At 52.0% G+C, this 115,343-nt stretch carries 112 protein-coding genes, 1 tRNA gene and 1 pseudogene (2 of these 114 only partly in view); 56 read left to right on the top strand and 58 right to left on the bottom strand.

The window, feature by feature from the left end; all coding sequences use genetic code 11:
• On the top strand, positions 1-217 hold the end of the coding sequence (locus AYI87_RS08035; RefSeq protein WP_144201078.1) for an FAD-dependent oxidoreductase. Its footprint begins 1,193 nt before the window's first position; only the last 217 of its 1,410 coding nucleotides appear in the window; its start codon lies beyond the left edge, outside the window; its stop codon occupies positions 215-217.
• Positions 218-826: 609 nt separating this feature from the next.
• Here the strand turns inward: AYI87_RS08035 and AYI87_RS21200 are convergent.
• The gene (locus AYI87_RS21200) at positions 827-973 is read right to left on the bottom strand and encodes a hypothetical protein (RefSeq protein ID WP_186300588.1); all 147 of its coding nucleotides are present in this window, start codon (positions 971-973) and stop codon (positions 827-829) included.
• A gap of 234 nt (positions 974-1,207) precedes the next feature.
• On the opposite strand from AYI87_RS21200, the gene AYI87_RS08030 reads away from it, so the two are divergent.
• The 9 genes from AYI87_RS08030 (at position 1,208) to AYI87_RS07990 (ending at position 8,684) form a co-directional block, all read left to right on the top strand.
• Positions 1,208-1,552 carry a YggL family protein gene (locus AYI87_RS08030; RefSeq protein ID WP_144201076.1) on the top strand — a complete coding sequence of 115 codons (345 nt, stop codon included), beginning with the start codon at positions 1,208-1,210 and terminating at the stop codon, positions 1,550-1,552.
• A gap of 71 nt (positions 1,553-1,623) precedes the next feature.
• Positions 1,624-2,019 carry a hypothetical protein gene (locus AYI87_RS08025; RefSeq protein WP_144201074.1) on the top strand — a complete coding sequence of 132 codons (396 nt, stop codon included), beginning with the start codon at positions 1,624-1,626 and terminating at the stop codon, positions 2,017-2,019.
• Between the two features lie 17 nt (positions 2,020-2,036).
• Positions 2,037-2,498: a GNAT family N-acetyltransferase gene (locus tag AYI87_RS08020; protein ID WP_144201072.1), complete on the top strand. Its 462-nt coding sequence runs from the start codon at positions 2,037-2,039 to the stop codon at positions 2,496-2,498.
• 586 nt (positions 2,499-3,084) lie between these two features.
• Entirely contained in the window at positions 3,085-4,881 is a 1,797-nt protein-coding gene (locus tag AYI87_RS08015) for a DUF262 domain-containing protein (protein WP_144201070.1), read from the top strand.
• Between the two features lie 486 nt (positions 4,882-5,367).
• Complete coding sequence (gene mtnN, locus AYI87_RS08010; RefSeq protein WP_011864831.1) at positions 5,368-6,060, top strand: 5'-methylthioadenosine/S-adenosylhomocysteine nucleosidase; 693 nt, start codon at positions 5,368-5,370, stop codon at positions 6,058-6,060.
• 37 nt (positions 6,061-6,097) lie between these two features.
• The gene (locus AYI87_RS08005) at positions 6,098-7,081 is read left to right on the top strand and encodes a cobalamin biosynthesis protein (protein ID WP_144201068.1); all 984 of its coding nucleotides are present in this window, start codon (positions 6,098-6,100) and stop codon (positions 7,079-7,081) included.
• Positions 7,082-7,196: 115 nt separating this feature from the next.
• Positions 7,197-7,586, top strand: a complete 390-nt coding sequence (locus tag AYI87_RS08000; protein ID WP_011864829.1) for a DUF2721 domain-containing protein — start codon at positions 7,197-7,199, stop codon at positions 7,584-7,586.
• Positions 7,583-8,203: a trimeric intracellular cation channel family protein gene (locus AYI87_RS07995; RefSeq protein WP_011864828.1), complete on the top strand. Its 621-nt coding sequence runs from the start codon at positions 7,583-7,585 to the stop codon at positions 8,201-8,203. The genes AYI87_RS08000 and AYI87_RS07995 overlap by 4 nt, the downstream gene beginning before the upstream one ends.
• Position 8,204: 1 nt before the next feature.
• The gene (locus AYI87_RS07990; RefSeq protein WP_144201066.1) at positions 8,205-8,684 is read left to right on the top strand and encodes a nuclear transport factor 2 family protein; all 480 of its coding nucleotides are present in this window, start codon (positions 8,205-8,207) and stop codon (positions 8,682-8,684) included.
• A 122-nt stretch (positions 8,685-8,806) separates the two neighbouring features.
• Here the strand turns inward: AYI87_RS07990 and tyrS are convergent, their stop codons facing one another.
• Positions 8,807-10,003, bottom strand: a complete 1,197-nt coding sequence (gene tyrS, locus AYI87_RS07985) for a tyrosine--tRNA ligase (RefSeq protein WP_011864826.1) — start codon at positions 10,001-10,003, stop codon at positions 8,807-8,809.
• A gap of 126 nt (positions 10,004-10,129) precedes the next feature.
• Here tyrS and AYI87_RS07980 point away from each other — a divergent pair, with 126 nt between their 5' ends.
• The 4 genes from AYI87_RS07980 to AYI87_RS07965 all read left to right on the top strand — a co-directional run bounded on the left by AYI87_RS07980 (position 10,130) and on the right by AYI87_RS07965 (position 13,834).
• The gene (locus AYI87_RS07980; RefSeq protein ID WP_144201064.1) at positions 10,130-11,623 is read left to right on the top strand and encodes a peptidoglycan DD-metalloendopeptidase family protein; all 1,494 of its coding nucleotides are present in this window, start codon (positions 10,130-10,132) and stop codon (positions 11,621-11,623) included.
• Between the two features lie 37 nt (positions 11,624-11,660).
• A complete protein-coding gene (locus AYI87_RS07975; protein ID WP_144201062.1) occupies positions 11,661-12,770 on the top strand; it encodes an anhydro-N-acetylmuramic acid kinase in 1,110 nt (369 codons plus the stop codon).
• A gap of 157 nt (positions 12,771-12,927) precedes the next feature.
• Positions 12,928-13,299, top strand: a complete 372-nt coding sequence (locus tag AYI87_RS07970; RefSeq protein WP_398351021.1) for a DUF2750 domain-containing protein — start codon at positions 12,928-12,930, stop codon at positions 13,297-13,299.
• A gap of 61 nt (positions 13,300-13,360) precedes the next feature.
• A complete protein-coding gene (locus AYI87_RS07965) occupies positions 13,361-13,834 on the top strand; it encodes a hypothetical protein (RefSeq protein ID WP_144201250.1) in 474 nt (157 codons plus the stop codon).
• A gap of 117 nt (positions 13,835-13,951) precedes the next feature.
• Here the strand turns inward: AYI87_RS07965 and erpA are convergent, their stop codons facing one another.
• On the bottom strand, positions 13,952-14,302 hold the full coding sequence (gene erpA / locus AYI87_RS07960) for an iron-sulfur cluster insertion protein ErpA (protein WP_011864821.1): 351 nt from the start codon (positions 14,300-14,302) through the stop codon (positions 13,952-13,954).
• The gene (locus AYI87_RS07955; protein WP_144201060.1) at positions 14,295-15,212 is read right to left on the bottom strand and encodes a DUF6776 family protein; all 918 of its coding nucleotides are present in this window, start codon (positions 15,210-15,212) and stop codon (positions 14,295-14,297) included. The genes erpA and AYI87_RS07955 overlap by 8 nt, the downstream gene beginning before the upstream one ends.
• 75 nt (positions 15,213-15,287) lie before the next feature.
• On the opposite strand from AYI87_RS07955, the gene AYI87_RS07950 reads away from it, so the two are divergent.
• Positions 15,288-16,997 (top strand): chloride channel protein, encoded by a 1,710-nt coding sequence (locus AYI87_RS07950; protein WP_186300587.1) that lies wholly within the window; start codon positions 15,288-15,290, stop codon positions 16,995-16,997.
• Positions 16,998-17,080: 83 nt separating this feature from the next.
• Here the strand turns inward: AYI87_RS07950 and AYI87_RS07945 are convergent, their stop codons facing one another.
• Positions 17,081-17,323 carry a 2TM domain-containing protein gene (locus AYI87_RS07945; protein ID WP_313955031.1) on the bottom strand — a complete coding sequence of 81 codons (243 nt, stop codon included), beginning with the start codon at positions 17,321-17,323 and terminating at the stop codon, positions 17,081-17,083.
• A gap of 404 nt (positions 17,324-17,727) precedes the next feature.
• Here AYI87_RS07945 and AYI87_RS07940 point away from each other — a divergent pair, with 404 nt between their 5' ends.
• The 3 genes from AYI87_RS07940 (at position 17,728) to nhaD (ending at position 21,916) form a co-directional block, all read left to right on the top strand.
• The gene (locus AYI87_RS07940) at positions 17,728-18,747 is read left to right on the top strand and encodes an aspartate carbamoyltransferase (RefSeq protein ID WP_011864817.1); all 1,020 of its coding nucleotides are present in this window, start codon (positions 17,728-17,730) and stop codon (positions 18,745-18,747) included.
• 27 nt (positions 18,748-18,774) lie between these two features.
• Positions 18,775-20,061 carry a glutamate-1-semialdehyde 2,1-aminomutase gene (hemL, locus tag AYI87_RS07935; RefSeq protein ID WP_144201058.1) on the top strand — a complete coding sequence of 429 codons (1,287 nt, stop codon included), beginning with the start codon at positions 18,775-18,777 and terminating at the stop codon, positions 20,059-20,061.
• A gap of 607 nt (positions 20,062-20,668) precedes the next feature.
• Positions 20,669-21,916, top strand: a complete 1,248-nt coding sequence (gene nhaD / locus AYI87_RS07930) for a sodium:proton antiporter NhaD (protein WP_144201056.1) — start codon at positions 20,669-20,671, stop codon at positions 21,914-21,916.
• Between the two features lie 141 nt (positions 21,917-22,057).
• Here the strand turns inward: nhaD and AYI87_RS07925 are convergent, their stop codons facing one another.
• Both AYI87_RS07925 and AYI87_RS07920 read right to left on the bottom strand, forming a co-directional pair.
• A complete protein-coding gene (locus AYI87_RS07925) occupies positions 22,058-23,161 on the bottom strand; it encodes a general secretion pathway protein GspB (protein WP_144201055.1) in 1,104 nt (367 codons plus the stop codon).
• Positions 23,161-24,909 carry an ExeA family protein gene (locus AYI87_RS07920; protein ID WP_144201053.1) on the bottom strand — a complete coding sequence of 583 codons (1,749 nt, stop codon included), beginning with the start codon at positions 24,907-24,909 and terminating at the stop codon, positions 23,161-23,163. Before AYI87_RS07920 ends, AYI87_RS07925 begins: the two co-directional genes overlap by 1 nt.
• A gap of 187 nt (positions 24,910-25,096) precedes the next feature.
• On the opposite strand from AYI87_RS07920, the gene AYI87_RS07915 reads away from it, so the two are divergent.
• Complete coding sequence (locus tag AYI87_RS07915) at positions 25,097-26,338, top strand: multifunctional CCA addition/repair protein (protein ID WP_144201051.1); 1,242 nt, start codon at positions 25,097-25,099, stop codon at positions 26,336-26,338.
• 209 nt (positions 26,339-26,547) lie between these two features.
• On the top strand, positions 26,548-26,814 hold the full coding sequence (locus AYI87_RS07910) for an Lpp/OprI family alanine-zipper lipoprotein (RefSeq protein WP_011864811.1): 267 nt from the start codon (positions 26,548-26,550) through the stop codon (positions 26,812-26,814).
• Positions 26,815-27,099: 285 nt separating this feature from the next.
• Here AYI87_RS07910 and AYI87_RS07905 read toward each other — a convergent pair whose 3' ends face one another.
• The 5 genes from AYI87_RS07905 to folB all read right to left on the bottom strand — a co-directional run bounded on the left by AYI87_RS07905 (position 27,100) and on the right by folB (position 30,676).
• The gene (locus AYI87_RS07905; RefSeq protein WP_011864810.1) at positions 27,100-28,041 is read right to left on the bottom strand and encodes a L,D-transpeptidase family protein; all 942 of its coding nucleotides are present in this window, start codon (positions 28,039-28,041) and stop codon (positions 27,100-27,102) included.
• A gap of 93 nt (positions 28,042-28,134) precedes the next feature.
• Complete coding sequence (locus tag AYI87_RS07900; protein WP_144201049.1) at positions 28,135-28,959, bottom strand: putative RNA methyltransferase; 825 nt, start codon at positions 28,957-28,959, stop codon at positions 28,135-28,137.
• Between the two features lie 32 nt (positions 28,960-28,991).
• Positions 28,992-29,792: an undecaprenyl-diphosphate phosphatase gene (locus tag AYI87_RS07895; protein ID WP_144201047.1), complete on the bottom strand. Its 801-nt coding sequence runs from the start codon at positions 29,790-29,792 to the stop codon at positions 28,992-28,994.
• A 34-nt stretch (positions 29,793-29,826) separates the two neighbouring features.
• The gene (gene folK / locus AYI87_RS07890) at positions 29,827-30,318 is read right to left on the bottom strand and encodes a 2-amino-4-hydroxy-6-hydroxymethyldihydropteridine diphosphokinase (protein ID WP_144201045.1); all 492 of its coding nucleotides are present in this window, start codon (positions 30,316-30,318) and stop codon (positions 29,827-29,829) included.
• Between the two features lie 4 nt (positions 30,319-30,322).
• Positions 30,323-30,676, bottom strand: coding sequence for a dihydroneopterin aldolase (folB, locus tag AYI87_RS07885; RefSeq protein WP_011864806.1), 354 nt, complete (start codon positions 30,674-30,676; stop codon positions 30,323-30,325).
• Positions 30,677-30,971: 295 nt separating this feature from the next.
• Between folB and plsY the strand changes: the two genes are divergently transcribed.
• Entirely contained in the window at positions 30,972-31,583 is a 612-nt protein-coding gene (plsY, locus tag AYI87_RS07880; RefSeq protein ID WP_144201043.1) for a glycerol-3-phosphate 1-O-acyltransferase PlsY, read from the top strand.
• 181 nt (positions 31,584-31,764) lie between these two features.
• Here plsY and tsaD read toward each other — a convergent pair whose 3' ends face one another.
• Positions 31,765-32,778: a tRNA (adenosine(37)-N6)-threonylcarbamoyltransferase complex transferase subunit TsaD gene (gene tsaD, locus AYI87_RS07875; RefSeq protein WP_144201041.1), complete on the bottom strand. Its 1,014-nt coding sequence runs from the start codon at positions 32,776-32,778 to the stop codon at positions 31,765-31,767.
• 346 nt (positions 32,779-33,124) lie between these two features.
• Between tsaD and rpsU the strand changes: the two genes are divergently transcribed.
• From rpsU to AYI87_RS07845, 6 genes are all read left to right on the top strand, one after another.
• Positions 33,125-33,340: a 30S ribosomal protein S21 gene (gene rpsU / locus AYI87_RS07870; RefSeq protein WP_006080725.1), complete on the top strand. Its 216-nt coding sequence runs from the start codon at positions 33,125-33,127 to the stop codon at positions 33,338-33,340.
• Positions 33,341-33,346: 6 nt separating this feature from the next.
• Positions 33,347-33,790: a GatB/YqeY domain-containing protein gene (locus AYI87_RS07865; protein ID WP_144201039.1), complete on the top strand. Its 444-nt coding sequence runs from the start codon at positions 33,347-33,349 to the stop codon at positions 33,788-33,790.
• 97 nt (positions 33,791-33,887) lie between these two features.
• The gene (dnaG, locus tag AYI87_RS07860; RefSeq protein ID WP_144201037.1) at positions 33,888-35,615 is read left to right on the top strand and encodes a DNA primase; all 1,728 of its coding nucleotides are present in this window, start codon (positions 33,888-33,890) and stop codon (positions 35,613-35,615) included.
• A gap of 125 nt (positions 35,616-35,740) precedes the next feature.
• Positions 35,741-37,582: an RNA polymerase sigma factor RpoD gene (gene rpoD / locus AYI87_RS07855; protein WP_144201035.1), complete on the top strand. Its 1,842-nt coding sequence runs from the start codon at positions 35,741-35,743 to the stop codon at positions 37,580-37,582.
• Between the two features lie 203 nt (positions 37,583-37,785).
• Positions 37,786-37,862: transfer RNA gene (locus tag AYI87_RS07850), tRNA-Ile, on the top strand.
• A 165-nt stretch (positions 37,863-38,027) separates the two neighbouring features.
• Positions 38,028-39,269 (top strand): integrase domain-containing protein, encoded by a 1,242-nt coding sequence (locus AYI87_RS07845; protein ID WP_071187168.1) that lies wholly within the window; start codon positions 38,028-38,030, stop codon positions 39,267-39,269.
• A 195-nt stretch (positions 39,270-39,464) separates the two neighbouring features.
• Here the strand turns inward: AYI87_RS07845 and AYI87_RS07840 are convergent, their stop codons facing one another.
• The 7 genes from AYI87_RS07840 to AYI87_RS07810 form a co-directional block, all read right to left on the bottom strand.
• A complete protein-coding gene (locus AYI87_RS07840; RefSeq protein WP_144201033.1) occupies positions 39,465-39,998 on the bottom strand; it encodes a hypothetical protein in 534 nt (177 codons plus the stop codon).
• Positions 39,999-40,006: 8 nt separating this feature from the next.
• Positions 40,007-40,327, bottom strand: a complete 321-nt coding sequence (locus AYI87_RS07835) for an STAS-like domain-containing protein (RefSeq protein ID WP_032477057.1) — start codon at positions 40,325-40,327, stop codon at positions 40,007-40,009.
• Position 40,328: 1 nt separating this feature from the next.
• Entirely contained in the window at positions 40,329-41,114 is a 786-nt protein-coding gene (locus AYI87_RS07830; RefSeq protein WP_186300585.1) for a hypothetical protein, read from the bottom strand.
• 171 nt (positions 41,115-41,285) lie between these two features.
• Positions 41,286-42,463 (bottom strand): IS3 family transposase gene (locus AYI87_RS07825; RefSeq protein ID WP_144201031.1). Its coding sequence is split into 2 segments (ribosomal slippage): positions 41,286-42,205 and positions 42,205-42,463, totalling 1,179 coding nucleotides; the frame shifts between segments, so codons are not numbered across the junction.
• Between the two features lie 42 nt (positions 42,464-42,505).
• Positions 42,506-43,099 carry a beta family protein gene (locus tag AYI87_RS07820; protein WP_144201029.1) on the bottom strand — a complete coding sequence of 198 codons (594 nt, stop codon included), beginning with the start codon at positions 43,097-43,099 and terminating at the stop codon, positions 42,506-42,508.
• 12 nt (positions 43,100-43,111) lie between these two features.
• Positions 43,112-44,341, bottom strand: coding sequence for an ImmA/IrrE family metallo-endopeptidase (locus AYI87_RS07815; protein ID WP_029809306.1), 1,230 nt, complete (start codon positions 44,339-44,341; stop codon positions 43,112-43,114).
• A complete protein-coding gene (locus AYI87_RS07810; protein ID WP_116869983.1) occupies positions 44,338-44,601 on the bottom strand; it encodes a hypothetical protein in 264 nt (87 codons plus the stop codon). Before AYI87_RS07810 ends, AYI87_RS07815 begins: the two co-directional genes overlap by 4 nt.
• 271 nt (positions 44,602-44,872) lie before the next feature.
• Between AYI87_RS07810 and radC the strand changes: the two genes are divergently transcribed.
• The 7 genes from radC to AYI87_RS07765 all read left to right on the top strand — a co-directional run bounded on the left by radC (position 44,873) and on the right by AYI87_RS07765 (position 49,099).
• Entirely contained in the window at positions 44,873-45,346 is a 474-nt protein-coding gene (radC, locus tag AYI87_RS07805; RefSeq protein WP_116869982.1) for a RadC family protein, read from the top strand.
• The gene (locus tag AYI87_RS07800) at positions 45,343-45,780 is read left to right on the top strand and encodes a DUF2787 domain-containing protein (protein WP_162884276.1); all 438 of its coding nucleotides are present in this window, start codon (positions 45,343-45,345) and stop codon (positions 45,778-45,780) included. Before radC ends, AYI87_RS07800 begins: the two co-directional genes overlap by 4 nt.
• Positions 45,781-45,829: 49 nt before the next feature.
• Positions 45,830-46,273: a DUF2787 domain-containing protein gene (locus AYI87_RS07795; protein ID WP_144201027.1), complete on the top strand. Its 444-nt coding sequence runs from the start codon at positions 45,830-45,832 to the stop codon at positions 46,271-46,273.
• A 318-nt stretch (positions 46,274-46,591) separates the two neighbouring features.
• Positions 46,592-47,326, top strand: a complete 735-nt coding sequence (locus tag AYI87_RS07785; RefSeq protein WP_144201025.1) for a transcriptional regulator — start codon at positions 46,592-46,594, stop codon at positions 47,324-47,326.
• A gap of 30 nt (positions 47,327-47,356) precedes the next feature.
• A complete protein-coding gene (locus tag AYI87_RS07780) occupies positions 47,357-47,725 on the top strand; it encodes a hypothetical protein (protein ID WP_144201023.1) in 369 nt (122 codons plus the stop codon).
• A 47-nt stretch (positions 47,726-47,772) separates the two neighbouring features.
• Positions 47,773-48,000: a hypothetical protein gene (locus AYI87_RS07775; protein ID WP_144201022.1), complete on the top strand. Its 228-nt coding sequence runs from the start codon at positions 47,773-47,775 to the stop codon at positions 47,998-48,000.
• 265 nt (positions 48,001-48,265) lie between these two features.
• The gene (locus AYI87_RS07765) at positions 48,266-49,099 is read left to right on the top strand and encodes a tetratricopeptide repeat protein (protein WP_088720851.1); all 834 of its coding nucleotides are present in this window, start codon (positions 48,266-48,268) and stop codon (positions 49,097-49,099) included.
• Positions 49,100-49,352: 253 nt separating this feature from the next.
• Here AYI87_RS07765 and AYI87_RS07760 read toward each other — a convergent pair whose 3' ends face one another.
• Entirely contained in the window at positions 49,353-50,132 is a 780-nt protein-coding gene (locus tag AYI87_RS07760; protein ID WP_038175646.1) for a DUF3658 domain-containing protein, read from the bottom strand.
• Positions 50,133-50,567: 435 nt separating this feature from the next.
• A pseudogene (locus AYI87_RS07755) lies at positions 50,568-51,519 on the bottom strand (IS3 family transposase); the annotation flags it as partial.
• A 58-nt stretch (positions 51,520-51,577) separates the two neighbouring features.
• On the opposite strand from AYI87_RS07755, the gene AYI87_RS07750 reads away from it, so the two are divergent.
• Entirely contained in the window at positions 51,578-51,925 is a 348-nt protein-coding gene (locus tag AYI87_RS07750) for a lysophospholipase (protein ID WP_144201020.1), read from the top strand.
• Positions 51,926-52,009: 84 nt separating this feature from the next.
• Here AYI87_RS07750 and AYI87_RS07745 read toward each other — a convergent pair whose 3' ends face one another.
• The 13 genes from AYI87_RS07745 to AYI87_RS07685 all read right to left on the bottom strand — a co-directional run bounded on the left by AYI87_RS07745 (position 52,010) and on the right by AYI87_RS07685 (position 63,326).
• Positions 52,010-52,237 carry a helix-turn-helix domain-containing protein gene (locus tag AYI87_RS07745; RefSeq protein ID WP_038175660.1) on the bottom strand — a complete coding sequence of 76 codons (228 nt, stop codon included), beginning with the start codon at positions 52,235-52,237 and terminating at the stop codon, positions 52,010-52,012.
• Positions 52,238-52,249: 12 nt separating this feature from the next.
• On the bottom strand, positions 52,250-52,798 hold the full coding sequence (locus tag AYI87_RS07740; RefSeq protein WP_038175661.1) for a DUF2975 domain-containing protein: 549 nt from the start codon (positions 52,796-52,798) through the stop codon (positions 52,250-52,252).
• 1,371 nt (positions 52,799-54,169) lie between these two features.
• Entirely contained in the window at positions 54,170-54,682 is a 513-nt protein-coding gene (locus AYI87_RS07735) for a GNAT family N-acetyltransferase (RefSeq protein ID WP_038175667.1), read from the bottom strand.
• A gap of 754 nt (positions 54,683-55,436) precedes the next feature.
• The gene (locus tag AYI87_RS07730; RefSeq protein ID WP_144201018.1) at positions 55,437-56,324 is read right to left on the bottom strand and encodes a PhzF family phenazine biosynthesis protein; all 888 of its coding nucleotides are present in this window, start codon (positions 56,322-56,324) and stop codon (positions 55,437-55,439) included.
• A 14-nt stretch (positions 56,325-56,338) separates the two neighbouring features.
• Complete coding sequence (locus AYI87_RS07725; protein WP_222116771.1) at positions 56,339-56,827, bottom strand: tetratricopeptide repeat protein; 489 nt, start codon at positions 56,825-56,827, stop codon at positions 56,339-56,341.
• A gap of 94 nt (positions 56,828-56,921) precedes the next feature.
• Complete coding sequence (locus AYI87_RS07720) at positions 56,922-57,464, bottom strand: DinB family protein (RefSeq protein WP_144201016.1); 543 nt, start codon at positions 57,462-57,464, stop codon at positions 56,922-56,924.
• A 53-nt stretch (positions 57,465-57,517) separates the two neighbouring features.
• Positions 57,518-58,144, bottom strand: coding sequence for a LysE family translocator (locus AYI87_RS07715; RefSeq protein ID WP_144201014.1), 627 nt, complete (start codon positions 58,142-58,144; stop codon positions 57,518-57,520).
• A 68-nt stretch (positions 58,145-58,212) separates the two neighbouring features.
• Positions 58,213-59,868, bottom strand: coding sequence for an SgrR family transcriptional regulator (locus AYI87_RS07710; protein ID WP_144201012.1), 1,656 nt, complete (start codon positions 59,866-59,868; stop codon positions 58,213-58,215).
• 611 nt (positions 59,869-60,479) lie between these two features.
• Positions 60,480-60,920, bottom strand: a complete 441-nt coding sequence (locus tag AYI87_RS07705) for an RNase H family protein (protein WP_144201010.1) — start codon at positions 60,918-60,920, stop codon at positions 60,480-60,482.
• A gap of 71 nt (positions 60,921-60,991) precedes the next feature.
• On the bottom strand, positions 60,992-61,192 hold the full coding sequence (locus AYI87_RS07700) for an AlpA family transcriptional regulator (RefSeq protein WP_144201008.1): 201 nt from the start codon (positions 61,190-61,192) through the stop codon (positions 60,992-60,994).
• Positions 61,193-61,256: 64 nt separating this feature from the next.
• Positions 61,257-61,856 (bottom strand): inovirus Gp2 family protein, encoded by a 600-nt coding sequence (locus AYI87_RS07695; RefSeq protein WP_144201006.1) that lies wholly within the window; start codon positions 61,854-61,856, stop codon positions 61,257-61,259.
• Positions 61,857-61,909: 53 nt separating this feature from the next.
• On the bottom strand, positions 61,910-62,584 hold the full coding sequence (locus AYI87_RS07690) for an inovirus Gp2 family protein (RefSeq protein ID WP_144201004.1): 675 nt from the start codon (positions 62,582-62,584) through the stop codon (positions 61,910-61,912).
• A gap of 61 nt (positions 62,585-62,645) precedes the next feature.
• Positions 62,646-63,326, bottom strand: coding sequence for an inovirus Gp2 family protein (locus tag AYI87_RS07685; protein ID WP_144201002.1), 681 nt, complete (start codon positions 63,324-63,326; stop codon positions 62,646-62,648).
• A gap of 514 nt (positions 63,327-63,840) precedes the next feature.
• Between AYI87_RS07685 and AYI87_RS07680 the strand changes: the two genes are divergently transcribed.
• Entirely contained in the window at positions 63,841-64,677 is an 837-nt protein-coding gene (locus AYI87_RS07680) for a hypothetical protein (RefSeq protein WP_102938371.1), read from the top strand.
• A gap of 400 nt (positions 64,678-65,077) precedes the next feature.
• On the opposite strand, the gene AYI87_RS07675 is transcribed toward AYI87_RS07680, so the two are convergent.
• Positions 65,078-65,545, bottom strand: coding sequence for a PleD family two-component system response regulator (locus tag AYI87_RS07675; protein WP_260865102.1), 468 nt, complete (start codon positions 65,543-65,545; stop codon positions 65,078-65,080).
• 34 nt (positions 65,546-65,579) lie between these two features.
• On the bottom strand, positions 65,580-69,095 hold the full coding sequence (locus AYI87_RS07670; protein ID WP_144201000.1) for an ATP-binding protein: 3,516 nt from the start codon (positions 69,093-69,095) through the stop codon (positions 65,580-65,582).
• 241 nt (positions 69,096-69,336) lie between these two features.
• Between AYI87_RS07670 and AYI87_RS07665 the strand changes: the two genes are divergently transcribed.
• Both AYI87_RS07665 and AYI87_RS07660 read left to right on the top strand, forming a co-directional pair.
• Positions 69,337-71,787, top strand: a complete 2,451-nt coding sequence (locus AYI87_RS07665; RefSeq protein WP_144200999.1) for an EAL domain-containing protein — start codon at positions 69,337-69,339, stop codon at positions 71,785-71,787.
• Positions 71,788-71,919: 132 nt separating this feature from the next.
• Positions 71,920-72,858, top strand: a complete 939-nt coding sequence (locus AYI87_RS07660; RefSeq protein WP_144200997.1) for an SPFH domain-containing protein — start codon at positions 71,920-71,922, stop codon at positions 72,856-72,858.
• A 93-nt stretch (positions 72,859-72,951) separates the two neighbouring features.
• On the opposite strand, the gene AYI87_RS07655 is transcribed toward AYI87_RS07660, so the two are convergent.
• The 8 genes from AYI87_RS07655 to AYI87_RS07620 all read right to left on the bottom strand — a co-directional run bounded on the left by AYI87_RS07655 (position 72,952) and on the right by AYI87_RS07620 (position 81,784).
• Positions 72,952-74,238 carry an NAD(P)/FAD-dependent oxidoreductase gene (locus AYI87_RS07655; protein ID WP_144200995.1) on the bottom strand — a complete coding sequence of 429 codons (1,287 nt, stop codon included), beginning with the start codon at positions 74,236-74,238 and terminating at the stop codon, positions 72,952-72,954.
• Between the two features lie 88 nt (positions 74,239-74,326).
• Entirely contained in the window at positions 74,327-75,154 is an 828-nt protein-coding gene (locus AYI87_RS07650; RefSeq protein ID WP_011864781.1) for an ABC transporter permease subunit, read from the bottom strand.
• Positions 75,151-76,056 (bottom strand): ABC transporter permease subunit, encoded by a 906-nt coding sequence (locus AYI87_RS07645; RefSeq protein WP_011864780.1) that lies wholly within the window; start codon positions 76,054-76,056, stop codon positions 75,151-75,153. The genes AYI87_RS07650 and AYI87_RS07645 overlap by 4 nt, the downstream gene beginning before the upstream one ends.
• Positions 76,057-76,066: 10 nt before the next feature.
• On the bottom strand, positions 76,067-77,203 hold the full coding sequence (potA, locus tag AYI87_RS07640; RefSeq protein WP_011864779.1) for a polyamine ABC transporter ATP-binding protein: 1,137 nt from the start codon (positions 77,201-77,203) through the stop codon (positions 76,067-76,069).
• A 98-nt stretch (positions 77,204-77,301) separates the two neighbouring features.
• Positions 77,302-78,402: a polyamine ABC transporter substrate-binding protein gene (locus tag AYI87_RS07635; protein ID WP_144200993.1), complete on the bottom strand. Its 1,101-nt coding sequence runs from the start codon at positions 78,400-78,402 to the stop codon at positions 77,302-77,304.
• Positions 78,403-78,679: 277 nt separating this feature from the next.
• A complete protein-coding gene (locus AYI87_RS07630; RefSeq protein ID WP_144200991.1) occupies positions 78,680-80,029 on the bottom strand; it encodes a glutamine synthetase family protein in 1,350 nt (449 codons plus the stop codon).
• A gap of 3 nt (positions 80,030-80,032) precedes the next feature.
• Entirely contained in the window at positions 80,033-80,797 is a 765-nt protein-coding gene (locus tag AYI87_RS07625; RefSeq protein ID WP_144200989.1) for a gamma-glutamyl-gamma-aminobutyrate hydrolase family protein, read from the bottom strand.
• Positions 80,798-81,235: 438 nt separating this feature from the next.
• Positions 81,236-81,784: a cupin domain-containing protein gene (locus tag AYI87_RS07620; protein ID WP_011864775.1), complete on the bottom strand. Its 549-nt coding sequence runs from the start codon at positions 81,782-81,784 to the stop codon at positions 81,236-81,238.
• A gap of 183 nt (positions 81,785-81,967) precedes the next feature.
• On the opposite strand from AYI87_RS07620, the gene AYI87_RS07615 reads away from it, so the two are divergent.
• Entirely contained in the window at positions 81,968-83,272 is a 1,305-nt protein-coding gene (locus AYI87_RS07615) for an NAD(P)/FAD-dependent oxidoreductase (RefSeq protein ID WP_144200988.1), read from the top strand.
• 63 nt (positions 83,273-83,335) lie between these two features.
• On the opposite strand, the gene AYI87_RS07610 is transcribed toward AYI87_RS07615, so the two are convergent.
• Together AYI87_RS07610 and AYI87_RS07605 are read right to left on the bottom strand one after the other, a co-directional pair.
• A complete protein-coding gene (locus AYI87_RS07610; RefSeq protein WP_186300591.1) occupies positions 83,336-84,196 on the bottom strand; it encodes a sulfurtransferase in 861 nt (286 codons plus the stop codon).
• A 240-nt stretch (positions 84,197-84,436) separates the two neighbouring features.
• Positions 84,437-85,933: an aldehyde dehydrogenase gene (locus AYI87_RS07605; protein WP_144200984.1), complete on the bottom strand. Its 1,497-nt coding sequence runs from the start codon at positions 85,931-85,933 to the stop codon at positions 84,437-84,439.
• Positions 85,934-86,179: 246 nt separating this feature from the next.
• Between AYI87_RS07605 and AYI87_RS07600 the strand changes: the two genes are divergently transcribed.
• The 4 genes from AYI87_RS07600 (at position 86,180) to AYI87_RS07585 (ending at position 90,577) form a co-directional block, all read left to right on the top strand.
• Entirely contained in the window at positions 86,180-87,520 is a 1,341-nt protein-coding gene (locus AYI87_RS07600; RefSeq protein ID WP_144200982.1) for an aspartate aminotransferase family protein, read from the top strand.
• A gap of 50 nt (positions 87,521-87,570) precedes the next feature.
• Positions 87,571-89,061 (top strand): CoA-acylating methylmalonate-semialdehyde dehydrogenase, encoded by a 1,491-nt coding sequence (locus AYI87_RS07595; protein ID WP_144200980.1) that lies wholly within the window; start codon positions 87,571-87,573, stop codon positions 89,059-89,061.
• Between the two features lie 55 nt (positions 89,062-89,116).
• Positions 89,117-89,482: a cupin domain-containing protein gene (locus tag AYI87_RS07590; RefSeq protein WP_011864769.1), complete on the top strand. Its 366-nt coding sequence runs from the start codon at positions 89,117-89,119 to the stop codon at positions 89,480-89,482.
• Between the two features lie 375 nt (positions 89,483-89,857).
• A complete protein-coding gene (locus AYI87_RS07585; protein WP_144200979.1) occupies positions 89,858-90,577 on the top strand; it encodes a TorF family putative porin in 720 nt (239 codons plus the stop codon).
• Positions 90,578-90,696: 119 nt separating this feature from the next.
• Here AYI87_RS07585 and AYI87_RS21195 read toward each other — a convergent pair whose 3' ends face one another.
• Positions 90,697-90,867, bottom strand: a complete 171-nt coding sequence (locus AYI87_RS21195) for a hypothetical protein (RefSeq protein ID WP_186300584.1) — start codon at positions 90,865-90,867, stop codon at positions 90,697-90,699.
• A 125-nt stretch (positions 90,868-90,992) separates the two neighbouring features.
• On the opposite strand from AYI87_RS21195, the gene AYI87_RS07580 reads away from it, so the two are divergent.
• The gene (locus AYI87_RS07580; RefSeq protein ID WP_011864766.1) at positions 90,993-91,337 is read left to right on the top strand and encodes a DUF3634 family protein; all 345 of its coding nucleotides are present in this window, start codon (positions 90,993-90,995) and stop codon (positions 91,335-91,337) included.
• Positions 91,338-91,397: 60 nt separating this feature from the next.
• Here AYI87_RS07580 and AYI87_RS07575 read toward each other — a convergent pair whose 3' ends face one another.
• Both AYI87_RS07575 and AYI87_RS07570 read right to left on the bottom strand, forming a co-directional pair.
• Positions 91,398-91,589, bottom strand: coding sequence for a hypothetical protein (locus tag AYI87_RS07575; protein ID WP_144200977.1), 192 nt, complete (start codon positions 91,587-91,589; stop codon positions 91,398-91,400).
• A gap of 15 nt (positions 91,590-91,604) precedes the next feature.
• On the bottom strand, positions 91,605-92,555 hold the full coding sequence (locus tag AYI87_RS07570; RefSeq protein ID WP_144200975.1) for a DUF368 domain-containing protein: 951 nt from the start codon (positions 92,553-92,555) through the stop codon (positions 91,605-91,607).
• A gap of 213 nt (positions 92,556-92,768) precedes the next feature.
• Between AYI87_RS07570 and AYI87_RS07565 the strand changes: the two genes are divergently transcribed.
• The 3 genes from AYI87_RS07565 (at position 92,769) to AYI87_RS07555 (ending at position 94,597) form a co-directional block, all read left to right on the top strand.
• Entirely contained in the window at positions 92,769-93,245 is a 477-nt protein-coding gene (locus tag AYI87_RS07565) for a hotdog fold domain-containing protein (protein ID WP_144200973.1), read from the top strand.
• 165 nt (positions 93,246-93,410) lie between these two features.
• Positions 93,411-94,037: a DUF1294 domain-containing protein gene (locus tag AYI87_RS07560; RefSeq protein WP_186300583.1), complete on the top strand. Its 627-nt coding sequence runs from the start codon at positions 93,411-93,413 to the stop codon at positions 94,035-94,037.
• Positions 94,038-94,123: 86 nt separating this feature from the next.
• Positions 94,124-94,597, top strand: a complete 474-nt coding sequence (locus tag AYI87_RS07555) for an FKBP-type peptidyl-prolyl cis-trans isomerase (RefSeq protein ID WP_144200969.1) — start codon at positions 94,124-94,126, stop codon at positions 94,595-94,597.
• 213 nt (positions 94,598-94,810) lie between these two features.
• Here the strand turns inward: AYI87_RS07555 and AYI87_RS07550 are convergent, their stop codons facing one another.
• From AYI87_RS07550 to AYI87_RS07540, 3 genes are all read right to left on the bottom strand, one after another.
• Positions 94,811-96,064, bottom strand: coding sequence for a M24 family metallopeptidase (locus AYI87_RS07550; RefSeq protein ID WP_144200967.1), 1,254 nt, complete (start codon positions 96,062-96,064; stop codon positions 94,811-94,813).
• Between the two features lie 311 nt (positions 96,065-96,375).
• On the bottom strand, positions 96,376-97,155 hold the full coding sequence (locus AYI87_RS07545) for an ROK family protein (protein ID WP_144200965.1): 780 nt from the start codon (positions 97,153-97,155) through the stop codon (positions 96,376-96,378).
• A 158-nt stretch (positions 97,156-97,313) separates the two neighbouring features.
• The gene (locus AYI87_RS07540) at positions 97,314-98,510 is read right to left on the bottom strand and encodes an MFS transporter (protein ID WP_186300582.1); all 1,197 of its coding nucleotides are present in this window, start codon (positions 98,508-98,510) and stop codon (positions 97,314-97,316) included.
• 537 nt (positions 98,511-99,047) lie between these two features.
• On the opposite strand from AYI87_RS07540, the gene AYI87_RS07535 reads away from it, so the two are divergent.
• Positions 99,048-100,835: an aminopeptidase P family protein gene (locus AYI87_RS07535; protein WP_144200961.1), complete on the top strand. Its 1,788-nt coding sequence runs from the start codon at positions 99,048-99,050 to the stop codon at positions 100,833-100,835.
• Between the two features lie 82 nt (positions 100,836-100,917).
• Here the strand turns inward: AYI87_RS07535 and AYI87_RS07530 are convergent, their stop codons facing one another.
• Positions 100,918-102,117, bottom strand: a complete 1,200-nt coding sequence (locus tag AYI87_RS07530) for an EAL domain-containing protein (protein ID WP_011864756.1) — start codon at positions 102,115-102,117, stop codon at positions 100,918-100,920.
• A gap of 319 nt (positions 102,118-102,436) precedes the next feature.
• Between AYI87_RS07530 and AYI87_RS07525 the strand changes: the two genes are divergently transcribed.
• The 4 genes from AYI87_RS07525 to AYI87_RS07510 all read left to right on the top strand — a co-directional run bounded on the left by AYI87_RS07525 (position 102,437) and on the right by AYI87_RS07510 (position 106,987).
• A complete protein-coding gene (locus AYI87_RS07525; RefSeq protein WP_144200959.1) occupies positions 102,437-103,735 on the top strand; it encodes a DEAD/DEAH box helicase in 1,299 nt (432 codons plus the stop codon).
• Positions 103,736-103,887: 152 nt separating this feature from the next.
• Positions 103,888-104,556, top strand: coding sequence for a peroxiredoxin-like family protein (locus AYI87_RS07520; protein WP_144200957.1), 669 nt, complete (start codon positions 103,888-103,890; stop codon positions 104,554-104,556).
• Positions 104,557-104,716: 160 nt separating this feature from the next.
• Positions 104,717-105,349: a DUF2913 family protein gene (locus AYI87_RS07515; RefSeq protein WP_144200955.1), complete on the top strand. Its 633-nt coding sequence runs from the start codon at positions 104,717-104,719 to the stop codon at positions 105,347-105,349.
• 138 nt (positions 105,350-105,487) lie between these two features.
• Positions 105,488-106,987 carry a carboxypeptidase M32 gene (locus tag AYI87_RS07510; RefSeq protein WP_144200953.1) on the top strand — a complete coding sequence of 500 codons (1,500 nt, stop codon included), beginning with the start codon at positions 105,488-105,490 and terminating at the stop codon, positions 106,985-106,987.
• A gap of 137 nt (positions 106,988-107,124) precedes the next feature.
• Here the strand turns inward: AYI87_RS07510 and AYI87_RS07505 are convergent, their stop codons facing one another.
• Positions 107,125-108,912, bottom strand: coding sequence for a flotillin family protein (locus tag AYI87_RS07505; RefSeq protein ID WP_144200951.1), 1,788 nt, complete (start codon positions 108,910-108,912; stop codon positions 107,125-107,127).
• A gap of 54 nt (positions 108,913-108,966) precedes the next feature.
• On the bottom strand, positions 108,967-109,602 hold the full coding sequence (locus AYI87_RS07500; RefSeq protein WP_144200950.1) for a YqiJ family protein: 636 nt from the start codon (positions 109,600-109,602) through the stop codon (positions 108,967-108,969).
• A 411-nt stretch (positions 109,603-110,013) separates the two neighbouring features.
• Between AYI87_RS07500 and AYI87_RS07495 the strand changes: the two genes are divergently transcribed.
• The 3 genes from AYI87_RS07495 (at position 110,014) to AYI87_RS07485 (ending at position 111,415) form a co-directional block, all read left to right on the top strand.
• A complete protein-coding gene (locus AYI87_RS07495; protein ID WP_144200949.1) occupies positions 110,014-110,526 on the top strand; it encodes a GNAT family N-acetyltransferase in 513 nt (170 codons plus the stop codon).
• 57 nt (positions 110,527-110,583) lie between these two features.
• Entirely contained in the window at positions 110,584-110,844 is a 261-nt protein-coding gene (locus tag AYI87_RS07490; RefSeq protein ID WP_011864748.1) for a DUF2960 domain-containing protein, read from the top strand.
• A gap of 61 nt (positions 110,845-110,905) precedes the next feature.
• Positions 110,906-111,415, top strand: coding sequence for an RDD family protein (locus AYI87_RS07485; RefSeq protein ID WP_144200947.1), 510 nt, complete (start codon positions 110,906-110,908; stop codon positions 111,413-111,415).
• A gap of 84 nt (positions 111,416-111,499) precedes the next feature.
• Here the strand turns inward: AYI87_RS07485 and lptG are convergent, their stop codons facing one another.
• Together lptG and lptF are read right to left on the bottom strand one after the other, a co-directional pair.
• Positions 111,500-112,558 (bottom strand): LPS export ABC transporter permease LptG, encoded by a 1,059-nt coding sequence (gene lptG / locus AYI87_RS07480; protein ID WP_011864746.1) that lies wholly within the window; start codon positions 112,556-112,558, stop codon positions 111,500-111,502.
• Entirely contained in the window at positions 112,555-113,667 is a 1,113-nt protein-coding gene (gene lptF / locus AYI87_RS07475) for an LPS export ABC transporter permease LptF (RefSeq protein WP_144200945.1), read from the bottom strand. The genes lptG and lptF overlap by 4 nt, the downstream gene beginning before the upstream one ends.
• Before the next feature lie 220 nt (positions 113,668-113,887).
• Here lptF and pepA point away from each other — a divergent pair, with 220 nt between their 5' ends.
• On the top strand, positions 113,888-115,343 hold the 5' portion of the coding sequence (pepA, locus tag AYI87_RS07470; RefSeq protein WP_011864744.1) for a leucyl aminopeptidase. The gene runs 53 nt beyond the window's last position; 1,456 of the gene's 1,509 nt are visible here — the first part of the coding sequence; the start codon lies at positions 113,888-113,890; the stop codon falls past the right edge of the window.

The raw sequence follows: 115,343 nt of genomic DNA, 5'->3' as shown, positions 1-115,343 counted from the left end.
CCAGCCGAGCCCCGCCAAGTGGTTTGGCGACTATGGTATAGAGTTAGACCAATGGGGCCGCGTGGTGGCACCTAAGGTCGCCGATAACCCCTTCCAGACCAGCAACCCTAAGGTGTTCGCCGGTGGCGACATGGTGCGCGGCTCCGATCTCGTGGTCACCGCCATCGCCGAGGGCCGCGATGCCGCGCTCGGGATTTTAAACAGCTTCGAGGCTTAAGTCTGAACCGGCTCAGATTAGTTCTGAGCTGCACAATTTGGCTTGTGATTGGCGCTTTAGCTTTGAGTGAGAGTTAAAGCGCTTTTTTTTGCCTGGGGAAAACCAGCCTGGTTTTTGTTTTTGTTACTTCTGGCGGTTTTGGTATTTGGTGGGGTGTTGAAGGCCGCACCTTCATGGCAATCTAGCGCCTGCTCGGCGGGGGCGTATGGGGATCTTATAGGTTGTAGCGTCTACCAGTTTGAGTATTGGGTGGATTGTTGAAGGTCGCACCTTCATTGCAACCTAGCGCCTGCTCGGCGGGGGCGTATGGGGATCTTATAGGTTGTAGCGTCTACCAGTTTGAGTATTGGGTGGATTGTTGAAGGTCGCACCTTCAATGCAACCTAGCGCCTGCCCGGCGGGGGTTGTGCAGATACCCTTGTGAGACGCCGCAAGTACGCTCCCTGTAGGCTCTGCCGTGACATCCCTGTCACGGAAGCTCACCAGTGTATCTACACTCGGTATCTAACGTCTCTTCGATTTAGCGGTATTTGATACGAGTAGCTAATCAGCTAAAGGGGGTCACTTCATGGCTGCCTAGCGCCTGCTCGGCGGGGGCGTGTGGGGATCTTATAGGTTGTAGCGTCTACCTGTCTGAGTGTTTGATGGATTGTTGAAGATCGCACCTTTATGGCAACCTAACGCCAGCCCGGCGGGGGTTGTGCAGATACGTCTGTGACACGCTGTACGCCATCCCTGGCCGCTCTGCGGTTTCATCTGACCTCCAAGGAGGGAGGGAATGCCGAAAAATGTCGGGAACATTTTCGGCCCTGTCACGGAAGCTCACCAGTGTATCTACACTCGGTATCTAACATCTCTTCGATTTAGCGGTATGTGATACAAGTAGCTAATAAACTGATTATTGTGGAAATTTGTGAGGTGTCGATTTAAAGTGGAGCGCTAGCCGAAAAGCTACGGCTAAAAGCCTCAGGCGTTATTCAGGGAGGATTGATGAAGATAAATAAGCTAGAGAACAAGTCGAAGCGTTTAAGAAAGAAGCTGTATCTGGGTGAGTTTGCCACCTTAGGCTTCTATGCCAATTGCCAACTCGATGCCGATCTGGGTGGCAATTTTGATACCTTTTTAGACGACATTATCGCGTTTATCGAAAGCAGAAATCTGATCGCCGGTGGTGGCGGCTCACCAGAAGAGATGAATCTGTTTCTCTGCTCCAATCAGCGTTATGGCTCTGCAACACAAGATGACAGAGCTGCGCTCCAGCAGTGGCTCGAGCGTCATGAAAAGGTGAGCGCAGCACAAGTCGGCGAACTCGTCGACGCCAACTACCAGGCCTAGCCAACTATCGAGCCTAGTCAATTAGGCTCGTTTGACTTCCCCTTGACTCTTTAAGCTGTGAATCAAGTATTTTGAAAGAACCTGACTATAAAACTTACTCGCTCGCCGAGCTAATTGAAGTGAAAGCAAATATAGATAAGACGGCTTACCCAGAGCGCTATCAGTCCCTCATCGACGAGATTGGCTTAAGGGAGCGCCATCCCGAACGCGAGCCCAAACGGGCAGAGGAAACTCAGGCCTCTCCACTATTCCTGATAAAAATCTTATTGGGCTTTGCTGTATTACCCTTTTCATGGCACCTAATTCAAGCATTCAAAACCGGAAGCATAACAAGCAGAGGCCATGTGGTTTACGATCTTGCCACGAATCCACCGGGGTTTTACTTAATCTTCTTTTGGCATTTAGCAGGTTTGATTTTTCTTATCTACTTTATTTGCTTTGGAAAGTTAGAAGAAAAAATCGAATAAACATAACGGAGCTTTAAATGGAACTTACTCTCCTGGCGGATGAACCCGCCGCCGCAGAAACCGTCGCCAAATGGTATTTCGACCAATGGTGCCTTGATTCGGGCAGGCACTCCTTCGAGTTTGTCCTTGAAAACGTCACCAAGGCAACCCGGCGGGACGAGGCCCCCCTATTGGTGCTTGCCAAGATAGATCAAAAACTCGTTGGTGCAGCAGAACTAAAACTCCATGAGATGGAGATGTTTCCCGAATATCAACATTGGCTCGGCGGCGTCTACGTGAGAGCCCACGCCCGAGGACAGGGCATAGCATCCGCCCTAGTCAGCGAAGTGATACGCCTTGCCCGCGAGGCCGGCATCACACACCTCTACCTTCAAACCGAAGATCTCTCGGGCGGTTTGTATAATCAATTTGGTTTTAAATCGCTACATGAGGTTGATTCGAAAGGGGTTCAGGTTTCGGTCATGATGGTGGAACTTTAATTTTCCCCTTTTAGTGAATGGAAGTCCTTTCAGGCTATAGCGTCTGGCTGTTTGGGTATTTGATGGATTATTGAAGGTCGCACCTTCATAGCAACCTAACGCCTGCCCAGCGAGGTCATGTGTTTGTTCTATAGGTTGTAGCGTCGACCTGTTTGAGTATTTGATGGACTATTGAAGGCCGCACCTTCATGGCAACCTAACGCCTGTCCGGCGGGGGTTGTGCAGATACGTCTGTGACACGCTGTCCGCCATCCCTGGCCGCTCTGCGGTTTCATCCCTGAAACCGAAGGTCACAGCCGTATCTACACTCGGTATCTAACGTCTCTTCGATTTGGCCGCTTTTGATAACATTCAGGAAAACTAAATGAGCATTCTGTAGATTGCTCGTCTTGTTTTGGTCCAGCTCACTTTCTCCTTGTTATGTAATGCAGTTATTGATATAAATTTCAGACATTTAAAATTTTTTGTCGCGATGTACATTAGGTGATAATGATTTGCATAGGCAGCATTCTCGCTAATAAGCGTTATATATAAACCCTGATTAGGCACATCAACTAACAAAGTCTATTTTAGTAAAGGAATTTCAATGCAAAACAATCTTAATATACGAGGAGAGCCAATCCAGAGTGTATATAGTGAATTTAAGCAAGGAAAGTATATTGTTAACCGTCGTTATCAAAGAAAACTTGTATGGACATTACCAGAAAAACAGAAGTTTATTGACTCACTTTTGAATCAGTATCCTGTTCCTCTATTTCTTGGGGTGATCTTGGATCACGCATCAAAAGGGCGTTGTTTTGAAATATTAGATGGGATGCAACGATTAGATGCAATAACATCATATATAGACGGTGACTTTCATGTTGGTGGAAAATATTTTGATCTATCTGTAGTTGCTGAAACCAATCGTTTACTAGAGTCAGGAAAGTTAATGCAAAAAGAGCCAAAACTAGATTTTGAATCATGCAAAGCATTACTTAACTATCCTCTACCAATCTCAACATCAAACTACACATCTAATGATAGCGTTGATGAAACGTTCAGAAGAATTAACACTGGCGGTGTTCGCTTGTCTAGGCAGGAAGTTCGCCAAGCTGGAGTTATTTCAGATTTCTCACAATTAGTAAGGAAATGTGCGATATATATTAGAGGGGATGTGTCGCATACTGATATTGTAGAGTTAGATAAAATGAGAGCGATAAGCCTAACCAAAGAAGATCTAGGTTATGGCATTAATATCAAGGATACTTTCTGGAATAAAAACCATATTCTTACAATAGAAAACATATTAGCATCTCGAGATGAAGAGTTGGTTTCTCATGTAATTCTCCATATATTGCTTGGCTCTGATAGCCAAACATCTTCTAAGTTTTTAGATGAAGCATATTCTGAAGGTGCTGATGCTAGCAGAAAAGTAAATGATGCGATTTTAAAGTATGGTTTTGATGCTCTTTATAAACAGTTTTGTTTTACGTTTGACGAACTAACGAAAGTAATTAATGAGTTTCCTGCTGAATACCATACGCATTTGTACAAAGGAAAGCCTAGTAAAGTACAAGGTTCTTACCAAGTTCTATTTATTGCGTTTCATAACCTACTTCTCAAAGAAAATAAAAAAATTCAAAACTATAGGGCTTTAGCCGAGCAATTAAAACACGTAGCCACAGACTGTATGGGTGCTTTAAATGGAGACTACAAGTGGCTCACCAAAGACCGGACTAAAATGGTTAAAGCTGTATGTGGCGTTATAAATTCTCAGTTTGTTGCGAGAGAAGGCTTGGATGTTTCGTCACAGTCATGGGTTGAAAATTTAGAAAATATCTTAAACCAGTCAAAAACTGAAAGTGTTTGTTATGACTTTAAAATTGGACTACATCCATTGTTTGGAGACTGTTCATTTAATGGAAAACTTACTTCGAAAATAGTTAAAACACTGACAGCTATGGCAAACTCTCATGCTGGTGAGAATTATGTAATTCTTGGTGTTGCAGATAGTAAAGAAGATGCATTAAAGCATGAGAAAAAATATGGAATAGCCCCTAGGAGTTATGGAGATTTTTACATCACAGGTATAGGGAGCGAAGCACAGCAACACCACAAAGATATAGATGCCTATCAACAAAAGTTACAGCAAGTTTTGGAAAGTCAACCTATTGATGAAAAAACGAAGCGTTTAATCCAGCGGAATGTTGTTTTCTTTAAGTATTATGAAAAGGACGTTGTAATGTTAAAAATCATACGTGGTGATTCACCAATTAAGTATGACGGAAAAATATACGTAAGAAAGTTGGCAAATACGGATCCGAATCCTATTGATAATGACAAAGAATTTGAGTTCTTTAAAGAATTTATGGAGCAGTCTAAAAGGTACCCATACAATTGATATATAACAATCAAAGGTAGTCGGACGCATAAATGCACCGCTGCTTTGGGCGTTACTGATTAAATACTCTAACGCGTTTATATCCAAAAAAGTTTTAGAACTAGGCCGTCCAGTAACGTTAAATCGAAGAGGCGTTGGATACCTGGTGTAGATACGCCGGTGAGCTTCCGAAACAAGGATGTTTCGGCAGAGCCTACATGGAATGTATTCACGGCGTCTCACAGGCGTGTCTGCACGTGAGCCTGCCGCAGGCAATAGGTAAAACGTGAAGAAATGATTATAAATTAACCTTCAAATACTATTTACGGTAGATGCTAAAGAAGCGAAAACGAATTGCTGCAAGCAATTCAAAATAACGCCTGATGTCTCGGCGTGAGTCCCCCTATCTCGCCACCGAACCACTTTATTGCTATATTAGCGCCCATTATCTTAAGACAGGCTGCGCCTTGGCGCGGCCAGATCCACCTAGACCATAAAGGGTATTCAATGAAAATTGGTATTATCGGCGCCATGGAGCCAGAAGTCGCTCATCTTATCGCGTCTATGACAGACACTCAGACCCAGACCATCGCCGGCATAGAGTTCGTCGCCGGACAGCTTGAGGGTAAAGAGGTGATCGTCACCCGCTCTGGCATCGGCAAGGTCACCGCCAGTGTCGCTACCACACTGCTGATTGAGAAATATGCCCCGGATTATGTGATCAATACAGGCTCGGCGGGCGGCTTCGTCGACAGCCTGGCCATCGGCGATATCGTCATCTCCTCTGAGGTGCGTCACCATGACGTGGACGTAACCGCCTTTGGCTACGAGATTGGCCAGATGGCTCAGCAACCGGCGGCCTTCATGCCAGACAGAACACTGGTCGAGGCGGCCAAGAAGGCGGTGGCGGATCTGGGCGAGGTGAAGGCTATCGAAGGGCTTATCTGCACCGGCGACAGCTTTATCTGCGACCCTGAGCGCACTAAGGTGATGCTGAATAACTTCCCGACCATGGCGGCCTGTGAGATGGAGGGCGCCGCGATTGCCCAGGTGTGTCACCAGTTCAAGGTGCCTTTCGTGGTGATCCGCTCGCTGTCTGACAACGCCAACAACGACTCGCCGGTAGATTTTGACAGCTACCTGGTAAAGGCGGGCCATCATTCGGCGCTGATGGTGATCTCGCTGCTGAAACACCTGTAACTATCAGACTCAGGGACGGCACACAGACCGCGACGCGATGCACGATCTCATCCAACAGCTACTGCTCGACAGCCCCTTCTATCAGGGGGCTGCCATCTTGTTGGTGGCCATCTTCATGGCGCTGCTGGCGCCGCTGCCCAGGGAATACCAGGCCTTCTACTGGTTTTCTCAGCTGGCGCGCAGCCTGTCGGCCAAGGTGGCGAGAGCTGATCGCTCCGCAAATCAGCAGCGAGTGGCGGGCAGCCTCTCTGTACTGCTCCTGGTGCTGCCCTTCTGGCTGATCCTGAGTTTCCTTTTGGAGCTGGCGGCCTTCCCCTGGTTCTTCGAGTGTCTGTTTCTCTATCTCTGCCTGTGCGACGAGCAGTTTCACAAGGTGGCGGAGGAGACGGGTCAGGCGCTAGCACGTCAGGACAAGCAGCGCGCCCGTCGCCTGCTGAGCCAGTGGGTCTATCGCGACACCCGCGAGCTCTCCGAGGTGGGCATGAGCAAGACGGTGATCGAGAAGTTGATGACCACTTCCATCTACGGCACGGTCGCCACCATACTCTTCTTCGCCGTCGGCGGCGCGCCGCTGGTGCTGGGCGCGCGAATGATTAAACAGCTGGAATACACCTGGCCGGCGCTCAACCCGCAATACCGCGAGTTTGGCCGACCCGTCTATCTGCTGAGCTCCCTGCTCTACTGGCTGCCGACCCAGGCCTGGAACTTCACCCTGGCTATCCAGGGCGGCCCCGGCGCCCTGATGCAGCTACTGAGGCCCACCAAGAGCCCGCTGCCGATAAACAATCATCTGGCCACCTGCGCCCTAGCGGCGAAAGTGCTCAACACTGAGCTTGGCGGCCCACAGAAGTTTGCCGGGCAGAGGGTCGATATCGCCCGTATCGGCACTGGCCCCAAGCCCACGCCCCATACCATCACGGCGGCACTCAGGCTGCTGCGTCTGAGCAAGGGGATCTGGGTGCTCTCCGTGCTGCTTATCCCCTGTCTGTGGGCCACACTGCGGCTGCTGGCGCACGCTTAATCGCCACTCTGGGGAGCGCTGCCTCTGCCCTGGCGTCTTTTGACTAGACAAGCCAAAAACCCTTGGTATTATTCCCCTCTGGCGGCAACATATTGACACAATAGGCATAACGACTTTGTTTGAGAATCTTCACATTTCCCTGACCACACCGGCGCTGCTGTTTCCGGCGATCTCATTGTTACTCCTGGCCTATACCAACCGCTTCTTCTCGCTGGCGGCACTGATCCGCAGCCTGAGCGCCGAGGGCAAACCTGTGCACTCTGGCCAGCTTAAAAACCTGCGCCGCCGCATCGTCATCATTCGCCGCATGCAGGAAGCGGGCGTCTCTAGCTTTGCCCTGTGCGTCCTGTGCATGATCTTCATCTATGTGGGCTTTAACAAGACCGGCTCGGTCATCTTCGGCTCCAGCCTGCTGCTCCTGCTCTACTCTCTGTTGCTGTCTGTGCTGGAGATCCGCATCTCGGTCGATGCCCTCAACTACCACCTGCAAGAGCTAGATCAATGAAGGAGTGGATCTACTTTTTCGACCTCTGCGGCACCGCGGTATTCGCCCTCTCTGGCGCCCTGGCGGCCGGGCGTCATCGCATGGATCCCTTTGGGGTGATAGTGCTTGCCTCGGTCACCGCCATCGGCGGCGGCAGCATACGTGACGCTCTGCTCGGCACCACGCCGGTGTTTTGGATCCGCGACCCCAACTACATCATAGTGATCCTGGCGACCGTGCTGCTGGCCCTGCTGTTTATTCGCAAGCCCAAGAAGGTGCCCCAGTACACCCTGCCGGTGGCCGACGCCTTCGGATTAGCCTTGTTTACCGTGATCGGGGCGGAAAAGGCGCTCAATCTTGGCCTCAGCGGCATGATTGCCGTAGTGATGGGCTTGATAACTGGCGTCGGAGGCGGCATTATTCGAGACATACTCTGTCGCCAGATCCCCATGATATTGCGCACCGAAATCTATGCGACCGCCTCGATATTCGGCGGGATAAGCTATACCTGTGCCATCACCTGGGGCTTGGCCGATAAGGTGGCCCTGGCCATCGCCATGATAAGTGCGCTCGTCATTCGCTTGGCGGCCATCAAGTGGCACCTGAGACTACCGGCGTTTGAATTAAAGAAAACATAAGATGATCAAGCAGTTTTTAGTTAGCATTCTGATGATTCTGCCCCTGGCTACCCAGGCGGCACCCGGCGATATGCCCGCCGAGCAGCAGATGGCGATCAAGTATATTCAAGCGCTGACGGATCATGACTACCGCACCCTGGCCTCCTTCTACAACCGCGACAGCGTGTTTAAGGATCGCACCGCCAGCAAGACCTACACGGGAAGACGCGACATCATAGAGTTTTTCGAGCGCGCCCACCGCGGCGTGCTGGAATACGACTTCAACATAGAACACATGTACAACTCGGGCTCACTGGTGGTGATGATAGGCAACTATCACTATCGCGGTCCCGGCAGCCTGTTTGGCAAGCCGGGCAAGGTGATCGAGCTGGCGATCCCCGGGGTGACCACGGTCAAACTGGATCTGGCCAACCACAGGGTGAAGGAGCATGAAGATCTGATGGACTATCAGACCATGCAGGATCAGCTCGCCACCCAGTAAGCAGGTCTAACCTAACGCTAGCCACTTTCAAGCTCTCTTAGTCCCAAGCTTTCCAACTTTCCAACAGGCATAAAATAGGCCTGCATTAAGCAGGCCTATTGAAATGATTCGACGGTAAATCTTTACACCAGGGTGATCTTGGCAAACTTGCGCTTACCCACCTGGAACACGCCCGTCATGCCGGCGTTAAGCACTAGACGACTGTCTTCAATCTTGTCGCCATCCAGCTTAGCCGCGCCCTGCTTGATCATACGCATCGCCTCAGAGGTCGAGCTGACCAGGCCTGCATCTTTAAGCACGTTGGCGATGCCGATACCGTCACCGGCGGCAATCTCGATCTCCTGGATATCATCTGGGATCGCGCCCTTCTGGAAGCGATTGATAAACTCCTGATGCGCCGCCTCGGCTGCCGCCTCGTCGTGGAAACGGGCGATGATCTCTTTCGCCAGAGCGATCTTCACATCTCTTGGGTTAGTGCCGTTGTCGACGTCGCTCTTAAGCTGAGCGATCTCTTCCAGTGGACGGAAAGAGAGCAGCTCGAAGTAGCGCCACATCAGGTCATCAGAGATAGACATGATCTTACCAAACATCTCACCAGCTGGCTCGCTGACGCCAATATAGTTGTTGGCCGACTTAGACATCTTCTTCACGCCGTCCAAACCTTCCAGCAGCGGCATCATGATCACCGCCTGTGGCTTCTGACCCGCGGCCTTTTGTAGCTCACGGCCCATCAGCAGGTTGAACTTCTGATCCGTGCCGCCAAGCTCGACGTCGGCTTCCAGCGCAACTGAGTCATAGCCCTGTAGCAGTGGGTACATAAATTCGTGGATGGCGATCGACTGACCCGAAGCATAGCGCTTCTTAAAGTCGTCACGTTCCATCATACGAGCAACTGTCTGCTGTGAGGCCAAGCGGATCATGCCCGCCGCGCCCAGCTCCTCTAACCAGCTCGAGTTAAACTCGATGCGGGTCTTGGCCGGATCCAGGATCTTGTAAACCTGTTCCTTGTAGGTTTCGGCGTTTGCCAGCACCTGCTCGCGTGTCAGCGGCGGACGCGTGCTGTTCTTACCACTCGGGTCACCCACCATGCCGGTGAAGTCGCCGATCAGGAAGATCACTTCGTGTCCCAGCTCCTGGAAGGCACGCATCTTATTGAGGATCACAGTATGGCCAAGATGAATATCCGGCGCGGTTGGGTCGGCCCCCAACTTGATGCGCAGAGGACGTCCCTCTTTTAATTTTTCCAGCAGATCCGATTCGAGCAAGATCTCGTCGGTACCACGTTTAATTTCTGCTAATGCTTGGTCTAAATTAGCCATCTTGGCAGCTACTCCTAAGAGCCGATAGGTAAATAATGGGGACTAATGTTACTTGTTAGCCAGCACAAATGAAAGAGTGTACACTAACAGGATCGGCTTAAGTGTTAGAAATTGGTATCGGAGTCAATGGGAAAGATCATCACACTCTTAAAACTATTACCCAGATTGCATCAAATCATATTGAGTGTCTTAGTGATGATCACCATAGGCGTGATATTTCTCCCCTCCGACGATGCCGAGGCCTCCCGTTCAACCAACACCTCGCTAACGGGTAAGATTCGCCTTGGCGAACAAGGTAGCGGCGCATCAGGCGAAAACGCTGCGAACGACACCAAGACAAACGGCTATGCCTATCCTGTGCCCCTCGCCTTTCGCACGCCCGAGCCCCCCAGCGCCGATGAGATCGCCCGCAATACCCAGGAGAGCGGCAGCTTAGACCTTAACGGCAATCTCGACCTTAATGGAAGCCTAGACCTAAATGAGAGCGCCCTGACCCAGGTCACCGACAACCCTGTCGTCGCCGAGCCTGAAGAGGAAAGGGAGAGCAGCGAGGAGTTTACCGTGCGTAGCGGCGACACCCTGGCCGCCCTGTTTAAACGCGCCGGACTCACGGCCCGTGACGTGTATGAGATCACTCAGCTCCCCAAGGCCAAGAAGAACCTTTTGAAGATCATGCCCGGCGAAGAGATCATTATCGTCAAGGACGATGCCGGTCAGCTCAAGCGGGTGGTCTATCATCTTGACCCCATCTCGACCCTGAAGATCTGCAAGGACGATAAGGGCTACAGCGAAGAGATCATCAAGAAGACGGTGGAGAACCGCACCAAGTTTGCCAGCGCCACCATCAGCAGCAACTTCTGGAACGCCGGCGTCGGCGCGGGCTTAACGCCCAACCAGATCATGCAGCTGGCCACCATCTTCGGCTGGGATATCGACTTTGCCCTGGATCTGCGCCAGGGTGATAACTTCGCCATCCTGTTTGAAGAGGAGTACGCCGACGGCGAGTTCCTGCGTAACGGCAATATCCTGGCCGCCGAGTTCTATAACCAGGGCGATCGCTACACGGCGGTGCGCTACAAGGACGGTAACTACTATTCCGACGAGGGCCGTAGTATGCGCAAGGCCTTCCTGCGCTCGCCGGTGGACTTCAAGTATGTCAGCTCCAGCTTCAACCCGCGCCGCCTGCACCCGGTCACGGGTCAGGTCAAGGCCCACCGCGGCGTAGACTATGTGGCCGCCGTCGGCACCCCCATCAAGGCCGCGGGTAAAGGACGGGTGATCAAATCCGGCTACAACCAATACAATGGTAACTATGTCTTCATCAAACATAATGAGACCTATACAACCAAGTATCTCCACCTCAAGAAACGTAAGGTCAAGCAGGGCCAGACGGTGAAACAGGGGCAGATCATCGGCACCCTGGGCTCGACCGGCCGCGTCACAGGTGCCCACCTGCATTACGAATTTATCGTTAACGGCGTGCACCGTAACCCGCGCACGGTCAAGCTGCCGCAATCTCTGCCCATAGACAGCAAGGAAAAATCCAGCTTCCTCGCCCTCAGTAAGCAATTGATGGCTAAACTTGAACAGAACAAGCAAGTGCAATTGGCCTCCCAGTGAGTCTCTCTTTTGGGTCAACAGACCCCAGGACACCTAGATGAGCAAACATTACTATATCGGCCTGATGTCGGGCACTAGCATGGATGGCGTCGACGCGGTATTGGTCGACTTCACCGACGATAAGATCACCTTGGTCGATACCCATACCGAGCCGCTGCCCAGCCATCTGCTGAGCGGCCTGCAACGCCTGTGTCAGTCGGGATCGGACGAGATCAACCGCATGGGCATACTGGACCGCAGCGTCGGCAAGCTGTTTGCCCAGGCGGTGGAGGGCCTGCTGACCAAGAGCGGCGTCGACAGACATCAGATCATGGCCATCGGCAGCCACGGCCAGACGGTGCGCCACATGCCCAACCTGGAGCTGGGTTTTACCCTGCAGATTGGCGACCCCAACACCATAGCCACCCTCACGGGCATAGATGTTATCGCCGACTTTCGCCGCAAAGATATCGCCCTGGGCGGTCAGGGCGCGCCTTTGGTGCCCGCCTTTCACCAGCAGCTGTTTGCGAGAGCCGGCCACCAGCGGATGATCCTTAACATAGGCGGCATCTCCAACATCACCTATCTGCCGGGGGATGCCAGCGCTGTAGTTGGTTTCGATAACGGTCCGGGCAATACCCTGATAGACACCTGGATAAAGCAGGTCCAGGGCGAGGCTTTTGACAGGGACGGCGCCTGGGCGGCCAGTGGCAAGACAGACGAGCAGCTGCTCAAGCAGATGCTGTCCCACTCCTATTTCTCCCTCAGCGCCCCCAAGAGCACGGGACGCGAGCTGTTTAACCAGGCCTGGCTGGAGCAGCAGACCGCAGATTTCGGCTATCTGCACGAGGCGGATATTCAGTCCACCCTGCTGGATCTCACCTGCCACAGCATAGCCAACGACTGCCTCAAGCTCACCGATAAGGCCGAGCTCTACGTCTGCGGTGGCGGCGCCTTTAACACAGAGCTGCTAGCACGTCTGGCGGCGCTGCTGCCCGGCTATCAGGTGCATACCACCGCCAGCCTAGGGGTCGATCCTCAGTGGGTAGAAGGCATCGCTTTCGCCTGGCTCGCCATGCGCCACAAGCTTGGGCTGCCGGGCAACCTGCCGGCCGTCACGGGCGCCAGCCGGGAAACCGTGCTCGGCGGCCTCTTCCCCGGCAACTGAGTAAGCCGTCTGAGTAAGGCAACTGATCACGACAACTAACACTATCCAAGGCGCTTTGCACCGCCCATCTCAGGGACAAAACTGTTAGCCTAGGGCGGCGCAGATTGCTATCATGGCGGCCAATCGGCCTAGCCACTAATTGATGAAAGAGACCGCAATGACCAAGAGTGCACAACAAGCCAGCCAGATGACCCCAGAGGCCCGTTACGACTACCTCGTCGAACAAGCCAAGGCCACCAAGACCCTATGGACCCTACAGGATGTCGATGGCTGCGTCATGCTGACCACAGAAGATGAAGACTGCATCCCAATGTGGCCATGTGAAGAATCCGCCAAGCAGTGGGCCGTCGACGACTGGGCCGACTGCATCCCACTGGCTATCCCGCTGGACGAGTGGCTGGAGCGTTGGGTACCAGGCATGCAGGACGATGACCTGTTTGTCGCCGTGTTCCCGGTACAGGACGATCTAGGCGTGGTGATCCCACCCTATGAGCTTGAACAGCGCCTGACGCCTAAGCCGCGTCACTAATCGGCCGCCATTAAGACTTTCGGTTCAGACAATGGAAGAGAACAAGGTGTCGATGCCAGAGATGACTGAGACAAACGGCCAGGCTGACAAGGCACAAGCCGCTGAACTCACAAAAGCCGCTAGCCAGCAACCGGTGAAGGATAAGCTGCCCAAGCGTCTGCTGGCCCTGCTGCTTCTGCTGACCCTGGCCTCCGTCAGCGGCCTGATGGCCAAGCAAGGCGTGCTGTTTTGCATGTTGACCCTGCTGATGGTGATTGCCGTGCTGGGCCGCCAGAAGGCCGGACTCTATATGCTAAGGGGTTACACCATCATACAGCTCGGCTTGGTGAGCCTGCTGCCGGTGATCTTATACGACCCTGACAACCTGGTGGCCGGTCCCTCGACCTTTCACCTGGGCGATTGGCAGGGCAAGCTGCCAGATTGGTTAGTGTTCACTGTGCTGATACTGCTGGCCGTGGTGCAGGTATGGATTGCCTTCACTCCTAAGGTAAAGGCCTACTGCCATATCAAGAACAGCATGAATATCATGAAATAAGCCGTGGCCAACCTAGCTAGAGTCATAAAGAACACAGATACAAAAAAGCCAGCATAGCTGGCTTTTTCTTTATGCGCTCAATGGCGTCATCACGGCTTTCGGTTTAAGAAATTAGGACTAAACCGAGAAGCTGGCACCACAACCACAGGTGGTGGTGGCGTTAGGATTCTTAACGAAGAAACGAGAGCCTTCCAGGCCCGAGGTGTAATCCACTTCACCGCCTACCAGATATTGTAGGCTCATTGGATCGACAACCAATTGAACCCCTTGTTTCTCAACGGTAAAGTCACCTTCGTTGACCTTCTCATCGAATGTAAAGCCATACTGAAAACCTGAACACCCGCCGCCGGTCACGTACACACGTAACTTAAGCGCGTCATTTTGCTCTTCCTCCAATAGGGTTTTTACCTTGGCCGCTGCCGCGTCGGTAAAACGAATTGGCATTGTATCTTCAGCTTGTTCAGTCATTACTACCTCTTACATCGGTTTGCTGAGCGGAATTATCCGATACCTGACTATTTTGTTCAAGTAATAGTCGTGGCTCTGTTGAAATCTGTGAACCTTCGCCCTCCTCGGCGGGGGCGTAGCCCTCCTCCCCATGGGGCTCCTCTACCGCGTTGGGCTCGCCGCCTGAGCGGGCGCCTACGTCAGTGTCACCCTCTGGCGTGGCCAGAAGCTCCTGGGCGCTGAAGCTCTGCTGCGCCTTTGCCCCCTTACTCCAGCGGCTGGCCGGCACTATGACCTCAGTCTCGACCCGAGACAGCTCGAAATCGCTCGGCAGGGTGATCTGCGCCTCGAGGGTCTGAAAATAGCGGAAGCTGAATGCAAACTTGGCATCGGTAAGCGATGAAAGTGGCAGGGTCACCATCTTGCCCTGCTGCACACCGACGAAGGCAAGCTTGGCCTGGCCCTTCAACGCCTGCTTACGCTTCTGCAGCTGAGTAAGCACTAACTTGACCTGATACTGATTGTTCAGCAGGCCCGGTGTCATCTCCAGTCCGTGGATGGCGACGCCATCGGCCTGATGCTCTGGCGCCATGATGCTGCGGTAGAAGGCCAGCTCTCTGTCGAGCGACTTCTGTTTCTGATGCTGCTCGAGAAACATCTTCTGCATGTTACTGTTGGCTTCGCGCTCCAGCGACAGCTCGAGGTTACGCGAGGCCAGCACCTCGGCCTGCTCCTTGAGCGCCTGGCGTAGCTCGGCCTCGCGGCCATTGGATTGGGTCGGTGTCACCGAATGATTGGCGGACCAGAGGTCCCAGGTCAACACGCCGAGTAAGAAGGCCACGATCACTAAACAAAACAGATAAACGCTCGAAGGTCTAATTTTTCGTTCGAGCACTTGCATGCGATCGACCCAGCGATGATAATTTGGCATTAAGTACTAGCCCCTTATGATAATTTCTTCATTCGTCCCGCGAAGCGTTACTAACGATTGATCCGGAAGGTTACTGTGCAGCTCAGAATAAACAGCGCCATACAGCAATGCCAGAAATACCTGAATACCGACCTCAAAGACAAATTGGCCCAGGCCAAGATCAGCGTGCAGCTTTGTGGCCTCGCCCTCGCCTTCGCCCTGGTGGCCTCTGGCGTGATCATATTGTTTCGACTTCTGCTGCTGTGGCTGAACCAGCTCACCCAGACCCAAGAGTGGCAGTTTACTGGCAACTTAGGTGACTGGCGAGTCCTATTGCCACTTTTGGGGGCGATCTTAATCTGGTTTGTGGCCGTTTTGGGATCCAAGCGCTATAAACGCATGGGGATCGCCTATGTGATGCAGCGGATGAAATTGCACTACGGTAAGATCCCTCTGCAGTCCGCGCCGGGACAGTTCTTTCAAGCGCTGTTTGCCCTGGCGACCAACTTCTCCGTAGGCCGTGAGGGCCCGGCCATTCATCTGGGTGCGGTAAGCGCCAGCGTGATGGCAGAGAAGTTTAAACTGCCCGACAACAGCGTGCGCATCATGTGCGCCAGTGGCATCGCCGCCGGGATTGCCGCCACCTTCAACGCCCCGCTGGCGGCGGTTATCTTCGTCTTCGAGGTGATCCTGCGGGAATACAAGGTGCATTACTTCTTCCCCATCATGCTCTCGGCCATCTGCGGCGCCCTCTCCAGCCAACTGGTGTTTGGCAATATCCATGAATATGACCAGATAGGGGTGAGCCATATTCCCCTGTCGCAATATCCCATACTGGCGCTATGCGGCGTCACCCTGGGTTGTATCGCCGCCCTGTTTAATCACACCCTGCTGAAAGTTACCGCCAAGGGGCAGCAGCATCCCCTGATCCTGCGTCTGCTCATCGCAGGGCTTATCACCACCATCATAGGTTTCTTCCTGCCACAGGCGCTGGGCAGCGGCGACCTGGCCATCAGCCACGCCATCAGCGAGCACCCCAGCCTGGCGCTGCTAGTCGGCTTGTTGCTGGGCAAAATCATCGCCACCATCGCCGCCATCGGCCTGGGAATACCCGGCGGCATCATAGGCCCGCTGTTTGGCATAGGCGCGCTAATTGGCGCCATCCTCGCCGTGGTCAGCGCCATGCTGTTTCCCACCATCACCCCCTATGTGGGCCTCTACACCATCATAGGCATGACGGCCATGATGGGGGTCTGCCTCAGCGCGCCCCTGGCGGCCCTGGTCGCCCTGCTGGAGCTGACCAACAACGCCGCCATCATCTTGCCGTCCATGTTCGTGACCATTCCAGCGTTCCTGATCGCTCATCAGGCGTTCAATACCAAGTCGCTGTTCTACAAACAGATAGAGCTGATGGGGCTGGACTATAAGGTCTCCTCAGTCAAACTCGGCCTACAGAAACAGGGCGTGCGCGCCGTGATGGACAAGCGCTTCGTTATCGTGAAAGACAACGACGAGCTGCTGTTGGAGGTGCTTAAGCGTGCCGAGGGGCGATCTGTATTGATGCAGAACAATCAGGGGCAGATGGAGATGTTGCAGATAGAGCTGCAGGTCACCGAGGAGATTAGTACCCTGACCCGTCACCCCATTGAGGGCTTAGTGGATACCGCCACCCTGAAGGAGGTCTACGACATTCTCTCCAAGGAGCGTCGCGGCGAGGTGTTTATCTATCAGGATAAGCGCGACAATGTGGTCGGGGTGATCAGCTGGGTGATGCTGCAAAAAGAGATCAACCAGGGGCAGATTTAACAGGCGCCAGCCTAACGCCAATGAACTTATTGGCGCCTGTATTTGGTGTTAACTTTTAGGGCCTCAGCTAAAAACAGACTGGGCTAGAGCCTACGCTTGAGCCGCTTCTCTATCTGGCGTTTCTCCCAGCTTGCCCCAAACAGGCTGAAGGGCTCGAATACTGAGATGGCGTGCAGCACCAGGCCGCCGCCCCATCCCAGCACCACCCACCAGACCCACATATAGCCCGGGCTTATCATCAGATTCAGCAGGTAGAGTAACGGCAAGACGATCGCCATAGTTACCAGGTTGCTGTAGAAGCCTTTCAGCTCTTTGACATATTCGATGGCCTAGCCGACTAATGCGAGACTTAAGCATGACTTAAACACGACATGCCTGCCGACTCAGACAAGAGAATAGCGCGACACGCGCATGACTCGCCTTTATTTCCAACGAATTAAACCATGACAATGCCATAGAGCTGAGACCAAGACACACTAAGTTGTTCGGCACACAGACCCGCTACTTTTCCCTACGACTCGTCCCTGTTACTCGTCTCTATATTCGGCGCCAATCTGGCTCACAGGATCTAGCCAAACAAAGCTTGTGCCAACACGCAAATTTGCCCGGCGGGTTATTCCACCGCCTCGCTATGTCTGGTATAGTGTCGCCTCAGCCACCCTACATAACTTAGGGCGAAATGACCATCTGCTTCGGCCATTTTGCCCCCCGAAATTGGAAATAAAGGCTGATGACTCAGTTTCAAGGTTCACACATCCTCTCGGTAAACCAACTCAATCTAGATGCCGTACAAGAGATCTTTAGCGTTGCATCGCGAATGACTCCCTATGCCCTCAGACGCAAACGTACCACGGTACTCGACGGCGCGATTCTGGGTAATCTGTTTTTCGAACCCAGCACCCGTACCCGGGTCAGCTTCGGCAGCGCCTTCAACCTGCTGGGCGGCAAGGTCAACGAAACCGTCGGCATAGGCACCTCATCCCTCTCTAAGGGTGAGTCTCTGTATGACACCGCCCGCGTGCTATCTAGCTACTCGGATGTGATCGCCATGCGTCATCCCGATGCCTATTCGGTACGTGAGTTTGCCGAGGGCAGCCGAGTACCTGTGATCAACGGTGGCGACGGCCCCAACGAGCACCCCACCCAGGCGCTGCTGGATCTGTTCACCATTCAGAAAGAGCTGGCCGCCGGTGGCCGCAGCATCAGCGGCATGCACATCGCCATGGTGGGCGATCTCAAGTTTGGCCGCACGGTACACTCACTGTCGCGCCTGCTGTGCATGTACAAGGATGTGAGCTTCACCCTGATCTCACCAAAAGAGCTGGCAATGCCAGACTATGTGATCGATGACATTGAAAATGCTGGGCATAAGATCACAATAACAGATCAACTTGAAGGCAATTTAGATCAGGCTGATATACTCTACCTGACGCGTATTCAAGAAGAGCGTTTTCCTTCACAGGAAGAGGCCAACAAGTATCGTGGTAAGTTCCGCTTAAACCACAATATTTACACACAGCATTGCAAATCGAATACAGTGATCATGCATCCGCTGCCCCGCGATTCGAGAGAGCAGGCCAACGAGCTGGACAATGACCTCAACAGTCATCCAAACTTGGCCATCTTCAGACAGGCAGACAACGGATTGCTTATCCGCATGGCGCTGTTTGCGTTGACATTAGGTGTTGATTCACAGCTTGAACAGCACGAATGTCCGGTAAATTGGTATTCACAAAAAGCCGATTTTTAATCTGGCAACGACTTTAAAGGATCTAGAATGACCCGTTCTGAAACCCTATTTGAGCAGGCTAAGAAAACTATCCCTGGTGGCGTTAACTCACCCGTGCGTGCCTTCAACGGCGTGGGTGGTTCACCACGTTTCATCGAGAAGGCTGACGGTGCCTACATCTATGATGCCGACGGCAAGGCCTATATCGACTATGTTGGCTCTTGGGGCCCGATGATCTTGGGTCATAATCATCCAAAGATCCGTCAAGCCGTACTGGACGCGGTAGAGAATGGCCTCTCTTTCGGCGCGCCAACCGAGCTTGAAGTGCGAATGGCCGAGAAGGTGATCGAGATGGTGCCTTCGATGGAGCAGGTTCGTATGGTGAGCTCAGGCACAGAGGCCACCATGAGCGCCATCCGTCTGGCACGCGGCTTTACCAATCGCGACAAGATCCTCAAGTTTGAAGGCTGCTACCATGGCCACGCCGACTGTCTGCTGGTAAAAGCAGGCTCTGGCGCCCTGACCCTAGGTCAGCCAAGCTCACCGGGTATCCCAGAAGATTTCGCCAAGCACACACTGACCGCAGTTTACAACGAGCTGGAATCTGTGAAAGCACTGTTTGAACAGTACCCAGAAGAGATCGCCTGTATCATCCTTGAGCCAGTTGCCGGCAACATGAACTGCATCCCGCCAATTCCAGGCTTCCTGGAAGGTCTGCGCGCCCTGTGTGACCAGTATGGTGCCCTGCTGATCATAGACGAGGTAATGACAGGTTTCCGCGTCTCTAAGAGCGGTGCACAAGGCCACTACGGCATTACGCCTGACCTGACCACACTGGGTAAGGTTATCGGCGGCGGTATGCCTGTAGGCGCCTTTGGTGGCCGTAAAGAGGTGATGCAGTTCATCGCCCCTACCGGTCCTGTGTATCAGGCAGGTACCCTGTCGGGCAACCCTATCGCCATGTCGGCGGGTCTAGCACAGATGGAAGAGCTGTGCGCCGAAGGTCTGTATGAAGAGCTGGCCGCCAAGACCAAGCGTATCGCCGAAGGCTTCAAGGCCGCAGCCAACAAGCATGGTATCCCGCTGAGCATCAACTATGTGGGCGGTATGTTCGGTTTCTTCTTTACCGAACTGGAGCAGGTCACCCGCTTCGATCAGGTCACCCAGTGTGATGCCGAAGCCTTCCGCACCTTCTACCACGGCATGCTGGACGAGGGCGTTTACCTGGCGCCTAGCGCCTATGAGGCAGGCTTCCTCTCTATGGCACATGGCGAGAAGGAACTGGAAGAGACTCTGGCCGCTGCCGATCGCGTCTTCGCCCGCATGGCTAAGTAATAGCTAGCGCCAGTCATTCGAACGCGCAATCGTAACGAAAAACAGAAAAGGACGCCCAGGCGTCCTTTTTTATTGCCCGGCTTTTACTCCTTGCCCAGGCCTTCGCTCACAGCCTAGGCCTTTGCTCCTTGCCTAAATCTTTGGCTCAATGCCTAAGCCTTAGTCTCAGTGCCTGTGCTCGCCCCACGCTTTTTCACCAAAATCGGCATGCCTCACATCTACCAATTTCGAGATGCTAAACATCGATTCGCCTGGCAGGACGCCAATCGTAAACAATTTATTCCAACTTGACAGCCGCAGCCAGTAGAGACTCTTGTATAAATGACAATATTCAGGGGAATACCCCAAATCTAGTAAAGCCGAAGGCGAGAATTCAGCAGCTTTCACCACAGATTTGAGGAATCAAAAAATATTCCGCTATTTCAAATGCCTTGGTGTGCGCAAGATCGCATTTTTCAGCGAAATTAGACTAAGGTAACACTTGCGTATTATCCCATCCTATGGTCAGATCGCCGCCTAACACAACAACCTTAACCAAACCTTGATGTAAATCATGCCGTCTCACCTCTGCCGGACGGGATTTACTATCAGCCGTAGGAACAAATGTATGCTCAACATTTTCCTGATCACACTTGCTGTGCTAGCGCTATTAAGCATTATTTTTGAAGAAGTTACCCACATTAATAAGGCTAAAACCACCCTCTTCTTCGGCTGTGTTGCCTGGATCACCCTGTTTGTTGCGGCGCGGGATCCCAGCCACCAGCACCTAGTGGCAGAGGAGCTGGACCACAACCTGTTGGAAATCGCCACCCTCTGGCTCTTCCTGATGTCCACCATGACCTTCGTGGCCTACCTGAACGCCAAGGGCATGATTCAGATCCTGGTGCAGAAGCTGTTCCCCCAGAAGGTTTCCGTGCGCATGCTGATGATACAGGTGGCGCTCTTCTCCCTGGTGCTATCGGCCATCTGTGATAACGTCACCGCGACCCTGGTTTCCTTGGGCCTGTTGACCACTTTCCAACTCGAAAGCCAGATGAAGCGTCGCATGTCGGTACTCATCATCTTCGCGGTGAACTCGGGCGGTGTGGCGCTGATCACAGGTGACGTGACGACCCTGATGATCTTCCTCGGCGGCCATGTCCATATCTCGCAGCTACTTATGCTATTTATCCCGGCGGCGGCCAGTGTGATGCTGCTGGCGGTGCTCTTCTCGCTTAAGGCGGAAGGCTATGTGAGCACCACTCCCATCAAGCGCCAATACAACAAGCTGGATGTGTTTATCGCCCTCATCTTCCTGATCACCATCATAATGACCATGGTGCTCAACATCTTCTTCGGTATTCCACCTGTGCTGACCTTCCTGTCGGGTCTGTCGGTGATGTTCCTGATGGGCACGCTGCAGCGCAGCAACAAGGAGGAGCTACAGATCCTCGAATATATCCGTCAGGTAGAGTTCGAAACCCTGCTCTTCTTCCTGGGGATCTTGCTGCTCGTGGGCATGCTAAAAGAGATTGGCACCCTGCATCTGTTGACAGATGTCTATGCCAAGTTTGACCCTAACATCTCTAACTTCGTGACGGGTATCGGCTCGGCCATTCTGGATAACGTACCGCTCACCGCGGCGCTATTGAAGGCCGAACCTGTGCTTAACACCCCAGAGTGGCTGGGCCTCACCTACTCTGTAGGCGTGGGCGGCTCTCTGCTGGTAATTGGTAGTGCGGCGGGTATCATCGCCATGAGTAAGGTGAAAGAGCTCACCTTCGTCACCTACCTCAAGTACGTGCCTGCACTGGCCCTGTGTTATACCTGTGGTTACGGTCTGACCCTGCTACTGGCCTACGAGTTCTTTGGCTAGGCATTCTTTGTCTAGACACTCTTTATCTAGGCACTGAGACTAAACAAGACTCAAACGAAAAAGGCGATGAATGATTCATCGCCTTTTTTCTTACTGATTTAGCATCTGCAGACTTAGGCTAAGCAGCTACTCAAATTGCGCTTAGATAGCGGGCACCTTAAACTCGGTACCGGCCACCTCTAACACCACATCCCTCGGGCGTATCTCGACTATCTTCAACTTGCCACCAATCATGTCACCCTGTTGCAGTTCGGCGCCATCCACATTCAGCCAGCGGTTCTTAGGATCGTTGGCATAGACATGGGCCAAAATATTAAACTCGGGCACCTGCAACTGAATGCCAGCAGGTAGCTGGCCATACTTGGGCAGCTCGTCGGGCTGAGCCGCTGGAATAGGGTCCAGCTTAGGCTGGGTCACCGGGGTGGCGACGGCGTTCTCCTTCTCCACCTCCTTGAGCGCCGCCTCGAAGGCAGCGACCAGCTTGCTGGTATCCTTCACCACTGGGCGCTGCTGGGCTTCCGGCTCTGCTTGTTGCTCACTTGCTTGGTCGAAAGCCTCTGCTAAGTCTTGATTTGCGCGCTGCTCCTCGGCATAGACAGCGTCCAGGCCGACATCGGCCGCCGCCTCATCCACCTGCGCCTTGAGAGAGCTGAGCAGCTCGCGCCCACGCTGATTGGCGTTGGCACCTAAGATGATCGGCTCCTCGGCGCCCTGGTTGTTCGCAAAGCTCTGGTTATTCAAATTGCTAGTATTCGCAAGGCTAGTGTTTACACCGCTTTGCGCGGCCTGCTGACGCCTTGGCTGAGTGGTAGATGCCGTCAAGGGTTCACTCGTCCGGGCTTGAGCGCTGGGGCGCTCCACCGGCAATGGCAGGGCAACCTTACCCGCCAGCTTAATGCCTGTCTGAGGATTCTGATCCAGAGTCGGCTGAGCAGCCGACTGTTCAGCCACTCGCTGTTGCTGGGACTGTTGCTGGGGCAGGGCTTGTGTCTGCATCGCAGTGGTTTGTTGGCTAGATATGCTAGATACTGATGCGGCCTGCTTTTGCGCGCCTAGCTCTCCCTGCCCACTGAGCACCCAGGCGAGGGCGATGGCTCCGCCAAGGCCTGTGCCCAACAAGCCTAATTTGACGACCAGAAGCCACTTGGGCTGCATCGCTTCATACTGGGCCCTTGGGGTGATCACAGGGTCTAGCTGTTGATCTTGCTGTTTCGCGCGGGTCACCGCATCGAGAAGGATAGACATCAGTAGCGTCCCTCGCCTTGCACTCTTCCCTGCAATCCCGCTTGCTGCTCCTGCAATCTCGGGCCCTTATCGCTGAGGTAGAGATTGAGCTGTACTAAGGTCTGGCTACCGGCGATGGCATCGGCGCGCAGGCCATGCTGACGCTGGAAATCCATCAGGGATTGCTCCAGCTCGGCATCGAAATAGTTCACCAGACGGGCGGGCTTGTTCTGGATCTGCGCAAGGGCATTTTCCAGCCACTGGATCTGCGCCGGCGCCGAGCCTCGACCTATCTCCTTAGGCTGATAGCTTGGTGCCTGCCACAAGAGCTCGAAGGTGCCGGCAAAGTGGCGGGTAAACCAGTCTCTGTCGACCCACAGCTGCTGCTCAGCCAGCTGCAGCAACAACTGCTCGCCCTGGCGGGACACGACGGTACCGTAGAAGGGCTCGCCGCGCTCATCCTGTAGATAGACCACGGCGGGATAGTTAAGGCGTACCAAAGAGTGCCAGTTACCCTGCTGCTGGAAGCAATCCAGCCCCTGCTGCTTGGCCGACTGACAGGCGGTCAGGCCAACGTAGGGCGCCTTGTCCCACAACCCGAGTATGGCGGCGTAGGCGGTATCTATGCTGCGGCTCTGATTGATCGCCTGACGCAATATGCGCTGATCGGCGCTCAGGCTGGCATGGCTCTCTTCAACTTGGCGGCTTGCCAGATTGGTTTGAGCTTGTGGCTGAGTTTGTTGCTGGACGGCTTGCGAATGGTTCTGATTAGCCTGCTGTGCACCGGTGGCACTCGGCTCATTGGCCAGCGTTGTGCCGGCCTGGGCCATATTTGCCTGAGCTGTGTTTGCCTGAGCTATGCCGCCCTGCCCCTGCAGGTTAAAGAAGTAGAAGGCGCCCGCAAAGGTCGCCAGGATAAGCGTTGCGGCCGTCGCCGGCCACAGCAGTTTTCGCTGTTTGATCTCCTCGCCCAAGACTTCGCTGGCGGCGGTTCTCACCATATTGGCGTCGATAGGCACCTTAGACTGGGCATAACCTGCCATCAGAGCACGTTCACACAAGAGGTTAATCAGACGCGGAATACCGCCACTGTATTGGTGGAGCGTCTTGATGGCGCTGCGGTGAAACAGCGGCTCATGACGCCCGGCCACCTGTAGCCTGTGCTGCACATAGAGGGCAATCTCCTGCTGGGTCAATGGCAGCAGGTGATAACGCGCCGTGATGCGCTGGGCCAGCTGCCTGAGCTCCTGACGCTTGAGTAGCTGTTGTAGCTCCGGCTGACCGATGAGGATCACCTGCAGCAGCTTCTTGGTATCTGTCTCCAGGTTGGTCAGCAGCCTGAGCTGCTCCAACACCTCGGCCCGAAGATGCTGCGCCTCGTCGATGATCAGGACGGTATTGCGCCCCTTCTCATGGTTGGCCAGCAAAAACTGACTCAGCTTATCGGTGAGCTGTTTCAGGGTGGGCGACTCGCCATAATGCACCCCCAGCTCGTCACACAGGGTGGCCAGCAACTCAAGCTCGGTCAGCGAGGGATTAAGGATAAAGGCGGTATCGGTATTTTCAGGCAGTTGGTTGAGCAGGCAGCGCGACACTGTGGTCTTTCCCGTGCCCACCTCGCCGGTTAACAAAACAAAACCACCGGTTTCACCCAATCCATAGGTTAAATGAGCCAACGCCTCACGATGCCTGTCACTCAGGAACAGATAATGAGGATTGGGTGCGATCGAAAACGGGTTATCGCTAAGTCCGTAAAACGCCTTGTACATGCCGTCTCAGTCCCAAAATAATAATGACGGTTCAAATTAATCCCTAGGGGAGACGTTGTCAAAAATTCCCCCCAAATAATTGCGCCAAAGCAGCGCCTCAAGCCTGCTATCTAAGCCGCGAAAGGGTGCGGCCCGACGACTTGCCATGATAAGCTTAGGCCAATACAAAGATTTCCCTTGGTGAGACGTGAAGATCTATTTAGTTGGCGGCGCCGTCCGCGACCAGTTACTCAATATTCCCATTAAAGATCGTGACTACATGGTGGTGGGTGCGACAGTGCAAGAGATGCTCGACAAAGGCTATCGCCAGGTGGGTAAAGACTTCCCCGTATTTCTCCACCCCAAGACCCAGCAGGAGTATGCCCTGGCGCGCACCGAGCGTAAGACAGGCGTCGGCTATGGCGGCTTTAGCGTCTACGCGGCGCCGGATGTCACCCTGGAAGAAGATTTGCTGAGGCGGGATCTCACCATCAACGCCATCGCCCAGGATGAAACGGGGCAAGTCTTCGATCCCTATGGCGGCCAGGCCGATATCGAGCAGCGCCTGCTCAGGCATGTGTCGGACGCCTTCGTCGAAGATCCGCTACGAGTGCTCAGGGTCGCCCGTTTCGCCGCCCGTTTTCAACCGCTGGGCTTTAAGGTCGCCCCAGAGACCATGGCGCTGATGCAACGCATCGCTGCAAGCGGTGAGCTCGAGGCGCTAACGCCAGAGCGGGTATTTCAGGAGCTGGATAAGGCGCTAACCACAGAGGCGCCCCAGGTGTTCTTCGAAGTGCTCAGAGAAGCTGGCGGCCTGGCGATACTCTTTCCTGAGATAGAAGCCCTGTTTGGCATCCCACAGCCAGAGCAGTGGCACCCAGAGATAGATACCGGCATACACACCCTCATGGTGCTTGAGCAAGCCGCCAGACTCAGCCAGGACAAGCAAGTGCGCTTCGCCGCCCTGGTGCACGACCTTGGCAAGGCGCTGTCGCCTAAGGAGCATCTGCCGAAACATCACGGCCATGGCCAAAAAGGCCTGCCGCTCATTCGTGCCCTGTGCGAGCGGTTTCGCGTCCCCAACGACTACCGGGATCTGGCCCTCTTGGTGAGTGACCAGCATCAGAACATCCATAATGCCTTGGAGCTACGAGCCGAGACCATGGTCAAGCTGTTCGACAAGGCCGATCTCTGGCGTAAGCCCGAGCGACTGCCGCAACTCCTGCTGGCCTGCGAAGCCGACAGCAAGGGGCGCACAGGCCTGGAGGAGCGTCCATACCCCCAAGGGGCCTATGTGCAGCACTGTTTTGAGCTGGCGCGCGGGGTCGAGATAAAACCTATCATAGAGGCGGGATTCAAAGGCGCCGATATCAAGGCGGAATTACACAAGCAAAGGGTCGAGGTCATCGAGCAGTACAAGCGAAAAACCGCCGTAAATGCAAAGCCATAGCTAATCCAAGGTTAAGTTTTAGTGATCATTAGCCAAAATTTGAGCAAAAACCCTCGACAAGCTTGATTTTGCACAATCATAAGATATTGTATTACGACCTTAGGGTGAAAATTCATAGCAAAATAAAATGGCTATGACATAATTAACCAGTTGCAGTTGTACTTTTCGGCTGCTCCAACTCAATCCAACTTATTTAAAGGGATTTCCCAATGAACAAAAAAGTACTGATGATTGCTGGCGTAGCAATGACTGCCCTTCTTGGTGGTTGCGCAAACACTACTGCTCTAGAAGAAAGCGTTGCTAACCTAGGCAACAAAGTTGATCAATTATCAGCTGAAGTTAGCTCTCTGAAGTCTGAGCAAGGTGCTCTTGCTGCTGACGTTAAAGATGCAAAAGCTGCTGCGATGGACGCACAAGCTGAAGCTAAGCGTGCTAACGACCGCATCGACAACATCGCTTCTTCTTACAAGAAGTAATGTGTCTGTATCGGCAACACATCTGTGTTGCCGATATGTTTTCCCCCACTGCGTTAACTTTCAAGTCTCTCCTAAGCTCGTTATTCCCCACTCTTCATCTGAAATTTCTCTGACTCAGCTCATCCTCTAAGCTGCACCGACTGTATCTTAGTTTTCGTTTTAGCCTGTAGCACCGCCTATTCGCGACACTCACTCCAGACCTCCACTAAAAAACGCCCACAAAAAAGGCGCCCTATGGACGCCTTAGATATAGTCACCAGTCACTCAAACCTAAGCTTCTAAAATCTAGGGAGTGATCTCTAAATCCTGAGCCGCCGTTAGCGGTGGATGTGAGATCACCATAGGGATGCCGTTCTGGGTCAGCAGGGCATCGTTTGCCTTGGTGTTATCGACGCTCTCCTGGCTAATAAATTTCACCACCTTGCTGCTCAGGCTGATCACCTTCTCACGGGGCTGATCTTCCGTCTTAGACAGGGGCGAATGCACCTCGATGATCTGACGGCCATCAGGCTCGGTAGCAATCTTTACCGTTTGATTGATCACCCGCACGCTGTCGCCATATTTAGCCTGGTGAAACAACCACTCGATATCATCTGGGTTTAGCCTGATACAACCTGCGCTGACGCGCATGCCGATACCAAAATCCTTGTTGGTGCCGTGGATCAGGTAGCTGCCATCGCCATAGGAGAGCTGCATGGCGTATTTACCCAGGGGGTTATCCGGGCCAGCGGGCACCACGGGCGGCAATACCTCGCCACGCTCACGCAGATGCTCGGCGCGCAAACTCGCCGGCGGCGTCCAGCTCGGGTTAGGGATACGCGCCTTGATCTTGGTGGTCATCTCCGGGGTTTCACGACCGATGCGGCCAATGCCCACAGGAAAGACATGCACCTCGCGGCCATTCTTAGGAAAATAGTAGAGACGCAGCTCCGGCAGGTTGATCACTATGCCCTTGCGCGGCACGTCCGGCAGCAACATTTGAGTGGGGATCACCAACTGGGTGCCCGGAGTCGGCAGGAAAGGATCCACCCCAGGATTGGTTTCCATCAACTCCAAGATACCGATATTGTATTTATCGGCGATGGTTTTGAAGTAGTCGCCCTTCTCGACCACATGGGTCTGCAGCTCGCCGATGAGGCGGCCGCCATTGGCCGGCAGGGAATAGACATTAGCAAGTAACTGCAGTGGTGCGAGACTCAAGATGAGCAACAGCAATTTACGCATCATCAAAACGGTTTTCCAAAAATCGAGTTAAAGGTTTGGCTCAAAGGGTAACCCGAGCCGCCGGGATTTTCTAGTGGTGAACAAATGTACTTTCACCTAAGCATCTTTCGTCGCTAGGGTGAGGTAAAGATCTATCTCCAACGCCGCAAAATCCTGCAGGGCGATCTGCCGCTTTATCTTATCGTTGGCCCGCCAGGCAAAGGGGGTCATCTCAAGCAACGTCAGCGCCTGCTCGCCGCTGAGCGCCAGGGAATAAGTAATGCGCTCGCTCGCCACCAGGGTGACACCTTTAGGCTGCTGCGGCTCACCGCCTTTCTCGGCTAAGTTAGGATAGATAAACTCTCTAATCTGCCACAGGTGACGTGGTCCTGGCGATAACCAGATAAAGGTGCCGCCAGACTTAAGCACCCGCAGGGGCTCCTTGCCTTTGAGCGGCTTATCGAACAGGCTCACCAGATCGAAGCTGGCATCAGCGAAAGGCAGAACCTTGAGCTGGCTCTGAACCAGATTGGCCTCAGGCTGGGCCTTCGCCGCCACAAACAGGGCATTCTCCGCCTCGGCAACGCCTGTCTGCTCATAGGTTTGGCCAAGCGCGTTAAACACGCCTGCCAGCGCCCGCAGGTAATAGCCCTCGCCGCTGTCGACATCCAGATGCGAAAGTGTGGCATCCCTCGGCAAAGACTGACTAAGCTGACGCTGAATGGCCTCAACCACGGGGGCGAAGATACCAGACTCCAACAGGAAGTGTTTGGCGCGCATTAACTGGCGCGAATCGATATGAGGCTTCTTGGGCTGACTGAACACCCAGTAACCCTGCGGCCCCTTATCGAAATGGTGCTTGTTGGCGCAGTGCAGCCCCTGGCTGCCTTGATGCACCATCAGCGGCGCTTGGCAGAGGGGACACAAATAATGACTATTCATAGGGCTCTCTTAATAACTTAACTTCGCGGCCATCAGGCAAAAATCACTACACATAGGATAGCCCCTAAGGCGAGACGATAGATAACGAAAGGCGTCATCCCCATGCGGCTGATGATCTTCAGGAAGTAATGGATACAGAGATAGGCGGCCACAAATGACAGCGCCGTACCCAAGACCAGCGCCTGATAATCGATCGCCTCCTGACTGGAGAGCAGATCTTTCACCACTAATATAGCCGCGCCCAGGCTGACGGGCACAGACATGAGAAACGAGAAGCGCGCCGCCGCCTCACGGCTTAGGCCCAGTGCTAAGGCCGCGGTAATGGTCGCGCCTGAGCGTGAGGTACCTGGGATAAGCGCCATCGCCTGGGCGAAGCCGATCAGCAGCGCCTTCTTCCAGCCCACCTGAAACTCGCTAAAACCTTCTCGGTTTAACTTATCGGCCCACCACAGCAGCAAGCCGAAGACGATAGTCGTTGTCGCGATCACCTCGATGTTTCTCAGGTGAGTCGAGATGAAGTCTTTGGCGGTAAAGCCAAAGATCACCGCAGGAATGGTTGCCAGAATGATCCACCAGGCCAGCTTACTCTCCTGGGTCTGCTGACGCGTCACCAGGCTGCCGGTCCAGGCGGTAAACATGGAGAAGAGCTCACGGCGAAAATAGATCACCACGGCCAATAAGGATCCGGTATTCACCGCCACGTCGAAGGTTAGCCCCTGATCCTGCCAACCAAGCAGCTGGGCGGGTAAGATGAGGTGGGCAGAGCTAGAGATAGGTAAAAACTCAGTCAGGCCTTGGATAAGGGCCAAGACTATTACCTGAAAAATATCCATGATTATCCTTTACGATTTGGGTCGGCTAATGAAATTAATAAGACCATTGAAATTCGACAGGCCACAGCTTCTGCTGCGACTTATCATAATTGTCCCATAGGGTCTGATAAGAAAGCTGCGCCACGGGATGGACCCGCTCGGGGGCGATCTCCGCCAGCGGCCAGAGCACGAAGGCATTGGTGGTGATCTCGGCGCGCGGCAGCACTATGGGCGTCTCGGTCACCAAGTCGTCATAGAGCAACAGGTCGAGATCTAGGGTGCGAGGGCTAAACTTCTTCGCCCCCGGCAGCCGGCCATTATCCGACTCTATCTGCTTAAACAGCGCCACCACCTCGGCAATACCAAGCTGGGTATCGGCGGCTACCACCATGTTGAGAAAATTGCTGCCATCGAAACCGACCGCCTCGCTCTCAAATACGCTGGAGAGGCATAGGTTATCGAAATGGCTGTTTAAGGCCTTGAGGGCGGCGTTAAAGTAGCCCTCAGGGTGAATATTACTGCCAATGCTAATGAAGATGCGTGCCATAAGGTTACAGATGACCTCGCTCTATCTCGACACCCACGGCCTGCGCGCTGGGCACGGCGCCGGGCTTCATCACCCTCACCTTCACCCAAGGCACGTCAAACTCATCCATCACACAGTCGGCGCAGATCTGCGCCACCGTCTCAATGAGTTCTATCGGCTTCTCGGTGATCAGGGCCGTGAGCCGGTTAGAGACGGTCTCGTAACACAGGGCATGTTGGTAGTCGTCGTTGGCGGCCGCCAGACTATTGTCCCAGGCCATCTCGAGGTCGATCAGCAGATTTTGATGGATCTGCTTTTCCCACTCGTAAATACCGATCACGGTTTCGACTTTAAGCTGTGAAATAAGTACCTTGTCCATGATGCCTCCCGATAGGCAAAAATTTAGGTAATAGAAGAGGTCTAATAAGCTACAAGGACCAATATGGTTATAATGCCCCGGATCACACAGATATCTGTGATTTCCCCTTTCGTACAGCCGAAAACCCAAGTAGGATAAGCGACTGTAATGACAACGAATCAGGGATAAGAAAACGGATGCCAAATCGCCCGTTATCATTACATGGCCAATCAACCAGTGCGTAAAATACTAGGTTTAATCAGCCGCCTCAATAACTAGGGCGGGATAATACCTTAAGAAGGATAAGGAAACCAATTTGAGCTTAACGCTGCTGACTCTAGCGATGATATTGACCGCCTACCTGGCAGGCTCGATATCCAGTGCCGTGCTAGTTTGTCGACTCAGAGGATTACCCGATCCTCGTAGCCAAGGCTCAGGCAATCCAGGCGCAACCAATGTGCTGCGTATCGGTGGCGCCAGCGCCGCCGCCATGGTGTTGCTGTTCGATATGCTCAAGGGCGCGGTGCCCGCCTATGTCGCCTTCCGTTTCGGCGTCGACGCCGTCTCCCTCGGGGTGATCGCCATCGCCGCCTGTCTGGGCCATATCTTCCCCATCTTCTTTAAGTTTAAGGGCGGAAAAGGTGTCGCGACTGCCTTCGGCGCCATGGCGCCCATAGGTGCCGATCTGTCGCTGGCACTGATCGCCACCTGGGTCATAGTGGTATTGATCTGCCGCTACTCCTCACTGGCCGCCATAGTCACCGCCCTGCTGGCCCCAGCCTATACCTGGTATTTCGACGAGCGCTTTACCGTGCCCGTGGCCATGCTCTCCTTGCTGATCATCATACGCCACAAGGAAAACATTCATCGCCTGCTCAAGGGCGAAGAGTCTAAGGTATCGCGTAAGAAGCGCACCGACGGCAACTAAGCCTTATCCCAATTAACCCGCACAATAGCTAACCCGCACAATAGTTAACCCGTACAATAGTTAACCCGCATAGCTCAGCAGCTGAGCTAAGCCTGTCGTTTAAGCAAAATCATAGGTTCACCGAATACAAAAAAGCCCTACTTAAGAAGGGCTTTTGTCGCAACGATAAGGAGCGAGTTGATTAGACCGGCGGTAGCGAGTCCAGCGGCCAGCGGGGCATTCCCTTAACGGAAAGCGGCTCTAGCTGGTCGGCCTTGAGTCGCTGCATACCGGCATAGGCGATCATGGCGCCGTTATCGGTACAAAACTCGCCTCTCGGGTAGTAGACCCTACCACCGAGTCCCTGCATCATCTCCGCCAGGCTCTCGCGCAGACGGCTGTTGGCGCTCACGCCACCGGCGATCACCAGACGGTTATAGCCAGTCTGTTTCAGGGCGCGTTTACACTTGATGGCCAGGGTGTCGACCACGGCTTCTTCGAAGGCGCGGGCGATATTGGCGCGGGTCTGCTCATCATCGGGCTCATCGGCGATGGTATTGGCGGCAAAGGTCTTAAGACCAGAGAAGCTAAAGTCCAGCCCTGGACGGTCTGTCATCGGGCGCGGAAAACGGTAGCAGTTAGGCTCGCCCTGGGCAGCCAGCTTGGCGAGTCTGGGTCCACCTGGATAATCCAGCCCCATCAGCTTAGCCGTCTTATCGAAGGCTTCACCGGCGGCGTCATCTACAGATTCACCCAGCACCTGATAGCGACCTATCCCCTCGACCGCCACCATCATAGAGTGACCTCCTGAGACCAGCAGCGCCAGGAAAGGAAACTCGGGCACATCCTCTTCCAGCATAGGCGCCAGCAGATGGCCTTCCATATGATGCACGCCTACCGCGGGTTTGCCCCAGGCAAAGGCCAGCGAGCGGCCCACACAGGCCCCCACTAACAGCGCCCCAACCAAACCAGGCCCCTTGGTGTAGGCGATGGCATCGATATCATCCTGAGTGCAGTTAGCCTCTTTCAGGGCTTGCCTTATCAGCGGGATGATCTTGCGCACATGGTCGCGCGATGCGAGCTCAGGCACTACCCCGCCGTAATCGGCGTGTAGTTTAACTTGACTGTAAAGCGCATGAGATAACAGGCCTTTTTCGTCATCATAGACGGCGATACCTGTCTCATCACAAGATGTCTCTATACCTAAAACTCGCATTTTTCCTCGTCACGCTAAATAAAGTGGCGGCCAATTTTACCTGCTTGCCCGCGGAAATACCAATGGATTGCACACTCACCTTATGCCGCCCAAAGATCCTGGCCGGGCCCAGAGTTGATGGGGGATGCACTAAGGGCCCTCAACTGGTCGGTCATGATGTCGGCCACGATTTAGACACAAGGAAATGCTAAACTTAAGGATGTTGCCCCGAAAAAGGATCCCAAAAGGATCGCCATAAGGGGGTTTACAAAAGGTCGCCAGTCGGTATAGAATTCCGCACCATTTTTAAATTAACTTGGGTTAAGAAATTAACTCAATACAAACTACACCTAAGGGGTGATGGCGTATGCCAATTATTAAAGTACGTGAGAATGAACCATTTGACGTAGCTCTACGTCGTTTCAAGCGCTCTTGTGAAAAAGCTGGTATCTTAGCCGACGTTCGTGCTCGTGAATTCTACGAGAAGCCAACTACTGCACGTAAGCGCGCTAAAGCTGCTGCAGTTAAGCGTCTTGCTAAGAAGCTTTCTCGCGAAAACGCGCGTCGCGTACGTTTATACTAATCTCTTATGAGCCTAGTTGATCAGCTAAAAGACCAGATGAAGGAAGCCATGCGCGCCAAAGATAAGGTGCGTCTGGGTACGATTCGTATGGCGCTGGCTGCCATCAAACAGATCGAGGTGGATAGCCGCGAGACGCTGAATGATGATCAAGCCATAGCTGTCTTAACCAAAATGGTTAAACAACGTCGCGACTCTATCGCTCAATATGAAGCGGCGGGTCGTGACGAACTAGCCCAAGCAGAAGCCGGTGAGATTCGAGTCCTCGAGACTTTCCTGCCTAAGCCTCTTTCTGAAGAAGAGGTTGCCGAGCTAGTCGATGCCACTATCCAAGAGGTAGGCGCATCATCCATGGCGGATATGGGCAAAGTAATGGGAGCATTGAAACCTAAGGTACAAGGGCGAGCTGACATGGCGTCAATAGGCGCACTGATCAAGGCAAAACTCAAGTAACCTTAAGTTCTATGTATGAATGAGCCGTGCCTACGCACGGCTTGTTTGTTTCTACTCTTTCGGTTTAATTTCGCGAAAAGGCGGCATTTATACAGCAATGGCGATACCTCGTGAGTTTATTAATGAGCTTGTAGCTCGCACCGATATAGTCGATCTTATCGACGCCAAGGTCCCCCTGAAGAAGGCGGGCAAAAATCATTCTGCCTGTTGCCCCTTCCATAGCGAAAAGTCACCCTCTTTTACCGTCAGCAGAGACAAACAGTTTTATCACTGCTTCGGCTGTGGCGCCCATGGCAATGCCATCGATTTCGTCATGGAGTATGACAGGCTCGACTTTGTCGATGCCATCGAGGAACTCGCCGGCCGTTTAGGCTTGGAAGTCCCCAGAGAGCAAGGCACAGGCAAACGCCGCGACGAAGGCCTAAGCCGCGACCTCTACCAACTGATGGAAGAGGCCAGCCGCTACTTTCAAAGCCAGCTGAAACAGCACACCGACAAGCAGAAAGTGATCGACTATCTCGCCCACCGTGGCCTGTCCGATGAGGTGATTGAGCACTTCAACATCGGCTTCGCCCCCGATGGTTGGGATGGCCTTTTAGGGCGTTATCGTCAAAACCAGGATGCCCAGGACAAGCTGCTCACCGCAGGAATGGTGATCGAGAACGACAGCGGAAAGCGTTACGACAGGTTCCGCGACCGTCTCATGTTCCCCATTCGCGATCGCCGCGGCCGAGTAATTGGCTTTGGCGGCCGAGTCTTAGGTGACGGCACGCCGAAATACTTGAATTCGCCGGAAACGCCCATATTTCATAAGGGCTATGAACTCTATGGCCTGTATGAACTCAAACAGAGACACAGGGATCCCAGTCAGATCCTGATTGTCGAAGGCTATATGGACGTGGTGGCCCTGGCACAATTTGGCGTCGACTATGCGGTAGCATCACTCGGCACCTCGACCACGGCAGATCAGTTTCAGTTGCTGCTGCGTAGCGCCAAAGAGGTGATCTGCTGCTATGACGGCGACAAGGCAGGTACCGAGGCGGCCTGGCGGGCACTTGAAACCGCCCTGCCACTGCTCAAGCCCGGCGACCAGGTAAAATTTATGTTCTTGCCTCAAGGGGAAGATCCCGACTCGTTGGTGCGTCAGATAGGCAAACCGGCCTTCGAGCAGCTGATTGCCGAGGCCAAGCTACTACCGGAATTTCTGTTCGACACCTTAGCCAGCCGCTATGGCACGGACAAAGGCACCCTGGCCAAACAAGCCATGAGCCTGATAGAGAAAGTACAAGACACAGTTCTGCAGAGCCTATTGCTTGAGAATCTCGCCTACAAGCTCGGCATGAACAGTGCAGAAGAATTGCAGCGTAAGCTCGGCTTTAAACGCATTGACGCAAATAAGCCCCTGCAAAATAAAGCGCTTAAGGGACGCGGTACCCCATTGCGACTAGCCATCGCCCTGCTGGTACAGCACCCGCACCTAGGTAATAACCTACCGGTGCAGCCTGCGCTAAAACATATCAAGATGGCTGGCATAGATTTGCTCAGCCTCTTACTCGACAGAACTCGCGCCGAGAAGGTCAACAGCGCACAACTACTTGAACAGTTCAGGGGTGACGAACAGCTAGACACCCTGAAGAAATTAGCCCAATGGGAGCATCAAGTGGCGGATGAAAACCTTCAGCAAGAGTTCAAAAAAGCCCTGATTTGGTTGAACAATCAGTATATTGAACAACGTTATCAGGAATTGAGCTTAAAACAGCACCATACTAAAGAAGAGCGGATGCAACTTAAAAAGCTCATTGCAGTGATCCAAGGGCAAGCTTAGAGCAAAATTTGTCTCACAAAGTAAACACTTGGACTAGCACAGCACAGTGCACACGGCTATAATTGACGATTTGCGCGGCACATATTGCCCGTCGTTGTAACAGTTACCCAACTTGGATGATATCTATGGAGCAAACTCCGCAGTCGCAACTTAAATTGTTGCTTGCCAAAGGTAAAGAGCAAGGTTATTTAACCTATGCAGAAGTGAACGATCACTTGCCTGCAGATATGGTCGACTCTGACCAGATCGAAGATATTATCCAGATGATTAATGACATGGGTATTCGCGTCTATGAGCAGGCGCCGGATGCCGATGAGATCATGATGTCTGAAGACAGCACAGATGAAGATGCTGCCGAAGAAGCTGCCGCAGCACTGGCTACGGTTGAAGCTGAACTGGGTCGTACCACAGATCCCGTGCGTATGTACATGCGCGAGATGGGTACGGTAGAACTTCTGACCCGCGAAGGCGAAATCGTAATCGCCAAGCGTATCGAAGAAGGGATCAACACGGTTCAAGCCTCTGTAGCCGAATATCCTCAAGCGATCGCCATGATCCTTGAGCAATACGACCGCTACGAAGCTGAAGAAGTCAGACTATCGGACATTATCTCTGGATTTGTTGACCCTAATGCCGAAGATGTTGCGCCAACTGCGACCCATATCGGCTCGGAATTGTCGGACGACGATCTCGACGACGAAGATGATGAGGGCGATGACGAGGACGAAGACGGCGATGAAGACGATTCGCCAAAAGGCCCAGATCCGGAAGAAGCGCGCGAGCGTTTCACTCAGCTGCGTGAAGCTCACGAAAAAGCCCTAAAAGTGATTGAAGTTAAAGGTCGTGAGCACCCAGAAGCGACTGCCGCCCTGTTCGAAATTGGCGAGATCTTCAAAGAATTCCGTCTGGTACCTAAGCAGTTCGACCGCCTGGTAAAGAACATGCGCGAAATGATGGATAAGGTGCGTATTCAAGAGCGCCTCATCATGAAGCTGTGTGTCGAGCAGGCCAAGATGCCGAAGAAGAACTTCGTTAAGGTCTACACCTCTAACGAGAGCAGCATCGAATGGTTCAACGAAGAGATTGCCGCCAAGAAGCCTTATGCCGAAGGGCTGGAGATGGTTGCCGAAGACGTTCAACGTTGCCGCGCCAAGCTCGACGCCATCGAGAATGAAACCGGCCTGGCCATTGCCGCCATCAAGGATATCAACCGTCGCATGTCTATCGGTGAAGCCAAGGCTCGCCGTGCAAAGAAAGAGATGGTTGAGGCTAACCTGCGTCTGGTAATTTCTATCGCGAAGAAATACACCAACCGTGGCCTACAGTTCCTGGATCTGATTCAGGAAGGTAACATCGGCCTGATGAAGGCGGTAGATAAGTTTGAATACCGTCGTGGTTACAAGTTCTCGACCTATGCAACCTGGTGGATCCGTCAGGCGATCACTCGTTCGATTGCCGACCAGGCACGTACCATTCGTATCCCGGTTCATATGATTGAGACCATCAACAAACTCAACCGTATCAGCCGTCAGATGCTACAAGAGATGGGACGCGAGCCGTCACCGGAAGAGCTGGCCGAGCGCATGTTGATGCCTGAAGATAAGATCCGCAAGGTACTCAAGATTGCCAAAGAGCCTATCTCAATGGAAACCCCTATCGGCGATGATGAAGATTCGCATTTGGGTGATTTCATCGAGGATACTACCCTCGAGTTGCCACTGGACAGCGCCACAGGTGAGAGCCTGAAGAATGCCACCCACGAAGTGCTTGCCGGTCTGACCGCCCGTGAAGCTAAAGTATTGCGTATGCGTTTCGGTATCGATATGAACACCGACCACACCCTAGAGGAAGTGGGTAAGCAGTTTGACGTGACCCGTGAGCGTATTCGTCAGATCGAGGCCAAGGCGCTGCGTAAGCTGCGTCACCCGTCTCGTTCAGAGATCTTGAAATCCTTCCTGGATGAATAGACTCGCTAGCAGCGTCTAATACAGAGCAGAAAAGCCAGCCACAGTGCTGGCTTTTCTATTTTATGCCCCTGCTTATAAGCCGATTGAACAACAGATAAGCAGTTGAATTCAAAGTTCAGAATTCTTGCCAGATCGGTGGTGACAAGCGCTTTTAAACCTCGTATACTTCTTTGCGCTTTCGATAGTGACGACTATCTTAAGTCGGCCCCTTAGCTCAGTTGGTTAGAGCACACGACTCATAATCGTTAGGTCCACAGTTCAAGTCTGTGAGGGGCCACCACTTTCTCTTCTATTTATGTCTACCGACGTCTATCTACCCCAGTAAAATCAATACTTAGCCAGTAATCTTTGTCTATAGCTGTCTATGCTCGTCTTGTAACATCCACGTTTTAATGTACCATCGAATGTACCAACGGCTAAATATCGACTATTTTGGTGGTACATCATGGCAAAAAGAGTAGTCCCTTTAACTAACACCCAAGTTAAACAAGCTAAAGAATCCGACAAAGAATACACTCTCTCTGATGGTGATGGCCTTCAATTGCGTGTTAAAACGAATGGCACAAAGTTATGGATTCTGAAATACACTCATCCAATAACAAAAAAAAGAAACAACATAAGCTTTGGTAGTTTTCCTGATGTCTCTCTTGCCGAGGCAAGGAAAAGACGTTCTGAAGCAAAAACTCTTTTAGCTCTCAATATCGATCCAAAACAGCATAAAGATGAACAGCTTTTAAAAGAAAGAGCAGAGCTTGAAAATACCTTTGGTAAATTTTCTGATAGATGGTTGGCACTCAAGAGAGAGAGCGTAAAACCAGAAACAGCAGATAAAGCTTATCGTGCTCTTGAGAAACATATCCTACCTAAACTTGGGAATGTCCCCATCCAAGACATCAAACCCAGAACGGTACTCAGTATTCTTGAGCCAGTAAAAGCACAAGGAACTTTAGAAACAGTTAAAAGACTATGCCGTATAATCAACGAGGTGATGCGTCTTGCTGTAGCGTCAGGTGACATTGAAGTAAACTACCTAGCAGACATCACCAAGCTCTTTCCAGCCCCTAAACGCCAGCATATGGTAACTATCGAACCAGAAAGGCTACCAGAGTTGATGCAAGCTATAGCTGGTGCAAACATTACACTATCTACTCGTTGCTTACTTGAGTGGCAGCTACACACGATGACAAGGCCAATTGAAAGCGCTACAGCACGTTGGCTGGACATTGATTTTGAAAATAAAGTGTGGGTTGTTCCTGAAGAAAGAATGAAGATGAAGCGTCCCCACACAATCCCTCTTACAGATCAAACTTTGGCACTTTTAGAAATAATGAAGCCAATCAGTGGTCATAGAGAATTCATTTTCCCAAGTAACAAAGATCCGAAAAGCCATGTAAATAGTCAGAGTGCTAATATGGCGCTGAAAAGAATGGGGTTTGAAGGACAATTGGTTTCTCATGGGCTAAGAGCATTAGCAAGTACCACTCTTAACGAGCAAGGATTCAATCCTGACGTTATTGAAGCCGCATTAGCTCATGTTGATAAGAATGAAGTTAGGAAAGCTTATAATCGAGCAGAGTATCTTGAACAACGCAGAAAGCTCATGTGCTGGTGGAGCGATCATATCACCGCTTCTGCTGAGGGAAATGTATCACTCGCGAGAAGAAAAGGGCTTAAACTGGCAGGGTAATTCAGTTCTATTGACCTGCTCCCCATATGGAAGTGTGTTGCTTGAGCGTATTAAGTGAGGGATTCAGAATAGATAACACAGTTATTGAACAGGTTAGGTCAATCACGCTCTAGTTAAAGATTAAAAAATCCACAAAGGAGGACAAATCCTCCTTTGTTGTAATCTGGCAATTAATGGAACTAATAGAGTGTTGTTCTAACGATCAGAAGGACTACCAATAAAGTATCCTCCAATACTAAAATAAATGAGGCACCACACAGCGACAAGCAAAGTGATCCTTATCCAGTATGGTACGAACTGATACCATTTAGCGCTAAAGCGATTACAAAAAGTTTCCTCTAAAGATTCCATCAGATCCATTGCTACCTCAATACCCTCCTCCATAACATCATTTGATTCGTTGGGATTAAGTTTGGTGCGCAATGACACCAAAGTATCGGCAACAATAAACTCTTTGTGAGTCCGTTTTAGTAAGTATGCTTTCTTCGTTTCAAGGCTACTCGTCAGAGCTGCAACCTTCCCTTCATACTGGTATTTTTTACTAGAAGTTTTATCAACTTCATGCATAAACTCTTGAGTTAACGTAATTAACTCTTCAAGCTTTTTTATACAACCATCTATTGAGGATCTACTTTCATTTCTCAGAGCGATACGATCCGCATTGTACAAAACGATACCCCAACCTAAGATAGTGAGAAACGGAGCAAGGTACCCTTTAATCAATTCCATGACCACTTTTACTCCTCTTGAGCAGCTTTCTCTATTTCTTCCCAGCATGTACCTGCAAAGCTAGGTAGCTTGTCATGAACTATTGTCAGTTTATTTCTCAGCTCCTCGAGACTAAAACGCTCATCTCTAATTAGCCCGCCGAATGCCTCTGAAACGAACGAAGGGCCATAGCGGTTGTAACCCGTCAAATCGACAGTAACATGACTATGATCTCTTAAGGCGGGTGCAAGCAGCTCTTCTCTAAAAGCTTCACCACTACCATCTCCTTCCCTACGATATCGCCATTTTGGCCTTGGGTGGAATTGTTCAACTACTACAATTGTCTTCATTTTACTGATTCTTTAATTTAATGTTCCACTGAACAAGAGTTCCTGAAATACTACGGCTAAAGTCCTTTAGCTCTACACTATGGTCTTCACGGTAGTATACCCCTCGATTGCTAAACACCCAAAGAGCCCCATCTGGGTTTTCATCTACTAATGCTTGAATACTTTTACTACCTAGGCCATGTTTATCTTTTTTTGTAGATGTCTCGCCAAGCATCATGGACAACTCAATAGAATCTGAATCTGCTTCAGAAAGTAATCTTTTAACTAAGGCTGGTGACTTATCCACTATACTTCGAATCCAACCTTGCTCTTTAATCGTGTTTGGTATGCCAACGCCTCGATCGCAAATCGCCAAATATAGATTGTCATCTATGACACTGCATATAATCCACCAAGGCTTATCACTTGCGTCTTCATAAGCATGGAGCTTGACATTACTTACAGTTTCCATAACTGCAGCTGCCCAAATATTCTCCTCTTCGGGCGTCATATCATTTTCAAAGATACGATGCTGAACATAATCAATTACAGCTTCAAACTCTTCACCTCTCGCAGTACCTTTTATAACGGGTAGTGGCCCTGTTTGCTCATCGACTACTGATGGTTCTTTATTCAGAGTAATTCCTTTTAAGCCAGATCTTTCGATAGCAAACTTAAATTTACCTTTTAAATTTTGGAATCTTACTAACTTAGATTTGTCATTACTCTTTAGAGAATCAATAGTGGCGTATAGTAATAGCAACGCAGCAGCAGATACCGATTCAGCGTGACTACAATCTAAAGCCACCTTTCTTTCCAAAGCGAATTTCTCAACAAGGCCCAAGAACTCCAGTGTAGACTCTCGAGTTTCCTCATTATACAAATCTAAATGAGATGGTACTGATATCTGCTCCCAACCTAAAACTCTATGAACTTTGATCTCATCACTTCTCGGATTGTATTTCTTATCCTGTAGTGGTCAACTAAAATTGGCCACGGTTTTAGAGTTTTCCCAATATAATCGTTCTGATTCATTGGGCGTTAGGCCACCGTTATACTGATGTGGCCTGAGTTGGCAGTAATATCCGATAATGTAGCGGGTGATCTCTTGTTGAGCCTCTGCGAAGCTACGATAACCTACCGTCGGCACCCATTCTGTCTTCAAACTTCTAAAGAAACGCTCCATTGGTGCATTATCCCAGCAATTTCCGCGTCGAGATAAGCTTTGCTTTATCTGGAAACGCCACAGTAATTGGCGGTATCTTCTGCTTGTATAATGAGTCCCTTGATCACTGTGAAACATCACGCCTTGTGGCTTGCCACGAGACTCGTAGGCCATTGAAAGAGCCTTACCTGTTAATCGACTATCAGGCGATAACGACATAGCCCAACCAATCGCTTTTCTAGCGAAAAGATCTATAACAACCGCTAAGTACATCCAGCGATTACCTGTCCAGATATAAGTGACATCACCAACCCAAACTTTATTAGGCTCAGTTACCGCGAACTGACGGCTCAGGTAATTTGGTATTTCAACATGCTCCTGTAATGTCCTACGATACTTATGCTTGGGTAATTGGCAGCTCACTAAACCAAGGGTTCTCATTAACTTAGTTGCTCTGTAGCGACTCAGGTTCGTTCCTAGATTTGTTACTATGCCAGCAATGGTTCTAGCTCCCGCCGAGCCATTGCTGGCGGTGTGAGCCTCGCTAACTAAGCTACGAAGCTTTACTGTTTCTATATCAATGCTTACTGGTCGTTTTCGCCAGTAGTTGTAACTACTTCGGTGAACATTAAAGACTTCGCATAATGTCTTTATGCTGTAGCTCTGCTGGAGTTTCTTGATTATCAAGAATTGTTCAGTGAGTCCGACATCAACAGAGCCGTGGCTTTTTTTAATATTTCATTATGCTCTTCAAGGCGAGCTAACTTCTTCTTTAATTCACGTATTTCAATTTGCTCAGGCGTCATAGGTGATGCTTTAGGTGTTTTCCCCTGGCGTTCCTCTTTTAGTTGGCGAACCCACTTATCCATCGTGGATTTTCCAACATTCACGGCTTGAGCAGCCTCTGTCACTGAGTAGTTCTGATCTAGGACTAATTGTGCCGCTTCTAATTTGAATTCAGCGCTAAATAGTCGTCTTGTACGTTTTGTCATAATGTCACCTGTTAACTTATGAGGTGATGATATCACCTCTAACTAAGTGACCAAATTCAGCGTACCACTACAAACTATTGTATCTTTTGAAACATCTCCAAAGTCTAGAATCACAGAGCACTTACGGGTATCTAGCCCCATAGACGAGACGATATCTTCGATAGTGTCTAAAAACGGCTCTTCCTCAACCATATCTTCAAAGGCATATGAATCCAAACGAAGAATAAAACGATCCTTTGACTGAGCAAGAAGCTGTAATACTGTAGAGTATTCTACATCTTCCCACCGGTCATACCCGATAACAGGTAAAACTTCACATCCTTCGTTAGAAAGGCAACTAGTGAAGACGGACAGTACGTGCTCGCCATTCTCAATTGTAGAGTCTGGTGCCCATGAATGGATATCGACACCAATAGTAGGTACTGAGATAGAAGAGCTTAAGCCTACAGCACATTTGTTTATAAACTGCTCTCTAGGATTACTAACCCCTAAGTACGTTGTTTCTAACATTTTGCTTGTTAGCGTCGGAAGTTCAAATACAGGTAGCGTGTGTAGTTGAACTGTGCGAGGCAAATTCTTATATGCATCAAACTCGCCTTTTTTCGCTTTTAAAATAGGAACGTACTTAGGAGTCATAACTCGCCTCACTTACCAATATTTAGAAGGGAAGTGCTTTCTAACCTCCCCGTAACCAACCAATTCAGAGAACTGATTATATTTGCCAGATTCTCGTCTTAACCTTCCAGCGATGATGGCTGGATGAATGTTCAATTCTCTAGACAAAGCATCGATAGTTGCACTACTCGGATTTAGGTATGCTTTACTCCGCTTCCAAACAACTCTCGGAATGAAAGTATCTCTGGCATATCTATTCGCCTCAGCTTCGAGCTTATCTTTACTCTCGGTATGATTTTCTAAATCATCTACAAATGTTTTATCTAGGTCGACATGCTTCCAGATATGTACAACTTCGTGAAGCAAGGTAAACCAAAAGTTATCCAGCCTATCTTGTCGTAGTGACAGAGCAATTATAGGCCTGCCATCAGCATCTTTTAGTGCTGCACCATCCACCGAAGTGCCTTTTAAAGCCGGCTCAATAACAACACAAATACCATTCTTCTCTAGATATTCTACCGCGAGTAATGGACCATATTCAGACCAGCTTAAATGCGCTAAATCCTTTAAAAATTCTTTTCCTAAAACGCTAGCGTCGAATGGATACTCTAGGTTTCGAGTGCGAGCTTTCTGTATAACTCTAGCTACCCAAGCATAAAGCTTATATTGACTCAAAGGTGAATAAGCATCACCTGAAAGAGTTCTTTTGAAGGATGCGCTCGCGGTCGATCCCCCAAGGCTACTGATAAAGTCTTTTACCTGCTCTTCAACATTCTTCTTTACCTTAGCACCTGTATCCTCAATCCAACCTCTTGACAGCATTTCTTTAATCGGAAATTTTGACCAGTTGAACTCGGCTTTAGACGGATTTTCCGTAACAGCTCTATCATCCGTATCTAGTCCCAACAATGTTTGAGGAGCTATACCCAAGCCAACTGATAAGGCCTTGATCATCGGAACAGTTAACGGCCGTTTACCTGAAAGTACCTCTGATACTCTGCTCTTTGTTCCAAAATACGGAGCTAAATCAATTTGCTTTAACCCTTTCTCAGCCATTCTAAATTTAATAGCATCAATAGGATCTACTGGCTCGATTGCATAATTGGAAGACTCATAGCTTTCAATCAAAACGGTTAGCAATTCCAATCTCTCAGCGTCATCGGAACCAGGTGTTAATTTTTGTACAATTAGTGACTCAACTTCAGACATATACTCTTGATATTGGTCCTGAGTTCTAATCACTCTTGGTTGAGACTTACTCATTTGTTTATCACTTCATGAATCACAGCAATACCTCCGTTAAAACAGAAAGTGACTTTGATGCTTATATGGTCATAACCAAAAATAGGAAACATATAAGAAAATTCTTCTACATGCTCAACTCTTGGAAAAGCATCGATCAATTCCATATCACTTCTCCAACTCGCATGGTTAATCTCTGCCACCCAAGCTGAAATCCAGATATCAATTTCGTTACTGATACCTTTAATGGCGTTGAGCCTTTCTATACCTATCAAACGCATCAAGGTTCTCCATTTGGGAACATTATTGCACCAGCAAAAATAAAAATCAACAAAGTTCCACAATTGGGAACCATAAGCAAGAAAATATATCCATAAATAGAATGAGGGCTATGAGAGCAGAATTCAACCAACATCATGTTTTTACTGATATTGAATTGATTATATTTTTTACATACGCACTAGGTAATAACGTTATCACCCTCAATCCAAAAATATTCAGGCATATGTCATCAATGTGAATACTCATCATTGATTCCTACAGGAGCCCGAAATGAATCCCAAAACGTCCGATTACCAAAAGCAGCGACGCTATCAGGAAAATGAAATCCTAGAGCATGCCGCTGAGATACTAGCAACACGCTACGTGCGTGGTGATGCCCTAACTAACCCTGATGCCACTAAAGAGTATGTGCGCTGCAAGTTAGGCAGCTATGAGCGGGAAGTATTTGCCTTATTGCTACTAGATAACCAAAACCGACTGATTGAGTTTAAAGAGCTGTTTCAAGGAACGGTGGACGCGGCCAGCGTCTACCCACGTGAAGTGGTGAAAACTGTGTTAGAAGTGAATGCAGCAGCGGTGATATTTGCCCATAACCATCCATCCGGTGACTCAACGCCGTCTCAAGCCGATAGGCGCATAACCGAAAGACTCAAAGACGCTTTAGCGCTGGTGGATGTTCGAGTTCTCGACCATATCGTGACAGGCGATACCTGCACCTCGTTTGCTGAAAGGGGGTGGTTATGATTGAACAACATTACGGTGAGCTTTCTATTGATGATGCATTACATGTGTCACTGGAAGCACTTCTGAATCGATACAACATCTCGGACAATGCGGAACGACTCGTGTTGAACTGCCGCCAAATGAGTTACTACCGACATCGACAAGGTTTGCATCCCATTGAAGTACAGCTTAAACGTGAGTCAGCCTCAAGCCCGTGGCTGGTGGTGTTCTTTGCCAGCTTCTCTTATCCCGATGATAACAGTACAACTGTTGAGCCTGAGTTGTACTTTCACCTTGCTAATCGCTGGTGCTATCAACCCGATGTGGGGAGTACGGATTTATCCCATCCAGAGGTACAAGAGCTGCTCTCGGTCTGGATGAAAGCCTTTGCTCGTCATCTTTCCAGAAACGTCTTTGATGACGTGCAACTGACGATGGTCGGTACGTTCCAATAATTCTCACTCTGTATTTCTTATTTGAATCCTGAAACAAGGAGGACTCACTATGTCCAAATTAACCTTCACAGCATCATCACTACCTGTGTCTAAGAAACTGCATAAGCTGTTAAGCGAGCGATTCACCACCCATTTACTGATTAATGAAGCACTGACCACCAGCCGTTATCTGGTGTTTAACTTTCGCGATAAAAGTTACAGCGCGGATGAAGGCGGCTTTCATCCGGTAGAGATGGCGATTTGCCATACCTCAACAGGGGCATGGAGCATTGAGTACATCACTGACTTTGCTTACATGGGCAACTACTACCCAGAGCTGGAGCGCAACTTGGATTTTGATTTTCGGGTTGGACAGTTCTTTGTGGCCTATCGTGGCTGGCTACCCATGCAAGGTAGCCGTGATGCCAAAGAGCTGTATCGGCTATGGGAGAGTAACTTTCTGGCCTATGTCGATACGGACGCTTACAACGAGATAGCCGTCACCCCGCAATAACTCATGACTTCCCTTCTTCTACAAACCATCAAACTTGTCACTGCCCTCATTACGTTGTTCTCTCTTTCCCCGTTCTTCGGTGCCATTGGAGCCCTATCCACTTTAGGTTTTCTAGTGGTGCTATTAATTGGGTTACTGGCAGCGATTGCAGAGTTCAGTGACAAGCATAAACCCCGTTAATGTTAATTAATTCACACTTTTATGAAACGAATTGATTGCATTTTAACCGTTGGACATTATGTGTCTGACCCACCTCTATTCTCCCGACATTAAATGTCCGACTCCGGTGTGGAGCTTTAATGTATTGAGAGCGTAGTCATGAGCAATAAAACCAGCATTGAAGGGTTATCCGCTTTGCTGCACACGCTGATGCTTATTCCTCAACATCGATGGATCACCGTTAGGGAGTTGCAGCAGCAGTTAGCCCTACTCGATATCCACCGCACCACGCGCAGCATTAAACGCTACCTCGATGAAGTCATTGTTGAGGTGTTTAATGTGGAATGTGATTCGATGAGCATGCCTCATGTTTATCGGAAAACTTCAGAGCAATTACTGAAACTCAACAAGCAGGAAATGCTCTATTGGCAACTGACCAACAAGTACTTACTACCGCTGGTTCCTGATGCACTGAATTATGGGCAAGGGTCCTCCTCGGAGAGAGACAAACCCTTGCCCCACAAGGGTTCAGCACATTCAAAAGAACAAGAATGGTTAGCCAAAGTACATGTGGCATTGCCCACGATTCGAGAGTGGAGTGACGAGCAACGGAACGTGTTGAATGCGGTACACACGGCGTTACTGCACAACCGTATGCTCAAAATATCTAGCCAAGTATTGCAGCAAGAGAAGGCGCTCATTGAGCCACTGGGACTCTCGGTTCAGTGTGACGCGCTCTTGCTGCTCTTTCGATTATCCGGTCAACACACGATACGCACCCTCACCTTGCCTTTGATTGATGAGGCCAGTGTATCGACGTTTTCTTTTACCTATCCGACTGATTTCAATATTGAGCGGTTCATGCGTGAACACGATGAAGTCAGTGCGCCTTGAATTTCACTCACCGATAAGGAGAGCACCGTTATGACATTAACCAACACCCTACTCCGATACGCCGCTATGACCATCCTGTTTATCGGACTCACCGCTTGTGGTGACCAAGAAGAGACTCAAGCAGCAACAGCAGATATTGAAGTATCGATATCGACTAACCCTCACTGGGGAACATTGGTTTTTGACCTGCAAGCTATCGCCGACAACACCGTAATCAGCAATGTGGTGATTAACCGAGGCAACTGCCGATTACCCGCAGGTACAGCCTCAGAGCTATCAAGAAATGTTTCATTAAAGTTCGGCCAAACCTACACCGGATACAGCAACAACTGCACCGTAGACAGCGTGAAAGAAATCGAAGTCACCTCCAGCGCGGGCACCTTTGTCTACACCTTCTAACTTTCAATTCCCAAATAACACACTCAACCAACTCGTAAGGATTAACTATGAACAAGTCAACTCTACTTATCACAGCAGCATTAGCTTTCTCTACCTCTTTCGCATTTGCTGGCGGAACACTGGGCGGTAACCCATCCGCAGATTCGGGAGCCGTCAACGTCAGTGTAGGCAAATGCACTCAATACAAAATGGATGTGAAAGCGGCGCAACAGGAAGGTAAGAACATATCGACCATCACAGTTCCTGAAGGCTGTGACGCAATCAAAGAAAAGTAACACCACCAGCGACGGTAAAAAATGACAATGGGGAGCAATCACGCTCCCCATTCTTTTTTTTTTTGCTTCTATACCTAAGCTTCACATCTAAAACACTTTTGTCGGATAGGCGACACCAGTTACCAGATGCCGCCCTCCTGAGAACCGTACGTGCAACTTTCACTTAATTCAAATAGTACTTATTAATCATCTGATTAACATCATGTTTTTAGTGACCACCACTGATATACTTACGTTTAAATTTTCATCATGCAGTCAATAAATCATGCTTCGCTATTTAATTTTCATTCCTCTTCTTATTTTAAGCGCCTGTACGAGTGGTACTACCAATATCACAAATGAACAAACTCTAAACTCTGATGAAGCCTATGAAAAAGGATACATCGCGCTTAGCCAAAAGAAATATAAGGCTGCTTATGCAGAATGGCTACCCTTAGCTGAGAACGGAGATGCTCAAGCACAGTACTCGATAGGCTGGATGTATAGTAAAGGACTGGGTGTTGAAAAAAGTGTCGCGAAAGCTTTAGATTGGTACGTTAAGTCAGCAAACCAAGGTTTTGTAGACGCTCAATATAGTGCTGGGAGAATCTACCTTTATTCTCTTCAACAATACGAGGATGCATTTACGTATTTTAAGTTAGCAGCAGAAAATGACGAAAATAAAGCGCAGTTTTATTTGGGTTTAATGTACTACCGTGGCGATGGCATTAGCAAAGATCTAAAAAAATCAGCACATTGGTTCTTACAATCAGCAAAGAAAGGCAATAAAGATGCACAGTTCTACATTGGTCAAATGTATGAACTAGGTGAAGGTGTCCTACAAAATGACAAGTATTCTCTACATTGGTTTAACTTAGCCTCAAGGAATGGACAGCAAGACGCACAATATAAGCTTGCTGTTATTTACTATCAGGGGAAAATGGTACCTAAAAATGATATCACAAGCTATATGTGGTTAAACATCAGTCAATACAACGGAAAAGATATTAAAAATATGAAAGGAATAATCTTTGATGACTTAAGCCAGGCTGATATTGATGAGGCCCAACTCAGGTCAATGAAATGTGTTGAGTCCCTATATAAACACTGCCATTGGTAATTTTCATAATCAAAACTATGCTATAGCGTGTAATGGCTCATACTTACTGATGCTCCCATAGCTCGACTATCCAAACGCCAAACGTTCGCATCATTGATGTCCAACACTACGGATGGTGAGTATGCGAAATTATATTTTCTTTAGCCATACACTAAACGGGCACTCTATAGGCAAAGTGTGCCCCCTAGCAATTATGTTTCCATTTCCTTTTCTCACCCTATTATGTTTTCTCTAAGAGTTCAAACCTCTCGTGTCATAACGCCAGACTCAACTCACGTCTAAATAAAGGCCCTTCACCAACCGCACACACTATTCCCTTCAATATCAACACATGCAACCTGTAACAAAGAAAAGTATCATCGACTTGCCCTACATAATCACCAAGTACACGGCCAATGGCTTGTGCTGCAACACAAACTCGTGACCCAATCGCGGAAAGAAGTGCATCATCAAAAAACGTCTCATCATGGGACTTAATTGAGGAACCGTTCCAAGTTCTAACCATATCCCTGCACACAAGAATACTCTCCCATTCTTTTGCTAATTTAGTTTGCTGAAAGATATCAATAGGCACCGGAATGACGGTGGTAAGCTCTTTAGTTGAACAGGCTCCAACGATTGGTATGGTGTCTCTATCCAACTGACCTGTCGTTACATCAGCTAAAAATAAACTTTGTTCCGGCAATACTGAGCAAAGCAATCGCAACATTAATTGTTCATCCACTGACTGGCCAACCCAAACAACATAATCGCCATCGCGTTCGAGATCCTGATAACTCTGCAATATGGGCAGCCCTATATAGTCGGATAACCATGACCATAAGTCTGGTTCATTAATAAGACCACATACCCCCTTAAACCAATTGCTACGTAGTGCACGTCCCTGCACAGTACCATAATTAATTAGAGGACCATAAGCCAACGGGTCACACAGCTCTACCACCCGCTTATTTTCATCTGGTGCAAGAAGAGAATTCAAAATGCCAGCAGATGCTCCTCCCGCAACAAAATGAGTAATCTTACGAGTGGTCATTATTAAACTCACTTTGAGTCTCAGCACACCGTCTCTGTATTCTCATTCATCGCTCCTTGTCAGCTACTAACTGTTAAACTGTTATCGAGACCCAAAACCTTAGAATTCATCACTAGAACAACGCTATTGTGTCTACTCCACGGTTAGACGAACAAACACACATAGGAAGGCAATATTTACCACTTTTTATCAAGGTCTTCTGCATATAGCAGTATTGCTCTTTGGTATTCTTTTATTGACTAATTATCAGTTGTCGATACCAACAAATTAAGAAGCAAAGCGGTTGCCTTCTTATGTCTGCCTAAGTTATATAAACACACCGCTACGAAAGTGCTTAGTGTTCTCTTTTGCTAGATAACTAATGTGCTTGAAGAACTCAGAAGTGGCTCCCAATGGTTGGACACATAAGCTAATCCTTTAAGTGGTTGATCCAGTTCATGCCGCGTATCTCTGTCTGCCAAAGTAGACTTCATCAGGGGTGAGGTCATTGAATCCCTGATGGTTACGCTCCTCATTATAAAACACCATGTATAGTGGCTAATTTCAAGCTCTGCTTCACGGGACGTGCTGTAAGCTTTTAAGTAAACCTCCTCATATTTCAGACTTCGCCATAATCGCTATATAAAAACGTTGTCGACCCATCGACCTTTTCCATACATGCTGATTAGTATTCCCTGACTAAAAGAACTTCTGTGTGAACTCAATGCTAGTAAACTGGCTGCCCTAATCGGAGTTAAAGGTATCGGGCGACCCGTAGCGTTGGAGCTCTTCTTCGAGTGCCTCGATAAAAAGCTTTTATCCATGGCTATACCAGTCGATAATGGCAAGCAAGTACAGGAACCCTTTAGCCATTGGGATGTACGTGATACCAATAGCCCAAGCTTGGTTTGGATAAGTGACTTCGATATCACGCAACAGGTACGGATAAATCTTGTATGCTTTGTTCGCCAGTGTCGTTTTTGACTTGGGATAAATCGCCCCAATGCCCATTTCTCGCATGATCCGGACAAGACGCTTGCAATTAACGTTATGACCCTTCTTAATCAGTTCAGTTCGAATGCGCCTACGGCCCATGAACGGATACTGAAGGTGAATTTCGTCAATCATACGGCGTAATTCAATCTCCTCAGCAGAGAGTCCGATAGGCTCCGTAGAGCAATATCGAGAAGCTCACACTGACGCTTTATCGGTAGTTGGGTGAATTTAACCAGCGAACTCTTTCGCTGGGCTCGGTCTAACGACCGAGCACTTTGGACAAAAATCATTTTTCCATGGTCAATTGGCCGATTTTTGCGTGCAGCTTGTCTATTTCTTTGGAATTACCTTTGCCTAACTGGCTTTCAGAGGCAAAGATCATGACAGCGTTCTCAAGCAGCTCTTTTTTCCACAACCCTTAATACTGGATGCGGAGTCCGCCTATTGTTAGAGGTATTACCTGAGCCAAAGTGTTCTCAGATCCGCAGTCGGTCGCCTTCTTTCACCAGTTCAAAGCGGACTTTCCCGCGCTCAACATTAAGATCCCGTTCCTGACAGTGTGGGAAACCATCAATCATAAACCGCTCAAGGCCCTGGTGGCATTGCAAAAACCGCTGCTGATTGTGGCTGCCGGAGAAGACGGCGTGAATCCTGTGAGCGAGTCACAGCGCTTATTCGCGCAGGCCAATGAACCGAAACAGTTGCATATTGAACCAGGGCGACGCATTACCAGGTGTACAGTGGCGATCACTTTGAGTCGGTCGTGCGCCAGGAACTCAGCTGGTTTGCACAATATCTCTAAGCCGGATTGCTGTTGATGAAAAAGGCCACCCCGATGGCCTTTTATCTTTGCAAACACGCTGAACCAATGGTGTTACCCTGCATAACCCTGCCGGGATAACCTATCGCTTCTGATCATCTTCCCCTGTAGTATCAAACGCCAGAAGATCGCCGGGCTGACAATCCAGTGCCCGGCATAGCAGCTCCAGGGTCGAGAAGCGAATGGCTTTCGCTTTGCCATTCTTAAGCACCGATAAATTTGCTTCCGTGATACCGACGGCTTCGGAAAGCGTTTTCAGGCGCATTTTCCTTTTGGCCATCATGACATCTAAATTGATCTCTATACTCATGCTGGGCCTGTTCTAGATCGTGTATTTGTTGTCATCTGACAATCGATATGCTTCTTTCATCACCCAGGAAATCAGCAGTGTGATCAGGCCAAGCATCAGGGTCAGTAGCTGCCCGTCATCAAAGCTCAAGGTCAGTTGGTGCTGCCCGGCAGGTGCATCAAAGGTGACGATCAGTGAAATCATCGCCCCATAGATGACTGACGCGATCACCCAATAAAACAGGCTCAGTGCCAATTGCCGGTAAATCAGCGCATTCTCGAGCGAAAACACATCCCCTTGCTCATAATTTCTGAACAAACGGACCAGTTTCACCAGCGCATAGACCGGAACCGCTGTCACGGCCAGACTAATCAGGGTTAGTGAAAGTCGCATTCCCACTGTAATAGGGGCATCGCCAAGCGAGTCAAAGTTTAAGCTCAGGTTGATGAGCCCTGAACGGGTCAAAATGTCATAAGAGGTTTCGACGGTCAGCCAGAAGTAGGCGACAAAAAGCGGCAATACAACAAGAATAAACTGGAACACTCTCCGCGCAAGGCGGCTTAATTTTGTAATTTTGTCCATCTAGGTACTCCGAAGTTTGATGATGTTATGGGGCTACTCTAGGCCAATAAAAAACAATAATCAATAAAAATTTATCGCAAAACGATATGCTTTAGGTTCGTGATGGTAAAACTTAAGACTGATGGTGCCATCTTCAGGCAAACCCGCGGGCGGAAGTTACCTTGTATCCCGCCCGGTGGAAAGTAGGATGCTTTAAGTGCTGTGGGCAGCGCTGCACGCCATTTTAACGACTTGAGTGCTTTCGTGAGCAATACGCCAAATGGCAAAGGCTGTTCGCCGACAAATCAGTTCGTTCTAGGTTCAAACAGTTAGTTCGCAGAACTATCGAAATGGGCTAAATCAGAAGAAGTACATGACAAGGTCATACAGCACGAGTTCTATAAATGCCTCAACACTTTTGAATCACGACTCGGCAAACCGCCCGCCAAGCTAATGAAAACCCTTTCCTCAATTGGCTGGATTTACTGGCCACCGGAAGGCGGGCATAAATCTTAGATGGCTGATTGTGACACCTTTCAACACTGCGTTGATGGGGTGCAGGACATGCACTGCAAGTGCAGGGGCTCATCGAAGAGTCGCGCCTTGCTGAAAGCTTCGGTTGCCAAGTATTTTTCGGGCAAACCTGCCTTACTGGCTATCGGTGGCACAAGCTTCGCTGCAGACGCGAAATCTCTTCGTATCCCTGGTTCCTTGTCAAGTACCGCAGATTCATCCCCCTATGGGCCTATCAGGCCGTCTCAAGACTCTACATCGAGGCGATGTTTGATACGCTTTTGCACTGCGAGACCGAGCGGATCCGGTCCCATTTGGCGCACCATTATGAATTCAGAGGAGATCAGCTCTGGCTCCGCCTCCAGTCGGATGTCTACTTTCATCACGGGGAAAAGATGACCTCGGCACATGTGGCCGATTGCCTCCACGACCGAGTTACCCAGCCCCATCTTTACCAAGCCATGTACCGACATATTGCAGACGTCGACACTGAGGGGGAGTGAGTTATTGTTATAGTGAAGCAAGGTCACGCCATAATGCTTTAGACCCAGACCGAGATGCACGCGTCGATTTACCTAGAGCAGGGCAACTTTTTGTTTGACTATAACCAATGGCTGCAGCAATGCAGCGACATTTTCAAATATTCGTTGTCGGCGCAACAGAAATCCCAGCTCAGTCAGATTGACCAGTTGCTGCGTGACTGTCCTTGTGAAGCCGATTTGCTCGATCAGCTCTACCGATGTGAAGACTCGCTCGCCCAGCCAGGGGTGTATATCCCCTGTGGCGCGATTTATTGATTTAGGATATTACCGGGGCTATCCAGGGCGCAGACACTGATATCATGGGCGTAATATCGCTGCACAAGTTGGGGTTCAACGATTAGTGGGGCGTAAAAGAGCCGTGGGGCACCGATAGGGTCACTAGGTTGTCAGCGTCGTACAGCTTGGTGTCCGTTTCCTGCATCCCGAGCTTGCGCAGGAGCCGGAGCGATGCATGGTTCTCGGACACTGCCACGCCATAAACTTCATCGACCAGTTGATTGGAGAACACAAAGTTTAATGCCGCGTTAGCTGCTTCAAATGCATAGCCTTGTCCTTGATGCTCCGCAGCAATGGCATAGCGAATATCACACAGGTTCACATCCGCTAGCATTTCAACACCAGCGTAACCGATTTTCACGGTAGGATCGCTGCGCAGGGAGACGATAAACATACCGAATCCTTTCTCCCAATGCGCAACTTTGGTCGACAAATATTGCACGATATAGGTGACGCTGAAAGGCTTTCCCCCCGGCAGATAACGCGTGGTGTCGGGGCAGGTAAAAAGCTTTTGGTAGATATCAATATCTGCTTCAGTGGCAGGTGTTAGCAGTAACCTTTCTGTTGTGATCATTGAAAATTCATTTCCTCCGGAGACAAACTTCACTTACATGTGAAATGCTGACGGTACTTATGATGTATTTCCTTTGGCCGACAGGCGACCAAGTAAGTATAGCAGGGCCGAAGGAAATCTGTTGGTCGATTAGGTTGCTTCCGGTCCAAAGATCAGCCACAGACCCAAGGACAGCCCCTTCTGATCGGCATGCACTTGTTCCTGAGTCATCAATGTGTGGGATCGGTAGCAGAGAAAAGTATCTCCGACTTGCCCTGCATATTTCCCCAGAAACTAGCCGATAACCCTCGCGGCGACCCGCTCCTATGGAAGCAAAGTTCGCGTGGTCCAAAAACGTTTCGGCATAGGTCAGGATTCTAGTACCGTCCCATGTTCTCACCAAGTTGCCTTGTTTCGTAAGCCAGAGCGTACTGATGCCGGGGATCTAACGGGAAGGGGGTGACCACGAAATTCAACGTAAATACAGTGTACTATTTGTGGCCAGACCAGCAAATAAGTCAGGCAATACCACAACTCAATATTCATATTATGCTAAGTTCAGCTCGGACTTAACGGCATTATCGAAGTCATTTGAGCTAGTAAAACTCTTGGTCAATCAGCCTCTAAAACGTTGTATCTCAGCTTAAAATCCAAACTTGGCAAATAGAAATCACGTCAATAGTGCAACCTTCGTTGAGATGACAGCTTACAGGTAGCCATCTCTGGAAGATAATGCAACAGCCAACGACAGAGGCTGTGCTCCTGCGAGAATGATTCAGAGAGCAATGGTCTGAGTGCCGGCCATGGTGGCTTGGCCGCCGACGCGAACCCGGTGAATCGTATTTCCTTCTGCATCGATCATCACCTGGATCAGGGATGGGCATCCCATGGCCCGCCCCTGCTCTAACAGGAACTGAGTTTCCCCGGGCAGGACATGATGGACCAGGTAGCATCCCAGTGCCCCGCTGGCACTACCGGTTGCGGATTCTTCATCAATGCCGTACAACGGCGCGAAGTTCCGGCAGTGGGCCGTGATGGATGCATCTCGGCTCAGTTCAAAGACGTGGAAGCCGATGGTGTCGAACGTGCGGCTCAGGTTGGCAATCGCTTCATAGTCGGGCTGCAGGGTGTCGAGCTGGCCGGGCAGGACGGGGATCAGGATGTCCGGCAATCCGGTCGAGACCACAGCGGTGGGTAAGCCAGTTCCGGTAATGATCCCGGGGGATACTCCGAGCGCCGCAGCGACGTCTGCAACCGCAGGCCCCTGCCGCATCACAGGCAAGGCCTGATCCATGACAACCCCGTGGGGGCCGACGGCTACACGCAGTATGCCGGCTTTGGTTTGTTGTGTGTATTGGCCCGGCGCAAGCTGACCGAGTGACGCCAGGGTGGAAAAAACGGCTAAGGTTGCGTGCCCGCATAAATCCACTTCCCCTTCAGGCGTAAAAAAGTCGACTTTGAAATCTGTCTCCTCTCCGGTATAGACAAAGGCGGTCTCGGAGAAACCCACCTGCCGCGCAATCTCAGTTTTTTGTCCGGCGCTCAGGGGGGGCGGGTTAAGAACAACTCCGGCAGGATTGCCGCCGGAGTGATCCCGGGTAAATGAGTTCACACGGTGTACCTTGATGTCCTGCTCAGCCGAGCGTGTTGCCTCGTTTTGCATTTGCTGCTCCCGCGCTATGACCAGGTCCGATCTAAATCTTGTGCGTACAACTTGATCGCCCGCTGGTAGGTCAGAATGTCTTCATCGTTGGTGGTTTCGACCAGCAGGTTCAGCAAAAGCTCGATCGCTTGCTTGTGTTTCCCTAGGTTATACAAACACATTGCGTAGAAGGGTTTCACCTCTCGGCAATCCGGGAAAAGTGCCAGTGTTTTTTCAAACCACACGGCGGCTTCTTGATATTGCCCGAGGCTGCGCAGGGTACTCGCGAGCCCGAACAGCGCGTCAAAACGCTCGGTGGCCTCGAGCTCTCCGGCCAGCGCGGCGTGATAATGCTGCACGGCTTGTGACTCCAGTCCCTGGTTGTCATAAGACCAGGCAATATGAAGATGGGCCCTCGCTTTGAGCGGCTCCTGCTCCAGGAGTGTTGCTAACAGCTGGCGACTCTGCTCAAATTTCCCATCGCTTCTCAACGCAATGGCCTGCTGAATTGTTTTATCCATCATCGGTACCCTTCCTTCAACTACAGAAATTCCTTTCTACCGCTTTCAGGGGCAGAAAGCTTGTAAAAAACAAACACGCCGGATTGCGGCTTTCCGCTCAGTCGCGATCCCCATCCGGTACGATCACCGGTAAGTCGGTGCAGCCGAAGTCGAGTCCGAACTGACTCAGCACACCAGTTAACTGACCCCGATGATGGGTTTGGTGGTTGAACAAATGCTGACAGAACGCCCCCAGATCCCGCTCTAAAACCTGCCCTTCTGTGGTTGTATAGCGGATCGGCCGGTTGCACATTTCTGGTGTCAGCTCATGGGTAAAGTCGAGGAAAATTCGGTCGACCAACGCCCGCAGCGCTCTCAGTTCGGTAAGGTTGCTGGCAAAGCTGTCATTCACCGTGCGCGCCACAGGCAGCGATGCCATCGTCTGTGCATCGATATTCACAACCCCGTTGTCGACCAAACGCCTCAGCATGATGAGATCGCCAAACAGCAGGTGATTCCAGTGATCCATCACCGTGGGGAAAAACGCCCCTGTCGGTTGGTGTAACTGCTGCGTTGTCAGCTGTTCGCACACACGCATCAGCTGATCATTCATGCGCTGGTTGTAGCGTGCGAAGATCTTGAAATTTGAGGGTAAATCCATGTAAACCTCTGTCGATTCATCTTGATATCATTTAGGATGTGGTGGTACATCTGTCAGTCAGGCTCTTTTAGGGCTAGAATACCTGCGGATCCCAGTAATAAAGCACCACTTCCTCTAGTCACAGCGGTAAGAGACAGTCGGCTCGCATCAACAATCCGTCTGGCCGAAAATGCATAAAACATCACCAAACTGAAATCAAGTAACGCCATGGTTGGGCACATCACTAATAGTTGAGGGAATACGGGTAAGTCGGGGTTGATGAATTGCGGGAAAAAAGCTGAGAAGAATAGGATGGCTTTGGGATTGCCAGCCGCGACTAAAAAGCCAGAGTAAAACAACTTTTTGTTTGAGGCCTGTAAATCTGAACCCTTGAGGTTTAAGTGCTCAACTTGTGCCGGTTTAGCAAGGAGCATTTTTAGCCCCATGTAAACCAAGGTGATCACACCAAAGACTTTGATGACAGTAAATGCCATTACCGAATTTGCAAGGATGACACCTAAACCCAAGGCGACTAATACCATTTGAATAAAGTTAGCAGAAATGTCCCCAAGGGCGGTATAAAGCACGCGTTTATGCCCATATTTCAGTGCATGTGCAATACCTAAAAATATACTAGGCCCTGGTGTCGCGGTAAGAATGAGCGATGCCACGACAAAGCCGAGCCAAAGGTTCAAGTCCATTTTTTATCCTTAGTTTTTCGTTTAACACTGCAAATCATATCGCTACAGATACACTACCATACCCGCGATTACTCCAACCACATATTGACCAAAGACATGACACCCATATTGTTGGTTTCGGTGCCATACAAATTGTCCGCGCGAGTGACGGTGAAATGATTGCGCCACAGAGGACAATAATAATAGTTCTGGATAAGCCAATCCTCCGCTCGATACAGCTTGTGCAGAAACTCCCCACTGTCGTTACTTTCCTGCATGAGCATATCAATAAAGGTTAATAGGCTTTGTTTTCCACGTTCAGGCAAACATAGGCTAAACACATTGCCGCAAAGTAGCCACTCGTAATACTGGAACGTCAGGTCGTCGCCAAATACGTAACAGTCGTAGGAGACATCAACAGCCACATCTTGAGACTGTCCTTGAAGACATACCTGCCAAATAACCCCTTTTTGAGACAACGCATCAAGCAAAGGTTGCAACTCCCTCATATGACTGTCTATCACTTCAATGACCACCGGACGAGAGGGCAGTTTCATGTCGTGATTGAACAAGTGAAACCCCTTATCTTGATGGCAATCCATCACGCTGTTCGCTGCTCTTTTTTGGCTATCAAGTGTAAAGCGTCGACTATGATGAACAAGCCAGGCTCTCTCTTGAGCGGACAAGGCGTTTGCATGATGATGAAACTGCAAAATAGCACACCCACTGCGATCGACTTTTTGTGGCTGAGCGGGTTGAGATTCGCAATAGAGCAGTTCTGCCACGTGCATAGGCGTTTGAGGTTGGGCATCGCTACACCAAAACTCTACTCGTTCAATATGGCCACCAAAGCCAAAATAGTGGTTATTACGAACCAAACTCCAATACTGCTTTTCCAGACTTTCGACCCGATATGCTCCACACCCGATAGGTTTTGATGCCTGATAATCAAAAATCGCACTGTGCGAATCGGCTAATAAATGAAGCAAAACGGGGTCAGATTGACGCATAGAGAAAATGACCCACTGCTTATCTATGTCAATTCGCTCGACATGGCGAAATAGAATTTGATATGGGTGCGGCGTGTTGAGACGCATCTCGATATTTTTTTTGACCAGCTCCGGTGTCAGCGCTTCTCCATTGTGCATCATGATGTCATTGCGGATGCGAAGACGAATTTGCTTGTCACTGTAGTGAAACTGGTGAGCGATATGAGGCACAATATCATTTTGAACGGGGTCATAGCGCACTAAGGTGTCGAACACGCTTTCGATCAATAAAATAGAACGAGCGGACTGTGCCAAATGTGGACGCCATTCAGGCAGCATATATGGCACTAAATACATTAAAGTGTTCTGCTTTTTCAGTTCCTGTTGTGCGTCCCCTAACCAGAGAGGTATGTGATCTTGAAATAGGCGGACTTCGCCAAATTGAGTGGCTAGCCGAAATGCCTGATTCATTCTGCCAGAGCGAGCCATCTGCTCTAACTGAGTCAGCAGTGAGGCCTCAAAACTTTTGAGTAGTGTCAGTTTAGAGCGGTGGCCACGTCCCTGACCCGAAGCCCAATGGATAAGCCCAAAACTCTCGAAAGCAGCCATTAGCTTACTCACATACCTTTCTGAACAGACCAGAATTTCAGCAAGGGTGACGATATCGACATCATAAGTTTCATTGCGAGAAAAATGTTTCTCTAGTTGCTTTAAGCGTTGTAGATGACTCGTGGACAACAACTTAGAACCTACCATGTCAACCTCAAAAATTATCTTCATTAGAAACGACGGTTCACTCTGTGACTTGGCGACGTAACATAAAATAGTGTGTTTATGATCTCGCAGACCGAGATTAATAGATATGGACGATCTGGCCGACTATGAATCCCAGCAAGAAAACTATACCAGACAAACGCGGACGGCTTTGAGTTTGTATCACTGTCATTGTTTGAGGGGTTTCCGGTAAGTACTGTTTCGCGTTTAAAGTATAGAAGGTGTAGTCTAATGGATTCATGGTATTACTCACACAGCAAAGGTTTATGTCGCTATTATTAGCGAACAAACACGAAGTAATAACGATCTCTTTACTGTGAACAGTTCACCTTTTAATTAATAATTTAATAATAAAGGAAGGCTCTACTTTTCACCTGCCACCAAACCAACTAATTCAGCAAACATGTAGAGGCAGATTAATCCCAGTCACATTCAATATTAGCAATCAACGCTACACCGATTAATCTTCAGGTATATGTTATCTATAAAAACGCTTAACGCTACCCTAAGGACGAATTACCATTCTTAGGGATAAAGCAAGAATACGACCGCACAGCCTGTTAGCGGTCTGCTAACAAACTGTGCACATAGTCTTAATCAGCCTCTGCCGCTTCAACGGCTAACAAGTCTGCCATGTCATTACCTTTATCACCTGAGTGAGCTTTGACCTTAAACACTTCAACGTATTTCTTTGAACGCAGTTCATCGATTTGTTGCCATAGATGGCGGTTCTTTACTGGCTTCTTGTCTGACTTACGCCAACCTCGGTCTTTCCAATCGTCCATCCAGATGTTGAAACCTTTTACACAGTAATCACTATCTGAGTAAATCACGTCCCCATCTTCTGCGTACTCCAACGCCTCAACTAAGGCCAGTAGTTCCAGCTCAGCACTGTCAGTTTTGCGGTCAATAGTGATACCTTCTTCATGAACAATCTCATTGTCTTCATCCATGACCACCAGCCCGATCCCACCTCGCATACAGACGTTTTGGTTGTTTGGTGCCGCGCCGTCTACGTAAATTAAATAACTCATTTATTTTATCTCTCTCTAATTGCAAAAAGGGCGCATGACTTTGCTTAGCCAGCGCCCCGTTGATGTTTGTGTTACTGGAAGGATTCTGCGTTGTCTCGCATGCTCAGACGCGATTCCATCCATTCCTCGATTTCGCTTTCTACCCAAGCCACCGCTCGTCCACCGAGTGGCACACTCTTAGGAAAGTCGGTTTTATCTGCCATGAACTTGTAGATAGTTGAACGGCCTAGCCCAGTTAGTGACATCACTTCTTTTAGTCGTAAAAATCTCATGGGAATTGTCTCCTCTTGTATATACCCATGTGATAAGTCGCCACTGTAAAGAAATGCAGTCGGTCTACTCCAAGCTAGAGCCAAAGCAATAACGCTTTTCTTCCCACGCTTCAGCAAGGCTGCTCATGCGGTGGAAGAGCGTGTTCCTTATGTTGGTGTCTTTGCTACGACAACGCATCCCCACCCCATAATTGCCTCGGTCATTGAGAAACACCAATGAACGCGCTTCGCCGCTGTAGTGCTTTTCTATCGCTTCTTGCCAAGCCGTTTTAAGGTGCCCGACCAATTCATTGCGCTTGTCCCAACAAATAGCGGGACCAAAGTTCTGGCTATAGTCAGTAAACAGCATCACGCGATAGTTGTGGGATGGCACCTTGTCTTCCCGCTTACGCCATACATAGAACAGAGAATCCGTATCAAGCTTTTCTTTAAGCAGATTAAAGTAATCGTTGAGGATACTGAGGTCGGTATCTTGATGGTCTTCTGGCAAAAACAAGTCCAAACGTGTAGCAAGAGCGATGTCAAACTGACTGAGTGCCTGTTCAAAGACATCGACCATAGAGGTCAATGCTGACTCGTATAACCCCTTGTCGCTGTAATACAGCGGGTAATCTTCAAAAGTTCTATCAAGGGTAATGCTTGGGAGGTAGGTTCTATTCGCCATGAGTAATGCCTTTTGTGTGTGAATGACATAGGCATTACTCGCTCTGTATTTTTTTAAGGTGAGTCGTGACTGCAACCAAAGCTCTTGTTGAAGTGATCGTTCTGGTTGGCAATGGGCTTCGCGAGACGACTGATTCGATAGAAGAACTCGTTTAACTGTAACGGGAACACTTCAGCGTCAGACAACAGCTCAAAACCTTCATTCGTAGGAGAGTAGGCTAATCCAAAGCATGGTTGGCTGTAATAATCTTCAACCACCCTATCCCATGTCTTCCTCACTTTTTTGTAGAGAAAACGTCCCCACCCCTCTCGTCCAGTGCCGAAGTTTTGAAAGAGATCCCTATCAAAGATCAAGATAAGATGATGATGCTGGCTGGTGGATTCACTGGCCTTCGCCCAGATATAGCGAATGACCGTTTGCTGGTATTGATAAGTTCTGTCGGTGTATTTGTCTCTACAGAGCTCATTAGTCTCCGATTCTAAAATACGAAAGAAATGGGCAAACACCGCTAGGTAATCTTCCCCGAAGTCACTCGGTAGGTTTAGGTTGATGTGAACAGCAAAGATTCTTGGGTATTGGTTTAGTGCTTCAGTCAGCACTCGGTCTATCTCCTCTAGGTATTCGAGAACGAGACCATCCTTGTGGTAGTAGAGTGGCTTTCCATTAAAGGTTCGGTCATGAGTGATGGTGCGGACTCTTTGATGAGCCTCGTTGAGTTGATGAATCATGATTGGTTCCTGTGGTTTGTTGTTATTCCCACAGGAACTGTGACTACCGTTACTTTTTAAGCTACTTATGACTATGACCGAAATTTCGTCTACCGCTACCAAAGTGCTTAGTGTTCTCTTTTGCTAGATAGCTAATGTGCTTGAAGAACTCATTAAACGCATCATCAAAGTCATCAGAGTTACAATTCAAGCGGTGGATGACCACACTGTCGCTATTCTTTCTCTTTGAAAAATGAACCAGTCCATTGGCTTCCTCGTAGTCGACACCAGCCACCCTCGCCCATGCCTCTACGATAAAAGAGCCTAAGTTCTCCTGTTGTGTTTGAGTTTTCCCCAACCAGTTAAATCTATCTTTGTTGAACATGAGTACTAGGTGATAGTGGTCGTTTATCGAGCTAGAGCGCTCCCTCACCCAAGCAATCCGCACTTTGCAGGGATGCACTCTAGCACTCCCTTCTCTTTTCTTTCGTTTTCCGGAGTGATCAATCTGCGACTGTAATGAGCGTAGAAAGTCGGTCATGACATTACCGCTCTTTTCATTGTTCCTTAGCTTAGGAAACCTCAAATCCACTCGAATAGCCATCAGCCGAGGATACTCGCCCAATGCGAGATCAATCGTATCGTGCATTTTCTCTAAGTAGTCGATGTAGAGTGGACCGTGCTCGGTCTGGATAGGCCTACCCAGAAACGTTTTCTTGTTGGTCAGTCTGAGGTTTTTGTTTTTTCTAGAACGTACATTCATTCCTATCTACTCCGGTGTTTAGGTTCATAGATAGGTCTGTGTCGTTAATTTTTAATTGCGTACTGTGAGTCACTAGGGGTGACTCAGTAGAGGGTAATATGCCGATATAATGGGTGAATAGGTATGGTAGATATGACTGTAATAATACTAACCAGACAGACAATGCAAAAAACTGCTACGTATGAATTTCCTGTCCATCTAAAGGGGCAAGTGCTAGTTAACCATCAACACCTAGGCACTGAACTGCGGAAAATCGATGTCCTCTCCCCACTCTCGAATCCAAGTAAGTTACAAATTAAATGACAATCCATTGTTCTAGTTAATGAAGAGAGAGCTCGATAATGCCCACGACTTCAACAGCAAACCATCACGCCACAACAACCCAACGCATCCTCATTTACTCACATAAGACAAGACTATTAAAAATATTTTTTACATAAAAATCAATCAAGTTGGAAGAGTAAATTTATAATGGTATATCTAGCAAAATCGAAAAAACGTGGAAAATTACTCAATGTTCAACAATGAAGCCTCCCAAAACAACTTAAAAGAAACCGCAGTTTCTCAACATCCGTTGCACAACTTCATTAATCCATTTGATCGTCAAAATGAGTTTTTAGTACTTACTGATAGCCAAAAAACAGATGGTAGATTTACGCGTAGACAACATACTCCCTCATCACTTATCCAACTCAACTCATGGGCTGATTTCCAACCAATGACAAAGCCCTTTGAACCAAACTCTGAGATCTATGTTCTACCCTCTCACCCCCTCAGTGAGTCAACAAGACAGACCCACTTTATGGGGGCATCACTAGTTGAGTACGACAACATTTACCAATACATAGAGAAAAAAGCTCAAGAGTTGGGGTTTCGCCAGCAGCGCACCCAGAACCTAATTATTGTCACTATGTTGTTAGCAAAGAACTTTGATTTAATGATTGGTGGAGTCCCTATAGGAGGAAAATGGATAGCGGATAAACTCGGTACAAACACCTATAAAGTGAGTGATCGGCTGAAGGATTTAGAAGATATGAACCTGATTCGGCGATGCTCAAGACTCTCGAAAAAAGACAAAACAAAATTAACTGGCTTCATTGAATTGACTCCGTTTTTTTTGCTCAGCTTCACATCATTCTTTAGTAACAAGGATCATATCAACTACGAGCAATACTTAGCCTCAAAAGCAGCCACACAGAAAGGGGAACTCAGCTATCAAATCTACGGTGAGAAAGGGCACTTTGAATACAAAGATATAATCTATACCCTTAAAGTTAGGTTACTCGAATTAACTAGAAATCCTACGGTCTGTGATCAAGTAAAGGTAGCAGCATACAAAGCGTTACTGTAGCACTAAAGGTTGATGTGAAGCTTTTACCTGAATTATCACAAAAAAGATGCACCGAAATAGAAAAGCATGTAATTAAAGTGATGAATAATGACAAGTTGTGATTAGCGTACAAAGTGCAACAAAAGCTCTAGGGCTCTTTAAACACTGAAATATTAAACATAATTAATATTTCAAATTGTTCTAAGTGTAATTTATGGATTGTTGTACCTAAAACGCAATGTACCACTAAATGTACCAACAATAAAAACAAGAACAAAATAATATTATAATTTACAATAAGTTAATGTTAGAAATTGAGTCTGGGAGGGCCACCAATTCAAACAAAAAAGCCTGCATTTTGCAGGCTTTTTTGTTACTCGAGTTCACTCAGCTTTTTGTTGCCACACCTAGCTCGACACGCCTAGCTCGAAACACTGCGAGTCGCCTCCTGTTTGAGCATGAAGCGCAAGAGATCCGATTGGCGTTTCAACAGCATCTGATTCTTAACCCTTGCCTGGGTGATCACAGCATTGAGCGGTTTATGGATAAAATCCACCGCACCCAGCACAAATCCGCTCACCTCCTGCTCCTCGTCGTGATGGGCAGAGACAAAGATCACCGCAATCTCCTGGGTGCAGGGTTCAGATTTCAAGTGGCGACAGACCTCGAACCCCGACATTCCCGGCATCTCGATATCCAAGAGCAAAAGATCCGGTTTGAAGCTGTGGCACAAGGCCAGCGCCTCCTGACCACTCAAAGCAGAGGCTATTTCATACTCCTGGCTCAGGAGCTGCCTGAGTATGATGATATTCACCTGCATATCATCGACGATCAGTATTCTCCCCTTACGAGAAAAAACTAATGGAGACATATCGTTATTCTGTTCCATTAACTACCTTTCGGCCTGTTACTATTGAAATTCGTTAAGTCTGGGCAGAAGCGTTTTGCACCTCTTCCTTGGGCTCTAGTGTCTCCTGCAGCCGCTCCATCAGCTTGGCATAGCAAGGTTTTATCACCCCGAAGAGTAGGTTCAACTTATCACAGTTTTTCATCTTGGCCTCCATCTCCAGGCTCAAAAACTGCTCCTGCAGCTGGATGGCGCCTATGCTGCTGGAGAGTCCCTTGAGGCCATGGCTGAGCTGACGCACCTTCTCATAATCCTTCGCGGCGATCGCTTCCTCCAGCTCGCCAACTTGTGCCGGCGACGTGTCGTGATACATCTGGCAGATCTCGGCGAACAGCACCTCATTGTTCATCAACCGGCTCAGGGCCAATTGACGGTTCCAGACATAATCTTCATCCTTCACCAGGATCTCTTCATGGGGCGCGGCCTCAACTAAAGTAGGCAAGTCACCAAACTCACAGACAGAGATCAGCCAATCGACCACCTTCTCCTGCAGCCGCTCGGCCACGATAGGCTTAGTGATGTAGTCATTCATGCCCGCCTCGATGCACTTGTCACGCTCGCCCATCATGGCACTTGCCGTCATGGCAATAATGGGCGTATCGACAAACGCCTCACCCGCCTCCCCGGCGCGGATCGCCCGGGTGCAGTCATAGCCATTGAGGATCGGCATCTGGCAGTCCATCAAGATGCAATGCACGCCCAGCCCCTCTTGCTCGCACTCCCTCAGCCTGGTCAACGCCTCCTGACCATTGATGGCCCTGACAAATTCTAACGGCAGTTCGGACAATATCCCCAGGGCAACCTCTATGTTGATCTCGTTGTCATCGACCACCATCACCCGCGCTCCTTTGATGCGCTGGGCCGCCTCCGCTGAGATAGTTAGAGTCTCATCCTGACGAGTAGACGCGGTGCCAGGGCTTGGTTTCTGGGCACCGAACTTCTGCATAAATTCAGAGAAGAGTAGCGGGTTATTGATATACTCAAGCTCGATATTTCTCAGCGACTTATTGCCATCGGCGCTCTTTTGAAACGCTAACACCCGCGGCAATCGCTTATGGCTCGCCGCCAGCGTCGGCCAGAGACTGTCGAGATCGGTAAGCAAGGAGTGACGCTGCTCGACTATCAATACATGGGGCATAACATCTGGTACAGGGGCATCCTGATTAAGCCAGTCACGAATGGGTGAGCCTGACAACAACTTACCACCTAACCTGGCAATTGCCGCCTCGACACAGGCCTGCTGCGCCTCATTTACCAGCAGGACGCTGCAGGTCATCTCATGTAGCAGCGCCTCGGGCGCCATCAGCTTAAATTCGCCCTGATGTAACACCATGGTGAAGGTGAAACAGCTGCCCTCGCCTTGGTGGGACTCGAAACTCATCTTGCCGTTAAGAAGCTCGCTGAGCTCCTTACAGATTGAGAGCCCCAGCCCTGTCCCGCCATATTGAGCCGCAATACGCGAGGTGGCCTGCGAGAAGGCAGTAAACAGCTTGGCCTGATTCTCCTCGGCAATGCCGATACCTGTGTCAGACACCTCACAGATAAATTCGAGCTCCCCTGTCTCTCTAAGACGGCTGTGGGCCTTGACCTTAATATAACCATGGTCGGTAAACTTGATGGCATTATTCACCAAATTGGTGAGGATCTGGGTGATCCTATGGGGGTCACTCTCTATGCTCTGGCAGCGAAGGTCGACCACATCGATGACAAACTCTATTCCCTTCTCCTGGGCCTTCACCGCCATGCTGCTGCAGATGCTCTCAATCAGGTTAAGCGGATTGAAACTGCTCATGTCTAAGTCCAGCTTGCCCGCCTCTATTTTGGAGAGGTCCAGCACATCGTTAATCAATGCAGACAGGGCGTTAACGCTCACCTCAGCCATCTCGAGATAACGCGCCTGGCGCTCGGTGACAGCGTCTTTGCGCACCAGATTCAAGGTGCCCACTATGCCGTTTAGCGGCGTGCGCATCTCATGGCTGATGTTAGAGATAAAGGTGCTCTTCACTAAGCTTGCCTTCTGTAGCTCCTGGGTCCTGATCGCTACCTTCTTCTCGAGCTCAGCGTTCACCAGTTGTATCTTCTTGGCCGCCTGCTTCTCAATGGAGACATCACGTATGATGATGGCCACCCCTAATGCCTGTTTGTTCTCCCCTAGGATGGGCGAAACCGACACATAGAGATCGACGGTGCGCCCCTCGTTCAGCGGCAGTTCGGCGTCCAGATTAAGCGTCTTGTTCCCCTGATTGGCCTTGGCGACCAAGGCCGTCAGGTCTACCTCAGGCAAAAGCGCCAGCTGATCGATAAGGTGCCCCTTGGCATAGTCGGCGTCATAGCCAAACAGCAACTCGGCGGCGCGGTTCCAGTTGTTGACCACGCCGCTGGTACCCACGCCTATGATGGCATCCTTGGAGCCATCGATGATCGCCGCCGACTGCGCCTTCTCCTTAGCCAGTGCCTGACTGCTGCGGGCACTGCGCCCCAGTATGATGACCACAAACAGAAACAAGACGCCCACGGCCAACATGAAGCTATAAACACTGATACGCCGGGAGACCGCGAGCTCCTGCACATATTGCTTGGGCGCCATTAGGGTCGCGCTGAGCCTACCGCTCTGGGCATCGTTAGAGAGTGTGATGGCGCGCCGATAGGCATAATAAGGCTTATTGTCGTGATAGCTGTCGAGCACCAGCTCGAAGTTTCGCTTAAGTGTCTTACTCTGTTGGTAATGTTTATCCCACACCAACTCGGGATGCAGGTCGCGGCTAAAGCGCATCTCCTCATCGGGGTGCACCAAGAAATACCCCTCACTGTCGGTCAGTACAAGTTCTATGGGGGCTGGCACCAGGCGCTTAAAAGAGGCGAGAAGATCGTTAGCATTAATGTTGACGATAAGCAGACCAAATCGGCTGCCATTGTCATCGAAGATAGGCGTCGCCAGGCGTAACATGGGCCGGTAAGGGTAATCTATCTTGCCAAATTCACGGTTCAGGTTGATGGGCGAGGTATAGATCTCCCCCTGCTGCAGATCTTTGCTGGCCTGAAAATAGTCCCGCCCCTGCTTATTCTGCAAGTTGGTATCTTCTATCACCTGCACGGCGCCGCCACGCCTGTCCACCCGAATTAGCTCCATGCCATCACTGCTCAATATGCGCAGCTGCTCATACTCATGATTATTCTGCAAGAAGGCGACGAAGATGGTTTCCAATCGGTGGCGCCACTGGTCGTAGCGGGTCTCATCCACCGGGTCAATCCCCTGATTATTCTGAGCCCGGGAGAGGCCAGAGATAGGCGGGGTCTCAAATAAAAAACGTAGGTTGTTGAAGTAACGGTTAAGCCTGTCCTGGGCCTGATTGTTGACCTGCTCGCTCTGAGCCTCAAGATCTGAACTCAGACCATCGACGATATTCTGATTTAATTGAGATTCGAAGCTGGCGATGATGACAAGCGCCACCAACAGCACTAACAAGGAGGCGGCCAGCAGCAGTGAACGTCCGCCAAAGAGAGAAGATAAGCGTGAAATCTGTCGCACCATGGACTATAACTCCTTTTACTATCCAGTCTCAGTAACACACTGTTATTCAATCAATACGCTTTCAGCATAGGCGATAAACTGCGCGGTGTTCTATCGGAGAATATGGTCAATTACCCGCAGCTAACTAACTAAAAAGTAGTATTTAATCTGGTTTTCAGCATTAAGCGCGAAAAACCTTAAGCAAACTGATTATAGTCGGCTAAGCTGAATATAGACGGCAGATTTGAAAAGGAATTCTTCTATGCTTTTCGGCAACGATGTAGAGACTCGACAAAAAATATTAGTTGTCGACGATGAGAGCGCCAACCTACATCTGCTGGAGCAATCCCTCACAGATCTGGCCGAGATCATCTGTAGTACGGGTGGTCAGGACGCACTGGATAAGGCCGAGCAACACCAACCCGCCATCATATTGCTGGATATCGAGATGCCACAAATGAATGGCTTCGAGATGTGTAAGCGGCTGAAGAATAACCCCAAGACCTGCAACAGCGCGGTGATCTTCGTGACCGCCCATAGCGAGAGCAGCTTCGAATATAAATCCCTCAGCTCAGGGGGGATAGACTTCATCCACAAGCCTATCGATCTCGCCACCTGTCGCCTGCGGGTCAAGAATCATCTACTACTCAAACGTCAGGAACAGACCATCATAGAGGCGCGCCAGGATATGCAGGCCCTGGTCAATCAAATCCCCTCTTACATCTCCTATTGGTCCAAGGATCTGCTCAACCGCTTTCATAACGACTATAACGGCAGATGGTTCGGCACTATCCCCCAAGATGCACTGGGCAAGCCCGCCTCTAGCCTGCTACCTAAGGCCCTCTATGAGGAGATACTGGCCCGTATCGCCAGCAACAAACCTAAGCATCAGTTCGAGGTTGCCCTGGAAGACACCCCAGGCAAGATAGAGTATGCCCAGGCCCATCTCACCATCAGGAAACAAGATGGACACATGGCGGGCATGCTGCTGACCCTAACGGATATCACCTCCATCAAGCGTGCCAAGAGCCAGCTGGATACCGAGAATCGGCGCCTGAAGATCATGCTCAACGCCATCGGCGACGCCGTCATTGCCACCGACAGTCAAGCGATGATCACCTTCATGAACCCCATCGCCGAGCGCCTCACCGGCTGGGTAAGCCGTGACGCCATAGGCCTGCATATCGAACAGGTGATGGATCTGTGCGATGCCAAGACCAAATACCGCAGTCCCAATCCGGTCACCATTGCCATCAAGGAGAAACGCAACGTCGCCATGGCCCTCAACTGTCAGCTCACCAGCTTGGATGGCACCATCTTCCAGATAGAAGACTCCGCCGCCCCCATCACAGACAGCGAAGGCAAGATCACCGGCGGCATCATAGTCTTTCACGACTGCAGTGAGTCTGTGGCCATGTCGCTGAAGATGAGCCACCTGGCCAACCATGATCAGCTCACCGACCTGCCTAATCGCATCTTGCTGCATGACAGGATCAACCATGCCTGCGCCGTGGCCGACTCCTATGACAAGAGCGTCGCCCTGATGCTGATCGACATAGACCACTTTAAATACCTCAACGACTCCCTGGGCCACAGCTATGGGGATCAGGTGATCAAGCAGGTGGCGAAACGCCTGCAGTCCCTCATCGACCCCAACGCCACCCTGGGGCGCGTCGGCGGCGATGAGTTTGTCCTGCTGCTGCCTTCACTCACCGCAACCAGCCAGGTGGACTCTATCGCCACGGATATCGTCCGCAGCCTCAACACGCCGTTTCGCATCGACGGCAAGGAATATACCCTGTCGGTCAGCGTCGGGATCAGCATCTACCCTTCGGATGCCCTCAGGGCCGAGGAACTGATGACCCATGTGGATGCCGCCATGTACCGCGCCAAAGATCTGGGCCGCAACCGTTTCTGTTACTTCTCCGAGGATCTCGAGCAAGAGCTAACGAAACGCCACGAGTTGGTCACCCTGCTGCGCACCGCCATCGACACGGAAGCGATTGAGGTCTACTACCAACCTAAGGTGGATCTGAAAACCAAAGAGATCATCGGTGCCGAGGCCCTGGCCCGGCTTTATGACCCCAAAGGTAAGCTGATCTCACCGCTGGACTTTATTCCCCTCGCAGAAGAGACAGGCCTCATCCATCAGCTGGGTGAGATCATCCTCAAACAAAGCTGCATGGCCGCAAAGGCCTGGCAGAAAAGAGGTCGGCCACTGCAGATTGCCGTCAACATCGCCGCCAAACAGTTTACCAACCCAGGTTTTTGCGACTCGGTGGCCAAGGTGCTGGAGCTCACAGGGCTCGACAGCCGCTTCCTGGAGCTCGAGGTGACAGAGAGTTCTCTCATGTATGATTTCGACGAGGCGTTAAATGTGCTTAACACCCTCTCCTCACTGGGGCTGAGCATCGCTATCGACGACTTCGGTACAGGTTACTCCAGCCTCAGCTACCTCAAGTTCTTCCCGGTAAATACCTTAAAAATCGATCAATCCTTCATCAAAGATATGCTGGGCGATGAGCAGAGCCTGGATATCGTCAAGGCGGTGATCCATTTGGGCAAATCCCTCAAGCTCAAGCTGATCGCCGAGGGCATAGAAGATGCCGAACAGCTGCAAAAACTGGTGGCGCTGGAATGCGAACAGGGCCAGGGCTATATGTTCAGCAAGCCGCTCCCCCTCAAAGAGTTCGACCAGCTCCTCAACCACTAACCCCCTACTCTCCCTTGACCCAAAGGGTAAATAACGTAATATCCTCAGCACCTTAACTCTGGCACAACCTGGGCGTAACACATATTGCCAACGCGCTGTTGCCGCCAAGAGATACAGTCACAAGGAGAGAGAATGACCACACTACCTAAGGATATTGCCAACCTATCGACGATAAAGACCAAAGGCAAAGGCGCCCTGGTGTTAATCGCCGGCCTGCTTTTCGCCCTCGTCCTGTTCAGCCAGACCATGTACACGGTCGATGAAGGCCATGTGGGCATCATCAAACGTTTCGGCCAAGCCACAGAACAGGTCAATCCCGGCCTGCACGTGAAGATCCCCTTCGTCGACAAGGTCGAAGTCTTAGAAATACGTACCCGCAAGAACGTCGAGAAGCTCAACGCCTCGACCCACGAACAGATGCCGGTCACCGCGGAGGTCTCCATCAACTGGACGGTCAATCGCGATCAGGCCTTCGACCTGTTCAAGAGCTATGGCGGCCTGAGCCAATTCGAGTCGCGCATTCTGGATCCTAAGCTAAGATCCGCCGCCAAGGATGCCCTGGCGCGTTACAAGGCCGAGGAGATTATCCAAAACCGCAGCCGAGTGATCGCCCAGATAGAAGATTTTCTTGTCGAAGAGATGAAGGAGTACCCGGTCAAGCTGGACTCGGCCCAGCTGGAAAACCTCGGTCTTCCCCAGAAATATATCCAGTCGATCGAGACCAAACAGACAGAGAAAAACCTCGCCGCCGCCGAGAAACATCGCCTGGAGCGGCAGAACCTGGAGGCCCAGCGTGAGGTGAACACCGCCAACGCCAAGCGTGACGCCGCCAAGGCCACCGCCGACGGTAAGGCTTACGCCATTCAGACCGAGGCGATTGCCGAGGCTGAAGCGATTCGCCTGAAGGGTATCGCAGAAGCAGAGGCGATCAAGAAGAAGGCCGAGGCGCTGAGAGAGTCTCAGACTCTGGTGGATTATGTGCGTGCCCAGCAGTGGAACGGTCAGATGCCGACCACCATCATGGGCAGCGATCAGAGCGTGCTGTGGAACATGACCAGCAAGAAGCAGTAACAAGAGGAAACAAGCTGCCTCTGCTTGCGCTTTCAAGCCTAACCAACACAAAAAAGCCCGCATCGAGCGGGCTTTTTAATGGCTATAACTTGGCTAGACACCCAGCTTGTCGCGCATAGTGTAGTACCAGGCGCCAATAGCCGAGAAAGGCACTTGTAGCAGATGACCGCCCGGGAAGGGGTAATGGGGCAACTGGGCGAAGGCGTCGAAGCGTTTCGCCTGGCCATTGATGGTCTCGGCCAGTATCTGCCCCGCCAGATGGGTATAGGTCACGCCATGGCCGCTACAGCCCTGAGAGTAATAGATGTTGCCGCCGATACGCCCCACCTGCGGCAGGCGCGACAGGGTCAGCAGGAAGTTACCCGTCCAGGTAAAGTCTATCTTCACTTCCTTAAGCTGCGGGAAGGTCGCCAGCATCTTGGGACGGATGATCGCCTCGATGTTAGCAGGATCCCGCGCGCCATAGACCACGCCGCCGCCATAGATGAGTCGCTTATCACCCGAGAGCCTGAAGTAATCCAGCAGATAGTTACAATCTTCGACGCAGTAGTCCTGGGGCAGCAGCGAGTGCGCCAGCTCCTCACCCAGAGGCTCCGTGGTGATCACCTGAGTACCGCAGGGCATAGACTTGGCCTGCAGCTCAGGCAGCAATCCCTTAAGGTAGGCGTTACCGGCGACAATGACAAACTTACACTTCACCGAGCCTTCCTGAGTATGCACCACAGGATTCTCGCCCTGATCGACACGAACGACGGCCGAATCTTCGAAGATCTGTCCGCCCAAGGACTCCACCGCATCGGCCTCACCCAGCGCCAGGTTAAGCGGATGAATATGACCGCCGCTCTTATCAAGCAAACCACCGACGTAGCGCTCGGTATCCACCACGTCGTGAATGCCCTGCTCATCCAGCAGCTCTAAATGCCCCAGATGACCATGCTTCTCCCACAGCGCCTTCTGCGCCTCGAGATGGCCCATCTGTTTCTTGTTCAGCGCCGCAAACACGCCGCCATCTTTCAGATCGCACTGGATCTTGTATTTAGCCACCAGCCCCTTGAGGATGCGGCCACCTTCGAAGGCCATCTGACCAAACAACTTGGCCTGCTCTGTGCCCACAACCTTTTCTATGGTGTCGATATCCCGGCTGAAGCTGTTGACTATCTGACCGCCATTACGCCCTGAGGCGCCGAAGCCAACCCTGGCGGCTTCTAGTACCGTCACCTTAAAGCCCGCCTCCAGCAGGTGGATCGCCGAAGAGAGGCCGGTATAGCCGGCGCCTATGATACAGACGTCGGTCTCTATGTTATCGCTTAACTTGTCGCGCAGCGCCTTGGTATTGGCAGATGCCGCATAATAGGAATTTGCATGAGGTGTACAGGTCATATCATTCACCCTGAATCGTTATAATAATGGCTTGGGTTGACAGGCGCCGCGGCGCGGCGGCCTGTCGTCTTGAGCTAACGCTGCGAGCCTAGTCGCTGACCATACGGCTGCGTTTATCGGCGCGGCGGGCCAGATACCAGGAGATGAAGGCGATCAGCGAGACGATCAGAATGATCAGTGTCGCTAAGGCGTTGATCTTAGGCGATACCCCCATGCGCACCGAGGAGAAGACCACCATAGGCAGGGTCGTCGCCCCCGGTCCCGAGGCGAAGCTGGCAATCACCAGGTCGTCCAGCGACAGGCTGAAGGAGAGCAGCCAACCCGCGATCAGCGCCGGCGAGATCATAGGTACTGTGATATGGAAGAAGGTCTTGAGCGGCGTCGCGCCCAGATCCTGGGCCGCCTCCTCGATAGACATATCCAGTTCACGCAGCCTGGATGAGACCACCACGGCCACATAGGCGGCGCAGAAGGTCGAGTGGGCGATCCACACGGTCAACATGCCACGCTCGGCGGGCCAGCCCAGCAGATCTGCCATATGCACGAACAGCAGCAACAGCGAGAGACCCGTGATCACCTCTGGCATAACCAGGGGCGCGGTGATCATGTTCGACAATGTCATCTTTCCCCATGAGCGAGCGAAGCGTGTCATCACGAAGGCCGCCATGGTGCCGAGAATTACCGCCATGGTAGAGGCGAAGAACGCCACCTTTAAGCTGGTCGCCACCGCATCGAGGATCTGGTCGTCGCGAAACAGCTCGCCATACCACTTGGCCGAGAAGCCGCCCCAAACCGTCACCAGCTTAGACTCGTTAAACGAGTAGAAGACCAGGATGAACATGGGCGCGTAGAGGAAAAACATCCCGCCCCAGAGCATCAGGGTGGAGAAACTCAATTTTCTTAGTCTGTTGCTCATATCGTCTTCTCCATACTTCTGGACTGATAACGATGGAATAGGGTGATAGGGATGATAAGAAGTGCCAACATCACGATGGCGAGCGAAGAAGCGACCGGCCAATCACGGTTGTTGAAGAACTCCTGCCACAGCACCTTACCTATCATGAGCGAATCAGGACCGCCCAATAGTTCAGGGATCACAAACTCCCCGACCACAGGAATAAACACCAGCATAGACCCGGCAATCACACCACCTTTCGACAGCGGCAGCGTCACCTTCCAGAAGGTATTGAGGCTGCGTGAGCCAAGATCCGCCGCGGCCTCGAGCAGGCTGCCATCAAGCTGCGACAGGTTGGCGTACAGCGGCAAGATCATAAAGGGCAGATAGGTGTAGATAATACCGATATAGACGGCGAAATTAGTGTTAAGCATCTGAATCGGCTCGGAGATCACCCCCAGCCACATCAGCAAGTTATTGATCACCCCGTTGTTACTCAAGATGCCCATCCAGGCATATACCCGGATAAGGAACGAAGTCCAGGATGGCAACATCACCAAGAGGATCAGCACAGTCTGATGCTGCTTAGGCGCTCTGGCAATGGCATAGGCCATGGGGTAACCGATAAGCAAACAGCCGATGGTGGTGACACAGGCCATCTTGAGCGAGCCCAGATAGGCATTGATATAGAGATGATCTTCGAAGATCAGAATATAGTTGCCCAGATTGAGCATGATCTGCAGCGACTCGTCGGCATATTGATACAGCGCCTCATAGGGCGGGATCGCCACGGCCGGGGTCGACAGACTGATCTTCAATACGATGGCAAACGGCAAGGCAAAGAACATCAGCAGCCAGAAATAGGGCACGCCTATCGTCCAGCACTGCCCCTTGGGCAAACGAAACTTCAATGACTTCTTCATAACGCCCCCGTTAAGATCTCAGTACAACGGCACTGGTCGCTTCCCAACTGACGAAGACATCCTCTTCCCAGGTGGGCGAGTCGGCGCGGCGGTCACTGTTGGTCATCACAGATTGAATGAGCTGTCCATTACACAGGCGAATGTAGTAAACCGAGATGCCGCCCAGATAGGCGATATCTTCCACCTTACCGGCGCACCAGTTGCGCGCATCCTCTGGCTGCTCGCGGCTGATATGGGTCTTCTCGGGACGAATCGCCACCCACACCTGGGTAGTATCCACACTGGTCGACACCCCGTAACCCACGTAGAAGGGCTGAGGAATGTTGGCCACATTGATCACCACGTGGTCCACCTCATCCTCGACAATGTCGCCCTCGAACAGGTTAACGCTGCCGATAAACTCTGCCACCATGCGGTTAGCCGGGCTCTCGTAGATATCCATTGGCGAACCGGTTTGGGCGATCCAGCCATCGTTCATGATGGCGATACGCTCGGCCATGGTCATGGCCTCTTCCTGGTCATGGGTTACCATCACACAGGTCACCCCAACCGCCTCGAGAATGTCCACCACCTCGAGCTGCATCTGAGTACGGAGTTTCTTATCCAGCGCCCCCATGGGCTCGTCGAGTAGCAAAAGCTTTGGACGCTTGGCCAGCGAACGGGCCAGGGCCACACGTTGGCGCTGACCGCCTGAGAGTTGGTTCGGCTTGCGCTTGGCGTAAGGCTCCATGTGAACCAGCTTGAGCATCTCTTTCACCCGCTGCTCAATCTCGGCCTTGGGCATCTTGTCCTGCTTGAGGCCGAAGGCGATATTCTGCGCCACCGTCATGTGTGGAAACAGGGCGTAAGATTGGAACATCATATTAATAGGACGCTCATAGGGCGGCATGTCGGTAATGTCTTGCCCATCGAGATAGATGCGTCCCTCAGTCGGCTTCTCAAAGCCGGCCAGCATGCGAAGCAGCGTCGATTTCCCCGAACCTGAACCGCCAAGCAGTGCAAAAATTTCCCCACGATTAATATTTAGCGAGACGTCGTCCACTGCACGAACATCGTCAAATAGCTTGCTGACTCTCTCTATCTTCAGCAACACCTCTCCTTGCGTCTTTGTTGTCGGTTTGTTGGTGACGCCCGAATTGCTAGCCATAATACTTCTCCACAAAAAGCACCGCTAAGGCACCTACTGCAATAGTTAAGATGATCTAAGAAATTGAGGGCAAGCGAACTTGCCCTCGGGTGTAGGCATTACATGCCAGATTTGACTTTGGTCCATACGCGAGTCATGGCGCGCTGGGCCTTCATCGGACGTACATCGGCCACATACAGGCGTGACAGCACTTCAGGGGTTGGATAGATAGCCGCATCGTTACGGATCTCTTCTTCCACCAGCTCCTGGGCCGGCACGTTAGGGTTAGCGTACGCCACATAGTTGGTGATAGGGGCAATCACCTCTGGACGTAGCAGGTAGTTGATAAAGGTGTGAGCGTTCTTCACGTTCTTGGCATCGGCAGGGATTGCCAACATATCGAACCAAAGGTTAGAGCCCTCTTTCGGGATGGCATAGCCGATCACCTGACCATTCTCAGCCTCTTCGGCGCGCGCGGCGGCCTGGAAGACGTCACCCGAATAACCGAATGCCACACAGATGTCGCCATTGGCCAGATCGGTAATGTAACGTGATGAGTGGAAATAGGTCACGAAGGGACGGATCTTCGCCATCACCTCGCCCGCCTTGGCGTAGTCTTCACTCTTAGTGCTGTTAGGATCCAGCCCCAGGTAGATCATCGCCATCGGCAGCATCTCGTCGGCGCTGTCCAGCAGCGAGAAGCCACACTTAGCAATCTTCTCGGCATACTTAGGATTGAAAATCAGCTCTAAAGAGTCGACCGGCGCATCTTCACCCAATACCTGCTTCACCTTGGCCTCGTTGTATCCGATACCTGTAGTGCCCCACAGATACGGCACCGCGTGCTCGTTACGCGGGTCTGCGGTTTCAAGCTGCTTCATCAGCTCAGGATTAAGGTTCTTGTGGTTGGTCAGCTGTGACTGATCCAACTTCTGGAAGGCGCCCGCCTTGATCTGCTTAGCCAGGAAGTTGTTTGACGGCACCACGATATCATAGCCTGAACGACCCGATAGCAGCTTGGCCTCGACCACTTCGTTGCTATCGAACACATCGTAGATCACCTTGATGCCCGTCTCTTTCTCGAAATTAGCCAAGGTATCTTCGGCAATATAATCAGACCAGTTATAGACCCTAACCACCTCTTCAGCACTGGCGACAGAGCTTGCAAATACTCCGGCGGTGACCAGAGCGAGTGTTGTCATTTTCTTTAAAAGCTTCATGCTATCTCCTTGTTAGCTTGCCAGTAGTCTGATGATTACTGCCATTGCATTGCCGCTTGTGACGGCTTTCATTGTTATTATTGCCAATGCTACAGCTTACAACTGCATCGAACCTGTTTAACATTCATCGCTAGTGTAAAATCGAATAATTTCACCATCAATATGAATTTATATCTAATTACACCGGTTAGTTACCCATGACTCAACCAGGGGGTTAATTCCCCGGCAATCTTGCTTCATATTGTCGCCAGCCCTGCCCCAAACTGGTGCAGAGTGGCTAAACGGTCAACAGCAGGAACTCACGTTCCCATGAGCTGATCACCCGGCGGAAGTTTTCCAGATCCGCCTGCTTCACCGCGATATAACCTGTGGTGAAGGTATCACCCAGATATTCCCTCACCGCCGAACTTTCCGACATCACCGCCAGCGCCTCTTCTAGAGTCAGCGGCAGGCTGATCCCCTGACGATTCTCGTTGGCGCGTCCCTGTACCGGCGTCGATGGCTTCACATCTTCCACCATGCCCATGTAACCACACAACAGCGTGGCGGCGATGGCCAGGTAGCTGTTGGCATCGGCACCGGCAATACGGTTCTCGATACGACGGTTCTGGGGTGACGACTCGGGGATCCGCAGACCACAGGTGCGGTTCTCATCGCCCCACTCCAGATTCACCGGCGCAGAAGTGCCCGGCAGGAATCGTCTGAAGGAGTTGACGTTCGGGGCCATCAGAGGTAACAACTCGGGAATATACTTCTGCAGGCCGCCTATGTAGCACAGGAACTTAGCACTTTTCGTGCCGTCCTCATTGGTAAAGATGTTCTTGCCCGTCTTGATATCCACCACACTCTGGTGAATATGCATGGCACTGCCCGGCTCGTCGGTGACTGGCTTAGCCATAAAGGTGGCGCAAACGTCATGCTTGAGGGCCGCCTCACGCAGGGTACGCTTAAACACAAACACCTGATCCGCCAGCGACAGGGCATCACCATGGCTGAAGTTGATCTCCATCTGGGCCGTGCCCTCTTCGTGGATCAAGGTATCGATATCCAGTCCCTGGGCCTCGCACCAGTCATACATATCTTCGAACAGCGGGTCATACTCGTTGGCGGCGTCGATAGAAAACGACTGACGGCCCGATTCCTTGCGGCCACTGCGGCCCACTGGTGGAATCAATGGCATATCAGGATCTGAGTTTCTATGGGTCAGATAGAACTCCATCTCGGGAGCAATTACCGGCTTCCAGCCCTTATCTTCATAGAGCTTGAGCACCTTCTTGAGCAGGTTACGAGGCGACAACTCTATCGGGTTACCCATCTTATCGAAGGTGTCGTGGATCACCTGGGCGGTAGCTTCGACCGTCCAGGGCAACATGAATACTGCATTTTCATCGGGCACACAGACGAAGTCGATATCCGCCTTGTCCAGCAGGCTGTCATACAGGTCGTCATCCACATAGTCGCCGGTCACGGTCTGCAGCAACACACTCTCGGGCATACGCATCCCCTTCTCGTCGATAAACTTATCGACCGGTGCTATCTTGCCACGGGCGATACCCGTCATATCGCTGATGACACACTCGACCTCGGTGATCTTATTGGCTTTCAAATAATCGATTAACTTCTTCATGCTTCACTGTCTCTTTCGTTGAGCTGCTCTGGCTTGGCAGGCTTGACTAAAGGCGCTAAAAATCGAGCGGTAGAAAGGGTTCTCTAATACCTTCCATTCGGGGTGGAACTGCACCCCCAGCGCAAAATTTTTCGCATCTTTGACCGAAAACGCCTCGATTAATCCATCGGGGGCATAGGCTTCTGGCCGCAATCCAACACCCAAACGGTCAACACCTTGAGTGTGCACAGAGTTCACCTCTGCCAAATTGCGGCCCCAAGCCTCGTGGAGCAATCCCCCCGGTTCTATCTTCAACGGATGAGACAGGCCATATTGCACCTCGACGTCTGCCGTCTTGTCTTCTCGGTGTTCAATATAATCGCCAACTTCATGCAATTTCTGATGCAGGCTGCCGCCATACACCACATTCATCTCCTGAAATCCCCGGCAGATGGCCAGCACAGGCACGCCGGCGTCAATCGCCGCCTTCAGCAGTGGCAGATTGGTCGCGTCGCGCTTGGGATCGTGTAGGGTATCTGGGTCACTCGCCACACCGTCGTAGTGGTGGGGCTCGATATTGGAGGGCGAACCGGTGAACAGCAGGCCATCTAGTCTGGGCAATATCGTCTCGGCCGGGCAATGGCCAAGCGCGGGGATCACCAAGGGCCAGCCTTGGGTGGCATCGGCAATACCCAGCAGGTATTTCTCGCCAACGATATTGAATGGGTGCAGGCCTATCTGTTGATTACAGGCCGTGACACCGATAACAGCAAGTCCTTCATCGGACATAGTTCACCTTTAGCTTTGTTGCGTCTTCTTATAGTTATAGCAATGAACAGACTTCAATCAATGTTCATTTTTTCACACACTACACTGAAATAATGAACGAGGCAATAGGCCGCTGAAAACAAAATATACAATAGAATAACAATTAGAATAAAACCCAATTAAAACAACATTAAAAGGCAATTAAAATTAATGTAAAGCCAAAAATAGGCGAAAATAAGCTCACGGCTTTTGTGAACCAGCTCCCACAGAAAAGTCCGCTTAAGATTTTGACTCGGCGGCCTTAATGGACAAAATTATTTACAAAAAGACGCAGGAGTGACTCAGCCTCACGGCATGAAAAAAGCTCACACGCGGCGGCGCAGGCACTGTCACAGGAGTTTTAGTAAAGCGGAAGGGGTTTGGCGGCCGGGCGACGCCCAGCCTAACAGGAATGCTTAGTTAGAAGTTTGCCGGTGTGGTGGCGCTGACGATACGACACGGCTTGTCGAAGGGGTTGCGGAATCTGTGGGGCAGCTCGCTGTTGAAGTAGTAGCTGTCGCCCTCGCTCAGCACATAGACCTCATCGCCTATGGTGATCTCCAGCTGACCCTCGATCACCATGGCCGCCTCTTCACCCTCGTGCTGCAGCATCTCTTCACCGGTATCCGACCCAGGTGGATAGACCTCGTTCATCACAGACATGGCGCGGTTGGGGTAGTCTCTGCCGATCAACTTGTAGTCCAGGTTACCATCGCCGATATCCAGCAGCTCGCCGGAGCGGTAGACCACCTTCTGCTCGGTAGGCATGCTCTCCTCGATAGAGAAGAAATCCACCAGTGACATAGGCAAACCCGACAACACTTTCTTCAGGGAACTCACCGAAGGACTGACGCTGTTCTTCTCGATCATGGAGATGGTGCTGTTGGTCACGCCGGCACGCTTGGCCAACTCGCGTTGCGATAACCCTTTCATTTTACGAACAGCTTTGAGATTTGCGCCTATATCCAAAAAACATCTCCTATCCAACAAGACTCAGGAAGAAACAATTTTCCATACTAGTTTGTATCAAACTAAAAAGCATGTTAAATATAATCAACAGGTGTGAATTATAACCAACTCAAGGGTCAAAAGTATACTTACTCTGGCCAATTTAGTCGAATAACAAGAATAAAACCCTCACTCGGAGCCCAAATGACCACCAAGCGCCCTGTCCACAGTGACCAATATCCCGACTCTTTCTATCATGCCACCGCCAATGCCCTGGAAGCACTGCCGCAACTCACAGAGCGGATCAGCGCCGATGTCTGCATCGTCGGCGGCGGTTTCAGCGGCATCAACACCGCCATCGAGTTGGCCGAGAGAGGCTTCGAGGTGGTATTGCTGGAGGCGAAACGGATCGGCTGGGGCGCGTCGGGCCGTAACGGCGGCGAGCTGATCCGCGGCATAGGCCATAATGTCGAACAGTTTCGCAACGAGATAGGCTCAGAAGGCGTCGCGGCCATCGAGCAGATGGGCTTCGAGGCGGTTGAGATAGTGCGTAACCGCGTCGCCAAGCACAATATCGACTGTAACCTGCAGATGGGCTACTGCGATCTCGCCACCAAGCCCAGACACATGAAGGAACTCGCCGCCGACTATCAGGAGATGCTCCACCAGGGACGCGAGGGCTTTAAGCTGCTGGAGAAGCACCAGCTTGGCGAGGTGATCGGCTCAGATCTCTACTGCGGCGCCCTGGTCGACATGAACAGCGGCCATCTGCATCCCCTCAATCTGGCACTGGGCGAGGCCAAGGTGGCCCGCAGCCTGGGGGTCAAGATGTTCGAATACAGCGCCGCCACCAAAATCGTCAAGGGCGAGCGCCCCTGCGTACATACGGAGCATGGCCGCGTCGACTGCCGCTATCTGGTACTCGCCGGTAACGCCTATATCGGCCATGAACTCAACGGCTACATAGGTGGTAAGGTGCTGCCCGCCGGCAGTTATTTGCTGGCCACCGAGCCTTTGTCCCAGGAGATGTGCGATGAGATTATCCCACAAAACATGGCCTTCGCCGACATGCGTATCGATCTCGACTATTTCCACCTCTCCCAAGACAATCGCCTACTGTTTGGCGGCCTGTGCACCTATTCGGGTAAAGATCCCAAAGATATCGACGCGGCGCTGCGCCCCAACCTGGAGAAGGTGTTCCCCCAGCTCAAGGGGGTGAAGATAGAATATGAATGGGGCGGCATGATAGGCATAGGTGCCAACCGCCTGCCGCAAATTGGCCGTCTGCCGGACTGCCCCAACATCCTCTACGCCCAGGCCTATGCCGGCCACGGTGTCAATGCCACCCATATGGCGGCCAGGCTTATCGGCGAAGCCTTGACGGCTCAGGCCGAAAGGTTCGATATTTTCGACAGGGTACAACACATGACCTTCCCTGGCGGGCCGAGATTCCGCTCCCCCATGTTGGCGGCGGGCATGCTGTATCACAGGCTGAAAGACCTGTTTTAGCCTAAAGCCTAAAATAGTCAGCATAAAAAAAGGTGCCCTAGGCACCTTTTCTGTTAGTAACGACTACGCCCCTTGCTCAATAGGCAAATCGGCATTGCTGCCCCAGTCGGCCCAGGAGCCATCATAGAGCACCGCCTTGTCATGTCCCGAGGCCACAGAGGCTAAGATCAGGATACAGGCGGTAATGCCTGAGCCGCAGCTGAAGATCCGCTCTGCTTCCTGCTCACCCACCTGCTCTCCCACTAGCTGCTCAAACATGGCCTGCAGGTCCTCGACCCGCTTCATCCGATGTTCGCGCAGCAGCTCGCCAAAAGGCAGATTTACCGAGCCGGGAATATGACCGCTGCGCACGCCGGGTCTGGGCTCACTGACCTCGCCGGCAAAACGCCCTGGAGCGCGCGCATCTAGGACAACACTATCGCCTCCCAGGGAGTCGAGCACATAGTTAGCGTCACAGATAAGCTCTGGCTGGAAATCTGCTACATAGGGTACAGACTCTTCATCTATTACCGTGGGCTGATAGCTCTCGCTGGTCATGCGCTCCTCGCTGAGCCACTGCGGCAGGCCACCGTCAAGCACATAGACATTCTCGTGGCCCATCAGCTTAAACATCCACCAGGCGCGCGGCGCGCTGTAGATCCCCTGATTATCGTAGATCACCACCAGGCTGTCTCTGTCTATGCCTAGGGCCGTAGCCCCTTGCTCAAACTGCTCAGGGGTCGGCATGGCGTGGAGCTGCGATGAAGTGGTATCACAAAATACCTGTTCGATATCAAACTTTTGTGACCGGGGAATACAGACAAACTCATCATAGAGTATGGGTTCCTTGCCCACCACACTCTGCATACTGGCGTCGAGCAACACCAGATTCCCCTCAAACAGATTCGCCTCAAGCCAGGCGGTGGTAACTAACGGGTATTCCAATTCCATAGTGACTCCCAATGTGGGGGCTAATCAGCATCTGCCCGCCCCTCTTATCAATAGTATGACGCTTATCTGTAAAGACAATATACGATGGGAGGGGCCAAGGACAAGTGACTTATTTTAACCCTGCTAACAAACTGGCATAAAAAAAGCCCTTTATAGCTAAAGGGCTGTGATTAAAGCGTTTTGTATAAGCGGGTTTCTTGCCGCTAAGACAGGGACTTTCCCAGAAAGGCTTTCCTAGAGCGCGATCCAGGTCGCCTTGATCTCGGTATATTTGTCGAAGGCATGCAGTGACTTGTCGCGGCCGTTACCCGACTGCTTATAGCCACCAAAGGGCGCCGTCATGTCGCCACCGTCATAGTGGTTGATCCACACCATGCCACTACGCAGCGCCTTGGCCGTCTTGTGGGCCTTGCTGATATCAGAGGTCCAGACACCGGCCGCCAGGCCGTAGATGGTATCGTTACCGATACGAATCGCCTCCTCCATGCCATCGAAGGTGATCACCGACAGCACAGGGCCAAAGATCTCCTCCTTGGCGATGGTCATCTCATTCTTCACGTTGGCAAAGATGGTCGGTGCCACATAGACACCGCCGGTCTCGGCCAGCACCTGCTGACCACCTTGACGCAGCTGCGCCCCTTCGGCCACCCCGGCGCGAATATATCGCAGCACATTCTCCAGCTGCTGCTGGTCCACCACGGCGCCACAGGTAGTGGCAGGATCCAGCGGGTGTCCCGGCTGCCAGGCCTGCATCTCGGCTTCGATAAGGTTAATGAGTTCTTCCTTCACCCCCGACTCCACCAGCAGACGCGAGCCCGCGGTGCAGACCTCACCCTGATTGAAGGCGATGGCCGAGGCCGCGGCAATCGCCGCCTCTTTAAGGTTCGGCGCGTCGTTGAAGACGATGTTCGGGCTCTTACCCCCCGCCTCCAGCCAGACACGCTTCATGTTGGATTCGCCGGCATAGATCATCAGCTGCTTGGCAATCTTGGTCGAGCCGGTAAACACCAGGGTATCGACATCCATGTGCAGCGCCAGCGCCTTACCCACGGTATGGCCGAATCCTGGCAGCACGTTAAGCACCCCCTTAGGGATCCCCGCCTCTATCGCCAGCTGCGCCATGCGAATGGCAGTCAGCGGTGACTTCTCCGAGGGCTTTAACACCACGCTGTTGCCTGTGGCCAGCGCAGGGCCCAGTTTCCAGCAGGCCATCAAGAGCGGGAAGTTCCAGGGCACGATAGCCGCCACCACACCCACCGGCTCGCGGGTGATCATGCCGATCTCGTTGTGGGCCGTTGGGGCAATTTCGTCGTAAATCTTGTCTACCGCCTCGCCCGACCAGCGTATGGCGCGAGCCGCGCCCGCCACATCGACGGCGCCGGAATAACGGATAGGCTTACCCATATCCAAGGTTTCCAGCAGGGCCAGCTCGTCCCTGTTTGCCTCGAGCAGATCGGCGAAGCGAATCATCACCTGCTTGCGTTTTACCGGCGGCAGCTGTGACCAGTCACCGCGCTCAAACACCTCGCGGGCATTGGCAACGGCGCGGTTGGCATCCACCAGATCGCAACTGGCCACCTGGGTCAGCACCCTGCCATCGATAGGGCTGATACAGTCGAAGGTGTCATTCGAATCGGCGGCGCAGTATTCGCCATTGATAAATGCCTGACCCTGAATCACCAGGTTGTCCGCCATCTCTTGCCATTGTTCGCGATTTTGTGGAGTACTCATTCTGACCTCTTAACGGGTGATAATTGCTCTAGCGTCAATGCTAATGCACGTCCACGCCCTCTCTGGCGCGACTGTGCCTGCCCTAGATTACGCTCAACCCTCAATCAATTTCAATATTTTTTACAAAAAGTTATTTTTTGCTATAAATAATGAACAAAAAGCTTTCATGTTCATTATTTCTGACATAGCATAGCGAATATCAACCACTCAATAAAACAACAATTACACAGAACCAGGGTAGATGATATGGAAGATTTTAATAAAGCTGACCAGGTAGCAACAGGCACGCTGGAACACTATTGGATGCCCTTTACCGCCAATAGACAGTTTAAACAAAGTCCCCGCCTCCTCGCACAGGCAGAGGGGATGTACTACAAGGATGTAAACGGCCGTCCCGTACTCGACGGCACTGCCGGTCTCTGGTGCTGTAATGCCGGACACGGTCGCAAGGCGATCTCCGAGGCGGTCAGCAAACAGATCCACGAGATGGACTATGCACCCTCGTTCCAGATGGGCCACCCACTGGCCTTCGAGCTGGCCGAGCGTCTCGCCGCCATCGCTCCCAAAGGGATCAACAAGGTATTTTTCACCAACTCTGGCTCTGAGTCGGTCGACACGGCGCTGAAGATCGCCCTCAACTACCACAGGGCCCGTGGTGAGGCGACCCGTACCCGTTTCATCGGTCGTGAGCTGGGCTACCATGGCGTCGGCTTCGGCGGTATCTCGGTCGGTGGCATAGGCGGTAACCGCCGCACCTTCAGCCAGCAGCTACTGCAGGGAGTCGATCACCTGCCCCACACCTTGGATATCCAGCAAAACGCCTTCTGTAAGGGCTTGCCGGAAACCGGCGCGGAGAAGGCCGAGGTGCTGGAGCAGCTCGTTACCCTACATGGCGCCGAGAATATCGCCGCGGTGATCGTCGAGCCCATGTCGGGTTCGGCCGGGGTCATACTACCGCCTCAGGGCTATCTCAAGCGTCTGAGAGAGATCACCCGCAAGTACGGCATCCTATTGATCTTCGATGAGGTGATCACCGGCTTTGGCCGTGTGGGCGACGCCTTCGCCAGCCAGCGTTGGGGCGTGACACCGGATATGATCACCACAGCCAAGGCGCTCAACAACGGCACCATCCCCATGGGCGCCGTGTTGATCGACGATGCCATCTATGATGCCAGCATGGATGCCCCAGAGGGCGCCATCGAGCTCTACCATGGCTACACCTATTCGGGCCATCCGGTAGCCGCAGCTGCCGCCATCGCCACCTTAGATATCTATCAGGAAGAGCAGTTGTTCAAGCGCACCAAGTCGCTGGAAGGCTACTTCGAAAAGGCTGTCCACAGCCTCAAGGGGCTGCCGAACCTTATCGACATTCGTAACACAGGCCTGGTAGCCGGTATCCAGTTTAGCCCGAGCGATAAAGGCATAGGCAAGCGTGGCTTCGGCATCTTCGAGACCTGTTTCAAGAACGGCACCCTGGTCAGGGCAACGGCCGACACCATTGCCCTATCGCCGCCACTGATCGTCGACGAGGCTCAGATAGATCAGATGGTCAACACCCTAAGCGATGCCATCACCACAGTTGGCTAACCCAGAATAACCAAGACACATTAGAGATTTTTGCAGGGAAATAACGCGCTATGCAGCAGATAAACCACTACATCAACGGCCAGCACACACAGCCCAGCGCCCGCAGCGCCGCCGTCTTCGAACCCGCCACCGGCGAGCACAAGGCCAACGTCTCCCTGGCCAGCGCGCTCGAGGTGGATGCGGCCATCGAACTGGCCAAGAAGGCCCACGGCCCCTGGTCTGAGATGACCCCCCTTAACCGCGCACGCATTCTGTTTAAGTTTAAGGCACTGGTCGAAGCCAACATGGACGAGCTGGCCGCCATGATCACCCGCGAACACGGCAAGGTGCTCGACGATGCTAAGGGCGAGATCATCCGTGGCCTAGAGGTGGTGGAGTTTGCCTGCGGCATCTCCCATCTGCTCAAGGGCGAGCACACAGAGCAGGTCGGTGGCGGCGTTGATGCCTGGACACTCAACCAATCCCTGGGCGTAGTAGCCGGCATCGCCCCCTTTAACTTTCCTGTGATGGTGCCAATGTGGATGTTCCCCATCGCCATCGCTGCGGGCAATACCTTTATCATGAAACCGTCGGAGAAGGATCCGACCTCTGTGATGCGCATGGCTGAACTCCTCACCGAAGCAGGTCTGCCAGACGGCGTATTTAACGTGGTCAACGGCGACAAGGAAGCGGTCGACACCTTGCTGACCCACAAGGACATTCAGGCGGTGAGCTTCGTCGGCTCCACGCCGATCGCCGAGTATATCTACCAGACGGCGGCGGCCCACGGCAAACGTGTACAGGCGTTAGGTGGCGCAAAGAACCACATGCTGTTGATGCCAGATGCGGACCTCGACCAGGCGGTCAGCGCCCTGATGGGCGCCGCCTATGGCAGCGCTGGCGAGCGTTGCATGGCGATCTCTGTAGTGCTGGCCGTCGGCGATGTGGGTGATGCCTTGGTAGAGAAACTGCTGCCACAGATCCAGGCGCTCAAGGTCGGTAACGGCCTGGAAGGCGAGATGGAGATGGGACCGCTGATCTCGGCGCAGCATCTCGCGAAAGTGCGCGGCTATGTGGACACAGGCGTGAGCGAGGGGGCGACCCTGCTGGCCGATGGCCGTCAACTCACGGTCGCCGATCACGAGCAGGGCTACTTCCTCGGTGGCTGCCTGTTTGACCATGTCACCCCAGAGATGACCATCTACAAGGAAGAGATCTTCGGCCCTGTGCTGGCCATCGTCCGAGTGAAGGATTATGCCGAGGCGCTGACCCTGATCAATGAGCACGAGTTTGGGAACGGCACCGCCATCTTTACCCAGAGCGGCGAGGCGGCGAGACACTTCTGCCACCATGTGCAGGTTGGCATGGTTGGGGTCAATGTGCCCATCCCAGTGCCTATGGCCTTCCATAGCTTCGGCGGCTGGAAACGCTCCCTCTTCGGCCCGCTGCACATGCATGGCCCAGACGGCGTGCGCTTCTACACCAAGCGTAAGGCGATCACCGCCCGCTGGCCCAAGGGCAAGGGTAGTCAGGCTGAATTTGTCATGCCGACCATGAAATAAACTAAGCTTAAGGCGCCTCGCTGCGCCTTAAGTCTATCTGTAAATTGGAGCAGAAATGACACAGACTATTGATGCCATCATCAACTTTGGCCAGCATAAGGTTAAGACGGAACACTATGAGGTGGCACCGGAAAAGGTATTAAGCGGGGAGCCTAAGCAGCAACTGGAGAACCATTACTCCAGCCCCTGCGATCAATTTCACGCCGGGATCTGGCAGGGCCAGGTCGGCAGTTGGAAGGTCAACTACAGCGAACATGAATACTGCGAGATCCTATCAGGCAGCAGCGAGATCATTGATGAAGCAGGCAACAGCCTGACGGTCAGCAAGGGCGATCGCTTCGTCATCCCCGCCGGTTTTAAGGGCGTATGGCGAGTGCTGCAGGAGTGTCGCAAGATTTACGTCGTATTTGAGCAAAAATAATTAGGGCCTGTTGAACTTTGCTATTTATTTTTGCAGCAGTTTGTAGGTGATTTATACAAGGCAGAGCCTGTGCCGTGTAGTGTTCTACACAAACGGGCGATAACGCTGTAAAAATAGCCTACAAACGCTGCCCAACGGGTTCATCTAAACGCGCCTTGCCCAGTGTTGCATGCTATTTACATAGAATTACTATGCTACACAGCACGCGCCTTGAGCAAAACGCGTTTAGATTGAACAAAAATTAAACTTGAAAGATCAACAGGCCCTAAAATCATTGCCATGTAGTCTCAGCTAACTAGCTGTTGTTTGGCTTAATCTGATCCGGATAGCTCGCTACCCGGATCGGTGTCAACCAAGTGAAATGGAGAAACCACCGTGTATAAAAAATTTAATAAGAAACGGATAGCCCAGCTAGCTGGCTTAACCTTGGCAACCGCGCTAATCACACCTTTGGCACAGGCTGAAGTCTCGGGAGAAATTGGCGTCACCAACGATTACCGCTTCCGCGGTATCTCACAAACCGCAGGCGACTTTGCCGTTCAAGCCAGCATAGATTACAGCATGGAAAGTGGTTTCTTCATCGGTGCCTGGGGCAGTAATGTCGATGATGAAAGTTATGATGCCGATGTCGAAGTCGACTTCTATGCCGGTTACGCCGGTGCCTTCGGCGAAGACGACGCGGTGGAATATGACTTCACCCTGACCTACTACACCTATCCGGGACAGGATGAGAGCACTAAGTATCTCGAGGCCTCACTGGGCTTCTACTTTGCCGACTTCCACTTCGCCCAGTGGTACACCAACGACTACGCCAACGCCGATGTGTCTCTGCACTACAGCGAGCTGAACTACTCCTACGAGTTTATCGAGAACTGGAGCATAGATGCTCACGTGGGCTACAGCTATGGCGACGGGGCAGACCTAGACTGGGGTGAGAACTATGTCGATTACTCCATCGGCGTCTCCACCGAGATCGGCGGTGTCGGCCTGTCGCTGGCCTGGTTAGACACTAACCTGAGCAGCGACAACGAGATCAAGGACGGTCCATGGAAAAACGAAGGCACCATTCTGGCCACCGCCAGCTACGCCTTCTAACCCCCAGCCCTCCCCAACCAAGTGATTGTAAAAAAAACCGCCTTCATTGGCGGTTTTTTATTAGGGGTATATTTACGAGTTTAAGGACAATCTACTCCTAAACTCGACAATATCTAGCATTACAGCTTCAGGCTCTCCCCCCGGCGGACTCGCTCGCCTAGGGCGCGCCAGTAATTCACCAACTCCTGATGCGCCTGCGCGCGTTCGGGAAAGGTTTGCGATAACCCTTGTAGAATATTGGCTTGCTGATGACAAAGTTTTTCCCAGCGGCGGGCATTAGACAGGTGCATAGTGTTTTCCTTAACGTATTAAACTCCTTCGAAGAGTATAGCCAGTTTATTAAAAATTTGATCTAAGCCGCTAGGAAAAACCCTTAGCCGGGAGTATCTTCAAACTATAACGCTAAGGAGTGACTATGACTGAAACCCTATTGAAAATCGCCTTTATCCTGGTGGGCCTCTTTCTGATCTACAAGCTAATCTTCTCAGGCAAACGTGGCTTAAGCCTTTTTGAGATGCATTTTAAAGATGGCCGTCTCATCTCCCACAAGGGCAAGATCCCGGAGAAGTTTCAGCGGGAATGTAAAGCCATCGCCAAGAGTGAGAAACTGACCTGTGTGGTACGCGCCGAGAAGAGCGGCAGCGTCAGGCTGCATGTGTCGGCCAACGTCAGCGATGCCATCATACAGCGCATCCGCAACCAATTTCCGTTCGAATACTACGACAAGAAAACCGTCGATAATTCGCGTCAGGCAGGCTAGGCCCGCTCTAAGCTAAACCTAACCTAAGCTAAACCTAGCCTAAGCAGAGGCCGCCACAGATTACGGATTCAGGTACTGATCCAGGCGGCCATCTTCCTTGGCATCGTCTATGATGCGTTGATTATCCTGTGACATGGGGTCTTTGACCTCCAGCGGATCCCCTTGGGGCTCAGACTCAGCCGTCACACTCATGTTTATCCCGGTCGAACAGGCGCTCAAACCGAGCGCCACCAGCAGTATCCACTTATTCATCTTTCGCCCCCACACCTAGTTTTTAGCGATGTTCTTACTTTTAGTGCTAGCAGCATTGTCGCCAGCAAAATATTCCAGTGCCCATACCAGAGTGATACCCGCCAACATGGCGCAGATGGCCAACCCAAGCTGCGCTGGTTGCCCGGTCAGTTGCTCAAAATTCATGGGCGATAGGTTCTGTTCCAGCAGAGGCACCTGCTCGCCTGCCGAGTTTTCACGCCAGGTGAGCACCTGCTTCCAGGGCCAGATCTTACCTAGGGTGCCGAGCATCAAACCGGTGAGGAAGATCAGCGTCGCATCATGGTATTTACGCAGCAGCGCCGACAGCAGATGACTGAATGAGAGCAAGCCCGCCACGCAGCCGCTGGCGAAGGTCAGTAGCACGGGGATATCCAGGCTCTTGGCGGCGCCCAGCACTGAGGTGTAGAGGCCGAGTAGCAGCAGGATGAAACTGCCAGAGATCCCCGGCAGCAACATGGCGCAGATGGCGATACTGCCGCCGATGAAGACATTCAGATAGGTCATCTGCATATCGATAGGATGCAGCACAGTGATCCCCCAGGCAAATGCCACGCCCAGGGCAAACAGCGCCAGGCGTCCCACAGAGAAGCCCTTCACCTGCTTGAGCATATGCACCACAGAGATGATGATGAGGCCGAAGAAGAAGGACCACACGGGGATCGGCTGACTATGCAGCAGATAGGTGATCAGCTTGGCCAGGGTAAAGATGCTGGTGAGGATACCGCCGAACACGGCGATCAGGAAGGGACCGTTGATATGCATAAAGGCAGCCTTCAGCCCCTGCTGGCGGATCACGCCGATGAGGCTGGGGTTAACCTTACGTATGCTGTTGAGCAGGGGGTCGAGGATCCCCGTGATGAAGGCAATGGTGCCCCCGGAAACGCCGGGCACCACATCGGCGGCCCCCATGGCCATCCCTTTGAAATAAGTCAGCAGATATTTCACTCAAGATCCTTAAGTTAATGATTTTCTTTAAGCCAAAAGCCTTAGCGCTCGATTATACGCGCCCGGCGCAGCCAAAGGAAAATGAAGTTTGGTTTAGGCGGCCAAATCACGGCGCTATTGTTAACCACTTGTTATTCGGCTAGTCTAACAACTCATCTGACCAGACAAGCTTTTTCTTAAAACAGACAAAGCATTTTAATGACGAGTAAGCCAATGAATAACAAACCGACAAGAGTGATGGCCCTCTACCACCGCCTGACCAAGTGGCCACTAGGCCATAAGTTTTTCTCCCTCATAGTGTCACGCATGGCGCCCTACTTCGCCACCGTTAAGCCCCTGGTTACAGAGCTGAGACCCAACTACTGCCAGGTACTGGTGCGAAAACGTAAGGCGGTGCAGAACCACATAGGCACAGTGCACGTCATCGCCATCTGTAATGGTCTGGAGATGGCCATGGGCACCATGGCCGAGGCGTCAATTCCCGCCCACCTGCGCTGGATCCCCAAGGGTATGAGCGTCGACTATACCGCCAAGGCCGGCAGCGACATCCGCTGCATCGCCGAAGTCACGCCCGAGCAGTGGGTCGAGGGTGACATGCTGGTCAAGGTTACTGCCCTGGATGAGAACGATGTGGTGGTGGTCAAGGGCCACATCAAGCTGTGGATCTCCCTCAAGCCACCCAAGAAATAAGCTCAATTCTTTAAGGCCGCAGTAAGACCAAAGCACGACCAAAGTGCAGACAAAGTGCAGACAAAGTAGGGCCTAAATGCGGCCTTAAGTATTTGTATCGACCCTGATGTGCATTGCTCAAACAATGCAGTAAGATGCTGGCTTTACTCGATGCAAGGAACTCGCATGAGCAGCAAAATTTTTACCGGCACCTTAAGCCAATGGCACGACGACAAGGGATATGGCTTTATCAAGCCTAATGGCTCAGGAGCCGAAGTATTTGTCCACATCAGCAGCTTCAAAGGCCATGTGCCACAGAAGGGGCAGGCCCTCAAATATCACCTTAGTCAGGACAAGCAAGGTCGTCCCTGCGCCGAACTTATCCTTTCAAAGGCAAGGCGGACATCGAACAAGCACTCCTCTTCCCCCCTCGGCATAAAGTTTGCCCTGCGCCTGCTACTCACCATGGCCTTGTTTATAGGCCTCTTTTTCGCTGCCCTGATGCAACGACTCCCAATGGCAAGTCTGCTCTATTTCGCCATCTTGAGTCTCATCACCTATATGGCCTATGCCGTGGATAAAAGCGCCGCCCAGAAAGGTAACTGGCGCGTACAGGAAAGCAGTTTACATCTACTCTCTCTGCTCGGGGGATGGCCAGGGGCCATGTTGGGCCAGCAGCACCTGAGACACAAGTCCAGTAAGCGTGCTTTTCGCGTTGTGCTCTGGCTAACCATGATCATCAACCTCACCCTGTTAGGCGCTCTACTCTCTCCTAAAGGGCAAGCCCTGCTGACACAGCTAGGGGTTAACTAGCCTATTGATCCAGATGAGCCCTCCTCGTTTACCCACAGGGCACAATTGGCTATGATGAAGGCCGCACTTTTATAGGAAAATCAAAGATGAGAATGATATTAGCAGTCGTGGTGATCGCCGGCGTCTTGTTTTATTTCTTTACCAGCATGAGCAACCAGAAGGCGGCTAAGGAAAATATCGCCAAGGGCGAAGCTTTTCTAGCCCAGAACAAGGCTGAAGACGGGGTTATCGAGACCGCTTCGGGGCTCCAGTACAAGGTTTTAGCAAAGGGTGACGGCAGCGTCCATCCCAAGGCCAGCGATACCGTAACCGTGCACTACCATGGCACGCTGATCGACGGCACAGTGTTTGACAGCTCGGTCGAGCGCGGCGAGCCTATCGCCTTCCCGCTTAATCGCGTCATCAAGGGCTGGACCGAGGGGGTACAGCTGATGGTCGAAGGGGAAAAGACCCGCTTCTTTATTCCCAGCAGCCTGGCCTATGGCAATCGCAGCGCCGGCAAGATCCCCGGCGGCTCAGTGCTTATCTTCGATGTTGAGTTGATTAGCATAGATAGGTAGAAACAGTGACTTACGACATGAAAAACGCGCCCTAAGGCGCGTTTTTTGTATCATACCAATCACGGTAAGTAAGTGATCGGAGATAGCGCAGCAAAAACGTTCGATAACAAGGCGTAATTCTTTGATAAGTAGTTATTCTACAATCAAAAATAGTAACGGAGTTATCGAACGTTTTAACAAGCTAGCATGCTCAGTTATTTACTAGGATTGGTATTAATACCCGAAGGGATTATCGATAGAGTGAGCCGGCTGGGTAAACCACTTAGGACCACTCTGTGTCATATAGAAGTGATCCTCGTGGCGCACCCCAAACTCACCCGGCACACACAGCATGGGCTCGTTACTAAAGCACATGCCAGGGGCCAGCGGCGTATGGTCATTCAGCACCAAGTAAGGCCACTCATGGATATCCAGGCCAATGCCATGCCCCGTCCTGTGGGGCAGACCCGGCAGGTCATAACCTGGGCCGAAACCCGCCTGCTCGAGTACGTCGCGGGCGGCGCGATCTACGCTTGAACAAGGAGCCCCCACCTTAGCGGCCTCGAAGGCGGCTAGCTGAGCATCCTGCTCCAGTTGCCACAGCTGACGCTGACGCTCGCTCGGCGTGCCGTAGACATAGGTGCGGGTAATATCTGAGTTATAGCCGTGCAGCTGACAGCCGGTGTCGATCAGCACGGTATCGTTAAGCTCGAGCGCCTTAGGCGACTTGACCCCATGGGGATAGGCCGAGTCTTCACCGAAGAGCACGATACAGAAATAGGAGCCCGCGGGGGCGCCTACGGCTTTATGGGCCTGGTGAATAAAGCTCTCCACCTCGCCGACTGTGATCCCTTGATGCAAGATGCGTGCGGCGGCCTTGTGCACCTCAAGGGTCATATCCTTGGCGCGCTGCAACAGGGCTAGCTCTGTCTCAGACTTGATCATGCGACAGGCGGCGGTAACCGTCTTACCGTTAACGAATTCAAATGCAGGCGCCAGTTGACGCACGCCATCGAAGATGAAAAACGCCGCCGACTCATCCATCGCCAGCTTGCCTTGGCTTATGCCAAGTTCACCGAGTCGCTGAACGAACAGACCATAGGGACTCTCATCCTCATGCCAGCAGTTTACCCGCCCCTCGATCACCATGTAACCCTTAAGTGTATCGAGTTCGAACGCGGGAGCGATATATTCCAGCTCACCCTCCGCCGGCAATATGGCCCCCACCATACGCTCACTGGCGTACCAGCGCGTGCCAGTAAAGTAGTAGAGGTTAGTACCGGCGTTGAGATAGATGGCCGCAATGCCCTGCTGACGCATCAGCTGCTGTGCCTTGTCGATACGCGCCCTGTACTCCTGCGCCGAGATCCCTTCGACCCCTTGGGTCATATCAGACAGCTTGGCCAGCTCCTGCTCGGGCGTCGAGCCGCCAACGCCTACAGTCGTGATTAAACCAGTGCCAATTAAGCCCGTGGTATTTACACTCATAGTTAACACCTTTGACGGCAGTCGCGGGGCCAACCCGCAACCACCATGGAAAAGAAGAATGACAGGCAGCCTTTTTAGCATAATGTATACAAAAAAGCAGTAGCTAACAGAAAGAAAAATCTTCAAGGTAGGCAGGTAAGCAACGCCTAGGGAGGGATTACTCAAAGGGGAACTGCAATCGTTTCGACAAACCTAAAAGCAGAATAAAGACTAAATCGAATTAGTGCCTTCTGATTTTGCTCGCAATGCTTTTACTCGTAATGTTTTTACTTCTGTTGGCTTTAGGAGCTATGACTTTATGAGCTAGGACTTCACTCGGCGTGCTGGGCCAGCAATACCTTGAGGCCGCGGCACACCAGAGTCTCCATATCATCGACCCGAGCGATGTTCACATCCCCCAGCGGCGCCGTCAGCGCCAGTTGTCTCAGGGACTCGACACAGCCCTTGTAATAGTCCGGCTGATTCATCATAGGGCCAGCAAGCCAGATACGATTAGGGTTCAGCAGGTTGATGGCCCAGGCGATCCCCATCCCCAGGTAACTACCGGCGCGGTAGAGTTCCTGCGGACTCTTGAGGCCGCGAATGCGAATCGACTCGCCACTGGCCAGCTGCTCCAGACTGTACTCGCCCCCTTCACTCATCACCCGGCAATGGCCCAGCTCGCCGGCTACGCCGCCTGCACCAAGAAACGGCTCGCCCTTAATGGCGATCGCCATGCCTATGCCGGCGCCGCTCATCAGCAGCAATTCGCAGGCATTTTTGGGGTCACAGACCGCCAGCATGCCGGCATCGATATCGTTGTGGAGCAGGCTAAAGCGGGCCTGAGTCTTGAGCTTGGCCAGCGACAGGCCGTTGAGCTTGGGTGCCACCTTGCAAGCGATCAAGGTATCTTGCTTCACCAGTCCGGGCACCGCCACCCCTAAGGCATAGTCACTCAGGCCGTAGTCGGCTTCGATGTCGGCGATGTGATGGTTGAGATCAGTCAGGGTAAAGTGCTCGCCGGTGGCGATTTTATATTGCTCGGTGCGCCCCTGAGTCTCAATTTCGAACAGGGCGGTAGTCGCGCCAATATCTATGGTCAGGGATTGCATAACGAGCTCCGTAGCCGACTAGCTCATCACGGCGAGAGCCTCTCGGCGCGATGAGTAGAAGAGTTGTGTATCGCTAAATTTTATCACAAAAACCATCAACTAAGGCTATATAAAATGCGACTAACACCTTGCTTTGATTGAATTTCCATCAAGAGCTATCAGGTTTCATCTATTTTCTGCTCATTTGTCAGCCTAAGGGGCACCCGCCCCCAGGCCATCAAGAGTAGATGAATGGCCAGCAGCGGGATACAGGTGAGCAGCATCACCTCCCAGCCTAACCAGTGCAGCACCCAGCCGGCGCTTAAGGAGGCTAGGGCCTGGGAGCCGAAGACGAAGGCATCGTTAAAGGCCTGAACCTTAAAGCGTTCTTCACTGTGGTAATAACGCGGCAACAAGACGGTTCCGGCCACAAACAGCAGGTTCCAGCCGACGCCGAGCAGCACCAGAGCCACCCAGTAATTCAACAGCTCCCGCCCGAGCAAGGCAACCGTGATGGTCACACCATAGGCTGCTAGGCCCACCAGCATCATGCGGCTGGTGCCGAACTTGGCCACCAGATAGCCGCTAAACAGCGATGGGAAATACATGGCGATGATGTGACTCTGGATCACCCACTTGGTATCGGCCAGGGAATAGTGCTCCATGTGATGCATATGCAGGGGCGTGGCGGTCATGATGAAGCTCATCATGCCATAGCCTATGGTCGCGGCGCCGATGGCGGTCCAGATAGAAGGCTGCAACAAGATGTTCCCAAGGGGACGCACGGCCTGATGGGATGACTCATGGGCCGGTTTGTCCTGGCGATTTTCCTGATAGAAACAGAGCACCAGCCCCGCCATCAGACAGACGCAGATCAGAAACAGGAAGGCGCCCACATGAGGCGTGGCAAACAGGTTTTCACCCAGCACCGCAAGTTCTGGCCCCATGATGGCGGCCACCAGACCACCGACCAAGACCCGGGAGGCCGCCTTGGCACTATCGAGCGCTGCCACCGACTCCATGGCCGCGAAGCGGTATTGCTGCACTATCGCCCCGGCAGAGCCCAAGAGCAAGCCACTGAGACAGAAAGGCACAAATAGCTGTGCCTGGGTGGCGAAGGCCGCCAGGAGCCCCCCGCTTGCCCCCAAGCCACTGCCCAGCAGAAAGATCTTCTTGCGGCCGAAGCGACGCATCAAACGACTAACAGGCACCACAGAGATGGCCCTGCCGATTACCATGATGGCAATCGGCAGGGTGGCCAGCACCGGGGTTGGCGCTAATTCGGCGCCAATCAGGCCGCCGAGCAACATCATCATGGGGGTGGCACTCATGGCAAAGGCCTGAGCCAGGGTTAATACCCATACATTTCTTGGCATAAAGGTAGGATCTACTGATCTTCTGCGTTCATTTTGCAGCATTCTGTATCGATTTAATGCAAGCCATAAGGCTTGCAATCTAGTGCGCTAGATGAATAAGCGATAACCCAGTAGAAATATGATACAGACGCTGCCCATAGGCTTCATCTTGAAAACAAAATTTGTGCTCAAAAGGTCAACAGCCCCTAATCACAAATTGTTCACTTATAAGCAAAATACTGACTCACGACAAACTTTACCAGCCTAGAACGCAGATATTGGCGGATATCACGCTGAATCTCTGCCTCTCTGGGCTATCAGATTCAATGTCCACTGCCCCCCGATTCAATAACCACTGCACATCCGACGGCTCACGCCAGACTTTACGCCGTCCTTGATACGCTTTTTCGCGCCTCCCTTCCAACTCACCCGCTGAGCTGCGATAATCGGCGGCAACTCAGCCAATATCTCACCTCTGGAGATAAGGCCAAGCCTATTCGCTCAAGCCCAGAAGGCCACGCTTAGATGGCCCCGCAATTGGGTACTAAAGGAGACTTCATGACATCTGTAACCGCACAACGTCTGGACGCCATAAGAGGCGACATGCTCAGCCAAACCCTCGATGCCTTCATCGTGCCCCGGGCCGACGAATATCTGGGCGAGTATGTCCCCGAGCGTAACGAAAGACTCCACTGGCTCACCGGCTTTACCGGTTCGGCAGGCATGGCCATAGTGCTCAAAGAGCGCGCCGCCATCTTCATCGATGGCCGTTACACGGTTCAGGTCAAGCAGCAGGTAGACAGTGCTCAGTTCGATTATCAGAGTCTCACCGACACACCACAGATTCCTTGGCTCATCGCCCAGCTTAACGAAGGCGCTCGCATCGGCTATGACCCACGCCTGCATACCCTGAGCTGGCAACAACAGGCCGAGGCCCAGTGTCAGCGCGCCGGTATAGAGCTGATTGCGATGACAGACAACCCTATCGATCGCCACTGGCAAGAGCGCCCCGCCGCCTCCAGCGCCCCAATCACCCTCTTTAGTGAGCAGAGCGCCGGCGTCAGCAGCGCCGTGAAACGTGAGCAGATAGGTAAGGCCGTGGCGGCAGCCGGTGCCGATGTGGCGCTCATCAGCGCACTGGACTCCTTCTGCTGGCTGCTGAACATTCGCGGCAACGACGTACCTCGTCTGCCCGTGGTCTTAGGCACGGCCCTGCTGTATAAGAATGGCGAGATGACACTCTTTACCGATCTCGCCAAGCTACCAGAGGGGATCCAGGCCCATGTGGGCGCTGGCGTCAACTTCATGGCCGAAACCGAACTCGAAGGCGTGTTATCTAAGTTCGATGGCGTCAAGCTACTGGCCGACCCAGACAGCGCCAACGCCTGGATGCAGCTAACGGCAAAGCAAGCCGGTGCCAGGCTGATCGCCGGGCAAGATCCGGTTGCCCTGCCCAAGGCGCAGAAGAATCCGGCCGAACTCGCCGGCCTTAGCGCCTGTCATATTCGCGACGGCGTGGCCGTGAGCCGTTTCCTCGCCTGGCTCGACGCCGAAGTGGCCGCCCAGCGTCTCTATGACGAAGGCACCCTGGCCGACAAGCTTGAGAGCTTCCGCCTGGAAGATCCCCAGTATCGCGAGCCGAGCTTCGATACCATCTCGGCCGCCGGTGCTAACGCCGCCATGTGCCACTACAACCACAACAACGGCACCCCAGCCATGATGACCATGGACAGCATCTACCTGGTGGACTCGGGCGCTCAGTATCTGGATGGCACCACAGACGTTACCCGCACCATCGCCATCGGCGAGGTCACCGACGAGCAGCGTAAGATGGTCACCCTGGTATTGAAGGGCCATATCGCCCTGGATCAGGCCAGATTCCCTAAGGGCACAACGGGCCAACAGCTCGACGGCTTCGCCCGTCAATACCTGTGGCAGCATGGCTTCGATTATGACCACGGCACGGGCCACGGCGTGGGCCACTTCCTCAGCGTCCATGAGGGACCGCAGCGCATCGCCAAGAACAGCAATGCCGTCGCCCTGCTGCCAGGCATGGTGGTGTCGAACGAGCCGGGCTACTACCGCGCCGATGCCTTTGGTATTCGTATCGAAAATCTCATCACAGTGCAGGCCTGCGAGGCCCTGGCCGGCGCCGAGCGTGAGATGTATGAGTTCCATGCCCTCACCCTGATCCCGATCGACACACGTCTTATCGATAAGCAGCTGCTGAATGACGCCGAGATCAACTGGCTCAATGGCTACCATCAGAGAGTCAGAGAGACCCTGAGCCCGCTGATGCTGGGCGCTGAGCTCGACTGGCTACTCAAGGCGACCGAGGCCATATAAAGCAAAGGTTATATAGGACAAAAGCCATATAAAAGTTAGGCTTTTTATCCATAAAAACAGCACCCTAAGGTGCTGTTTTTGTTTATGCCTGAACCAGACGCTCGCGGGCCTTTAGCCAGCGCACCAGCTCGCTGTAGGGTTTAGGACGGCAGATGAGGTAGCCCTGCAAGGAGATATCTTCGATCTGCTCCAGATAGTTGAGATCATGGATATCCTCTACTCCCTCGGCCACCAGATGAATGCCGAGCTTGCCACTGATCGCCTGCATAGATTTCAATATGGTCTGGGAGACAGGGTCTTTATGTATGCCATGAACCAGGCTGCGATCCAGCTTCAGCTCGCTGATGGGCAGGGTGCATAGCTGGGAGAGATTGGTATAGCCGGTGCCGAAATCATCTATGGCCACGCCGATACGGTTCATCCTCAGCTGGCTGATGGTAGAGTGCTGACGCTGTTTATCCAACACCTGATTTTCGGTGATCTCCACCGTCAGGCGCGACGGCGACAACAGGTTTTGCTCACAGTACTGCATCAGGCGGGTATGCCAGCCACTCTGATTGAGCTGCTTAGGGGTCAGATTGATCGACAGGTGGCACTGTTTGCACGACTCAAACTGGCTGATCAGCGCCCACTCTGGGATGGCGTTATTCAGCAGCTTAGTGGTCAGGCTATTGAGGGCATTGTTGCACTCGGCCACATCGATAAACTTATCTGGAGTGATCAACTGCAAGCGAGTGCCCTGCTGCAGGCGGCACAGCACCTCGAACCCCTTTATCTTGCCGCTGGCGATATCCACCTGCGCCTGATAATAGGGAATGATCTTATTGGAGTTGATGGCGCGGCGGATCTCGTCGATGCTCATCAATCCCTTGTGGCGCACACCGTTGCCCTGAAAGGCCATCAGACGATAGCGTTCGACACAGACCCTGAGCTGCTCTGTGGTGACCGGTTTCATCAGGGCGCCCAGCAGCCTGAGCTTGGAGGCCTCCACCAGCTGAGAGGCGGCCTCGACGATACGCGACTCCATGCCAGAGGCGATGATGATCCCCCCTTTAAACTCCATCTTACTCAGACGCATCAGAAACTCTATGCCGTCAACTTCGGGCATATGCAGGTCCACCACCACTATCTGGTAGTCATCGCTATATTTACTTAAGGTTCGAATGGCGCTGCGGGCGTCGCGGCAGAACTCCACCTTGTCCACATCCAGCAGCAAAAAGTGACGACTGAGCACGCGGCAGGCGCTCAGCGAATCATCGACGATCAAGACATTTATCGACATGACATCCCCTCATCCAAAGCAGGATGCTGCCTCGCAGTTGGGGCATACCAAATATACACCTAAGCCTCCATGCCTGTGACAACCTCCAAACGTTAACTTAATAAGGTTAGTTCAGCGCGCTTAAGTGTCAAATTGACCCAAATTATCGGCACAGGCGATAATTGCGGCAGATAAAAGTGCAGGTTTTAACCGAAAATTTTGCTATACTCCGCGGCCGCCTTTGTGGCCCAGGGTGGTAATGGGTTAAGGTACAGCTCGAGTCTGGACTAAACTCAATTTGATATGTCGTTATTTTAAAAGGTAAACAACAGGATATCCCATGAGATTTGAATCTTTCAGTTTTGCTCCCGAGATTTTGCACGCCATCTCAGAATGTGGGTACCAAAAAATGACGCCCATTCAAAAAGAGGCCATCCCGGCGATCCGTCGCGGACAGGATGTGCTGGCCAGCGCCCAGACGGGTACCGGCAAGACGGCGGCCTTCGCCCTGCCTATCCTGCAGAAGATGTTCGATAGCCCAAGCGACACTCAGCGCTCCAACACCCGCGCCTTGATCCTGGCCCCCACCCGCGAACTTGTGGCTCAGGTGGCCGACAACATCAAGCAGTACAGCCGTTACCTGCCCATCTCAGTGCTGACCGTCTATGGCGGCGTCAAGATGGATACCCAGGCGGCTAAGGTAAAGAAAGGCGCCGACATCATAGTCGCCACTCCAGGCCGCCTGCTGGAGCACTTGCAAGCCTGTAACCTCAACCTGTCTAACGTCGACTTCCTGGTACTGGATGAGGCCGACCGCATGTTGGACATGGGCTTCATCACAGACATTCAGAAGATCCTGCAGCAGGTTAATCGCGACCGTCAGAACCTGCTGTTTTCCGCCACCTTCTCAAGTGCCGTCAAGCAGCTGGCCAACGAGATGCTGGTCAAGCCTAAGCTGATCGCCGTCGACAAGCAGAACACCACGGCGGTGACCGTCAGCCAGGTGGTCTACCCTGTGGAGCAGCGCCGCAAGCGTGAACTCCTCTCTGAGCTGATCGGCAAGAAGAACTGGCAACAGGTGCTGGTATTTACTGCCACCCGTGAGGCCGCCGACGTCCTAGTGAAAGAACTCAACCTGGACGGCATCCCATCGGCTGTAGTTCACAGCGAGAAGGCCCAAGGCAATCGTCGCCGTGCGCTGCGAGAATTTAAAGAGGGTAAGGTGCGCGCCCTGGTGGCCACCGAGGTCGCCGCTCGCGGCCTGGACATCCCCGAGCTGGAATATGTGGTCAACTTCGACCTGCCCTTCCTGGCCGAAGACTATGTCCACCGTATCGGTCGTACCGGCCGCGCCGGTCGCAGCGGCGTCGCCATCTCGCTGGTGAGCCGTGAGGAGGAACGCACTTTAGCCGACATCGAGAAATTGATCGGCACTAAGATCCGCCGCATCACCATCCCAGGCTATGAGGTGGGCAGTCGCGATCTCTTGATCAAACAGCTGCAGAAGCGTCGCAGCTTCGCCAAGAAGCAACAGCGCAGCGACAACGTGGGCGCTCAGGTGATCGCCGAGAAGAACATGGGGTCTCGCCGGGTGAAGGTGAAGAACTCATCCAACACGAAAATTAAGAAGCAAAAATAATCGACGTACGGTCACAAAATTATTATCTAATCAAATAAGGCACTTAACAGTGCCTTTTTTGTTCGTATCGATTAATTCCACATCAGGGTGAAAGTTTACGGCCGCCGCCTGGGTCTGTTCGACAGATAAAACAATCACGAGAAGGCCACCCTATGACCAAGACACTAAATTCACGCGCTGGCGCCCTGCTGAGCGCCCTACTCTTCACCCTGGTGAGCCTGGCGCTCATCGCACCCTCAGCATCAGCTAAGCCGATAGCTGAAAGCCCGACATCTATCTCACCGCTACTGAATGGTCAGTCGGTGCCCTCGATTCAGGTAAAGGATCTTAAGGGCAAGTCGGTGGATCTGCAGCAGATACTCCAGGAGAAGCCCAGTGTGCTCTTCTTCTACCGCGGCGGCTGGTGTCCCTTCTGTAACGCCCAGATGGGTCAGCTGCAGGCGATCGAAGGCGATCTCCTCAAGATGGGCTTTCAACTAATCGGCATCTCACCCGATGCGCCAGAGGAGCTGCGCGCCTCCATGACCAAGAACGATCTCAACTACACCCTGGTCTCGGATGCAGACCTCAATGCCATGCGCGCCTTCGGCCTGGCCTATTTCACCAGTCAGAGCATATCGGATAGATACATGGCCAAGATGCACCTGAAAAATAAGCTGTGGAAGAACGCCGCCGGCGAGTCCCGCCTGGTGCTGCCGGTGCCCGCCGTCTATGTCACGGACAAAACGGGGCTGGTGCACTTTCAATACATCAATCCTAACTACAAGGTGCGCGCCGAGCCTAAGCTGATCCTCACCGCGGCGAGCCTCATCCCCCAGTAGGCAAAAGTGCCAACAGCGCTAGCAAATGACAGGGCTTACATATAGACAGACCGCCGCATAGCCAAAGCGCGGCGGTTTTCTTTATCCTGCCGATATTGATAAGCGCGCCGATAGGGTATACTCAGCGCCGCATCCCTTTTTTCTTTTGCGTGGAGACGCAATGACAGAGCAAAGCTACAACCAGGCCCTAGTGGCATTAGCCCAAGCGGGCCTCGCCGACCTGGCGGCGCGTAACGCCAATCCAGGCAGCATCAAGACCCCGGCGGCAGAGAGCCATTTCCTCTGCAACTGGATGGTGCAATCACTCAAGGAGCGACGCTTCTCCAAGTTGGTGGCCGATGATTTGACTCGCTGGATCCGAGAAGGACGCAGCAAGGGCGCCGGCGCCCAGCTCCCCCAGCTGCTGCAACGAATCGAAAACCAATACCTGCCGGCCATGGAAAATGCCGAGGTGGGTCAGTCGCTTCAATCGCTGATTGCCGACCTCCAAGCCCAGGGTTGGCTGGTTATCCTCGACTGTGAGGTGAGCGGCAAGCTCAGGCTCGACAGCGATGGTCAAAACAGCCTGGTGATCTCGGTCGAACAGTATGAGCAGCATCTGGTCGAGGGTAAGCTTATCAAGCCCATCACTCTCTATATGCGCGCCGACGAGCAGTTGATCGCCCTGCACGCCGTTAAGCACGCGCTGCTGCTGAGCCAAGGCGACAAGAAAGCCAGCTGCATCAAGCACCATAAGGCCTATCGCCTCTATCCAGGCAACCGCCAGCCCGCATTGGCACTGCTGAAAGCCTAAACACGCTTTAGCTCGCCTTCTGTTACAGGCCGTCTTAACCAGGACGGCCCTGCTTATCGACACTCGCATATCAACACTCGTTTTCGGCCATTCTCGTGTTAGCATGTCAGCCAGGTTAACTTAAGGTCGACAGCCACTATGACAGCAAACAAGCAAGATTCGGCGACGCCGCACTACGACGCCCTGTGCGCCGCCTTTAAACAGATCCATCACTTCCAGCATCTGCAAGCCCTGGGGGATTGGGATCAGGCCACCATGATGCCAAGTGGCGGCAGCCAAGGACGGGGCGAGGCCATGGCCGAGCTGGCCCTGCATATTCACACGCTCAAGACCGCCCCCTCTTTGGTCAACAACTTGTCGGCGGCGGACGAAGAGGCCTTAACCGCGTCGCAGAAGGCCAATCTGAGAGAGATGCGTTATCACACGCTGCAGGCCACCGCCCTGCCCGGCGAGCTGGTGCAGCAGAAGACGGCTCTCACCTACGCCTGCGAACATGCCTGGCGTCAGCAACGCAAAGACAACGACTGGCAGGGCTTTCGGCCAAATCTGGAGAAGGTGATCGCCCTGGTACGCGAAGAGGCGCAGATCCTCGGCGAGGTGCAGGGACTCTCCCCCTATGACGCCCTGCTCAATAAGTTTGAGCCAGGTTGTCAAACGGCGGCGCTGGACAAGGTATTTGGCGAGCTGAGGACCTGGCTGCCGGAGATGATCCAGCAGGTGCAAGCCAAGCAGCAGAGCCGGCAAGCCGTAGCCATCCCCCACAGCAGCCCCCGTGCCCAGCAGGCCCTCAACCTGGATGTGATGCGCCTCCTTGGCTTCGATTTTAATCAGGGACGCCTGGACACCAGCAGCCACCCCTTCTCGGGCGGCGTGCCCGGCGATGTGCGCATCACCACCCGTTATGATGAAGCCGATTTTGCCACCTCCCTCTATAGCACCATCCACGAGGTAGGCCATGCCCGCTACGAGCAGGGACTGCCCATCGACTGGCGCGGCCAACCTGTTGGGCTGGCGCGCTCCATGGCAATCCACGAAAGCCAGAGCCTGTTTTTCGAGATGCAGCTCGCCAGAAGCCCGGCGATGATTGCCCTGCTTACAGAGAAGATTAATCATCATCTGGGCAGCCAATTCACTCAGGATTCCCTGACACACCTAGTGCAGCGAGTGACGCCTGGCCTGATCCGGGTCGATGCCGACGAGGTGACTTACCCTTGCCACATCATGCTGAGGTATGAGGTAGAGAAAGGCCTAATCGACAAGAGTCTGCAGGTCGCCGACCTTCCCGAGTTTTGGGACCAGCAGATGCAGAGCCTTTTGGGGCTATCCACCCGTGGGAACGATCGCAACGGCTGCATGCAGGATATCCACTGGCCGGTCGGTGAGCTGGGCTACTTCCCAAGTTACAGCCTGGGCGCCATGTACGCGGCCCAGTTTAAGGCGAGCATGGTCAAGGCGCTGGGCGATATCGGCAGCCTGATTGAGCAGGGCAATATCACCCAGGTTATGGATTGGCTCAACCAAAACATCTGGTCTCAAGGATCGCTTCTGACCACAGATGAGCTGGTGACTCAAGTGACCGGCGAGGTGCTCAACCCGATCCACTTCAAGCGCCATCTGGAGCAGCGCTACTTAAGTTAAGTGCAGTTAAGTTAGGTTAAACCACCTGACAAACAAAAAGGCTAGCGCAACGCGCTAGCCTTTTTCCTTCTATTACCGGCAGCTATTTTTGCTGACAGCTAACTTTTCTAACAGCTAAATATCGTCAGCCCCATCGCCTAGTTAGCGGCATCGCCCTCACGCGGCGTCTTACCGTTCAAGGGAGAGTGCGCCCCTTGACTCTCGTCGCTAATCTCGCCGGCGCCCAGCATCTCCTGGGTGATCATGTTGTGGCCTTTAAGCAGGTCGTTGAGTCCGCCATGCTTGCCATCCACCATGCCCAGCTCTCTGAGCATGGCATCGACGATTGGTGCGTTGGCGCGATAATTCAGCGCCGCAGAGGTCACCTGCTCGGCGATACCGCCCTGGCTAAGTACCGTCTCGCCATTGCCCTGAGTCGCCCCCGAGGTACCATAACCCTGTAGGATCTTGATCCCTTCGATGTTCTCCAGCGGCTTGACCGCCTGAGCCACCACTTCCGGCAGGGCTTTGAGCATAGCCAGCGCTTTTTGCAGCTCGATCTGTTCGCTGCTGAGTACGTTTTCCGCCTCGTGCAGCGCCTGCTTACCGGCCGCCTCGACCGCGTACACCTTCTCGTCTGCCTCTGCCTTGAGCTTCTTGGCATCGGCTGCCGCCTTAGCCTCGGTAAGGATCGCGCTTGCCTTATCTTCGGCGGCACGTTTCTCGGCTTCCGCCTCGACCGTCACGCCCACCGCATCACGCTCGGCTTCCTTGCGGGCATCGATCACCTCGATCTCCTTGCGACGGTTAGCCTCGGCCACCTGACGTACGGTAATAACCGCTTCCTCTTTCTCTACCTTGAGCTTCTCGGCCTCGGCCGCCTTGGCGCGGGCGGCTGATTCCTCTTCCGACTTCTGCGCCACCGCGATCTGCTTGTCCTGCTCGGCCACCTCGATATCGCGCTGCTGCTGAATGCGTGACTGCTCAATTGCCTTACGCTTCTCGATCTCGCGGGTCTCGATATCTTTGGTCTTCTCAATTTGCGCCGTCTCTACCGCGCGCTCCTTGGCGATCTCCGCCTCACGCTCTTCGCGGCTCTTCTGCTCCTGCTTCTTGAGGATCTCCGCCTTCTGCTCGGCGCGCTTAAATTCTAGTGCCTGTTGCTGTACCAGACGCGCTTCCTCTTCGGCCTTCTCGATCTCCAACGACTCCTTCTCAGCTTCCAGGTTACGCTGCTCTATCTTGATACGGTTTTCCTGTTCGATGTCGTTGGTTTCTTTGCGCTTCTCTTCGATGATCTTGGCAAGACGTGCGCGACCCTCGGCATCGAAGGCGTTATTTTCATTGAAGAATTGTAGGTCTGTCTGATCGAAACCTGTCAGAGAAACCGATTCCAGCTCGAGACCGTTCTTCTCCAGATCGTTGGCGACGTTGTTCTGAACCCGCTGCACGAAGTCGGCGCGCTGCTCATGCATCTCAGTCATGGTCATCTCGGCCGCCACCGCACGCAGCACGTCGACAAACTTAGACTCCATCAGCTTCTTCACCTCTTCGACCCGAGTCGTGCGGGTACCTAAGGTCTGCGCCGCCATGGAGATCCCCTCCACACTCGGCGCCACGCGCAGATAGAAGTCGGCGCGTACATCCACCCGCATGCGATCTTTGGTGATCAGCGCATCTTTCTGCATCTTCTCCACCTCGATACGCAGGGTGTTCATGTTAACGGCTATGGTCTCATGCAGCACGGGCAGCACTATGGCACCGCCATCTTTGATGATCTTCTCGCCGCCAAAACCTGTCCTCACAAAGGCGGTCTCTTTCGAGGCCCGTCGATACAACTTGGCGAAGATCATGCCGATCACCAAGATACCGATTAACACAGCGCCAGCGGCAATAAACACAAAGCTGCCCCCAAAAGACAGGCCTATTCCTTCAACTTCGTTCATGTTTCATCCTTAATCTAAGCTTGTTATAAGCAGGTTTTACGGCAGCAAGGCTGCCTAAATTTCATCGTTAAATTGCACCACTGACCAGACCTGGCCATTGCGATTGAGTAGCACCACAGAGGTGCCCTGGGAGAAGGCCTCGCCCGCCAGCTCGGGTTCCACCAGCACATAATGTTTCTGCTGATAGGCATCTTTCACCACGGCCTCACTGGGAAATCCCTTGCGGGCACAGCCTAAGGTCACGACGCCTACAAGACCGCTGAGCTCGTCAACCGAGACAGCAGAGGTTTCGTTCTTGGGCAGCAGATTGGCGAGACGGGCGCCGAGGATACGGCAGGAAAATGCGCTGAGCACTATGGCCAGCGGAATACTTAGGGGCGCCGGCAAGGCGCCGTGAAACGAGATCGCCAGATAGTTGATAGCAAAGCCGGCGACGGCGAAGCTAGTCAGCGCCAGCACCAGCCAGATGAGCAGTGGCAGGCGATCCAGGCAGAGCCAGCCAGCCACGCCTGTGACCCCAGACACGCCGGTGTCGACGTCGGCGTCCATCTCCATGGGCGTCAGATCATCCAGCAGGCCAAACAGACTCAGGCCAAAGACCATAGAGAAGCCTTCGACCAGGCCCAAGAGGATCACCAAGGCCAGTGCCAGGCTGTAGGGTAAGTTATCGGTAAGCAGTAAAAAATCCACTGTCTCTCTCCATGAGATAATGCCAAAACCCCTCGTGGGGATTTAAGGCCCGCTTAATATCGCGCACGTATATTGCTATACGCCGGTTTTTAAACAGCTAGTCCTAAACGAATAGTTCTTAACTGATAGTCCTAAACGAATAGTTCTTAACTGAAAGTCCTAAACGGATATTGCTAGTATTCCTAGATGGGCGACTCAGACAAGATACGACTTGCCAAGGCAGGCGAGCCACCGAGGTTAGAGAATAACAGACTGAATAATTGAGTAAATAGCCAATATTCACATTTGTTTTTACTAATCTTAACCCCCTTGCCGACGCCATTGATAAGGCCTAAAAGCTGTGCGAACATCTATCCTTTGTCCCAACGCCCCCTTAAGGGCTCCAGCCCCTCGATAATAGAAACATTAGTAATGCAAATACGAGAGATACAGGCCCAGGATTGGCCAGCCATTTTACGCATTCAAGACGAGTGCTATCCCGATATCGAGCCCGAGTCCCTCGCCGCCCTGCAGAGTAAGGCCCGCCTCTCCACCGAGACCTGTTTTGTGGTCACGCAAGACGATACCGTCATAGGCTATTGCCTGGCACACCCCTGGCAGCGCGACCTGCCACCGAGTCTGGAGCAGGTACTTGATGCGGCGCCCAAACAAGAGACCCTCTACCTGCACGATATCGCCTTTTCCGCCAAGGCTCGGGGCCTGGGGGCCGGCGCGGCCGTGTTTAATCGCCTCATCGAACAGGCCAGAAACAAGGCGCTGGATAGCATCTCGCTAGTGGCCGTGGGCGGCGCCCACACATATTGGCAACGTCTGGGCTTTAAATCGCGTATAATCGACAAATCCTTAGGCAGCTACCCGGAAGATGCCTGCTACATGGTGTATGCCATCGACGCAGCTAACCCAGGCTATGTCTATCAGGACTGACAGAAACTATTTTTAAAACAATCTTTATTTAAGAAAGTGCTAATTTAAGAGAATGCTATGGCCCGCAGAGTCGGTTATACCTTTAAGAATCAATACAAAGAGATCAACTTCGTCTATGACAAGTTTCATGACATCTACGAAGCCGTGGCCGCGGCCGAGGGAATCGATCTGACCCGTTACCTCGCCATGGAGGCGCAGGTCGCCATGACCTCCAAGGGTTCCCAGGCGGTGAAAGACTATCGCCAGAAGGAGTTCGCCCGCTTCGGCTTTAGCGACATCCACTTTATTCGAGATGAAAGCGCACAGGATGAAAGCTAAGGCCAAGTTCGCTAGAATAAGCCACCCATTTTCGCCTTTTACCAGATGATGTAGGCCCTGAATGTCTAATATTGAACATGCCAATTTTCCCAGAGCCGGCTTCTTTCGCCGCCTGGGCGCGATAGTGTACGACCTGCTGCTTGCGGTCGCCGTCTACATGGTGGCCGGAGCCATAGGCTTCGGTATCTTTACCGCCCTCACCAGCAGTGGCCTACTGGCCATGAATGGCTTCGAGCATGTCTCAGATCTGCTGAACGGCACACCGCTCTACAAGGGCGTGTATCAGCTGTGGATCACCTTCTGCGTCGGCCTCTTCTATGTGCTGTTTTGGAGCTATGGCGGCCAGACCCTAGGCATGCGCGCTTGGCGTTTGAAGATCCAACACCCTAACGGCCAGAGCCTGAGCATGATCACCGCCACCGCACGTCTCGTCTGGTCGCTGCTTGGCATAGGTAACCTGTGGATCTTAATCAACGGCGACAAGCTGGCGCTGCAGGATATGATGACCCGCTCGGAAGTGGTGGTGCTCTCCAAAGAAGCCAACCAGATGCGTAACTGGCACGGCGTGTAAGCTAAACCCAGACAAGAAAAAAGGACCCTAAGGGTCCTTTTTTCTTGAGCGTATTTCTTTAGCAATAAGACCTAAAAAAATAGCCTAGCGGCGAATATAGTAGATGGCGGCGCTACTGAAGATGAGCGGCGGCATCACGGCGCCCAGCACGGCCGGTAGGCCATACACCAGGGTCATGGGGCCAAAGATCTCGTTACAGATATAGAAGCTGAAACCGGCTACCACACCCAGCAGCACCCGCGCCCCCATGGTCACAGTACGCAGCGGACCAAACACGAATGACAGGGCCACCAGCATCATCACGGCCACAGTGATCGGCTGCATGATCTTACGCCATAGCGCCAGCTCATAGCGGCCCGAATCCTGGTTGTTCACCCTCAGGTACTCGAGATAATCCACCAGCCCCTGAATCGACAAGGCCTCTGGTTTTACCGACACTACACTCAGCTTATCCGGCGTCAGGGTCGACTCCCAGCGATACAGGGTGAGATCCGTCAGGCTCACCTGCTCTGGGGTGATCTTGGTCTGGCGCACATCGAGCAGGCGCCAATGATCCTTAGAGTAGACGCCACGGCGCGCCTCTATGGTGCCCACCAGATTCAGTTTATCGTCGAACTCATAGAGCACGATATTATGCAGGCTGTTGATATCCTCTATCTCGCCTATGTTGACGAACAGGTCACCATCTTTGGCCCAGATCCCCCGGCTCGACTTAAACAGGCTACCGCCGGAGAGTTTGACCGCTTGCAGCTCCTTGCCGTGACGTTCGGCCACCGGCGCGCCCCATTCCCCCAGGGCCATCACCAAGAGCATCAGCGGCACCGCCGTCTTCATCGCCGACAGGGTGATCTGAAAGCGGGACAAGCCCGCCGACTGCATCACCACCAGCTCTGAGTTCGACGCCAGCATGCCCATGCCGATCAACGCCCCGAGGAGCACCGCCATGGGGAAAAACATCTCGATATCCCGCGGGATCAGAAACAGCACATAGATGCCGGCATCCACCATGGTGTAGGTACCGCGTCCCACCAGACGAATCTGATCCACCCACTTGATGATGCCTGACAGGCCAGTTAACACCAGCAGACACAGGGCTGAAGTGCTCAGCAGGACACGGGCAATATATAAATCTAGAATTCTCATGCCGCCACCTTCTTACGCTTTAGCAAGCCAGAAAGCTTAGCCCCAGCGGGGCGCTCCTTACTCAGCAGCAACATCCCCAAAAACAGCGCCGAGGCATGGATCCACCACATGCCGAGATAGGCTGGAATCACCTCATCTTCGAGCGCCTTGCGCCCGGCGATCATCAAGCCAAAATACCCCAGATAGAGCAAGATGGCCGGGAACATCTTGGCAAACTTGCCCTGGCGCACATTCACCCGCGCCATGGGCACGGCGATCAGCGTCATGAAGGGGATCGCCAGCGGGATGGCCAGACGCCAGTGGAACTCGGCCACGGCCTCGGGTCCCTCTGTCTCCAGCAGCTGATCGATTGGCAAGGCCGACAGTTTGCGGCGGCGCTGATCCACCTCCTGCTCCTTGATCTGCATCTCGTAGCCGGCAAACTGCACCACCTGATAATCGAGCTGGTTCTGCTTGCTCTGGTACTGGATACCATCGTTGAGCTTGAGGCGCTGCTCGCCGCTTTCATCCTCGATCACGCTGCCCCCTTGGGCCACAACGATATTGGACTGGCTGGCACCGTCTTCCGGGTCTGGCAGCTGGGCCACGAACACCTTATCCAGTTGATTGTCACGGCCGATGCGCTCGACGAAGAGTACCGCGCGGCCGTTAGGACTGGTCTGGAAACGCCCCTGGGTCAATGCCGCCAGGCCTGCCTCCGACTGGGCATTTTCCAGCACACGGTTTTGGGTCTCTTCGGCCCAGGGGGTGACATAGATGGCTAAAAAGCCGGTAAACAGCATGTTGGCGACGGCGAGTAGCAGGGTCACCCGGGTGACATACCATTCACTCACGCCGACGCTGTGGAAGACCACCATCTCGCTTTCGGCGTACATGCGGCCATGGGCCACCAGGATCCCCAAAAACAGACTCAGAGGCACCACAAGCACTGCAAGATAGGGAAGATTAAGGCCTAGAAGGGTCATCACCAGAGAGGCGGGAAACTCGCCATCGGATGCATCAGCGAGTACACGAACAAAATGTTGGCTAATAAAAATAGCTAACAGTACTAAAAGCACTGCCATCTGCGCTTTTAAAACTTCACGAATCAAGTATCTAAATACAATCACAGGCAGGATCCAGTCCCTAAACTTATATTTATGCTGGTATCAGCCCACTTTTCATGTAGACTGTCTACTTTTGGTAGTTTTGTGACCAGCCTTTAACTAAAAATGGCAGAAAAACACCTGAAAAATTAACATTGGTGTACCAATTTTAGGTCCGTTTTGGACACAAGCAGACATTATCTAATAAATAATAATATTTGTCTTTAAGAATCTAGGAGAGCTCATGGAGTTTAGCGTTAAGAGCGGCAGCCCGGAAAAACAACGTTCGGCCTGTATTGTCGTTGGTGTCTATGAACCTAGACGCCTCTCTGGTATTGCTGAGCAACTGGATAAAATCAGTGAAGGCTACATTAGCAACTTACTTCGCCGCGGCGACTTAGAGGGTAAGCCGGGTCAGATGCTACTTTTGCATCATGTGCCCAACGTGTTGAGTGAACGCGTCCTTCTTGTAGGTTGTGGCAAAGAACGAGAACTAGACGAACGCCAGTACAAGCAGATCATCACTAAAACCATCAACACCTTAAACGACACAGGTTCGATGGAAGCCGTTTGCTTCCTGACCGAACTGCACGTTAAGGGGCGTGACACCTATTGGAAAGTACGCGAAGCCGTTGAATCGACTCAAAATAGTCTGTACAGCTTCGACGCACTCAAAACCCGTAAGGGCGAAACCCGTCGTCCGCTACGCAAGCTGGTCTTCAATGTACCGACCCGCCGCGAACTCACTGTGGGTGAGCGCGCCATCGAGCACGGCATGGCCGTATCGACCGGTACCCAGCTATGTCGCGACGTGGCTAACATGCCACCAAACATCTGTAATCCGGCTTACCTGGCCTCTCAGGCACGTCAGATTGCCGAGAACCATGAAAACCTCACCGTCACCACGGTAGGCGAAGAGCAGATGGCTAAGCTTGGCATGAACTCATACCTGGCCGTCGGCCGCGGCAGCCATAACGAGTCGGTCATGACCGTCATGGAATACAAGGGCGCGGTAGATAGCACAGAGAAGCCAATCGTGCTCGTGGGTAAGGGTCTTACCTTCGACTCGGGCGGTATCTCACTCAAGCCTGGCGAAGCCATGGATGAGATGAAATATGACATGGGCGGCGCAGCAGGCGTTATCGGTACCATGCTGGCCCTGTGTGAGCTGAAGTTGCCGATCAATGTAGTGGGCATCCTGGCAGGCTGTGAAAACATGCCGTCGAGCAACGCCTACCGTCCAGGGGATATCCTGACCACTATGTCGGGCCAGACAGTCGAAGTGCTCAACACCGACGCCGAAGGCCGTCTGGTACTGTGTGACGTGCTCACCTATGTAGAGCGTTTCGACCCTGAGCTGGTCGTTGACACAGCAACCCTTACCGGTGCCTGTGTGATCGCCTTGGGTAAACACGCCTCGGGTCTCTTCTCTTCACACAACCCGCTGGCCCACGAGCTACTGAACGCCGGTGAGCAGAGTGGTGACCGCGCATGGCGCATGCCGCTGTGGGATGAGTACCAGGAGCATCTGGAAAGTCCATTTGCCGACATGACCAACCTGGGTGGTCGTCCTGCCGGTGCCATCACAGCTGCCTGCTTCCTGTCGCGCTTCGCCAAGAAGTACAACTGGGCGCATCTGGATGTGGCCGGAACCGCATGGAACAGTGGCGCTAACAAGGGCTCAACGGGTCGTCCCGTAC

Source organism: Shewanella sp. KCT, assembly GCF_007636505.1.
Taxonomy (GTDB): domain Bacteria; phylum Pseudomonadota; class Gammaproteobacteria; order Enterobacterales; family Shewanellaceae; genus Shewanella; species Shewanella halotolerans.
The sequence above is the reverse complement of the archived record's forward strand: the minus strand, read 5'-3'. Positions and strand labels throughout refer to the sequence as shown.

What these genes read in the sequence shown, in the direction of transcription:
- AYI87_RS07760 (WP_038175646.1), bottom strand. Translation starts at nt 50,132, where the DNA reads ATGACCACTCGTAAGATTACTCATTTTGTTGCGGGAGGAGCATCTGCT.
- AYI87_RS07590 (WP_011864769.1), top strand. Translation starts at nt 89,117, where the DNA reads ATGACACAGACTATTGATGCCATCATCAACTTTGGCCAGCATAAGGTT.
- AYI87_RS07725 (WP_222116771.1), bottom strand. Translation starts at nt 56,827, where the DNA reads ATGATGGATAAAACAATTCAGCAGGCCATTGCGTTGAGAAGCGATGGG.
- mtnN (WP_011864831.1), top strand. Translation starts at nt 5,368, where the DNA reads ATGAAAATTGGTATTATCGGCGCCATGGAGCCAGAAGTCGCTCATCTT.
- tsaD (WP_144201041.1), bottom strand. Translation starts at nt 32,778, where the DNA reads ATGCGAGTTTTAGGTATAGAGACATCTTGTGATGAGACAGGTATCGCC.
- AYI87_RS07735 (WP_038175667.1), bottom strand. Translation starts at nt 54,682, where the DNA reads ATGATCACAACAGAAAGGTTACTGCTAACACCTGCCACTGAAGCAGAT.
- AYI87_RS07815 (WP_029809306.1), bottom strand. Translation starts at nt 44,341, where the DNA reads ATGAGTAAGTCTCAACCAAGAGTGATTAGAACTCAGGACCAATATCAA.
- AYI87_RS07670 (WP_144201000.1), bottom strand. Translation starts at nt 69,095, where the DNA reads ATGGTGCGACAGATTTCACGCTTATCTTCTCTCTTTGGCGGACGTTCA.
- folK (WP_144201045.1), bottom strand. Translation starts at nt 30,318, where the DNA reads ATGGCACGCATCTTCATTAGCATTGGCAGTAATATTCACCCTGAGGGC.
- radC (WP_116869982.1), top strand. Translation starts at nt 44,873, where the DNA reads ATGAATCCCAAAACGTCCGATTACCAAAAGCAGCGACGCTATCAGGAA.
- AYI87_RS07990 (WP_144201066.1), top strand. Translation starts at nt 8,205, where the DNA reads ATGATCAAGCAGTTTTTAGTTAGCATTCTGATGATTCTGCCCCTGGCT.
- AYI87_RS07710 (WP_144201012.1), bottom strand. Translation starts at nt 59,868, where the DNA reads ATGGTAGGTTCTAAGTTGTTGTCCACGAGTCATCTACAACGCTTAAAG.
- AYI87_RS07525 (WP_144200959.1), top strand. Translation starts at nt 102,437, where the DNA reads ATGAGATTTGAATCTTTCAGTTTTGCTCCCGAGATTTTGCACGCCATC.
- AYI87_RS07605 (WP_144200984.1), bottom strand. Translation starts at nt 85,933, where the DNA reads ATGAGTACTCCACAAAATCGCGAACAATGGCAAGAGATGGCGGACAAC.
- AYI87_RS07490 (WP_011864748.1), top strand. Translation starts at nt 110,584, where the DNA reads ATGGCCCGCAGAGTCGGTTATACCTTTAAGAATCAATACAAAGAGATC.
- AYI87_RS08020 (WP_144201072.1), top strand. Translation starts at nt 2,037, where the DNA reads ATGGAACTTACTCTCCTGGCGGATGAACCCGCCGCCGCAGAAACCGTC.
- AYI87_RS07910 (WP_011864811.1), top strand. Translation starts at nt 26,548, where the DNA reads ATGAACAAAAAAGTACTGATGATTGCTGGCGTAGCAATGACTGCCCTT.
- tyrS (WP_011864826.1), bottom strand. Translation starts at nt 10,003, where the DNA reads ATGGCTAATTTAGACCAAGCATTAGCAGAAATTAAACGTGGTACCGAC.
- AYI87_RS07485 (WP_144200947.1), top strand. Translation starts at nt 110,906, where the DNA reads ATGTCTAATATTGAACATGCCAATTTTCCCAGAGCCGGCTTCTTTCGC.
- hemL (WP_144201058.1), top strand. Translation starts at nt 18,775, where the DNA reads ATGACCCGTTCTGAAACCCTATTTGAGCAGGCTAAGAAAACTATCCCT.
- AYI87_RS07740 (WP_038175661.1), bottom strand. Translation starts at nt 52,798, where the DNA reads ATGGACAAAATTACAAAATTAAGCCGCCTTGCGCGGAGAGTGTTCCAG.
- AYI87_RS07720 (WP_144201016.1), bottom strand. Translation starts at nt 57,464, where the DNA reads ATGGATTTACCCTCAAATTTCAAGATCTTCGCACGCTACAACCAGCGC.
- AYI87_RS07705 (WP_144201010.1), bottom strand. Translation starts at nt 60,920, where the DNA reads ATGAGTTATTTAATTTACGTAGACGGCGCGGCACCAAACAACCAAAAC.
- rpsU (WP_006080725.1), top strand. Translation starts at nt 33,125, where the DNA reads ATGCCAATTATTAAAGTACGTGAGAATGAACCATTTGACGTAGCTCTA.
- AYI87_RS07555 (WP_144200969.1), top strand. Translation starts at nt 94,124, where the DNA reads ATGAGAATGATATTAGCAGTCGTGGTGATCGCCGGCGTCTTGTTTTAT.
- AYI87_RS07795 (WP_144201027.1), top strand. Translation starts at nt 45,830, where the DNA reads ATGTCCAAATTAACCTTCACAGCATCATCACTACCTGTGTCTAAGAAA.
- AYI87_RS07630 (WP_144200991.1), bottom strand. Translation starts at nt 80,029, where the DNA reads ATGAAGAAGTTAATCGATTATTTGAAAGCCAATAAGATCACCGAGGTC.
- AYI87_RS07520 (WP_144200957.1), top strand. Translation starts at nt 103,888, where the DNA reads ATGACCAAGACACTAAATTCACGCGCTGGCGCCCTGCTGAGCGCCCTA.
- potA (WP_011864779.1), bottom strand. Translation starts at nt 77,203, where the DNA reads ATGGCTAGCAATTCGGGCGTCACCAACAAACCGACAACAAAGACGCAA.
- AYI87_RS07920 (WP_144201053.1), bottom strand. Translation starts at nt 24,909, where the DNA reads ATGTACAAGGCGTTTTACGGACTTAGCGATAACCCGTTTTCGATCGCA.
- AYI87_RS07505 (WP_144200951.1), bottom strand. Translation starts at nt 108,912, where the DNA reads ATGAACGAAGTTGAAGGAATAGGCCTGTCTTTTGGGGGCAGCTTTGTG.
- AYI87_RS07680 (WP_102938371.1), top strand. Translation starts at nt 63,841, where the DNA reads ATGTTCAACAATGAAGCCTCCCAAAACAACTTAAAAGAAACCGCAGTT.
- AYI87_RS07980 (WP_144201064.1), top strand. Translation starts at nt 10,130, where the DNA reads ATGGGAAAGATCATCACACTCTTAAAACTATTACCCAGATTGCATCAA.
- AYI87_RS08005 (WP_144201068.1), top strand. Translation starts at nt 6,098, where the DNA reads ATGCACGATCTCATCCAACAGCTACTGCTCGACAGCCCCTTCTATCAG.
- AYI87_RS07965 (WP_144201250.1), top strand. Translation starts at nt 13,361, where the DNA reads ATGACTGAGACAAACGGCCAGGCTGACAAGGCACAAGCCGCTGAACTC.
- AYI87_RS07820 (WP_144201029.1), bottom strand. Translation starts at nt 43,099, where the DNA reads ATGACTCCTAAGTACGTTCCTATTTTAAAAGCGAAAAAAGGCGAGTTT.
- dnaG (WP_144201037.1), top strand. Translation starts at nt 33,888, where the DNA reads ATGGCGATACCTCGTGAGTTTATTAATGAGCTTGTAGCTCGCACCGAT.
- AYI87_RS07530 (WP_011864756.1), bottom strand. Translation starts at nt 102,117, where the DNA reads ATGTCGATAAATGTCTTGATCGTCGATGATTCGCTGAGCGCCTGCCGC.
- AYI87_RS07835 (WP_032477057.1), bottom strand. Translation starts at nt 40,327, where the DNA reads ATGAAGACAATTGTAGTAGTTGAACAATTCCACCCAAGGCCAAAATGG.
- AYI87_RS21200 (WP_186300588.1), bottom strand. Translation starts at nt 973, where the DNA reads ATGAAACCGCAGAGCGGCCAGGGATGGCGTACAGCGTGTCACAGACGT.
- AYI87_RS07495 (WP_144200949.1), top strand. Translation starts at nt 110,014, where the DNA reads ATGCAAATACGAGAGATACAGGCCCAGGATTGGCCAGCCATTTTACGC.
- AYI87_RS07615 (WP_144200988.1), top strand. Translation starts at nt 81,968, where the DNA reads ATGACCACCAAGCGCCCTGTCCACAGTGACCAATATCCCGACTCTTTC.
- AYI87_RS07700 (WP_144201008.1), bottom strand. Translation starts at nt 61,192, where the DNA reads ATGAGATTTTTACGACTAAAAGAAGTGATGTCACTAACTGGGCTAGGC.
- AYI87_RS08015 (WP_144201070.1), top strand. Translation starts at nt 3,085, where the DNA reads ATGCAAAACAATCTTAATATACGAGGAGAGCCAATCCAGAGTGTATAT.
- AYI87_RS07785 (WP_144201025.1), top strand. Translation starts at nt 46,592, where the DNA reads ATGAGCAATAAAACCAGCATTGAAGGGTTATCCGCTTTGCTGCACACG.
- AYI87_RS07575 (WP_144200977.1), bottom strand. Translation starts at nt 91,589, where the DNA reads ATGAATAAGTGGATACTGCTGGTGGCGCTCGGTTTGAGCGCCTGTTCG.
- AYI87_RS07840 (WP_144201033.1), bottom strand. Translation starts at nt 39,998, where the DNA reads ATGGAATTGATTAAAGGGTACCTTGCTCCGTTTCTCACTATCTTAGGT.
- AYI87_RS07695 (WP_144201006.1), bottom strand. Translation starts at nt 61,856, where the DNA reads ATGGCGAATAGAACCTACCTCCCAAGCATTACCCTTGATAGAACTTTT.
- AYI87_RS07775 (WP_144201022.1), top strand. Translation starts at nt 47,773, where the DNA reads ATGAACAAGTCAACTCTACTTATCACAGCAGCATTAGCTTTCTCTACC.
- AYI87_RS07660 (WP_144200997.1), top strand. Translation starts at nt 71,920, where the DNA reads ATGACCACACTACCTAAGGATATTGCCAACCTATCGACGATAAAGACC.
- AYI87_RS07745 (WP_038175660.1), bottom strand. Translation starts at nt 52,237, where the DNA reads ATGAGTATAGAGATCAATTTAGATGTCATGATGGCCAAAAGGAAAATG.
- AYI87_RS07580 (WP_011864766.1), top strand. Translation starts at nt 90,993, where the DNA reads ATGACTGAAACCCTATTGAAAATCGCCTTTATCCTGGTGGGCCTCTTT.
- AYI87_RS07690 (WP_144201004.1), bottom strand. Translation starts at nt 62,584, where the DNA reads ATGATTCATCAACTCAACGAGGCTCATCAAAGAGTCCGCACCATCACT.
- AYI87_RS07730 (WP_144201018.1), bottom strand. Translation starts at nt 56,324, where the DNA reads ATGCAAAACGAGGCAACACGCTCGGCTGAGCAGGACATCAAGGTACAC.
- AYI87_RS07975 (WP_144201062.1), top strand. Translation starts at nt 11,661, where the DNA reads ATGAGCAAACATTACTATATCGGCCTGATGTCGGGCACTAGCATGGAT.
- AYI87_RS21195 (WP_186300584.1), bottom strand. Translation starts at nt 90,867, where the DNA reads ATGCACCTGTCTAATGCCCGCCGCTGGGAAAAACTTTGTCATCAGCAA.
- AYI87_RS07970 (WP_398351021.1), top strand. Translation starts at nt 12,928, where the DNA reads ATGACCAAGAGTGCACAACAAGCCAGCCAGATGACCCCAGAGGCCCGT.
- AYI87_RS07895 (WP_144201047.1), bottom strand. Translation starts at nt 29,792, where the DNA reads ATGGATATTTTTCAGGTAATAGTCTTGGCCCTTATCCAAGGCCTGACT.
- AYI87_RS07565 (WP_144200973.1), top strand. Translation starts at nt 92,769, where the DNA reads ATGAATAACAAACCGACAAGAGTGATGGCCCTCTACCACCGCCTGACC.
- AYI87_RS07675 (WP_260865102.1), bottom strand. Translation starts at nt 65,545, where the DNA reads ATGGAACAGAATAACGATATGTCTCCATTAGTTTTTTCTCGTAAGGGG.
- folB (WP_011864806.1), bottom strand. Translation starts at nt 30,676, where the DNA reads ATGGACAAGGTACTTATTTCACAGCTTAAAGTCGAAACCGTGATCGGT.
- AYI87_RS07685 (WP_144201002.1), bottom strand. Translation starts at nt 63,326, where the DNA reads ATGAATGTACGTTCTAGAAAAAACAAAAACCTCAGACTGACCAACAAG.
- AYI87_RS07900 (WP_144201049.1), bottom strand. Translation starts at nt 28,959, where the DNA reads ATGAATAGTCATTATTTGTGTCCCCTCTGCCAAGCGCCGCTGATGGTG.
- AYI87_RS07665 (WP_144200999.1), top strand. Translation starts at nt 69,337, where the DNA reads ATGCTTTTCGGCAACGATGTAGAGACTCGACAAAAAATATTAGTTGTC.
- AYI87_RS07635 (WP_144200993.1), bottom strand. Translation starts at nt 78,402, where the DNA reads ATGAAGCTTTTAAAGAAAATGACAACACTCGCTCTGGTCACCGCCGGA.
- AYI87_RS07780 (WP_144201023.1), top strand. Translation starts at nt 47,357, where the DNA reads ATGACATTAACCAACACCCTACTCCGATACGCCGCTATGACCATCCTG.
- AYI87_RS07655 (WP_144200995.1), bottom strand. Translation starts at nt 74,238, where the DNA reads ATGACCTGTACACCTCATGCAAATTCCTATTATGCGGCATCTGCCAAT.
- AYI87_RS07865 (WP_144201039.1), top strand. Translation starts at nt 33,347, where the DNA reads ATGAGCCTAGTTGATCAGCTAAAAGACCAGATGAAGGAAGCCATGCGC.
- AYI87_RS07600 (WP_144200982.1), top strand. Translation starts at nt 86,180, where the DNA reads ATGGAAGATTTTAATAAAGCTGACCAGGTAGCAACAGGCACGCTGGAA.
- AYI87_RS07650 (WP_011864781.1), bottom strand. Translation starts at nt 75,154, where the DNA reads ATGAGCAACAGACTAAGAAAATTGAGTTTCTCCACCCTGATGCTCTGG.
- AYI87_RS07765 (WP_088720851.1), top strand. Translation starts at nt 48,266, where the DNA reads ATGCTTCGCTATTTAATTTTCATTCCTCTTCTTATTTTAAGCGCCTGT.
- AYI87_RS07625 (WP_144200989.1), bottom strand. Translation starts at nt 80,797, where the DNA reads ATGTCCGATGAAGGACTTGCTGTTATCGGTGTCACGGCCTGTAATCAA.
- AYI87_RS07715 (WP_144201014.1), bottom strand. Translation starts at nt 58,144, where the DNA reads ATGGACTTGAACCTTTGGCTCGGCTTTGTCGTGGCATCGCTCATTCTT.
- AYI87_RS07540 (WP_186300582.1), bottom strand. Translation starts at nt 98,510, where the DNA reads ATGCCAAGAAATGTATGGGTATTAACCCTGGCTCAGGCCTTTGCCATG.
- AYI87_RS07595 (WP_144200980.1), top strand. Translation starts at nt 87,571, where the DNA reads ATGCAGCAGATAAACCACTACATCAACGGCCAGCACACACAGCCCAGC.
- AYI87_RS07905 (WP_011864810.1), bottom strand. Translation starts at nt 28,041, where the DNA reads ATGATGCGTAAATTGCTGTTGCTCATCTTGAGTCTCGCACCACTGCAG.
- AYI87_RS07545 (WP_144200965.1), bottom strand. Translation starts at nt 97,155, where the DNA reads ATGCAATCCCTGACCATAGATATTGGCGCGACTACCGCCCTGTTCGAA.
- AYI87_RS07955 (WP_144201060.1), bottom strand. Translation starts at nt 15,212, where the DNA reads ATGCCAAATTATCATCGCTGGGTCGATCGCATGCAAGTGCTCGAACGA.
- AYI87_RS08030 (WP_144201076.1), top strand. Translation starts at nt 1,208, where the DNA reads ATGAAGATAAATAAGCTAGAGAACAAGTCGAAGCGTTTAAGAAAGAAG.
- AYI87_RS07550 (WP_144200967.1), bottom strand. Translation starts at nt 96,064, where the DNA reads ATGAGTGTAAATACCACGGGCTTAATTGGCACTGGTTTAATCACGACT.
- rpoD (WP_144201035.1), top strand. Translation starts at nt 35,741, where the DNA reads ATGGAGCAAACTCCGCAGTCGCAACTTAAATTGTTGCTTGCCAAAGGT.
- lptG (WP_011864746.1), bottom strand. Translation starts at nt 112,558, where the DNA reads ATGAGAATTCTAGATTTATATATTGCCCGTGTCCTGCTGAGCACTTCA.
- AYI87_RS07510 (WP_144200953.1), top strand. Translation starts at nt 105,488, where the DNA reads ATGACAGCAAACAAGCAAGATTCGGCGACGCCGCACTACGACGCCCTG.
- AYI87_RS07925 (WP_144201055.1), bottom strand. Translation starts at nt 23,161, where the DNA reads ATGTCTATCCTTCTCGATGCGGTGACCCGCGCGAAACAGCAAGATCAA.
- nhaD (WP_144201056.1), top strand. Translation starts at nt 20,669, where the DNA reads ATGCTCAACATTTTCCTGATCACACTTGCTGTGCTAGCGCTATTAAGC.
- AYI87_RS07515 (WP_144200955.1), top strand. Translation starts at nt 104,717, where the DNA reads ATGACAGAGCAAAGCTACAACCAGGCCCTAGTGGCATTAGCCCAAGCG.
- AYI87_RS07810 (WP_116869983.1), bottom strand. Translation starts at nt 44,601, where the DNA reads ATGCGTTTGATAGGTATAGAAAGGCTCAACGCCATTAAAGGTATCAGT.
- AYI87_RS07800 (WP_162884276.1), top strand. Translation starts at nt 45,343, where the DNA reads ATGATTGAACAACATTACGGTGAGCTTTCTATTGATGATGCATTACAT.
- AYI87_RS07995 (WP_011864828.1), top strand. Translation starts at nt 7,583, where the DNA reads ATGAAGGAGTGGATCTACTTTTTCGACCTCTGCGGCACCGCGGTATTC.
- erpA (WP_011864821.1), bottom strand. Translation starts at nt 14,302, where the DNA reads ATGACTGAACAAGCTGAAGATACAATGCCAATTCGTTTTACCGACGCG.
- AYI87_RS07940 (WP_011864817.1), top strand. Translation starts at nt 17,728, where the DNA reads ATGACTCAGTTTCAAGGTTCACACATCCTCTCGGTAAACCAACTCAAT.
- AYI87_RS07535 (WP_144200961.1), top strand. Translation starts at nt 99,048, where the DNA reads ATGACATCTGTAACCGCACAACGTCTGGACGCCATAAGAGGCGACATG.
- AYI87_RS07845 (WP_071187168.1), top strand. Translation starts at nt 38,028, where the DNA reads ATGGCAAAAAGAGTAGTCCCTTTAACTAACACCCAAGTTAAACAAGCT.
- AYI87_RS07560 (WP_186300583.1), top strand. Translation starts at nt 93,411, where the DNA reads ATGAGCAGCAAAATTTTTACCGGCACCTTAAGCCAATGGCACGACGAC.
- AYI87_RS07645 (WP_011864780.1), bottom strand. Translation starts at nt 76,056, where the DNA reads ATGAAGAAGTCATTGAAGTTTCGTTTGCCCAAGGGGCAGTGCTGGACG.